General features: G+C 42.7%; 96 protein-coding genes and 1 tRNA gene (2 of these 97 running past the window's edge). 47 read left to right on the top strand and 50 right to left on the bottom strand.

The window, feature by feature from the left end:
* Positions 1 to 41, bottom strand: the beginning of a protein-coding gene (locus DC487_RS04430; protein ID WP_116774705.1) for a DUF3800 domain-containing protein. Its footprint begins 1,096 nt before the window's first position; only the first 41 of its 1,137 coding nucleotides appear in the window; its start codon is at positions 39 to 41; its stop codon lies beyond the left edge, outside the window.
* Between the two features lie 181 nt (positions 42 to 222).
* Here DC487_RS04430 and DC487_RS04425 point away from each other — a divergent pair, with 181 nt between their 5' ends.
* From DC487_RS04425 to DC487_RS04345, 17 genes are all read left to right on the top strand, one after another.
* Positions 223 to 528: a DUF4134 domain-containing protein gene (locus DC487_RS04425; RefSeq protein ID WP_002979435.1), complete on the top strand. Its 306-nt coding sequence runs from the start codon at positions 223 to 225 to the stop codon at positions 526 to 528.
* Positions 529 to 539: 11 nt separating this feature from the next.
* Positions 540 to 869 carry a DUF4133 domain-containing protein gene (locus DC487_RS04420; protein WP_002978492.1) on the top strand — a complete coding sequence of 110 codons (330 nt, stop codon included), beginning with the start codon at positions 540 to 542 and terminating at the stop codon, positions 867 to 869.
* Positions 866 to 3,370, top strand: coding sequence for a TraG family conjugative transposon ATPase (locus tag DC487_RS04415; RefSeq protein WP_116774704.1), 2,505 nt, complete (start codon positions 866 to 868; stop codon positions 3,368 to 3,370). The genes DC487_RS04420 and DC487_RS04415 overlap by 4 nt, the downstream gene beginning before the upstream one ends.
* 28 nt (positions 3,371 to 3,398) lie before the next feature.
* The gene (locus DC487_RS04410) at positions 3,399 to 4,031 is read left to right on the top strand and encodes a DUF4141 domain-containing protein (RefSeq protein ID WP_116774703.1); all 633 of its coding nucleotides are present in this window, start codon (positions 3,399 to 3,401) and stop codon (positions 4,029 to 4,031) included.
* 3 nt (positions 4,032 to 4,034) lie between these two features.
* Positions 4,035 to 5,030 (top strand): conjugative transposon protein TraJ, encoded by a 996-nt coding sequence (gene traJ / locus DC487_RS04405; protein ID WP_024566595.1) that lies wholly within the window; start codon positions 4,035 to 4,037, stop codon positions 5,028 to 5,030.
* 19 nt (positions 5,031 to 5,049) lie between these two features.
* Complete coding sequence (gene traK / locus DC487_RS04400) at positions 5,050 to 5,673, top strand: conjugative transposon protein TraK (protein WP_116774702.1); 624 nt, start codon at positions 5,050 to 5,052, stop codon at positions 5,671 to 5,673.
* A gap of 11 nt (positions 5,674 to 5,684) precedes the next feature.
* Positions 5,685 to 6,113 (top strand): hypothetical protein, encoded by a 429-nt coding sequence (locus tag DC487_RS04395; protein WP_091520329.1) that lies wholly within the window; start codon positions 5,685 to 5,687, stop codon positions 6,111 to 6,113.
* 18 nt (positions 6,114 to 6,131) lie between these two features.
* Positions 6,132 to 6,416, top strand: coding sequence for a nitrogen regulatory IIA protein (locus tag DC487_RS04390; protein ID WP_116774701.1), 285 nt, complete (start codon positions 6,132 to 6,134; stop codon positions 6,414 to 6,416).
* The gene (gene traM / locus DC487_RS04385) at positions 6,403 to 7,743 is read left to right on the top strand and encodes a conjugative transposon protein TraM (protein WP_116774700.1); all 1,341 of its coding nucleotides are present in this window, start codon (positions 6,403 to 6,405) and stop codon (positions 7,741 to 7,743) included. Before DC487_RS04390 ends, traM begins: the two co-directional genes overlap by 14 nt.
* 25 nt (positions 7,744 to 7,768) lie before the next feature.
* Positions 7,769 to 8,668, top strand: a complete 900-nt coding sequence (gene traN, locus DC487_RS04380) for a conjugative transposon protein TraN (protein WP_116774699.1) — start codon at positions 7,769 to 7,771, stop codon at positions 8,666 to 8,668.
* A gap of 20 nt (positions 8,669 to 8,688) precedes the next feature.
* Complete coding sequence (locus tag DC487_RS04375; protein WP_116774698.1) at positions 8,689 to 9,249, top strand: conjugal transfer protein TraO; 561 nt, start codon at positions 8,689 to 8,691, stop codon at positions 9,247 to 9,249.
* A gap of 13 nt (positions 9,250 to 9,262) precedes the next feature.
* Positions 9,263 to 9,712, top strand: a complete 450-nt coding sequence (locus DC487_RS04370; protein WP_116774697.1) for a DUF3872 domain-containing protein — start codon at positions 9,263 to 9,265, stop codon at positions 9,710 to 9,712.
* A gap of 140 nt (positions 9,713 to 9,852) precedes the next feature.
* Positions 9,853 to 10,131: a molybdenum ABC transporter permease gene (locus DC487_RS04365; RefSeq protein ID WP_116774696.1), complete on the top strand. Its 279-nt coding sequence runs from the start codon at positions 9,853 to 9,855 to the stop codon at positions 10,129 to 10,131.
* 62 nt (positions 10,132 to 10,193) lie between these two features.
* Positions 10,194 to 11,255, top strand: a complete 1,062-nt coding sequence (locus tag DC487_RS04360) for a hypothetical protein (RefSeq protein WP_116774695.1) — start codon at positions 10,194 to 10,196, stop codon at positions 11,253 to 11,255.
* A gap of 183 nt (positions 11,256 to 11,438) precedes the next feature.
* Positions 11,439 to 11,750 (top strand): helix-turn-helix domain-containing protein, encoded by a 312-nt coding sequence (locus tag DC487_RS04355; RefSeq protein WP_116774694.1) that lies wholly within the window; start codon positions 11,439 to 11,441, stop codon positions 11,748 to 11,750.
* The gene (locus DC487_RS04350; protein ID WP_116774693.1) at positions 11,731 to 12,033 is read left to right on the top strand and encodes a helix-turn-helix domain-containing protein; all 303 of its coding nucleotides are present in this window, start codon (positions 11,731 to 11,733) and stop codon (positions 12,031 to 12,033) included. The genes DC487_RS04355 and DC487_RS04350 overlap by 20 nt, the downstream gene beginning before the upstream one ends.
* A gap of 264 nt (positions 12,034 to 12,297) precedes the next feature.
* On the top strand, positions 12,298 to 12,681 hold the full coding sequence (locus tag DC487_RS04345; RefSeq protein ID WP_116774692.1) for a response regulator: 384 nt from the start codon (positions 12,298 to 12,300) through the stop codon (positions 12,679 to 12,681).
* Between the two features lie 2 nt (positions 12,682 to 12,683).
* Here DC487_RS04345 and DC487_RS04340 read toward each other — a convergent pair whose 3' ends face one another.
* From DC487_RS04340 to fabV, 6 genes are all read right to left on the bottom strand, one after another.
* On the bottom strand, positions 12,684 to 13,535 hold the full coding sequence (locus tag DC487_RS04340; protein WP_116774691.1) for a pPIWI-associating nuclease domain-containing protein: 852 nt from the start codon (positions 13,533 to 13,535) through the stop codon (positions 12,684 to 12,686).
* A 78-nt stretch (positions 13,536 to 13,613) separates the two neighbouring features.
* Positions 13,614 to 14,390 carry a hypothetical protein gene (locus DC487_RS04335; RefSeq protein ID WP_116774690.1) on the bottom strand — a complete coding sequence of 259 codons (777 nt, stop codon included), beginning with the start codon at positions 14,388 to 14,390 and terminating at the stop codon, positions 13,614 to 13,616.
* Positions 14,383 to 15,375: an SMODS domain-containing nucleotidyltransferase gene (locus DC487_RS04330; protein ID WP_116774689.1), complete on the bottom strand. Its 993-nt coding sequence runs from the start codon at positions 15,373 to 15,375 to the stop codon at positions 14,383 to 14,385. The genes DC487_RS04335 and DC487_RS04330 overlap by 8 nt, the downstream gene beginning before the upstream one ends.
* A gap of 518 nt (positions 15,376 to 15,893) precedes the next feature.
* Positions 15,894 to 16,967, bottom strand: a complete 1,074-nt coding sequence (locus tag DC487_RS04325; RefSeq protein ID WP_116775037.1) for a DUF932 domain-containing protein — start codon at positions 16,965 to 16,967, stop codon at positions 15,894 to 15,896.
* A gap of 577 nt (positions 16,968 to 17,544) precedes the next feature.
* Positions 17,545 to 18,795 carry a site-specific integrase gene (locus tag DC487_RS04320; RefSeq protein ID WP_116774688.1) on the bottom strand — a complete coding sequence of 417 codons (1,251 nt, stop codon included), beginning with the start codon at positions 18,793 to 18,795 and terminating at the stop codon, positions 17,545 to 17,547.
* A 293-nt stretch (positions 18,796 to 19,088) separates the two neighbouring features.
* A complete protein-coding gene (gene fabV, locus DC487_RS04315) occupies positions 19,089 to 20,288 on the bottom strand; it encodes an enoyl-ACP reductase FabV (protein WP_116774687.1) in 1,200 nt (399 codons plus the stop codon).
* A gap of 185 nt (positions 20,289 to 20,473) precedes the next feature.
* Between fabV and xerD the strand changes: the two genes are divergently transcribed.
* From xerD to DC487_RS04290, 5 genes are all read left to right on the top strand, one after another.
* Positions 20,474 to 21,382 (top strand): site-specific tyrosine recombinase XerD, encoded by a 909-nt coding sequence (xerD, locus tag DC487_RS04310; RefSeq protein ID WP_116775036.1) that lies wholly within the window; start codon positions 20,474 to 20,476, stop codon positions 21,380 to 21,382.
* A gap of 83 nt (positions 21,383 to 21,465) precedes the next feature.
* Positions 21,466 to 21,813, top strand: a complete 348-nt coding sequence (locus DC487_RS04305; protein WP_165799013.1) for a DUF2946 family protein — start codon at positions 21,466 to 21,468, stop codon at positions 21,811 to 21,813.
* 51 nt (positions 21,814 to 21,864) lie between these two features.
* Complete coding sequence (locus tag DC487_RS04300; protein ID WP_116774685.1) at positions 21,865 to 24,177, top strand: TonB-dependent receptor; 2,313 nt, start codon at positions 21,865 to 21,867, stop codon at positions 24,175 to 24,177.
* Positions 24,178 to 24,188: 11 nt separating this feature from the next.
* Complete coding sequence (locus DC487_RS04295) at positions 24,189 to 24,836, top strand: hypothetical protein (protein ID WP_116774684.1); 648 nt, start codon at positions 24,189 to 24,191, stop codon at positions 24,834 to 24,836.
* Between the two features lie 87 nt (positions 24,837 to 24,923).
* Positions 24,924 to 24,995 (top strand) — tRNA-Arg (locus DC487_RS04290).
* Positions 24,996 to 25,086: 91 nt separating this feature from the next.
* On the opposite strand, the gene DC487_RS04285 is transcribed toward DC487_RS04290, so the two are convergent.
* Complete coding sequence (locus DC487_RS04285) at positions 25,087 to 25,296, bottom strand: hypothetical protein (RefSeq protein WP_116774683.1); 210 nt, start codon at positions 25,294 to 25,296, stop codon at positions 25,087 to 25,089.
* A 111-nt stretch (positions 25,297 to 25,407) separates the two neighbouring features.
* On the opposite strand from DC487_RS04285, the gene DC487_RS04280 reads away from it, so the two are divergent.
* The gene (locus DC487_RS04280) at positions 25,408 to 26,739 is read left to right on the top strand and encodes a DNA recombination protein RmuC (RefSeq protein WP_116774682.1); all 1,332 of its coding nucleotides are present in this window, start codon (positions 25,408 to 25,410) and stop codon (positions 26,737 to 26,739) included.
* Here the strand turns inward: DC487_RS04280 and DC487_RS04275 are convergent.
* A complete protein-coding gene (locus DC487_RS04275; protein ID WP_239016315.1) occupies positions 26,723 to 28,483 on the bottom strand; it encodes a M14 family metallopeptidase in 1,761 nt (586 codons plus the stop codon). The genes DC487_RS04280 and DC487_RS04275 overlap by 17 nt on opposite strands.
* Before the next feature lie 29 nt (positions 28,484 to 28,512).
* Complete coding sequence (gene radC, locus DC487_RS04270; protein WP_116774681.1) at positions 28,513 to 29,196, bottom strand: RadC family protein; 684 nt, start codon at positions 29,194 to 29,196, stop codon at positions 28,513 to 28,515.
* 137 nt (positions 29,197 to 29,333) lie between these two features.
* Here radC and DC487_RS04265 point away from each other — a divergent pair, with 137 nt between their 5' ends.
* A complete protein-coding gene (locus DC487_RS04265; RefSeq protein WP_116774680.1) occupies positions 29,334 to 29,792 on the top strand; it encodes a peptidylprolyl isomerase in 459 nt (152 codons plus the stop codon).
* 32 nt (positions 29,793 to 29,824) lie between these two features.
* Complete coding sequence (locus DC487_RS04260) at positions 29,825 to 30,241, top strand: DUF5606 family protein (protein ID WP_116774679.1); 417 nt, start codon at positions 29,825 to 29,827, stop codon at positions 30,239 to 30,241.
* A 102-nt stretch (positions 30,242 to 30,343) separates the two neighbouring features.
* Here the strand turns inward: DC487_RS04260 and DC487_RS04255 are convergent, their stop codons facing one another.
* The 3 genes from DC487_RS04255 to rpe form a co-directional block, all read right to left on the bottom strand.
* The gene (locus DC487_RS04255) at positions 30,344 to 32,620 is read right to left on the bottom strand and encodes an aconitate hydratase (protein WP_116774678.1); all 2,277 of its coding nucleotides are present in this window, start codon (positions 32,618 to 32,620) and stop codon (positions 30,344 to 30,346) included.
* 56 nt (positions 32,621 to 32,676) lie between these two features.
* Positions 32,677 to 35,448, bottom strand: coding sequence for a bifunctional aconitate hydratase 2/2-methylisocitrate dehydratase (locus tag DC487_RS04250; protein WP_116774677.1), 2,772 nt, complete (start codon positions 35,446 to 35,448; stop codon positions 32,677 to 32,679).
* Between the two features lie 501 nt (positions 35,449 to 35,949).
* Complete coding sequence (gene rpe / locus DC487_RS04245) at positions 35,950 to 36,633, bottom strand: ribulose-phosphate 3-epimerase (RefSeq protein WP_116774676.1); 684 nt, start codon at positions 36,631 to 36,633, stop codon at positions 35,950 to 35,952.
* 170 nt (positions 36,634 to 36,803) lie between these two features.
* Between rpe and DC487_RS04240 the strand changes: the two genes are divergently transcribed.
* Positions 36,804 to 38,609: a DEAD/DEAH box helicase gene (locus tag DC487_RS04240; RefSeq protein WP_116774675.1), complete on the top strand. Its 1,806-nt coding sequence runs from the start codon at positions 36,804 to 36,806 to the stop codon at positions 38,607 to 38,609.
* 98 nt (positions 38,610 to 38,707) lie between these two features.
* Here the strand turns inward: DC487_RS04240 and DC487_RS04235 are convergent, their stop codons facing one another.
* From DC487_RS04235 to rlmB, 4 genes are read right to left on the bottom strand one after another with little or no spacing between them, the layout of a single operon-like run.
* A complete protein-coding gene (locus DC487_RS04235) occupies positions 38,708 to 39,925 on the bottom strand; it encodes an MFS transporter (RefSeq protein ID WP_116774674.1) in 1,218 nt (405 codons plus the stop codon).
* A gap of 28 nt (positions 39,926 to 39,953) precedes the next feature.
* On the bottom strand, positions 39,954 to 40,499 hold the full coding sequence (locus DC487_RS04230) for a TlpA family protein disulfide reductase (protein WP_116774673.1): 546 nt from the start codon (positions 40,497 to 40,499) through the stop codon (positions 39,954 to 39,956).
* Between the two features lie 59 nt (positions 40,500 to 40,558).
* The gene (locus DC487_RS04225; RefSeq protein WP_207774304.1) at positions 40,559 to 41,584 is read right to left on the bottom strand and encodes an isoaspartyl peptidase/L-asparaginase family protein; all 1,026 of its coding nucleotides are present in this window, start codon (positions 41,582 to 41,584) and stop codon (positions 40,559 to 40,561) included.
* A gap of 13 nt (positions 41,585 to 41,597) precedes the next feature.
* Positions 41,598 to 42,380: a 23S rRNA (guanosine(2251)-2'-O)-methyltransferase RlmB gene (gene rlmB / locus DC487_RS04220; RefSeq protein WP_116774671.1), complete on the bottom strand. Its 783-nt coding sequence runs from the start codon at positions 42,378 to 42,380 to the stop codon at positions 41,598 to 41,600.
* 187 nt (positions 42,381 to 42,567) lie between these two features.
* Here rlmB and DC487_RS04215 point away from each other — a divergent pair, with 187 nt between their 5' ends.
* From DC487_RS04215 to DC487_RS04200, 4 genes are all read left to right on the top strand, one after another.
* Positions 42,568 to 44,127, top strand: a complete 1,560-nt coding sequence (locus tag DC487_RS04215) for a helicase HerA-like domain-containing protein (protein ID WP_116774670.1) — start codon at positions 42,568 to 42,570, stop codon at positions 44,125 to 44,127.
* A gap of 20 nt (positions 44,128 to 44,147) precedes the next feature.
* On the top strand, positions 44,148 to 45,671 hold the full coding sequence (locus DC487_RS04210; RefSeq protein WP_116774669.1) for an NAD(P)H-hydrate dehydratase: 1,524 nt from the start codon (positions 44,148 to 44,150) through the stop codon (positions 45,669 to 45,671).
* 71 nt (positions 45,672 to 45,742) lie between these two features.
* A complete protein-coding gene (locus DC487_RS04205; protein WP_239016314.1) occupies positions 45,743 to 48,478 on the top strand; it encodes a DEAD/DEAH box helicase family protein in 2,736 nt (911 codons plus the stop codon).
* A gap of 109 nt (positions 48,479 to 48,587) precedes the next feature.
* Positions 48,588 to 50,513, top strand: a complete 1,926-nt coding sequence (locus tag DC487_RS04200; RefSeq protein ID WP_239016313.1) for a gamma-glutamyltransferase family protein — start codon at positions 48,588 to 48,590, stop codon at positions 50,511 to 50,513.
* A gap of 26 nt (positions 50,514 to 50,539) precedes the next feature.
* Here DC487_RS04200 and DC487_RS04195 read toward each other — a convergent pair whose 3' ends face one another.
* Together DC487_RS04195 and DC487_RS04190 are read right to left on the bottom strand one after the other, a co-directional pair.
* Positions 50,540 to 50,839 carry a type II toxin-antitoxin system RelE/ParE family toxin gene (locus DC487_RS04195; RefSeq protein ID WP_116774668.1) on the bottom strand — a complete coding sequence of 100 codons (300 nt, stop codon included), beginning with the start codon at positions 50,837 to 50,839 and terminating at the stop codon, positions 50,540 to 50,542.
* The gene (locus DC487_RS04190; RefSeq protein WP_116774667.1) at positions 50,832 to 51,083 is read right to left on the bottom strand and encodes a type II toxin-antitoxin system ParD family antitoxin; all 252 of its coding nucleotides are present in this window, start codon (positions 51,081 to 51,083) and stop codon (positions 50,832 to 50,834) included. Before DC487_RS04190 ends, DC487_RS04195 begins: the two co-directional genes overlap by 8 nt.
* A gap of 186 nt (positions 51,084 to 51,269) precedes the next feature.
* On the opposite strand from DC487_RS04190, the gene DC487_RS04185 reads away from it, so the two are divergent.
* The 3 genes from DC487_RS04185 to metQ are packed head-to-tail and all read left to right on the top strand — an operon-like array spanning position 51,270 to position 53,775.
* Complete coding sequence (locus DC487_RS04185) at positions 51,270 to 52,307, top strand: methionine ABC transporter ATP-binding protein (protein WP_116774666.1); 1,038 nt, start codon at positions 51,270 to 51,272, stop codon at positions 52,305 to 52,307.
* Complete coding sequence (metI, locus tag DC487_RS04180) at positions 52,288 to 52,941, top strand: methionine ABC transporter permease MetI (RefSeq protein ID WP_116774665.1); 654 nt, start codon at positions 52,288 to 52,290, stop codon at positions 52,939 to 52,941. The genes DC487_RS04185 and metI overlap by 20 nt, the downstream gene beginning before the upstream one ends.
* Before the next feature lie 27 nt (positions 52,942 to 52,968).
* Complete coding sequence (gene metQ / locus DC487_RS04175) at positions 52,969 to 53,775, top strand: methionine ABC transporter substrate-binding lipoprotein MetQ (protein WP_116774664.1); 807 nt, start codon at positions 52,969 to 52,971, stop codon at positions 53,773 to 53,775.
* Between the two features lie 6 nt (positions 53,776 to 53,781).
* On the opposite strand, the gene DC487_RS04170 is transcribed toward metQ, so the two are convergent.
* Both DC487_RS04170 and DC487_RS04165 read right to left on the bottom strand, forming a co-directional pair.
* Complete coding sequence (locus DC487_RS04170) at positions 53,782 to 54,564, bottom strand: TIGR03915 family putative DNA repair protein (RefSeq protein WP_116774663.1); 783 nt, start codon at positions 54,562 to 54,564, stop codon at positions 53,782 to 53,784.
* Positions 54,564 to 55,820, bottom strand: a complete 1,257-nt coding sequence (locus DC487_RS04165) for a putative DNA modification/repair radical SAM protein (protein ID WP_116774662.1) — start codon at positions 55,818 to 55,820, stop codon at positions 54,564 to 54,566. Before DC487_RS04165 ends, DC487_RS04170 begins: the two co-directional genes overlap by 1 nt.
* A 469-nt stretch (positions 55,821 to 56,289) precedes the next feature.
* Here DC487_RS04165 and DC487_RS04160 point away from each other — a divergent pair, with 469 nt between their 5' ends.
* Positions 56,290 to 56,640: a hypothetical protein gene (locus DC487_RS04160; protein WP_116774661.1), complete on the top strand. Its 351-nt coding sequence runs from the start codon at positions 56,290 to 56,292 to the stop codon at positions 56,638 to 56,640.
* 8 nt (positions 56,641 to 56,648) lie between these two features.
* On the opposite strand, the gene DC487_RS04155 is transcribed toward DC487_RS04160, so the two are convergent.
* The 3 genes from DC487_RS04155 to DC487_RS04145 form a co-directional block, all read right to left on the bottom strand.
* On the bottom strand, positions 56,649 to 56,942 hold the full coding sequence (locus tag DC487_RS04155; RefSeq protein ID WP_116774660.1) for a hypothetical protein: 294 nt from the start codon (positions 56,940 to 56,942) through the stop codon (positions 56,649 to 56,651).
* A gap of 148 nt (positions 56,943 to 57,090) precedes the next feature.
* On the bottom strand, positions 57,091 to 59,739 hold the full coding sequence (locus tag DC487_RS04150) for an alpha-L-rhamnosidase (protein WP_116774659.1): 2,649 nt from the start codon (positions 59,737 to 59,739) through the stop codon (positions 57,091 to 57,093).
* A 72-nt stretch (positions 59,740 to 59,811) separates the two neighbouring features.
* On the bottom strand, positions 59,812 to 61,215 hold the full coding sequence (locus DC487_RS04145; RefSeq protein ID WP_116774658.1) for a sialate O-acetylesterase: 1,404 nt from the start codon (positions 61,213 to 61,215) through the stop codon (positions 59,812 to 59,814).
* A gap of 309 nt (positions 61,216 to 61,524) precedes the next feature.
* Here DC487_RS04145 and DC487_RS04140 point away from each other — a divergent pair, with 309 nt between their 5' ends.
* The 7 genes from DC487_RS04140 to DC487_RS04110 all read left to right on the top strand — a co-directional run bounded on the left by DC487_RS04140 (position 61,525) and on the right by DC487_RS04110 (position 67,409).
* Positions 61,525 to 61,728 (top strand): FAD-binding protein, encoded by a 204-nt coding sequence (locus tag DC487_RS04140; protein WP_207774303.1) that lies wholly within the window; start codon positions 61,525 to 61,527, stop codon positions 61,726 to 61,728.
* Positions 61,729 to 61,775: 47 nt separating this feature from the next.
* Positions 61,776 to 62,579 (top strand): SDR family oxidoreductase, encoded by an 804-nt coding sequence (locus DC487_RS04135; protein WP_116774657.1) that lies wholly within the window; start codon positions 61,776 to 61,778, stop codon positions 62,577 to 62,579.
* Between the two features lie 132 nt (positions 62,580 to 62,711).
* A complete protein-coding gene (locus DC487_RS04130; protein ID WP_133228354.1) occupies positions 62,712 to 64,763 on the top strand; it encodes a hypothetical protein in 2,052 nt (683 codons plus the stop codon).
* A complete protein-coding gene (locus tag DC487_RS04125; protein WP_116774655.1) occupies positions 64,763 to 65,587 on the top strand; it encodes a DUF2490 domain-containing protein in 825 nt (274 codons plus the stop codon). Before DC487_RS04130 ends, DC487_RS04125 begins: the two co-directional genes overlap by 1 nt.
* A 43-nt stretch (positions 65,588 to 65,630) precedes the next feature.
* Positions 65,631 to 66,512, top strand: a complete 882-nt coding sequence (locus DC487_RS04120; RefSeq protein ID WP_116774654.1) for an MORN repeat-containing protein — start codon at positions 65,631 to 65,633, stop codon at positions 66,510 to 66,512.
* Between the two features lie 117 nt (positions 66,513 to 66,629).
* Positions 66,630 to 67,109 (top strand): hypothetical protein, encoded by a 480-nt coding sequence (locus DC487_RS04115; protein ID WP_116774653.1) that lies wholly within the window; start codon positions 66,630 to 66,632, stop codon positions 67,107 to 67,109.
* A gap of 24 nt (positions 67,110 to 67,133) precedes the next feature.
* Positions 67,134 to 67,409, top strand: coding sequence for a PLD nuclease N-terminal domain-containing protein (locus DC487_RS04110; RefSeq protein WP_116774652.1), 276 nt, complete (start codon positions 67,134 to 67,136; stop codon positions 67,407 to 67,409).
* Between the two features lie 101 nt (positions 67,410 to 67,510).
* Here DC487_RS04110 and DC487_RS04105 read toward each other — a convergent pair whose 3' ends face one another.
* From DC487_RS04105 to DC487_RS04080, 6 genes are all read right to left on the bottom strand, one after another.
* On the bottom strand, positions 67,511 to 69,382 hold the full coding sequence (locus DC487_RS04105; RefSeq protein WP_116774651.1) for a RagB/SusD family nutrient uptake outer membrane protein: 1,872 nt from the start codon (positions 69,380 to 69,382) through the stop codon (positions 67,511 to 67,513).
* An 18-nt stretch (positions 69,383 to 69,400) separates the two neighbouring features.
* On the bottom strand, positions 69,401 to 72,712 hold the full coding sequence (locus tag DC487_RS04100) for a TonB-dependent receptor (RefSeq protein ID WP_116774650.1): 3,312 nt from the start codon (positions 72,710 to 72,712) through the stop codon (positions 69,401 to 69,403).
* A 123-nt stretch (positions 72,713 to 72,835) separates the two neighbouring features.
* Positions 72,836 to 73,975 carry a FecR family protein gene (locus tag DC487_RS04095; RefSeq protein ID WP_116774649.1) on the bottom strand — a complete coding sequence of 380 codons (1,140 nt, stop codon included), beginning with the start codon at positions 73,973 to 73,975 and terminating at the stop codon, positions 72,836 to 72,838.
* Positions 73,976 to 74,025: 50 nt separating this feature from the next.
* On the bottom strand, positions 74,026 to 74,604 hold the full coding sequence (locus DC487_RS04090; protein WP_116774648.1) for an RNA polymerase sigma factor: 579 nt from the start codon (positions 74,602 to 74,604) through the stop codon (positions 74,026 to 74,028).
* Positions 74,605 to 74,797: 193 nt separating this feature from the next.
* Positions 74,798 to 75,712, bottom strand: coding sequence for a helix-turn-helix domain-containing protein (locus DC487_RS04085; protein ID WP_116774647.1), 915 nt, complete (start codon positions 75,710 to 75,712; stop codon positions 74,798 to 74,800).
* Positions 75,713 to 75,754: 42 nt separating this feature from the next.
* Complete coding sequence (locus tag DC487_RS04080) at positions 75,755 to 76,591, bottom strand: SDR family NAD(P)-dependent oxidoreductase (RefSeq protein WP_116774646.1); 837 nt, start codon at positions 76,589 to 76,591, stop codon at positions 75,755 to 75,757.
* Positions 76,592 to 77,242: 651 nt separating this feature from the next.
* Here DC487_RS04080 and DC487_RS04075 point away from each other — a divergent pair.
* The 3 genes from DC487_RS04075 (at position 77,243) to DC487_RS04065 (ending at position 82,995) form a co-directional block, all read left to right on the top strand.
* Entirely contained in the window at positions 77,243 to 80,482 is a 3,240-nt protein-coding gene (locus DC487_RS04075) for a SusC/RagA family TonB-linked outer membrane protein (RefSeq protein WP_116774645.1), read from the top strand.
* Positions 80,483 to 80,509: 27 nt separating this feature from the next.
* Positions 80,510 to 81,949, top strand: coding sequence for a SusD/RagB family nutrient-binding outer membrane lipoprotein (locus DC487_RS04070; protein ID WP_116774644.1), 1,440 nt, complete (start codon positions 80,510 to 80,512; stop codon positions 81,947 to 81,949).
* Between the two features lie 179 nt (positions 81,950 to 82,128).
* Positions 82,129 to 82,995: a GLPGLI family protein gene (locus DC487_RS04065; RefSeq protein WP_165799012.1), complete on the top strand. Its 867-nt coding sequence runs from the start codon at positions 82,129 to 82,131 to the stop codon at positions 82,993 to 82,995.
* 18 nt (positions 82,996 to 83,013) lie between these two features.
* Here the strand turns inward: DC487_RS04065 and DC487_RS04060 are convergent, their stop codons facing one another.
* From DC487_RS04060 to DC487_RS04050, 3 genes are all read right to left on the bottom strand, one after another.
* On the bottom strand, positions 83,014 to 85,695 hold the full coding sequence (locus DC487_RS04060; RefSeq protein WP_116774642.1) for a hypothetical protein: 2,682 nt from the start codon (positions 85,693 to 85,695) through the stop codon (positions 83,014 to 83,016).
* 292 nt (positions 85,696 to 85,987) lie between these two features.
* The gene (locus DC487_RS04055; RefSeq protein WP_116774641.1) at positions 85,988 to 86,827 is read right to left on the bottom strand and encodes a GLPGLI family protein; all 840 of its coding nucleotides are present in this window, start codon (positions 86,825 to 86,827) and stop codon (positions 85,988 to 85,990) included.
* Between the two features lie 109 nt (positions 86,828 to 86,936).
* Positions 86,937 to 87,530 (bottom strand): DUF4468 domain-containing protein, encoded by a 594-nt coding sequence (locus DC487_RS04050; protein WP_116774640.1) that lies wholly within the window; start codon positions 87,528 to 87,530, stop codon positions 86,937 to 86,939.
* A gap of 232 nt (positions 87,531 to 87,762) precedes the next feature.
* Between DC487_RS04050 and DC487_RS04045 the strand changes: the two genes are divergently transcribed.
* On the top strand, positions 87,763 to 89,700 hold the full coding sequence (locus DC487_RS04045) for a tetratricopeptide repeat-containing sensor histidine kinase (protein WP_133228350.1): 1,938 nt from the start codon (positions 87,763 to 87,765) through the stop codon (positions 89,698 to 89,700).
* Positions 89,701 to 89,731: 31 nt separating this feature from the next.
* On the opposite strand, the gene DC487_RS04040 is transcribed toward DC487_RS04045, so the two are convergent.
* The 4 genes from DC487_RS04040 to DC487_RS04025 form a co-directional block, all read right to left on the bottom strand.
* Entirely contained in the window at positions 89,732 to 90,907 is a 1,176-nt protein-coding gene (locus DC487_RS04040) for a glycoside hydrolase family 76 protein (protein WP_207774302.1), read from the bottom strand.
* 302 nt (positions 90,908 to 91,209) lie between these two features.
* On the bottom strand, positions 91,210 to 91,806 hold the full coding sequence (locus DC487_RS04035; RefSeq protein ID WP_116774638.1) for an NAD(P)H-dependent oxidoreductase: 597 nt from the start codon (positions 91,804 to 91,806) through the stop codon (positions 91,210 to 91,212).
* Positions 91,784 to 92,767, bottom strand: coding sequence for an alpha/beta hydrolase (locus tag DC487_RS04030; RefSeq protein ID WP_116774637.1), 984 nt, complete (start codon positions 92,765 to 92,767; stop codon positions 91,784 to 91,786). Before DC487_RS04030 ends, DC487_RS04035 begins: the two co-directional genes overlap by 23 nt.
* A gap of 11 nt (positions 92,768 to 92,778) precedes the next feature.
* Positions 92,779 to 93,726: an NADP-dependent oxidoreductase gene (locus DC487_RS04025; protein WP_116774636.1), complete on the bottom strand. Its 948-nt coding sequence runs from the start codon at positions 93,724 to 93,726 to the stop codon at positions 92,779 to 92,781.
* An 87-nt stretch (positions 93,727 to 93,813) separates the two neighbouring features.
* On the opposite strand from DC487_RS04025, the gene DC487_RS04020 reads away from it, so the two are divergent.
* Positions 93,814 to 94,665, top strand: coding sequence for an AraC family transcriptional regulator (locus DC487_RS04020; RefSeq protein ID WP_116774635.1), 852 nt, complete (start codon positions 93,814 to 93,816; stop codon positions 94,663 to 94,665).
* Between the two features lie 47 nt (positions 94,666 to 94,712).
* On the opposite strand, the gene DC487_RS04015 is transcribed toward DC487_RS04020, so the two are convergent.
* The 13 genes from DC487_RS04015 to DC487_RS03955 all read right to left on the bottom strand — a co-directional run bounded on the left by DC487_RS04015 (position 94,713) and on the right by DC487_RS03955 (position 114,452).
* A complete protein-coding gene (locus DC487_RS04015) occupies positions 94,713 to 96,185 on the bottom strand; it encodes a DUF4434 domain-containing protein (RefSeq protein ID WP_165799011.1) in 1,473 nt (490 codons plus the stop codon).
* A 93-nt stretch (positions 96,186 to 96,278) separates the two neighbouring features.
* A complete protein-coding gene (locus DC487_RS04010; RefSeq protein ID WP_116774633.1) occupies positions 96,279 to 97,643 on the bottom strand; it encodes a family 10 glycosylhydrolase in 1,365 nt (454 codons plus the stop codon).
* A 6-nt stretch (positions 97,644 to 97,649) separates the two neighbouring features.
* Positions 97,650 to 98,753, bottom strand: a complete 1,104-nt coding sequence (locus DC487_RS04005; RefSeq protein ID WP_116774632.1) for an SGNH/GDSL hydrolase family protein — start codon at positions 98,751 to 98,753, stop codon at positions 97,650 to 97,652.
* 71 nt (positions 98,754 to 98,824) lie between these two features.
* Complete coding sequence (locus DC487_RS04000; RefSeq protein WP_133228347.1) at positions 98,825 to 100,219, bottom strand: DUF5018 domain-containing protein; 1,395 nt, start codon at positions 100,217 to 100,219, stop codon at positions 98,825 to 98,827.
* Between the two features lie 16 nt (positions 100,220 to 100,235).
* A complete protein-coding gene (locus DC487_RS03995; protein WP_116774630.1) occupies positions 100,236 to 101,819 on the bottom strand; it encodes a RagB/SusD family nutrient uptake outer membrane protein in 1,584 nt (527 codons plus the stop codon).
* 11 nt (positions 101,820 to 101,830) lie between these two features.
* Positions 101,831 to 104,995 (bottom strand): SusC/RagA family TonB-linked outer membrane protein, encoded by a 3,165-nt coding sequence (locus DC487_RS03990; protein WP_116774629.1) that lies wholly within the window; start codon positions 104,993 to 104,995, stop codon positions 101,831 to 101,833.
* Positions 104,996 to 105,158: 163 nt separating this feature from the next.
* Complete coding sequence (locus tag DC487_RS03985) at positions 105,159 to 106,571, bottom strand: DUF4434 domain-containing protein (protein WP_116774628.1); 1,413 nt, start codon at positions 106,569 to 106,571, stop codon at positions 105,159 to 105,161.
* Positions 106,564 to 107,643: a glycerophosphodiester phosphodiesterase gene (locus DC487_RS03980; protein ID WP_207774301.1), complete on the bottom strand. Its 1,080-nt coding sequence runs from the start codon at positions 107,641 to 107,643 to the stop codon at positions 106,564 to 106,566. The genes DC487_RS03985 and DC487_RS03980 overlap by 8 nt, the downstream gene beginning before the upstream one ends.
* Positions 107,633 to 109,051 carry a calcineurin-like phosphoesterase C-terminal domain-containing protein gene (locus DC487_RS03975; protein WP_116774627.1) on the bottom strand — a complete coding sequence of 473 codons (1,419 nt, stop codon included), beginning with the start codon at positions 109,049 to 109,051 and terminating at the stop codon, positions 107,633 to 107,635. Before DC487_RS03975 ends, DC487_RS03980 begins: the two co-directional genes overlap by 11 nt.
* Positions 109,044 to 110,606: an ADP-ribosylglycohydrolase family protein gene (locus DC487_RS03970; RefSeq protein ID WP_116774626.1), complete on the bottom strand. Its 1,563-nt coding sequence runs from the start codon at positions 110,604 to 110,606 to the stop codon at positions 109,044 to 109,046. The genes DC487_RS03975 and DC487_RS03970 overlap by 8 nt, the downstream gene beginning before the upstream one ends.
* Before the next feature lie 53 nt (positions 110,607 to 110,659).
* Positions 110,660 to 111,853, bottom strand: coding sequence for an AGE family epimerase/isomerase (locus tag DC487_RS03965; protein WP_116774625.1), 1,194 nt, complete (start codon positions 111,851 to 111,853; stop codon positions 110,660 to 110,662).
* 42 nt (positions 111,854 to 111,895) lie between these two features.
* A complete protein-coding gene (locus tag DC487_RS03960; RefSeq protein WP_116775030.1) occupies positions 111,896 to 113,299 on the bottom strand; it encodes a sugar porter family MFS transporter in 1,404 nt (467 codons plus the stop codon).
* 46 nt (positions 113,300 to 113,345) lie between these two features.
* The gene (locus DC487_RS03955) at positions 113,346 to 114,452 is read right to left on the bottom strand and encodes a DUF4434 domain-containing protein (protein ID WP_116775029.1); all 1,107 of its coding nucleotides are present in this window, start codon (positions 114,450 to 114,452) and stop codon (positions 113,346 to 113,348) included.
* A gap of 234 nt (positions 114,453 to 114,686) precedes the next feature.
* On the opposite strand from DC487_RS03955, the gene DC487_RS03950 reads away from it, so the two are divergent.
* Positions 114,687 to 115,343, top strand: the 5' portion of a protein-coding gene (locus tag DC487_RS03950) for an ROK family transcriptional regulator (RefSeq protein ID WP_116774624.1). Its footprint extends 564 nt past the window's final position; only the first 657 of its 1,221 coding nucleotides appear in the window; its start codon is at positions 114,687 to 114,689; its stop codon lies beyond the right edge, outside the window.

Below are 115,343 nucleotides of genomic sequence, written 5' to 3'. Positions count from 1 at the left end.
TGATTAGCAGCCTCAATTTCGGCTATTTCAAAATCAATCATAGTGTTAGCTTATTAAAAATAAATATGTGGCTAAGTTATAAAAACGCCTCCTAATACTGCCACTCAACGCCAAACAATTCCTCTGACTGCCAATTTGTTAGACCACCTCATTTTCTGAAACACTTTTGTCCTGAAAGCCCACAAGGTGTGGGATAATAACAACAAATAATGTGTTTCAATTATGGAAAAACAGAGAAAAAAAGTTTTGCTGGCAGCCGTGGCAATGCTGTCAGGAATTGGTGCGTTCGCACAGGGAAACGGCTCGGCGGGTATCAACGAAGCTACGCAAATGGTAACAAGTTATTTCGACCCCGCAACGCAATTAATCTACGCCATCGGTGCGGTAGTCGGGTTAATCGGGGGCGTTAAGGTGTACAACAAATTCAGTTCCGGCGACCCTGACACGAGCAAGACCGCAGCTTCTTGGTTCGGTGCGTGTATCTTCTTGATTGTTGCGGCTACCATCCTGCGCTCATTCTTCCTTTAATCCTTTGCCTTATGAATTACAACATCAACAAAGGCATCGGCAGAACGGTGGAATTTAAAGGGCTGAAAGCACAGTACCTGTTCATTTTCGCAGGCGGGCTGCTCGGTACACTTATCCTCGTGATGATACTGTATATGGCAGGCGTAAACTCTTACATCTGCCTGTTCCTCGGAGCAGGCGGTGCTTCGCTCATCGTATGGCAGACCTTTTCGCTGAACAGGAAGTACGGCGAACACGGGCTGATGAAAATTGCAGCCAACAAAAGGCATCCCCGCTACATCATCTGCCGCAAGCCTGTACACCGCTATTTAAAATTCACACCTAAACAGAATGCCGTATGAGAAATGTAGCAAAGACCACCACACTGGAAAACAAATTTCCATTGCTGGCAGTAGAGAACAACTGCATCTTATCCAAAGATGCGGACATTACCGCCTGCTTTGAAGTGCGTTTGCCGGAACTGTTCACGGTCGCTTCTGCGGAATACGAAGCCATACACTCCGCCTGGCACAAGGCGATTAAAACCCTGCCTGATTTTACGGTCATTCACAAACAGGATTGGTACATCAAGGAAAGCTATGCGCCCGATTTGGCAATAGAAGACCAGAGTTTTTTATCGAAGTCTTACCAACGCCATTTCAACGAGCGACCGTTCCTGAACCATTATTGCTACCTGTTCCTGACGAAGACTACTAAGGAAAGAATGCAGATGCAAAGCAACTTTAGTTCGCTTTGTAAAGGTACGCTGATACCAAAGGAAATCAGGAACAAGGAAACGATACACCGCTTTATGGAGGCGGTCGCCCAGTTTGAGCGTATCGTGAACGATAGCGGTTTTGTAACCCTGAAACGCCTGACCGAAGATGAAATCATCGGAACGGAAGATACACAGGGATTACTGGAACAGTACCTAACGTTATCGAGGGGAGCCGGAACACCAATGCAGGACATCGCACTTGGAAACGAAGAAGTGCGCATAGGTAACAAAAGGTTAAGCCTGCATACCCTTTCAGACACGGACGACCTGCCCGGAACGGTATCGGCAGATACCCGTTTTGAAAAGCTATCAACCGACCGTAGCGACTGCCGTCTATCATTCGCCGCACCTGTGGGCTTGCTGTTAAGCTGCAACCACATCTACAACCAGTACATTTTCTTGGATAACAGCGAAGACAACCTGCAAAAGTTTGAGAAGTCCGCAAGGAATATGCACTCACTGGCAAGGTACAGCCGTGCCAACCAAATCAACAAAGAGTGGATAGAAAAGTACCTGAACGAAGCCCACAGCTTCGGGCTGTCCTCAATCCGTGCGCACTTCAACATTATGGCGTGGTCGGAAGACCCTGCGGAACTGAAACAGTTAAAGAACGATTGCGGTAGTGCGTTGGCACTGATGGAGTGTAAGCCCCGGCACAACACGACGGACGTAGCCACATTGTATTGGGCAGGAATGCCGGGCAATGCGGGCGACTTCCCCAGTGAGGAAAGTTTTTACACTTTTATCGAACCTGCACTGTGCTTCTTTACGGAAGAAACCAACTACCACAATTCGCCCTCGCCGTTCGGTATCAAGATGGCTGACAGGCTTACGGGAAAACCTATCCATTTGGATATTTCTGACCTGCCGATGAAGCGTGGTATCATCACGAACCGGAACAAGTTCATACTTGGTCCGTCAGGTTCGGGTAAATCATTTTTCACAAACCATATGGTACGGCAGTATTACGAACAGGGCGCACACGTACTGCTCGTAGATACAGGTAACTCTTATCAGGGCTTATGCGAACTCATCAAAGGAAAGACCAAAGGCGAAGACGGTGTTTACTTCACCTATACGGAAGATAACCCGATTGCTTTTAACCCATTCTATACCGATGACGGCGTGTTCGACATTGAAAAGCGGGAAAGTGTCAAGACTTTGATACTGACCTTATGGAAACGGGATGATGAACCGCCAACCCGTTCTGAAGAAGTTGCCCTTTCCAATGCTGTAAGCGGTTATATCGAACGTATCAAACAGCAAGATGTTTACCCGTCATTCAATGGTTTTTATGAGTATGTAAAAGGCGACTACCGCAAGGTATTGGAGGAAAAGCAGGTTAGGGAAAAAGACTTTGACATTGCCAACTTCTTGAACGTACTCGAACCCTATTATAAGGGTGGAGAATACGATTACCTGCTGAACTCCGACAAGCAGTTAGACCTGCTTTCCAAACGCTTTATCGTGTTTGAAATTGATGCGATTAAAGACCACAAAATCCTCTTTCCCATTGTGACCATCATTATTATGGAGGTGTTCATCAACAAGATGCGCCGACTGAAAGGTATTCGCAAACTCATCCTGATTGAAGAAGCGTGGAAAGCCATTGCCAAAGAGGGAATGGCAGAATACATCAAGTATTTATTTAAGACCGTCCGCAAATTCTTCGGGGAGGCGATTGTAGTAACGCAAGAGGTCGATGACATCATCCAGTCGCCCATTGTGAAAGAAAGTATCATCAACAACTCCGACTGTAAAATCCTGCTTGACCAACGCAAGTATATGAACAAGTTTGATGATATACAGGCAATGTTGGGGCTTACGGACAAAGAGAAAGGGCAGGTACTTTCCATCAATATGAACAACGATGCAAGCCGACTTTACAAAGAGGTTTGGATTGGCTTAGGTGGTACGCACTCGGCAGTCTATGCCACCGAAGTTAGTTTGGAGGAATACCTCGCCTATACGACCGAAGAAACCGAAAAAATGGAAGTGATGCAGCTTGCTGCTGAACTGGACGGCAATGTAGAACTCGCCATTAAGCATATAGCAATGCAAAGGCGGGACAATTCAAATCAATAGTCATTAACAATTTAAAAATTCAGAAACAATGAAAAAAGTATTGTATCTGGTGTGTACGGCACTGATGCTCGCCGTAGCACCGTCAGCAAAAGCCCAGTGGGTTGTAACCGACCCCGCAAATTTGGCTTCAGGGATTATCAACTCTGCGAACGAAATCATACAGACTTCTTCGACCGTGAGCAATGTGATAAAAAACTTCAACGAAGTGAAGAAAGTGTACGACCAGGGCAAGGAATATTACGATAAGCTGAAAGCTATCAACAACCTTGTGAAAGATGCCCGCAAGGTGCAACAAACGGTATTGTTGGTAGGCGATGTGTCCGAAATGTACGTGCAGAATTTTGGCAAGATGATGAACGACCCAAATTTCACACCGCAGGAATTGGTCGCTATCGGTAATGGTTATTCGGCATTGCTCAATGAAAGTACCGAACTGCTGAAAGAATTGAAGCAGATTATAACCTCTTCAAGCCTTTCTCTCAATGACAAAGAGCGTATGGATGTGATTGACCGTGTGTACAAAGAGGTAAAGGATTACCACAGCCTTGTACGCTACTATACCAATAAAAACATTTCTGTAAGCTACCTAAGAGCGAAAAAGAAAAACGATGCCCAAAGAGTGCTTGAACTCTACGGAACTGCTAACCAAAAATACTGGTAAACTATGGAATGGGATAATCTTCACGAACTCCTGCGGTCGCTTTATGATGATATGATGCCGCTTGCAGGCGATATGGCGGCAGTAGCTAAGGGTTTGGCAGGATTGGGAGCATTGTTCTATGTGGCATTAAAGGTTTGGCAGGCTTTAAGCCGTGCCGAACCTATTGATATGTTCCCTTTGCTGCGCCCGTTCGCTTTGGGGCTTTGTATAATGTTCTTTCCAACCATTGTTTTGGGAACCATCAATGCGGTACTAAGCCCTGTGGTAGTAGGAACCCACCAAATACTCGAAGACCAGGTGCTTGACCTGAACAAGCTGCAACAGCAGAAAGACCAGTTGGAATACGAGGCAATGGTAAGGAACCCCGAAACCGCCTATATGGTATCAGACGAAGAGTTTGATAAAAAACTGGACGAACTGGGATGGTCGCCCTCCGACATTGGAACAATGGCGGGTATGTATATGGACAGGCAAGCCTACAAGATAGAGAAAGCCATAAAGGATTGGTTTCGCAATCTGTTGGAAATACTCTTTCAGGCGGCGGCTTTGGTCATTGATACCATACGAACGTTCTTCCTGATAGTCCTCTCCATACTCGGACCAATTGCCTTTGCAATTTCCGTATGGGACGGCTTTCAGTCCACGCTTACGCAATGGCTCACGAGGTACGTCAGTGTTTACCTGTGGCTTCCCGTTTCGGATTTGTTCAGCTCAATGTTGGCAAGAATACAATCCCTCATTTTAGAACGGGATATCGCAATGCTTGCCGACCCGACCTATATACCTGATACGAGCAATACCGTTTACATCATCTTTATGATTATCGGCATCATCGGGTACTTCACTATCCCTACGGTAACAGGTTGGGTAATCCAAGCAGGAGGCGCAGGAAACTTTACCCGCAATGTAAACTCCACAGCAATGAAAGCCGGAAATATCGCCGGAGCAGGCGCAGGTTCAACAGTTGGAAACATCGGCGGTAAACTGATGAATAAATAATCATTAATCATTCTAAAAAATGGAATTTAAAACGCTAAGAAATATCGAAAACAGCTTTAGGCAGATAAGATTATATGCCATTTTGTTTGCGGTTCTCTGCATCAGCGTGGTAGGTTACGCCGTATGGCGTTCCTACCGCTTTGCAGAAGAACAACGCCAAAAAATCTATGTACTGGATAACGGTAAATCCCTGATGCTTGCCTTGTCGCAGGATGCAAGCATCAACCGCCCGGTTGAAGCAAGGGAACACGTAAGGAGATTTCACGAACTGTTCTTTACGCTTGCCCCCGACAAGAACGCTATCGAAAGCAATATGAGCAGGGCATTTAACCTCGCCGATAAAAGTGCTTTTGATTACTACAAAGACTTGTCGGAAAAGGGCTATTACAGCCGTATCATTTCGGGGAACGTGCAGCAACGCATTGAGGTGGATAGTGTCGTGTGCAATTTCGACAACTACCCGTATGCAGTGCGCACCTACGCCAAACAGTTTATTATCCGGTCAAGCAACGTAACCAGGCGCAACCTGATTACTTCCTGCTATCTCGTCAACTCCGTTCGTTCCGACAACAATCCGCAGGGCTTTAATATCGAAAAATTTGCAGTCGTGGAAAACAAGGATATAGAGGTCATCGAACGCTAAAAAACAATCTTATGGAAGCATTATCAGATTTAAGCACGTTCGCAAAAATCCTTACGGACAAAGGATACAACGGGTATTTCCATACGCAGGGAGCGTATGCCGGAAAGCTGAAAGACAGTATCAGCGAATACCTCGAAAGTTGCCAAAAAGGTGCAGACACTTTGCCAAAGCAGGACTTACTGCTGACAGGCTACCTGCAATGGTCGGGCGATGACAAGCCCCGTGTAGAATGCAGTATGTGGGTAAAGTACCTGAACGGCAAATTCTCATTGAGCCGTATGGAGGTAGCAAAGAAAGACGGCTTTGGACAACTGCTCAAAAAATCGGAACTGGCAAACCTTTCCGTAATGTCCGCACCCAAATTAACGGAAGCGGTCGCACTGGTCAACGATGCGCCAAAGCAACAGGCGGGTAAAAGTCCTAAGCGTTTCAAGCTATAACATAGAAATAGTAAGGCTATGAAAAAATTAAGAGCAAATATGGACAGGTACTTTGACAAGCTGGACGACCGTTGGCGGGCGTTGCCTTTACGCAAACAGCACCGATATACGCTGTACTTCTTTGTGGGTTATCTGCTGCTTACCGTAACGGTCATTGGCAAAGTGATGTACGATACCTCAAAGTCCGGTAACGATATGGTCATTGAGCATATCGAGAACCCTGTCCTCAAAAGTAAAAATCCTGCAAGGTTGCAGGATAGTGTATCAACAATTTTAAAAAATCAGATTTATGAAAGAAAATGAAAAAAGGGTCAGCTTTCTCGTGGAGGGAGAAGACCATAACACAGCATCAAATCTGCCCGATAATAAAAAGGGTAATAAGGAAAAGCTCAAAAAGCCAATCATATTCCTTTTGATGGGCGTGGTATTTCTCGGCTGTATGTACCTCATATTTAAACCGTCGAAAGATAAAAAAGCGGTCGAAAATATCGGGCTGAACGATGCCGTGCCGCAGGCTACCGAACCGGGAATGCCTGCCGATAAAGGCAAGGCGTATGAGCAGGAAATGCTTGAACGTAAAGAGCAGGAAAAGCGCAATGCACTGACCACGCTTTCTGATTATTGGAATACGGAAGACACTGCATCTGCTGACAATGAAAAAGGTTTGCCTGAAGAAGATGAGGAAAGCAACGGCTTTGGCAGTGGTGGCAGAAATTCAGGAAGAAACGGCAATTCTGCATTGAACAGCTACCGTAATGCACAAAGCACATTGGGTTCATTTTATAATAATGACAATGCTGAAACAATGGAACTGCGCAAGCAGGTGGACGAACTGAAAGCAAAGTTGTCGGAAAAAGATGTGCCACCTGTGGCCACCGTTGACGACCAACTCAAACTAATGGAGAAATCTTATGAAATGGCTGCAAAGTATCTTCCGCAAAATGCCAATACCGGAAACGCTGCTCCTGCCAATGGTGCTGCTCCGGGTGCTGCAGGTGCAAATCAAAAAGAGCAATTTGTATCGTTCACACCAACAAGAAAGAACATTGTATCAGCCTTGTACCGTGAACCATCGGACAGTGCCTTTGCTGCCGATTGGAGCCAAACAAAAAACCGTGGGTTCTATACCGCAGGTTCTATCGAGCAGGCTGTACAGCCTAAAAACAGTATCAAAGCCTGTGTACACGAAGCCCAAACGGTAGTTGGCGAAACGGGTGTAAGGCTACGTTTGTTAGAACCTGCCAAAACCCCGCAACGTACCATCCCCAAAGGAACGATTGTAACGGCTAATGCCAAATTTCAGAATGGCAGACTACAATTAAAAGTTACCTCCGTAGAACTGGAGGGCAACATCATCCCGGTAGATATAACCATTTACGATTTGGACGGACAGCAAGGCTTGTACGTGCCTTATTCGCCGGAAATGAATGCACTTACCGAAATGGCAGGCAATATGAGCCAGACTGGAGGAACAAGCGTAATGCTCACTCAGAATGCCGGACAGCAGGTTGCCGCAGACCTAAGCCGTGGCGTGGTTCAGGGTATTTCGGGCTACTTCGCCAAGAAAGTGAGAACGCCAAAGGTTACGCTGAAAGCGGGCTATCAGGTCTTCCTCGTATCGAAAAAATAATGTTCAATTCAAATATTTAAAGACAATGAAAAATCATTTAAAAACCTTTTGGGCTATAGCCCTCATACTTGGCTTTGCCGTAACAACTTATGCACAGGATAGTGCAACTGTAAAAACACCGCTTGCCCTGGGCAAGATAGAACCGTACCGTATGGAAGTTACCTACGATAAAACTTCGCACCTGATTTTCCCGACTGCCATTCGCTACGTGGATTTAGGCAGCGAATACCTGATAGCAGGGAAAGCCGAAGATGCGGAAAACGTGTTGCGTGTAAAAGCATCCGTAAGGAACTTTGAGCCGGAAACCAATTTTTCCGTAATTACCAATGACGGGCGTTTTTACAGCTTTAATGTGTATTACAGTTCCTATCCGGAAGCATTGAGTTATGACCTGCTCACTATGCAAAAAGCGGTTGACAGAACCAACGGTAACGATGTGCTTTTTGAAGAACTGGGCAACAATTCGCCATCACTGGCAGGCTTGCTACTGGAAACCATTTACAAGAAAGATAAGCGCATTGTAAAGCATATCGGGGCTAAGAGTTTCGGCATCCAGTTTATCCTCAAAGGCATTTACATACACAACGGCGAATACTATTTCCACACGGAATTGAGAAACCGTACCAATGTCCCTTTCGAGATTGATTTTATCAATTTCAAAGTGGTGGATAAAAAGGTAGCCAAACGCACCGTAGTCCAGGAACGCCCTTTAACTCCTTTGAGAACTTACAAGCCATTGGACGGTATTGCCGGAAAATCGACCGAACAAGACGTGTTCCTGTTAGACCAGTTTACCATTGCCGATGATAAGGTACTGCTGATTGAGATTTTCGAGAAGAACGGCGGCAGGCATCAAACATTGCAGGTCGAAAATTCCGATTTAATCAAAGCCCGTTTGATTGACGATATGCACCTGAAATTTTAATAACCCTTTAAAGCAAGAATATGAAAAAGTATATCTATACCGTGCTGTTTGTCCTGATAGGCATCACGGCTGCACAGGCACAAAGGATGCTGCCTAAGCAGAAAGGATTGGAAATAAGTGCGGGTGTAATGTCCGATGATAAGATTGGCAATGATTACTACATCAGCGCAGCAATGACCGTAAACGGTAAGAACGGTAACTATCAGCTTTGGGCGTTGGAATATACCCACCAGTACCACGATTACAAAGACCTGCGCATACCGCAGGAAACCTATTCCGCAGAGGGCGGTTACAGCTTCTTTTTGTTGGGCGATGCCCGTAAGAACATCACGCTGAATTTCGCAGCAACGGGTGTGGTCGGTTACGAAACCATCAACCGGGGCGAAGCGATGCTGTACGATGGTGCGAAGATATTGAGCAAAGATAATTTTATCTATGGAGCAGGCGGTCGCATCACTTTTGAAACGTACTTGTCCGACCGTTTTGTATTAGTCCTGCAAGGGCGTACAAAAGTCCTTTGGGGTACGGATTTACAACAGTTCCGACCGTCGGCAGGTGTGGGATTAAGGTTTAACTTTTAAAACGTAAAAAACGATGATAGCATTATTCAATAAATTCAGAACAGGGCTAATGCAATTGTATGTATTCCTGACAATCCTCACAGCTTCGGTTACGTTGGTATCTTGTAGCAAAGATGATGACCTCGAAATACAGAACAATTTTCCTTTCGAGGTGAATGTAATGCCAGTACCTAAAGATGTTGCCAACGGGCAGACCGTAGAAATACGCATTACCATACAGCGTACAGGAAATTATAGCAACACGCAGTATTTTCTCCGCTACTTCCAGTTTGATGGTCAGGGAACGTTGCAATACTACAATGAGCCGCCATATCAGCCCAATGACCTGTACCAGTTACCAACGGAGCAGTTCAGGCTGTATTACACTTCAACCTCTGCCGTATCACAGTCCTTTGAGGTTTGGATTTCGGACAGCTTCGGGAATGAGAAGGAGATAACTTTTCAGTTTAACAGTAGCGATTAAAAGTAGTATTTCAATTCACAAAAAAACGGCATACCGTAATGGTAAAGCCGTTTTCTATTTATATCGTGTCTGCTTAGGTTCACTTTATTGGCTCATCAATATTTCTTAAATTTATACTCGTGAAATAAAAATGTGAGGATATGGTTTCATCATTGGTTATAGGGATAATATTTTTGATTGCAGGCTTAGGACTTCGTTACTGGATTAACAGGAGGAAGTTTTACAGGCGCAGTCCTATGGGAGTGGAAGGTTTCTCATCTTATGAAAGTTCGGTTTTCATTAAATTGATTGAAAGGGTCGGTAAATGGGTAGCATATGCACTGATTATTTTCGGTCTGTTGTCGTTATGGGTTTATTACCGTGAGAAGAAAGAGAAACCTCCTAAAACTGTAGAATTGCAACAACAATCACTGAAATAAAATAAACCTATGGAAAGAACTGTCTTTTCAATATATAGAACAAAAAATAATTTATCATACCTATGAGTGCAGACGTTACGAGAATAGAATTAGCCAAGGCTTTAAAATCAATCAAAGCTATTGCCACACCAACACAGTTTGAAGAAACAAAAAAGTTATACATCCAAGAAGGTGGTGAAGAAAGTGTTATGAGTGCAGTTAATGGTCTTTCAGAAGAAGATGAGTTTTCTATGCTAACCAAACTGCTTAACACGGCTACCCATATCATTGGTTTAGAACAACGACCATTAATCGAGGGTGAATATATTGTTCCTGACCTATTTGTAAATCTAAAAATGGGAAATGCAGTGAATGGGAAATCTGCAAAAGATTTTGGAGAATATAAATGTTTAATAGAAGTCAAATCAACCGAAAAAGACAATTTTAAAATTGGTGGAAGCAGGTTAAAAAGACTGAGAAACATTTCTGATTTAATGGGGTTTCCACTACTATTTGCGATTAGATTTTTGAGAGCAAAACAAAATGCCTTTTGGGCAATTATTGAAGACGACAGGAGTTCAACTTCCTTAAACGTTACCTATCAGGCTGCAATTGATGGAGTGAGAAATGTTGTATGGAACGAGTATATTTTAACACCTAATCCTAATTTAATTATAAAATGCGAATTTTCTAAATCTGCAACAATTAACTCTATTCAACATAATGAGTATGGAAATCAATTATCAGCTACATTTACAGACGGAACAAATACTTTAACCCAAAATAGCTCTGAAGCCTTTATGACTTGTGGTTTATTAGAAACCTACAATTTGCAAGAAATTAAAGTGGAAAAAATAAATGATGATAAAACCATTCAATATTTACGTCCCACGCTGGGTTCAGCTTTTCTTGCAGACCTAATTTATAAAATGAATAATCTAATTGTAGATGAATTTGGTAACGTTGTTTACGACGCATCAAAACTTGTAGTTCGTTCTGATACAGGAGCTCACGAAACATTAGTAAACAGGCAGCTAATAGAAGTTTTAGCAAAACCATTAGTAGACAAAAAGTTATTGTTTATAGGAGCAATCGGCGACCTCGATAAACAGCTAAATAAATGGAAAGAATTTGGCGGGAAATAAATTGTTTCAAGTTGTAGGCATACAGAAGTAAAATTAATAAACAGAAGATATAGCGGTACGTTCTTTGGGGAACTGTACCGCTTACTTTTTAAGCCAAATACTGCCTCTCAAAGCCAAACCCTGCAACATTTCCCACCCCTGCAATAAATCTTTATAAATTCGACTTCCACAATTGAGCAAACTATGGAAGTTATCGCAATACAAAAATCCGCATTTGACGGAATGAAGAATGAGCTAAAGGAACTTTTGGAAATGACCGAAAAAGTCACGAGAAAATACACGCCGATTTTCAAAGCGGAAAAATGGCTCGATAACCAGGAAGTGTGTTTGATGATGAACATCACTAAACGGACTTTACAGACCTATAAGGACAAAGGGTTATTGCCTTATTCCAAACTAAACCGTAAGAATTATTATAAACTCACGGACGTACAGGCTTTGCTCGAAGCCGGACAGCCGTACAATACAGATGGCAATGGATTTACTGACCAATGAAGCTGAAGAAGTCATCGAACAAAAGGAGATGATATTACAGTTAAGAAGCCGTATAGAAGAAATACTGAAAAACTATCGTCCTGTAATGAACGGAGAAATTTATTTGTCGGGCGAAGATGTGTGCAAGATGCTCCATATCAGCAAACGGACTTTACAACAGTATCGTGATGATAATATCCTGCCGCATATACAAATAGGCGGTAAGATTATTTACAAGGAAAGTGATATTCTGACTATACTGGAAAAGAACTATATCTCCAACAATACAAATAACCAATTTTAGTACAGATTAATACTTTCGTATCAGAACGAGTTTAGTATCTTTGCTTTTGAAAATATAGAAATACTTAAAGTGTTTTTGCTTTAGGTTCCGCATTAGAAACTGGTAATTTTTAACACCCCGGAACAGATAAGTAAGAACGCTCACGTCATAGGCGTGGGCGCTCGCTTATTTGGGGGTCAGGCGTACCAGTGCCTTAATGCCAGTAAGTGTGGTTGCCTGCGCTTCTTTTTTGTGCAGGGCTACATAAACTCAAAAAAGTATGATATGGAAACTGGTACAGCACAAAAAAGAATTACCCTCGCCTTTATCAATGATAAAAGCCCTATTTTGGATTTAACCTGCAATGACCTCGTTGCTTCGGAAATTGAAGTATTGTTTCGTTCGGAAAATATTGAAGACGGGCTATCCCAATTTTTAGCATTAAAAGAGCTTCCCACAGTTTGTATTATTGACCTTGATTTTTACGACAAGAATGTGCTGGCACAGCTTCAAAAATTAAGTACAGAATACCCTATAATCAAACTGATTGCGCACAGCGATATTGATGATGAGAAAGTTGGTAAGGCTCTACTGGATATTGGTTTTTCAAGTTATTTACTACTTGGTAGCGATGTAAATGATTTTAAGAAAGCTATCTTCAGCGCTTAAGACTATATTTCATCCTCATCATCTCCATACCAACTTGAAGTATCCACATCGTAGTCATCAACCTCAAACTTAGTGGAAGGAAAATCCTCATCAATTTGATAGCGTATCTTCGTTTCGAAAGGAAATGTTTCTGGCAAGTCTAACCCGTCACCCTCACGTCTTTCTTTATTTGATCCATATTCAAGAATTACATGTAAATCTCCAAAGACGTCCACTACAATTTCATATTCATTAATTTCAGAAATATGATATTCTGATACCTCACTATATTCCAATGAATGATGAGGTGCAAGCTGATCAACATTCTCAAAAAAGTTAGTTACAACGGATGATATCATATGCTCTTCGATATGCCCATCGAGGAATTGTTTAAGATCTTCACGATAGTTCTCAATTGTTTCTACTAAACTAATGAAAGCGTTAAGTACATCTTGGCTCATACGTTCGACTTCAGAATCGCTAATATTGAACACCTCTGGATTAATATGAGTGTACTTGCTTAAAGTATTGATTGTTTCCTTTACCTCTCTTATCATGTCTTTGAGTTCGTCAACATCAAATCCCCAACCATCTAAAAAAGTGTCGTCTATTCCACCTTGGACTGCGTATTTAATTCTTTGGTTTCTTGTAGGTTTTCCGTCTGTAGTTTCGGGGCTAAACCAAATACAATTTTTCACACGTTCTTCCGGAGCAAGGTTATGTAAAAAATGCCTTGACAACTCTCTTATAGAATATGCAAAATTATTAAAGCGAAGTTTGTTTGTTCGATCTTTTAGACTAGCAAGTGATGCCTCGAAAAGATCAAGCTCAAATTGATTGGTAAGTATCTGCTTAATTTTTTCTGTTTTTTCCATCTTCTAAAATAACTGTAGTGGAGACGAGAAGAGTATTTTAAATAATACTCTAATAATCGTATCCATTTTTTGCAGTAATTATTTAAGCTTATATTGTTCCTTTATTTTTTCCCAATCAGCAGATAACTTCGGATTGTATTTGTTGTACGTTTGCTCGCTGACTAAAAGATTGAAAGTCGCAAGAGTGGTCTCATAGTTCAATACTAATAATATAATTTCTGGCTCTTTCTTCTTTACATCAAGCTCTCCTATAAGATCATTATACAATCTGCAATAACTATCTAATATATTTTTCATTCGAAGACAAAAAACTGAATGGTTGATAGCGTCAGAAATAAGAAATATAGGCAGTGTAAGCTGTATAACCATAGATAAAACCGTATTATAACCCTGTAAGGCGATAGATATGATGAAAATGATGACTGCAATATTGACAATCCATTTCGATTTTAGTGATTTTATGGATAGACTGTATGTGAAGAAGCAACTTTCAAAACTATTAGCCCCCATACGCATGATACCTGTTTCTACAGTATCGTTATTATAGTACCTATTGGAACGGTCTGCAGAATAATTAGTGCCAAATGAGTGGTCAATGAAATCAGCTCTTTTGTTGAAAGAGGTATGGAATATTATATAGCTGATTCCAAATTTTATTATAGCATATAAGAGAATAATTACTGTGTTAGCATTACTGGCGATTTCAGCATAATATTTAAGTTCGGCAATGTAATTGGTAAAGATGAAATTTACCAATGTTAATATTGCTGATGCAATTAGGATATAAAATGATAAGCCGTCTAGCTTTTTTGCCAGCTTAAATGATTCTCTGATAGGATTATAATATTCACTCATATTTTGGGAAATTTGGACCGAAGATTTTTGCCCATTGTTCAATGGCCTTCTGTTGATCTTTCTTATTCAATTCATAGTCAACTGCGGATACTGCAATGTCGTAACAATCTTTTGCTTTATTGGAAATACGCTGTCTTTGTTCAGGTGTTAGGTTATTAATGTTACCCTGAATACTCTTAGGATCTTGTACATCATAGTAAATCGTCTGATATAAATAATAGAAAAAATCGCGAATATTTAGGTCATTATAATCATTTTGGCTTCCTGATTTTTTGACAAAATTGATTACCAAAACTTCAAAAAGATATGAACTAATTTTTGGAGACGTAAAGTTAGCATTCCAAAACTTAAGTGTTCTTACCAATTGGTACACTTTTCCTCCATAATTCGTATTGGTTTCGCTGATATTGTTAATGTCTACACCTGGATTTGTAGCTTTCCAATTGCCTGAGCCATCTGGGATTAGGTAAAACCCACCTACAGTGTAAAAGCATGGTACTATATCATAGCTCCATGCATAAGATGTCAAATTGAGAACAGCCGCTTCTTGGTTACGCTTCGCTTCTGAATTAGAATATTGTGGCACATTTTTCAATGCGCTAACCAATTTGTTAACAACCCTTATAGAATTTAATACGTTGTATTCGTCGGAAAGCAACTTCAAATTATTGGAAGCGTTCGGTGTATGGATATAGTATTTAGAAAGGTCGTATGCATCAACGGAATAATATGCATTGTCTGCTGATAGGCAATACATCAAGTCAATATCATCTAGTGGCCGAATTTTAGTGTTCCTTGAAAAAGAACCATATTTAATATGTTTTTCCGGGTAATCATTTGGAAAATTATCTACACTCTCAGGAAAACCTAGCAACTGATCTATGAGCCATCCTCTGCTTGAGCGAGCTGTGTCGGTAGTAGATTTTAATAAATTGACAACATTCAAATTGAATTCGTCGAATGCTTGATTTACACTTTTCGCCATATCGAGTAATTAATTTAGTTGTTAACTACCGTTATGGTACGCTATTCCTGCATTCGTGTAGTTATCATGTTTACATACAGCGAATTTAATAAATATTTTTTAGATAATGGCCTGAAAATCTGTTAGCGTACTAGAAAAATCAGGGTGTGGTTATAAGTAGAAAATTGCTATAAAAACATTTTACAAATCGCTTATATGTAATAAAGTATGTTAACCAGGCGACGCTCTTTGGCTTCTTTTCTTTGGTCACTGTCTGAAAAGAAAAAAAGTCAATACCAGATATAACAAATGGATAATGAATATCCCACGCAATAACGTAGCGACCTGTTTGTTAAAGTGAGAATTGAGGTCATTGTGCGGCAGTGCATTTTAACAAAGGGACTGCACCGATTTATGCAAAAAGACTGGCCTGACCTTCGGGAGGGAGTGTCTTTTTGCCCCCCCCCCGATTTTTCAGGTCAGGTGAAGTTATACATTAAATAAAGGCGACCACCTTTGCAGGCAGTCGCCTTTGATGATTAATTGAAGTTGAAAATCTCTGCTCCTGAATAGGCAAAGTCTGTACACAGTTCAAAGGCTTTTTGGGTCTTTAACTGTGCTGTACCGCCCATCACAATGGATTGTAGTTTGGCTTCGCTATCCCTGTAATTGCGTACATTCTGAAAGTAGCCTGTAACAGCATTGTAAGCCCCGAATAATGTGCCTTTCGTAGTTGCCATTTGTTGGGTATCGCTTATCATAGCGTATTCAAAGGCATCATCTACGGTGTTTTTGAACACGGTGGAAACTTCATCTTCCGCACCTTTTTTGAGCAGGTTAAGCGTTTCTTTGTTCGGGCAAAGTGCCAACTGGATTAGCTTTCTTACTTCTCGGTCTGTTACCCTTACTTTAGCCCAGTCGTTAAAAATGTTCTCTAACTGTGCGCTCAGGGTGTTGGCAAGTCCCATAACCTTGTGAGCGTTTTCAAGGCGTTGTTTTGCTCCTGACGTGTGTTTGATACGCACAATGTTTGTCATACTCTGCAATGAAGCGTTAAGGGTGTTTTGGCATACGATACGGATAGGGGTAAACGCTGCGGTAATACTTCCGCTACCGTCGTGGCTTGTGGTTAAGAAGATGTACTTTTCGGTAACATCGTCGCCGTTACCTACTCGGATATAGTCGGGCAGCTTGGCAGTGATAAAAATGCGTTCCCCGTTGCCCAATGCTCCTGCGGTTTCGTACAATATACCATCGCCTCCGCCTACAATAGCATCAAAGAAATTGAACGCCTCACGGTTTTGTACGATATGGTAGTCTTTGCCTACTACGCCCAACGGTGTGTTGGTGTCGGTGCGGAGTGTGGCGAAACTGTTAGGTACTAAGATGTCGTTGGCATCAATAAGCTCTCCGCTGTCGCCTATGCTCATTGTTCTGCCCTGTGTAAACAGTGGAGATTTGATAACCTCGTAATCTAAACCTGCGTGTACGATTGCTTCCTCGCTTGTTGGGTACTGCTCTACGATTTGCCCTAAACTGTGCCACGCTTTTTGTTGAACGCTGAAAAATGAATGACGTCCTGTTTGCTCATTGAAATTGATGTTGTGTGCCATAATGCTAAAATTTTGATGTTTGAAAAAATGTTGTTTACTCACTCGCTTTTCTCGTTTTCCGCTTCCCGTTGTGGTTGGCTCCGCTTCGCTTCGCATAAATTTTTCCAAAAGAAAAACCGGAAAAAAGAAAGCAGATAATCCAAGCGGGCAACAGCGCAAAACCGAAAGGAAACGGAATAAGTCCCGGAGGGTGGCAAGGCAACACACAACAACTCGGCGAAGCCATCATTTTGCCTTGCCATTATGCCGTAGTCTTTTGGTTGGCTGTGTGGGGACGCTGCCCGCTATAACTTAGCTGCCTTTTTGCGGTTGATTTTGGAAATTTTCTGTTCTAAATTTTTATGGCATTAATGACCGGGCTATTATAGCCTATAATAGAGATTTGAAAAACGGAATAGCAAGGGGCGTTAGATAAGGGCTTCGTTTTTCAATTTTCTATTTAGCAAGTAGGTATTAGCTCTTTTACAGCGTTGGACTGGGTAGAGGAAAGTAAATGTGCTTTACCTACACAAAAAGTATGGGCATAAAAAAAGCAGAACCGTTGAAGTTCTGCTCATTGTGATTAAATAAAAGCCGATTAGATTCCCATCATAAACGCTTCTTCCATAGCCTTGAATTTAGGGGTAACCAAATCCATATCCTTACTGATTTTTTGACTTGTAATTTTAGCATAAATCTGTGTAGTGGAAATGTTTTTATGCCCCATCATTTTGCTTAGGCTTTCAAGCGGTACGCCCTCGGTCAAAAACATTGTTCCGAAAGTATGCCTTGCCGTGTGAAACGTTACTTTTTGTTCTGTAATAATCTCTGCTTTTTCAACCAATTTACCTATGTGCGTATTACAGGTTGAATTGGTCGGAACCGGAAAGATAAATTCATTCCTTGTAGTACCCTGATACTTCTCAATGATACGTTTAGGGATTTCCATTAACCGAACATTGGAAGCAATATCTGACTTCTTTCTCCTGCTGATAATCCATTGATGACCGTCAAAGAATGAGTGAATATTGTTCCTTGTCAGTTTCTTAATATCCGCATAAGCCAATCCGGTAAAGCAACTGAAAATAAACAGGTCTTTTACTAATTCATACCGTGGGTGCGGTGGTACGCACATCGTCAGCTTTTCTACATCTTCTTTGAGGATATAACCTCGGTCGGTTTCTTCCATATTGATTTCATAATCCTGAAACGGATTATCACGTATCAAACCTTTTTTAATAGCCAGTTCCACCAAACTTAATACAGGCAATGTGTAAACCCAAACCGTATTATGCGAAGATTGTAAGTCGTACCGTAGGTAAAAATCAAACTCTCGGATAAAATCGCCAGTCAATTCTCGGAAAGCCATATCATCACGATGATAGCGTTCTTTGATAAACTTGGCAAGGTGGTTGTAAACTACAATATACTTGTAATAAGTACTTAGCGCACGTTCTCCCTTTTCTACCAGTTTTTTAAAATCTTCATTTTGGTCGTTGAATACTTTTAATATAGCATCCTCCATTACACCGACACCCAAAAATGACAATTTCACTTTTTGGGAGGTTGCAAAGCCCTCTTGCTTCAGCATATCTTCATAAATCTTGTCGATACGCCCACGTATATTATCCAGCTTCCTATTGATGCTTAATGCATGCGCACTTTTGCCCTGAACTCTTCCGTGTTTTAAATCCCAATTATTGGGGTCAATTTCTAACTTTGTTCCGAAAGTTTTCGGGGTTCCGTCAATGGTAATACGTGCCATAATCGGGGCATTACCGTTCTTTTTCAGTTCGTTCTTTTTCAAATAGAAAAGCAGTTTGAACGTCGATTTTTTTGTCTGCTCCATAACTCAAATGTTTAATGTTTAAAATTAAATTACATTGAGTTACAAGGGAATGTAGAAAAGGGTGCAAAAGACTGAAATATAATCAGCTAAGTTATGATGGTACCTTTATCAATCGGTAACGAATTAGTAACCTAACCTTGTCAATTTAAGCCCAAAACCTATCAGACACCGACTTCCGAACTAAGACTACTCTTTTTATAAAGCCTTGTATAGCAAAGGTTTTAACCGTTTTGCTTACTTTTGCTTTTTACTAATCTTTTTTTTTGTAAAAACTGCTAAAAGCAGGTTTAAAATTATGCTTGAATAGAAGGAACTCCAACTACTTCATTCGTATCTGCTTCGTAATCGATGCCATCTACTTGGAAACCAAACAAACCAAAGAATTCTTCACGGTATCCTTTGATATCAGAGATTTCTTCTAAGTTTTCTGTAGAGATTTGTTGCCACAATGCCGCTACTTCCTCTTGCACATCGGCACGCATTTCCCAATCGTCTACGCGGATACGTCCTTTTTCGTCTAACGCTGGTGCATGTCCGCTGTACAATTGTGTTGCAAATAGACGTTGCATTTGCTCTACTGTACCTTCGTGAATGCCTTTTTCTTTCATCACTTTGTACAACAAAGAGATGTACAATGGCACAACCGGAATAGCCGAACTAGACTGCGTTACCAAAGCTTTGTTGACAGACACGTAAGATACGCCATTCAAATCAGCAAGCAATTCGTTCAATGCAGGAACTGTCGCTTCTAAGTTATCTTTTGCACGACCGATCGTACCATTACGATATATTGGGTATGTCAACTCAGGGCCGATATAAGAATAAGCAACCGTTTTTACACCTTCTGCCAAAACACCAGCAGCTTTCAGATCTTCGATCCAGAATTGCCAATCTTCACCGCCCATTACCGCTACGGTGTTTTCGATATCCTCGTCATTCTCGATCGGATTGATGGTAATATCAGAAACCACACCGCTGTGGAAATCTACCGTTTTATCGGTAAATGGTTGACCAATTGGCTTCAACACAGAACCGTGAGCCACACCTGTTTTTGGATGTGTACGACGTGGAGATGCTAAAGAATAAACCACTAGATCGACCTGACCTAAGTCTTGTTTAATCAATTCGATGGTTTGCTTTTTCACCTCATCCGAAAAGGCGTCACCATTGATACTTTTTGCATATAATCCGGCTGCTGTAGCTTCTTTTTCGAAGGCAGCCGAATTGTACCAACCTGCTGTACCTGGTTTGCCAGCTGCAGCAGGCTTTTCAAAGAAAACTCCGATTGTTGCTGCGCCAGAACCAAACGCCGCGGTGATACGAGATGAAAGTCCGAAACCGGTCGATGCACCGATTACCAATACTTTTTTAGGACCATTTTCAATGGCTCCTTTGGACTGAACGTAATCAATTTGATTTTTCACGTTCTGAGCAGTACCATCGGGATGGGTTGTCAGACAGATAAATCCTCGTACGCGTGGTTGAATAATCATATGAAATGGGTTGTTAAACTAAATCTATTTTTAAATCAAGCTGCAAAATAAGTAATTATTCCACAGAATCCCATCAACAGGCGCACTCTTTTGAGAATTTTCGCACAGCCACCGTACACGAAATCTTGCGATCGGTTCATCAAAAGCACTTTATGGCTCTTGGTATATTTTCTATCTTTATGGCTATGAATTGGGAGATCTGGAAGAAAGATTATAAGCGGTACCTGCTCTTGGAGCGAGGATTATCTGCGAATTCGATCGAAGCTTACTTATCAGATATCGTCAAGTTGGAAGCTTATGCCATAGAAAATGCTATTGCGCTTCCGCAAATGACTCCACTCGATATTCAACAATTTTTGGCGCAGGTACATCAACAGGATATGGCGCCGACTTCGCAAGCGCGGCTGCTTTCTGCTTTGAAATCCTTCTTTACGTTTTTGCAAATTGAGCATGATCTGCCCAACAATCCAGCGGTGCTGATCGAGGCACCTCGACTGATGCGAAAATTACCGGATGTACTCAGCATCGTCGAGATTGACCGCTTGATTGACAGCATCGACTTATCGCTTCCCGAAGGAATGCGTAACAAAGCGATGCTAGAAGTGCTTTATGGTTGTGGATTGCGGGTGTCCGAATTGGTTTCTCTAAAAATATCCAATCTCTATCTCGAAGCAGAATTTATAAAAGTAGAAGGCAAAGGCAATAAAGAGCGGCTAATACCTATAGGCAGTCAGGCTAGCAAATACTTAAGCATTTATCTCCATGAAAGCAGACCTCAAGTGCCAGTCAAGTCCGGACAAGAAGATATGGTTTTCTTGAACAGGAGAGGTGCTGCTATATCTCGCGTGATGGTATTTCTAATGATTAAAAAACAAGCCGAACAAGCTCAAATTACCAAACACATTAGTCCACACACTTTCCGACATAGCTTTGCCACACATTTGGTGGAGGGCGGCGCCGATCTGCGCGCAGTACAAGATATGCTGGGCCACGAAAGCATCAGTACGACGGAAATATACACCCATTTGGATAATGCGTATTTGCAAACCGTGATGACCGAATTTCATCCCAGATCCAAAAAGCGTTCGCAGTAAGCAAACAAAACCTTGCAACATTATTGCATTTGATGTACCTTTGTTCCGTGTTGAGGAAAGGAAATTACTTTCGGCTAGTTGGAATGCTACTGAGTATCATGCTATGGATGTTTTCCATGGGCGTGGCTACCGTGCATCATCACCTGCCAGAAGATTCCAGAGAACCTCTACATTTCGCACAAGAGAAACAGCATGATCATCAACAGCAAAATGATCCTTGTCGTCATTCTCATGATCATTCCTCTGATCAAGATTGTGGCATCTGTTTTCTCATCCATCACAACAATCCGGTAGTTCTCTCCTATTTTGCCGCAAGCTTTGCCTTGCTGTATCCTGCGACACTACCTCCATCGGCTACGCCGTATTTGTGGTCATTTCCACAAGATCACGATCTTGGTGCGCCATCGCTGCGCGGTCCTCCTCTAGCCTAGAAAATACGCCAATCCCTTTCAAATTAGTTTTTCACTTTATAGATCGAACGTATGTTTCGTTATCTGTGGGTGTTGGCTCTGCTGCTTTCATGCAGTGTAGGAGCAAATGCCCAAAACCCTTGTAGATTAACCCTGTCAGGTACTGTTGTCGACAACCAAGCAAAACCGTTGGTAGGCGTCGCTGTGCGCAATACAAGCAACAATAGCGTTGTCTATACCGATCGTCAAGGTCTATTTAAATTGCAAAATCAATGCGCTGGTGAACAGACCGTAACCTTCAGCTTTTTAGGTTATGATACGGTACAGAGAATCATTTCGCTTCCCACGCAGCAAAATTTACGGATCGTAATGAACGTGGGTGTTGTGCATGTACAGGATGTGACCGTGACCGGAATACAATCTGAACATATCACCAGCAGCAGGCATCATCTTTTGGAAGAAACCAAGCAAGAATTTCGGGCAAAGCCTTTGGCAGAAATGCTCAGTCAGATTGCGGGCGTGAGTCAATTAAATACCGGTTCTAGCATTGCCAAGCCTGTCATCAATGGTTTGCATAGCAATCGCGTGCTCCTACTCAATCACGGTGTGCGCCAAGAAGGACAGCAATGGGGCGCAGAACATGCGCCAGAAATCGATCCCTTCACCGCCGATCGGTTGGAAGTCATCAAAGGTGCAGAAGGTGTGCGCTACGGCGCTGATGCTTTGGGCGGCGTGATCATTAGTACCGCAAATCCAATTGATCCAAGCAAAATAAGTGGGCGTGTGGATTTACTGGGGCAATCCAACGGTCGTGGCGGTGTGGGCAACATTCGCTTGGAAGGCGGAATCTCAAAGATTCCTAATTTGGGATGGCGTATCCAGGCTTCGGGCAAGAAAATTGGGAATTTGCAAACCACAGAGTACGTATTAGGCAATACCGGAGTAGAAGAATTAAACCTTTCGGGTTTGTTGCAATACAACAAAGGCAATCACGATCTGGAGTTTTACTACAGTCATTTCGGCACTAATCTCGGCATTTTCTACGGTGCGCATGTCAGCACCTTGGATGATATTCTGGCTAATATCGAACGTGGTAGACCATCATCAACCTACGATTTCACGTACAACATTGCTTCACCACGTCAGCGTGTGGATCATGATTTAGCTAAGATCAAATGGGTATATACGCTATCTGGACAAACGAAATTAGAAACCCAATTTGCCCTACAACGTAACCGTCGTAAGGAATACGATCTGCGTCGCGTCATGTCGGACGATACGCCCATGGCCGATATGAGCCTCACCACGCAAACGCTAGATATTGCCTTGAAATCCGGACATCATCGCATCGGAATCGACGGCATGTTGCAAGTGAACAACAATGTACCAGGCACAGGCACCACACCGATTATCCCCAACTTTGACAACCACAATCTTGGGGTATACGCCATCACACAGCAGCATTGGGGCAAGTTTCATGGCGAACTGGGCGCACGATACGATTACCGCTACTTTGACGTAGCTGGTTTTCGATACGATTACAGTAGCATTGATGAGAATGGCATTGTCCGCCAATATTTGCTGACAGATCGTCGGCACTTTCACAATTGGAGCGGATCGGCGGGATTGGCCTATCATGCTTCGCCAGCGTGGACTTGGAAGACCAACCTAGGGTTAGCATGGCGTGCGCCTTCGGCGAATGAATTGTATAGCGACGGCCTACATCACGGCAGCGGAACGTATGAAGTAGGTGATCCGAATCTTGCTTCTGAACGAGGTTTCAAGTGGGTAAATTCCATTTTGTTCAAAAGTGAAAATATCGCCATCACCACCGACTTGTACGCGCAATACATTAAAAATTACATCTACGCAACGCCCAACCCAGATTCGGTTCGTCAGACCATTCGCGGTACATTTCCGGTGTTCAATTATCGTCAGCAAGACGCTTTCTTTTATGGTGTAGATCTGCAATTAGATTGGCAGATCAATACCGCTTGGTCTTACACTTTAAAAGGTTCTTTGGTACGCGCACGCGATCTGGAGAACCACACCTATTTCCCATTCATTCCAGCGGATCGCATCCATCAAAGCATCAAATGGCAGTACGGTACCGAGTCGGAAAACTATATCCGCTTAGCGCACGTGTTTGTAGATCGGCAGCGCCGCTTTGATCCGGCTACCGATTACACCCAACCGCCAGCGGCTTATCACTTATTTAATGCCTTTGCGAGTGCAAGGCTACCCATTAAACAGCGTAACATCCAAGTTAATCTAGGTGTAGAAAACATCTTCAACGTGCTCTACAAGGATTACATGGATCGCATGCGCTACTTCTCGCATCAGATGGGAAGAAATATCACACTAGGATTTACATTTCAATTTTAAAAAACAACACGATGAAAAAAACATTGATTTTTCTATTTGCCGCAGTAACTACTTTATCTTTCCAATCTTGTCAGAAAGATGATCCGATTGCAGAAATAGATCAAGAAGAAGTAGGAACGGCAACCATTATTTTTACCGAAGTAAAGCGCGAAGCACACGACGATCATTTCCACTATGAGGATTTTGCGGGTGCGGACAGCGACACGGTGAAGTTTACACCTGCTCCGAATGGACAATTACTTCCTCCAGTAGGCGCCCACCTTCACTTGGAGAAAGGCAAAACCTACCGCGTTTCTTTACAAAGCACGGATTTTGCAGGCAGAAGATCAGAGCAAACTTTCGTAAGTCGTGATGATATTCACCAAGTTTTTTTTACGGCCAATCCAGCGACAGAAATCAGCACGTTTGATTATGTGTATGCAGACAAAAATGCCGCTGGCCAAAACGTCAACGTAGGTGTTACTGGTTACATGACCGTACTGGAGACATCAAGCACGTTTGTGATGCGTTATGTAATGCGCCACCTGAATCCAGGCGTGAAGGCAAACATCACGGCAGCAGACTGGAACAATGCAAATTTCCTAAATTTTGCCGGCGCTACAGATTTAGATCTCAGCTTCGAAATGCACTTCGTAGATGGCGCTGGTCACGACCACTAACAAACAGAACATTCATTATCAAAAGGTTGCTTATTTAGCAACCTTTTTTAGTAATAACATCGGAAAAAATAGTATTTTTGCCGCACTGCCTGCGTAGTTCAATGGATAGAATATCAGATTCCGGTTCTGACGATGTGGGTTCGAATCTCGCCGCGGGCACGTACAAAAAAAGCGCTTTACAGATGTAAGCGCTTTTTTAATGAATCATAGTAATCCACCAACTTATAGTGATATTTCAGAAATATCGGTATTAATCATTTTTAACATTAGTCGTATCTGTCGCGGTCGTATCCAAGTTGATGACCTCCTCATTGGACTGATTGATATTATAACGTTGTTGATCAGCAGGTTCAACCGGCGTCAGCTCGCTATCCACCTCATCCGCTCGCTCTTGCGACGAATGACAGGCCATAAAACTGAATGCACTTATTCCCAAGATGGTGTATATTAGCTTTTTCATAGTATTTTTATTTGATTCCTACTTTTAGAACAGCCTAAGTAGCAGAATTGTTTCCCGGAAGATTGCCTATCTTGGTAAAGCGCACTTCCGCGTAGCACAAAAATAGCTTAGATGATACACACACTTTTAATCATATTGATTGCTTTGGCAGTCATCAATATCCTCCTATTGCTCTTCAAAAAATCGGGCGGCAACAGCTCCAATGCACAATGGCAACATCTAGAGCAGGGCTTAATGCGATTAGATCATCAGCTAGAGCGAATGGACAAGTCAACGCGCGACGATCTACATCGGCATCGTACCGAGAATAGCGCGCTGGCACAAGCTAGTCGCGAAGAATTGGCGGTCAACTTCCGTGCTTTAGAAAAGAGTGCCCAAGAACAAGCCCAAGCACTGCACAGCTTTTTGGGTCAGCGCTTTGAAAGCTTGACGAAGCAACAGTACGAGATCAACAAAACGGCTCATGATCAGCTAAAGGACACTAAGATCAGCATAGAGAATCATCTGAAAGCACTGCGTGAAGATAATAATCGCCAACTGGAGCAAATGCGCCATACGGTCGATGAGAAACTGCAGTCTACACTCGAAAAACGATTGGGTGAATCTTTCAAATTGGTGAGCGATCGATTAGAACTCGTGCACCGAGGCTTGGGCGAGATGCAAACTCTGGCAACTGGCGTAGGCGATCTTAAAAAAGTACTTTCAAATGTGAAAACACGCGGAATATTGGGCGAATACCAACTCGCCAATATTTTGGAGCAGTTACTCACGAATGAGCAATACGCACAAAATGTCGTTACGAAAAAAGGATCACAGGCTAATGTGGAATACGCCATTAAGCTGCCGGGCAAAGACAGCGATGAAACCGTTTGGATGCCCGTAGATTCCAAATTCCCCATCGAGAATTATCAAGCATTGCTGGATGCCTACGAAGTGGGCGAAAAAAGTCAAATTGACTTACAGCAAAAGATCTTGATGCGCAATGTAGAGGCTTTTGCCAAAGATATCAGCGATAAATACATTGATCCACCACATACCACCGATTTCGCGATCATGTTTCTGCCAATCGAAAGTTTGTATGCAGAGATATTACGCCATCCAGGATTATTCGAAACCTTGCAACGCAAATACCGTGTTACGATAACCGGTCCTACTACCCTTTCCGCACTATTAAATAGCTTACAAATGGGCTTCCGCACGTTGGCTGTGCAGAAACGTAGCAGCGAAGTTTGGAAAATACTAGAAGCGGTGAAAACCGAATTCAAAAAGTTCTCCGACCAGCTGGACAAGGTAGACAAGCAATTGAGTTCGGCATCCAAATCATTGCACGATTTGCGCCTCACGCGTACTAATATGATGAGTCGCAAACTACGCGACGTCGGCACGCTTGATGTGCAAGAATCTAATGATTTGCTGGATTTACCAATTACTGAGGACGAATAGATAGCACGCGACCAACCGGATAGAGCATATGCGTATCTTCATAATAGTTGGATTTCTTATAAATCCAATCCAGTTGTGCTCTGCCATTGTTGGCAAAGGAAGGCTCCGTAGCTTTTTTATGTTCTAGTTCTTCCTTCCAAGCAGGATTGGCTTCTAGTAAACGCTGGGCTTCCTCTTCGAAAATGTAGGCCGAGAAGTATTCCTTTTGACTCAAAATAGCATCAAAGAAATTCCAGCGGAAGAAAGAATCGTGCGCTTGAGGTTCTAGCGTCTCGACGATATAGCGGTTGGCCGTCTGATCCATGTCGATCCACCAATCTCCAGCATAAAATTGGCGCTCCATGACCACTGGTTTTACAGCTACTCGTTCATGCATATAATGCCCTTCATAAGGCAAAGAAGCCGTTTTTAGATCGGTTATGTAATACATTTCCAATCGAATCGTGGTATCTCGTTCCAAAGCACGAAGCTTCACCCCATTCGCCAGCAGACGTTCTACCACTCGATCGTACGCTTGTGGAATCACGTAAGCCTTCGGTTTCTCCACTTCTAGCGTGACGTTGTAATGCTTCAGATGCGGGATTTGCATCGTTTTAGGTCGTGTCCGATCATAATATAAGCGATTTTGTCCCGTAACTAAGCTTGGTTTTTCGCCAAACTCATAGCCCAAGAACGTTGTGGAATCTACACGTGTCGTATCCAACGTCCAATTGATCGGGAATAATTGCTGCGTTTTTACGCTTTCCTTCACCTGCTGACGCGTAGCGAGCAGGTTTTCTTTTTCGTGCACCATGACTTCTACCAAATGCTGTAATAACGTGTACGTAGAAGCAACTCGCTGTTCGTAGGATTTCCACATGTGTGTTTCCGGCATAAAGCCAATCGTATGGTGCAATGCGGCGAAGCCGGATGAATAACGGGGCGTTTCTAAAAAGTCTACTAAACCTGATTCTGGCGTTGCGCCAAACGTATTCACATACGGAATCATTGGGTAACCAGAATCTTGCATGCGTTGATACAATGGCTTGGTAAATCTTTCGTCCATTAGCGAAGCTAAGGACGGAGCCAACTTATCTTTCTGTGTCGCAATCAAGGTCATAATATATTGATAATCCGCTCCATTGCTGGCATGCGTATCAAAAAATAGATCCGGATCCCAAGTGGTAAATAATTGTTGAAAAAGCAGCGAGTTTCTAGTATCGGCCTTAATAAAATCACGATTCAAATCATAGTTTTGGCGACTTCCGCGAAAACCATAGGCCACAGGTCCATTTTGATTAACTCGAGAAACGCCTCTATTCAGCATACCAGCTACATTATATACCGGAATTATGCAAATCACGACGTCTTTCGGCAATTTATTATCTCGTAAAATATCTCTGCAAAATAACATGCCTACATCAATACCTTCCGGTTCGCCGGGGTGTATGCCATTATTCACTAGCAAAACAGCTTTGCGTTTTGCTTTGATACTTTCCGGATCAAAATCTTCATATGCTGAGAGTACCATGAGGTGCAAAGGTTTGCCTACATCCGTCTTTCCAATCTCTAGCAGTTTAGCTTGCGGATATTGGTCAGCCAAAGTCTTGTAGAAAGTAACCACTTCTTCGTAAGTAGCTGTGGTATTGTGCGCAGCATCCCCTTCGTAAGGCGTTATTTGTGCGAACGCACTAAAGCAAAGAGCATAGCAAACGAGAAAAAATACCAAAAGAGATTTGTAGTAGGAAAAGATCATGTAATGCATACATCAAATATACATAAAGATGCTCGGCGCTATAGCAGTCCTTCGTCTCGAAAGCTAAAATAATCCTGATCCGTAAAAATGACATGATCGTTGACACGGATATCCATCAATATCGCTGCATCTATAATACGTGTAGTCAACTGCTTGTCGGATGTGCTAGGAGATAATGTTCCCGACGGATGATTATGAATCAAGATCATCGAATGCGCATTAGCTTGCAAAGCATGGCGCAAAATGACACGAATATCTACCGGGGTAAAATCATTGCCCCCGCGACCAATCAATTGCTTATCTATCACCTTACAACCCGTATTTAAGTACAATACCCAGAACTCTTCGTGCGGCAGATCTTGCAAGCGATCTCGAAAAAATGTATACACTCGTTTACTACTATTCAACACCGCCGAAGGCGTTTCTATAGTATCTTTACGACGTCGACCGATTTCCATAGCGGCGATAATACTGATCGCTTTGGCTTGCCCGATACCGTGATAACGACATAAATCAGCAACCTCTAGCTTAGAGAGCATCGCCAAATTATTTTCAACTCCAGAAAGAACGCGTCGACACAATTCAACCGCACTTTCCTGCGCTGAGCCTGAGCCAATCAGGATGGCTAATAACTCCGCATTCGTTAGCGCTCGCCTTCCCTGTTCTATCAATTTCTCGCGAGGGCGATCTGCTTCTGCCCATTCATGTATCGCCAACTTCATAACACCGTACTTAAATTTACAAAATTACTTTTAAAGATAATTTATTTTCCCTTAAATAATGAACAGATTCTTGTCGACAGGATCAATTTCCTGATTATCCTTAGAAAACGTATCTTTGCTGTTCAGTAATTTTAGATATGAGTAAAGCAATAATTAAAACCGAAAAAGGTGATATGACTGTGCAGTTCTACACACAGGACGCGCCTAAAACTGTAGAAAATTTTATAAAATTAGCTAAATCAGGTTATTACAATGGATTGACTTTCCACCGTGTTATCCCTGATTTTGTGATTCAGGGAGGTTGCCCAAATACACGCGAAGGTGCGTCAGGAATGCCAGGTACTGGTGGACCAGGTTACCATATTGATTGTGAGTTGACAGGTGAAAACCAATACCACGACCGCGGTGTATTATCTATGGCTCACGCCGGTAGAAACACAGGTGGTTCTCAATTTTTCGTATGCCACAGCCGTACCAACACTGCTCACTTAGACCGTAACCATACTTGTTTTGGTAAAGTCATTGAAAACGTTGATGTCGTAGATGATATCCGTCAAGGTGATCGTATTTTGAGTATCGACGTGATCGAAGATTAATAATCCATCTGTTAATACGTAGAAACAAAAGCATGAATTTAAGAGGATTAGTATCGGTAACTGGAAAGCCCGGATTATTTAAATTAATTGGCCAGAACAAAGGTGGTTTCATCTTGGAAAGTTTAGATGCCGCTAAAGTGAAAATTGTCATCAACATGTCGAACAGTAAAATGGCGACATTGGAAGATATCACGATCTACGGTGATGAAGAGGAAATTCGTTTGTTGGATATCTTTGAAACGTTGAAAACTAGCGATATTGAAATTCCAGCAGTAAAGGCTGATGGAACTACACTTCGCAATTTCTTTAGAGAAGTCGCTCCTGGCCATGATGAGAGCCGCGTATATAGTTCGGATATCAAAAAAGTAATCACTTGGTACACGATTATCAAAGAACTTCCTTTGTTTAACGAAGAAGCTCCTGAGCCTCTAGGCGAAGAACAAGCCTAAACTGGAGTTGATCGTCTGATCTACCAGAAGGCTAAAAGAAAAGGCCGGATTTACTTGACGTAAATCCGGCCTTTTCGTGATTGCTAATTCGTAGCAACTGTATTATTCTGCTTTATCCGCTTGTTTCTGGCGAATGATATTCAAGGCCGCACCGGCTTTGAACCAGCCAATCTGTTGTGCGTTGTACGAATGATTTACCTCGATCTCATCCGAACTTCCATCTTCATGATGCAAGACCAATGTCAATGATTTGTTCGGTGCAAAGTCCGTCAAACCGATAATATCGATCGTATCATTTTCTTGAATTTTATCATAGTCATCTTTGTCTGCAAACGTCAAAGCTAACATACCTTGTTTTTTCAAGTTGGTTTCGTGAATACGGGCAAATGATTTTACCAATACCGCACGAACGCCTAAGTGACGTGGTTCCATTGCCGCATGTTCGCGGGATGATCCCTCACCATAGTTTTCATCACCTACGACGATTGAACCAATTCCCTTAGCTTTATAAGCACGCTGCGTGGCAGGAACGGCTCCGTACTCCCCTGTCAATTGATTTTTGACAGTATCAGTCTCATCGTTGAAATAGTTTACTGCACCAATCAAAAGATTGTTGGAAATATTATCCAAGTGACCGCGGTATTTCAACCAAGGGCCAGCCATAGAAATATGGTCGGTAGTACATTTACCTTTTGCTTTGATCAATAGTTTCAATCCTTTCAGATCTGTGCCTTCCCAAGCCTCAAATGGCTCAAGTAATTGCAAACGATCAGAATCTTCTGCCACATCTACGCTGACATCCGAGCCATCTTTTGCGGGTGCTTGATAGCCAGCATCTTCGACTGCAAATCCTTTTGATGGCAATTCATCACCGGTAGGTGCATCCAATTTCACTTGCTCGCCATCTCTGTTGGTCAAAGTATCAGTAACTGGGTTAAAACCTAAATCTCCTGCTATGGCAATCGCCGCGACCATTTCTGGCGAAGTCACGAACGCATAGGTGTTTGGATTACCGTCGGCACGCTTCGCAAAGTTCCGGTTGAATGAATGTACAATGGTATTTTTCTCCCGCTTATCTGCACCTTCTCGATCCCACATACCGATACATGGTCCACAGGCATTGGTAAATAAGGTTGCGTTTAGATCTTCGAATGTTTTCAACAAACCATCACGATCCGCAGTATAACGTACTTGCTCCGACCCTGGATTGATACCAAATTCGGCTTTGGTCACCAACCCTTTATCGATCGCTTGTTTGGCAATAGAAGCCGCACGCGACAAATCTTCGTAAGATGAATTGGTACAAGAACCAATCAATCCCCACTCTACTTTGGTTGGCCAGCCATTTTTGTCTGCCTCTTCGCGCATGCGTGAAATTGGTGTGTACAAGTCTGGTGTGAAAGGCCCATTTAAAGAAGGTTCTAAATCCGACAGATTAATCTCAATCAACTGATCGAAATAGGTTTCTGGATCAGCATATACTTCATCATCACCTGTAAGGTGTTCTTTGATTTTGTTGGCTGCATCGGCTACATCTGCACGATCCGTAGCGCGTAAGTAACGCTCCATCGATTCGTCGTATCCAAACGTAGAAGTAGTCGCACCGATCTCAGCACCCATGTTACAGATGGTACCTTTACCAGTACAAGAAAGTGATTGCGCACCTTCACCAAAATATTCTACGATTGCGCCAGTACCACCTTTTACGGTTAAGATACCTGCCACTTTTAAGATAATATCTTTTGATGTGGCCCACCCTGATAATTTACCAGTAAGCTTCACACCAATCAGCTTCGGAAATTTAAGTTCCCATGGCAATCCGGCCATCACATCGCAGGCATCTGCGCCACCAACACCGATCGCTACCATGCCCAATCCACCAGCATTCACAGTGTGAGAATCCGTACCGATCATCATTCCGCCAGGGAATGCATAGTTTTCTAATACGACTTGGTGAATAATACCAGCACCTGGTTTCCAGAAGCCAATACCATATTTATTAGATACTGAACTCAAGAAATTAAATACTTCAGAACTCTCTTGTTTGGCACGCGTCAAATCTTGCTGCGCGCCATCTCTTGCCTGGATTAAGTGATCACAATGTACAGTAGAAGGTACAGCTACTTTTGGTCTACCGGCTTGCATAAATTGCAATAAGGCCATTTGAGCTGTAGCATCCTGCATCGCTACGCGATCTGGTGCAAAATCCACATACGATTGTCCTCTTTCGTATGCTTCTTCTGCATTGCCATTCCACAAGTGCGTGTAAAGAATTTTTTCCGCTAAAGTCAAAGGTTTTCCAACAACTTTACGAGCAGCGTTTACACGCTCCTCGTAAAGGCTGTACACCTTCTCAATCATATTGATATCAAAAGCCATATATTAAAATTTTATCTCTTCTCAATTTGTCTGTTAATAGATAAAACTATTACAGATTAGCTCACCAATTGTTTGTCAAGTGGTGTAAATTTGGTGAGGTTAATGCCCTCTACTGCGACTTTGTACTCCTCGATCGTCGGTATTCTTCCCAGGATGGCTGACAATACGACTACTGGTGTAGAAGCCAATAAAGATTCTCCTTTTTTACGCTCTGAATCTTCTACCACGCGGCCTTGGAAAAGACGTGTTGAAGTCGCCATAACGGTATCACCTTTCGCTGCTTTCTCTTGGTTACCCATACACAAGTTACAACCCGGACGCTCTAAGTACATGATGTTCTCGTATTCTGTACGGGCATTGCTTTTAGGCATCAAGTCGCTAAATTCAAAACCAGAATAGCGCTGTAGGATTTCCCAATCTCCTTCTGCCTCCAGCTCATCTATAATATTGTAGGTTGGCGCCGCAACTACTAACGGTGCGTTAAACTCTACTTTACCTTTTTGTGCTTCTAGGTTCTTCAGCATTTGCGAGACAATTTTCAAATCGCCTTTGTGTACCATACACGATCCCACGAATCCAAGATCTACTTTCTTCGTACCTTCATAGAAAGATAGATCGCGAATAGTATCGTGCGTATAGCGCTTAGAAACGTCCTTGTTGGTTACATCTGGATCGGCGATCATCGGTTCGTCAATCACATCTAGATCGATCACCACTTCCGCGTAGTATTTAGCATTCTCGTCTGGCGTCAAAGCAGGAATAGCGCCTGACTTAATTTCGGTAATACGTTTATCCGCTTTATTAATCAAGCCTTGAAGCACTTGGTTTTTGTTCTCCATGCCTTTATCGATCATGATTTGGATCCGGCTTTTCGCAATTTCCAATGATTCGATCAAGGTATCGTCTTGTGAGATACAGATAGATGCTTTGGCTTTCATCTCCGCTGTCCAGTCGGTGAATGTAAAGGCTTGATCAGCCAATAAGGTACCGATGTGCACCTCAATAATACGGCCTTGGAAAACATTTTCTCCACCGAATTGCTGCAACATCTGTGATTGCGTCGCATGTACTACATCACGGAAATCCATATGCTCTTTCATGCCACCTTTGAAAGTCACTTTTACCGATTCTGGAATTGGCATCGAAGCTTCACCTGTCGCTAAAGCCAAGGCCACTGTACCAGAGTCAGCACCAAATGCGACTCCTTTGGACATTCTGGTATGCGAGTCACCACCGATGATGATAGCCCATTCGTCGATGGTAATATCATTCAGCACTTTGTGGATAACGTCTGTCATGGAGTGATATTCGCCCTTAGGGTCGCGCGCTGTAATCAATCCAAAACCGTTCATAAACTTCATGAGTTTTGGAATATTTGCTTGCGCTTTCTTATCCCATACAGATGCTGTGTGACAACCAGACTGGTATGCGCCATCTACAATCGGCGAAATAACTGTTGCTGCCATGGCTTCCAATTCCTGCGCGGTCATCAAACCTGTAGTATCTTGCGATCCAACGATATTCACTTGAACACGTACATCAGATCCTGCATGCAATACTTTCCCAGGTGTAACGCCAACCGCATTTTTATTAAAGATCTTCTCTACCGCGGTCAATCCTTGTCCTTCTACGGAAACTTCTTTGGAAGGAGCGAAAACTAGTGGTGTTTCGATATCTAACAATTGCGCCGCAAAAGTTTGGATTTTCTTACCGAATACGATGGCATAAGAACCACCAGCTTTGATAAACTCCATTTTTTGTGGCGTCAATGCTTTGGAAATATCGATCAACTCTTTATCTCCTTGATATAACTTTTTAGTTTTAGTATTGATGGTCAATTCTGTACCAGTAGCTACCGAGTAAACTTCCTCTAATATAGGTTCGTTTTTCTCGTTGCGCACCACATTGCCTTCCGCATCCACTTTCTTCACCCAGTTTTTAAGATCGATACCGATACCACCGGTCACATCCACTGTGGTCAAAAAGATTGGAGAGATACCGTTAGTACCACCAACGATTGGCGCGATGTTCACAAAAGGAACATAAGGGCTTGCTTGCTTTCCGGTCCACAATGCTACATTGTTGACACCAGACATCCGCGAAGAACCTACACCCATCGTACCTTTTTCGGCAATCAGCATGACGCTTCTATCTGGATGTTGCATTTGCAAATCCTGAATTTGCTGTTGTGCCTCTGGCGTGATCATACATTTACCATGCAATTCACGGTCTGAGCGCGAATGCGCTTGATTACCTGGGGAAAGCAAGTCGGTAGATATATCACCTTCACCGGCGATGAATGTGACGATCTTGATTTCTTCTGGAACTTCTGGAAGTTTGGTAAAAAACTCTGCTTTAGCATAGCTTTCCACAATTTCTCTCGCAATGGCATTGCCAGCATGAAAGGCTTCTTTCAAACGATCAGTATCCGCTTCATACAAGAATACTTGTGTCTTCAATACATTCGCAGCTTGCGTGGCAACAGCCTGATTCGCACCCAACGCTAAATCTAACAAAACTGCGATGGAAGGCCCACCTTTCATGTGAGACAATAACTCAAAAGCGTAAGTCGGGGTAATCTCCGCAACAGAAACTTCTTCTAGTATAATTTCTTTTAGGAATTGAGCTTTGACAGTCGCAGCACTCGTGGTGCCCGGCAACGTATTGTAGATAAACAATTTTAAGGACTCCGCTCTGTGCTCATGTCCATTATCTTTAATCTGATCAATAATGGCGCTTAAAAGCTCGTCACCATCAATTGGCTTAGGATGCAGCCCTCGCTGTTTTCTATCCTCAACTTCCTGTATATATTCGTTGTAAATACTCATAGTAAACCTTAATTCTTATTTAAATGACAGCAAGCTATTGCAAGGCTGTCTTCATTGCTTTTTAACACACTAGGGTAATCATACGATGAGCGCCAACCTATTTACCCAAACCTAACTTATTCAATAATATACAAAAAAATATTGAGTAAAAAGAAATAGTTAATATACTATTTGCGTAAAATTTAGTTTGGTGCACTTTGCCGTCATTACATTTGAACTTTCGCACATTTTAATTACACTAGTAAAAGAAGATTTTTATCTGGATGCTTATGGCATCATCCGCACATCAATCTTAAGACACTATTCCGTCGCATCCTTGCAGATACTCGAAATACGAAATCTTCTTCTATACAAAAATACGAAATAACAAACTTTTACACGAAAATATACTTGCAGGGCTTTAAATTTGGAAATATTCTAAATTAAGCCGTTAAAAACTGAAACACAGCGCTTTAATGATTTTAAGCACCATGAAATTTTTAGAGTAATAATAGATTCTTTTTACAATGTTTGGACATTGATATCTACCGCTTTAAGCGCCTGAATGGTTTCAGTAGGATCAGCAGAATTAAACACAAAACTTCCAGCCACCAACACGTCTGCCCCAGCTTCTAATAAACCAGCTGCATTGCTCAGACTCACTCCGCCATCAATTTCTATTAACAGATCATCATTTACTCCCTTGCTTAACATACGTAAATCGCGAATCTTACTGTAGGTGTTCTCAATAAATGTTTGCCCCCCAAAACCTGGATTGACAGACATGATTAGCACCATATCTAGGTCAACTATTATATCTTTGAGCAAATGCACAGGCGTATGTGGGTTGAGTGCCACACCAGCCAAACAGCCTAATTCTTTGATAGCCGCAATCGTGCGATGCAGGTGTGTGCAAGCCTCGTAGTGTACCGTAACAACCCTTGCTCCGGCACCTTTGAATTCTGCCAGATAGCGATCTGGATTTTCGATCATCAAGTGCACATCTAATGGCTTGTTGGCATATTGATGTATGGCTTTCATCACGGGGAACCCAAACGATATATTCGGAACAAACAAACCATCCATAATATCGATATGAAACCAATCCGCCTGACTTGCATTAATCATATTGACATCCCGTTGAATATGGGCAAAATCTGCCGCCAACATGGAAGGCGCAATCAGGTGTGGACGAGTTCTATTCATGATGCTTTTAATTAAATCCAAAGATACGAGGTTCTGTATCAAATAACAACGAGATTATTTCTCCAGCAAAAAACCATAAAATATTGTTTGATAATATTTTAGGTTTTGTAATTTATTCCCCCTATCTTTGCACCGCCTTAGGCAATATCGCCTATTGTATAATTTATTTCATGAACCCATTTTTAGAATTGGGAATCCGTCATGAGATTGTTAATGCAGTCACCGAGCTAGGTTTCGAAAAACCTTCTCCTATCCAGGAACAAGCCATTCCTGTTTTATTGACTGGCAACAACGATTTTGTCGGATTAGCCCAAACCGGCACAGGGAAGACAGCAGCATTCGGTCTCCCTTTATTAGAACAAATCGATCCTTCACAAAAGCATCCACAAGCCTTAGTACTTTGTCCGACACGTGAATTGTGTCTGCAAATATCTAGAGATTTGGAAAGCTTCGCTAAATACATCGATGGTGTAAGCGTAGTAGCTGTATATGGAGGAGCGAACATTAGCGATCAATTGCGTCAGATCAGACGTGGTGTGCAGATCGTAGTCGCTACTCCAGGACGGATGTTGGATATCATCGGCCGTAAAGCCATTGATTTCTCCGACGTTAATTATGTCGTGTTGGACGAAGCAGATGAAATGCTGAACATGGGATTCCAGGAGGACATTAATAATATCCTTTCTGAGACTCCAGACACGAAAAAAACTTGGTTATTTTCTGCAACGATGCCTAAAGAGGTTCGTCGTATTGCGCAGAAATACATGACCGACCCGTTTGAATTGACCGTAGGTACCAAAAACACGGGCAATGCAAACATCGAACACCAGTACTTCTTGATCAGAGCAAGAGACAAATATGCGGCATTCAAACGCATTGTAGACTCGTATCCTCAGATCTTCGGAATTGTATTCTGTCGTACTAAGATCGAAACACAAGAGATCGCAGAAGCGTTGATGAAAGATGGTTACAATGCAGATTCATTGCACGGTGACTTATCACAACAACAACGTGACCGCGTGATGAAACGTTACCGTGATCGTAGCCTTCAATTGCTAATCGCAACGGATGTAGCTGCTCGTGGTATCGATGTAAACGATGTAACACACGTAATCAACTATTCGTTGCCTGATGAGGTAGAGAACTATACGCACCGTTCTGGTCGTACAGCTCGTGCCGGTAAAACAGGTATTTCGATCTCGTTGGTAAACATCAAAGAGTTGAGCAAAATTCGTCATATCGAAAAAATCATTGGTAAATCTTTCGAAAAGAAAAATGTGCCAACTGGTCCAGAGGTATGTGAGAAACAGCTTTTCAAAATCGTTGACAAAATCAATAATGTAACGGTTAATCAAGACGAGATCGCACCATTTTTGCCAGCTATCATGGATAACTTCCAAGATTTGAGCAAAGAAGAGATCATCGCACGTTTTGCTTCATTAGAGTTCAACAAGTTCTTAGATTATTACCGCAACGCACCAGATTTGAATGTGGATGCGCGTGATATTCGCTCTGATCGTGGTGAGCGTGGAGATCGTCGTGAAGGCCGTAGCAGAGAAGGTTCTAAAGGATACACGCGTTTGTTTATCAACTTAGGATCTGTAGATGATTTCTCTCGCGGTGATATGTTGGGTTACATCTGTAACAATACCCGTATCTCAGGTAAGAACATTGGTAAAATCGACTTGAAAGGTGTATTTACGTTCTTCGAGGTGCAAGACGCAGAAGTTGAAAAGGTAATCCAAGGATTCCAAAATGTAGACTTCAACGGTCGTGGCGTACGTATCGAAGTTTCAGGTGAAGGCGGTGGCAGCGGTGAACGTCGTGGTGGTCGCAACGGTGGCGGAGATCGCCCTCGCGGTGGTCGTCCAAGCGGCGGACGCTCTTACCGTTCTGACGATAACAAAGGCGGTGGATTCAAAGACTTCTCTGGAAAACGTAGATCATCATCTTCGTCTTCTAGAAGCAAGTACTAAATCTTAGCTTAACTATACGAAAAAGGGGTTAACAGCATGCTGTTAACCCCTTTTTCTTTATTTGATATTTTCTCTGTAAAAGATCCTTAAATTAACCTCTAATCAGCATCCAAAGGACGGAATGTCACCTTCTTCATATCTGGCAGGAAGTAAGCTATGATACCTAACAAAGGCAAATAAGAACAAACTTGATAGATAAAGTTAATGGAAGTATGGTCTGCCCACCAGCCTAATACAGCCGAACCTAATCCGCCCATACCAAAGGCAAAGCCATAAAATAATCCTGACACCATACCCAACTTCCGCGGCAACAACTCTTGCGCGAAGACGAGTATGGCCGCAAAGGCAGAGGAAAGAATGAGTCCGATGATAACGATGAGTATGCCCGTCCAAAATAGGTCTACGTAGGGCAACAGCAATGTAAATGGCGCGCAGCCTAAAACCGAGAACCAAATAATGTATTTTCGACCCACATAATCACCTAGCATTCCTCCAAGAAGAGAGCCGACCGCGACCGCAATTAAGAAATAAAACAGATACACTTGCGCCTGTACTTCGGTCAAACCAAAACGCTGAATCGTATAAAACTGAAAATAACTCGTAATACTGGCGGTGTAGAAATATTTCGAAAAGATGAGTACCAATAAGATGACGACAGACCAATTGATCTTTGCCGGAGATAAATCGGGCAGTAAAATCGCTTTCTTAGGGCGAGATTGCACCAAACGCAAATGACGGCTGTACCAATGACCAATGTAACCTAAGATGACTTGCGAAACCATGGCGATCAGGGCAAACCAAAGAATATACAATTGACCGTTAGGGATGACGATCCAAGCGATCAATAGCGGCGCTAAAGCAGCACCAGTATTACCTCCGATCTGAAACATGGCTTGTGCGAAACTCCGGCGGCCTCCGGCCGACATATAGGCAACGCGTGCCGATTCGGGATGAAAGATCGAAGAGCCAATTCCTACTAAAATTACGGAAATCAAAATCCACTCGTAATTGGCAGCATATGCTAAAGAGATCATGCCCGCAGTAGAAAACAACATGCCTATTACTTGTGAATAGGGCTTGGGGTGCTTATCGGTATAAGCGCCAACTACGGGCTGAAAAATAGAAGCCGATAATTGAAAGCACAGCGTTATAATCCCGATCTGCGCCATACTCAGGTCGTATTGCGCTTCTAAACGCGGATAAATCGCGGGAATAACGGATTGCAATAAATCGTTGAACAAATGCGCAACACATACTGCCAGTAAGAGCGCATAGGTAGGCTTCTGTAGGTTATTCGAAGCAAAAATAGAGGCCATAAAGCAAATAAGTTATCAAGGGAACGTCTTAATTTCTGTAGTTAATCAATTCGGTGTATAGCACTTCACCAGAACTTGGCCTTGGGGCCTGCTTGAGCACTACTTCTCCATCTTTGGCGATGATGTAATAGGGAATACCAAATGCTTTGCGGCCTTGATATATTTGTGAAAATTGCGCTTGAATATCTTTGTACAAAGCTTTGTTGGCTCGCATTTGGTAGCCCGTTAATTTGTGTTGTTGAATAAAGTCCTTCCACTTCTGATCGTCCTTATCCTGATCCATGGATATATACAAAATATCAATATCGTGTTTGGTAGCCACATCATGCAAAGCATCTTTATAGGCAAATTCGGCCACACAAGGTCCACACCAAGTAGCCCACAGATCAATATAAACGGTACGTCCGGCAAATTTTTCCAGCACCTCGTCAAAAGAGTTAAGCTTTTCATAGCCTTCTACAAACTCCGTGAAAGCTGGTGGTACCACGGCTGGTTTCTCTGCTGTCTGCTTTTTTGATTGGCCGATCGCTACAAAAGGCATAGTCAACAATAAAACATATAATAATTGTTTCATGATAAATGTGATTTAATGATAAAGACCGACATTTGAGCAATGCATTGGCCAATTTTTCTTTATTCGTATATCTGAATGTCGACTGTACCATCAGCCTTTATGGTGCCGCGATACATACCGGCAGTACTAAATGGCATGGCCACTTCTCCTTGTTTATTGATGGCGATTAGTCCGCCATCTCCCCCCAATTCACCAACACTTTGAATTACTGCTATGGCAGCTTCGGCAATTGACAACCCACCGTATAACATCCGTGCTGAGACGTCGTAAGCCGCTACCGACCGGATGAAAAATTCGCCCCATCCTGTGCATGAAACAGCAACCGTATTATTGTCTGCATAATTTCCCGCACCAATTATGGGCGTATCGCCAACGCGTCCGTAGCGTTTATTAGTCATTCCCCCGGTGGAAGTCGCTGCGGCCAGATTGCCAGCACGATCAACTGCTACAGCGCCCACCGTACCATATTTGTAATCTTTATATACTTCGGGAATGTTAGATTGTGCGTCATGGTCCAATTGGGTCGCTAGAGAATCTAATACTCTAGCCTTTTGCAATCCCTGCCAACGTTCCTTGGTGTAGAAATAGCTGGGATCTACCATCTCCAAACCTTGTTCTTTTGCGAATTGTTCAGCCCCTGCACCCACCATCATCACATGAGGTGAATGTTGCATCACGGCGCGCGCCGCTTGGATCGGACTTTTCACATTCGTCACGCCAGCTACCGCACCAGCATTCAAGGTCTTGCCGTCCATAATCGCAGCATCCAATTCATTCTTACCATCATGGGTAAATACAGCACCTTTGCCTGCATTAAACAAAGGATTTTCTTCCAGCACTTTTACGGCCGCCTCTACCGCATCCAAACTTGTGCCTCCCTCCTGCTGCAACACACGATGACCGGCCAACAAAGCCTGCTTTAACGCATCTTTGTATGCCAATTCCATTGAGTCGGTCATATTCGTCTTCAGAATCGTACCTGCTCCGCCATGAATGGCCATGACATAGGTATCTTGTTGGGCAATGGCCGATTGCAGTGTAAACCAACTAAGAAAAACGAGTAGAAAAGACGCTTTCTGGATCATCGTTGAAAAGTATTTAATCATTCAAAGAACGCTGTCTGATCGCTTCGTAAATCACCACGCCAGCTGAAACAGATACATTCAAGGATTTGATTTCGCCAAACATGGGGATTCGCGCCAGTTTGTCTGATATTCTAATCAGATCATCCGACACACCGACATCCTCTGCCCCCATTACGATGCAGGTAGGTACGGTGTAATCCACGTCATGAATCGAATCTTCCGTTTTTTCGGTACTTACCACCATCTGTACACCCGAATCAATCAAGAAACGGCCTACTTTTCCTAAAGAATCCTGACGACAAACAGGTATTTTAAACAAAGCTCCAGCCGAGGTTTTGATCGCATCTGGATTAATTTCTGCCGATCCTTTTTTCGGTACAATGATCGCATGCACACCCGCACATTCTGCCGTACGGGCAATCGCTCCCATATTACGCACATCTGTCACGCCATCCAACATTAACAACAAAGGTGTTTCTCCTTTTTCATAAATGGTAGGCAGTAGGTCTTCTATTTGTTGGTACGTGATCGGTGAAATCACCGCGATTACGCCTTGGTGATTCTTTCCGGTAATGCGGTTCAACTTTTCAATAGGAACTTGTTGCGAAGGCAAGTTGTGCTCTTTGAGCAATGCCTTCAATTCCATTAGCAATCCACCACTTAATCCTCGTTGAATAAATAGAGACTCGATTTCCTTCCCACTATCAATCGCTTCCATCACGGCGCGAATACCAAATACCATTTGATTGGACTCTCTTTTCTCACCACGAGGCGCTCTACGTTGAAATTGCTGCATAAAATTTTACTATTAAGACCCCAAAAGTAATCATTAAAATCGAGGTAAAACGGGATACTACAGGAAAAGATCGTGCAGCAACTGTTCGCAAATAATTTATCATTCTCGACAATTATAATTTTGTTCGATCCAAAACTTTCACTTAATGTGGATTAATTTGCTATTTTTAAACAACAAAACCTGAGCTATGAAAGAGCAATTTATCGAAAAAGTCTCCGCATCGTACAAACCAAAAGGTGCTTTTATACAGTTAGGATCGGGTATTTTGGACGGTGAAGTGGTCACTGACGCAAAAGTAAACCTGGCGTTGCGCATGATGAACCGCCATGGACTCATTGCTGGCGCAACGGGAACGGGCAAAACACGTACTTTGCAACTCATAGCCGAACAACTTTCGGATGCGGGCGTACCGGTATTTATGCTAGACGTAAAAGGTGATTTATCTGGCCTTGCCGAACCCGGAAAAACCAACGATGCGTTACTAGAAAGAGGTAAAGCAGTTGGAATTCCTTTCGAACCTTCTTCATTTCCAGTCGAGTTATTTTCTTTGAGCGGCAAGTTAGGCGCACCTATGCGGTTAACCGTTGGTGATTTTGGCCCAGTGCTATTATCTCGCATACTCGATCTTAATGATACGCAGTCAGGCGTATTAAGCGCTATATTTAAATATGCACAAGATACCGATCTACCACTCATAGATCTGGACGACTTAAAGAAGTTGCTTTCCTATTTATCAGATGGTGCTGGTGCGGCAGAGATTAAAGAGGATTATGGACGCATCAGCAGCGCCAGTTCTGGCGCGATCCTACGCAAGATTGTAGCCATTGAGCAGCAAGGTGTGGCGCATCTTTTCGGCGAAAAAGAATTTGATATTCAAGATCTTTTTGGCAAAGTGGATGGCAAAGGAGTAATCACCCTTCTCAACATCGCGGATGTACAAGATCAACCATTGTTGTTTTCTACGTTTCTGCTCAGTCTGCTAGCACAATTATTCAAAAAATTACCTGAAGTAGGTGATCTGGATCAACCCAAATTGGTCTTCTTTTTTGATGAAGCACATTTATTATTCAATGGTGCATCAAAAGCTTTTCTTGGACAGATCGAACAGATTGTACGATTGATCCGCTCCAAAGGAGTCGGCGTTTTCTTTTGTACACAGGCGGCTAGTGATATTGCAGAAAGTGTTCTCGGACAATTGGGAAACAGAGTGCAGCATGCATTACGCGCATTTACACCAAATGATGCGGAAAACTTGCGGAAAACGGTGCGTACCTATCCTACTTCGGAATTCTACGCCATTGATAAAATATTGACGGCGTTGGGAACAGGACAAGCATTGATCACTGTATTGAATGACAAGGGCATTCCGACCGAAGTGGTAGCCACGCATCTCGTGCCTGCGCGCGCTGTTATGGGCCCTGCATCGCCGGAAACGTATAATCGTATTTTGGCAGAATCTGATGCGACGACAAAGTATCAAGAACGCATTGAGCGCCGATCAGCCGCCGAAATTATTACCGAGCGGCAGCAACAGCAAGAAGCTACTTTAGCGCGTGAACAGATAGAAAAATCGGCAAAGAAGTCGGCTTCTGGCTCCAAGACAACATCTGCAACACGTTCTAGAAGACAAACTCCATTCGAAGCGGCACAAACTACCGCTAGTCGCACATTAGCTCGTGAAGGAACCAAATTATTAGGAAAATTAGCGAGCGGATTATTAGACATGTTCTTCAAAAAAAGGAAGTAAACCGTATCTTGGAGGTAGCTATGAAAATATTAACTGCTTCTGATATCCGCATGGCCGATCAGGCTACGACAAATCGGCAAAACATTAGGTCTATCGACTTGATGGAACGCGCGGCGAATGGCTTGTTTCAACAAATTACGAAAGATTTCCCCTCGTTTGAAACGTCTTTTGTGATCTTTTGCGGTGCGGGGAATAATGGTGGCGATGGCTTGGCGCTCGGACGGTTACTTTTTCAATCTGGTCGAGACGTTCGTATCTTTCTATATCAGACAGACAAATACAGCGCCAATAATCAGGAAAACCAAGAACGATTGCAACAAACAGGCATCCCGATACAGTTCTTTACCAATGCTATCCCGACAGACTTTGCAAAGCACGATGTGCTCATCGATGCACTCTATGGCATTGGGCTTTCTCGGCCTTTGGCCGAATCATGGCGAGCTGTTATTGAGGGCATCAATGCATCGGATCGTCCAATATTGGCGATCGACATTCCTTCCGGATTATATTCCGATCAGCCTTCGGAAACCGAAATGCTTATCCTAAAAGCACATCATACATATACTTTGCAATGTCCTAAAATGGCTTTGCTACAACCAGAAAACGCAGCATATGTGGGCGAACTAACGGTAGTCGATATACAATTGGATGCGAGCGCATTATCAGCGGTTGATAGTTCCTATTACTTCACGACATTGGATACCATTCAAGCACGCTGCTCGCTGCCAAGCCGCTTTGCGCACAAAGGCACATTTGGCCACGCCTTGATCGTGGGCGGAAGCTATGGTAAGATCGGTGCCACTCATCTCAGCGCAAAAGCCGCACTTCGAACTGGTTGTGGTATGGTGAGTATTTATAGTGCTGCTTGTGCAAACCCGATATTGCAAACAAATTTTCCGGAAGCGATGTTGCAAACGGATTCCGAACTCAATCATATAACATCTTTTCCAAAGACCATCGATTCTTACGCTGCCATCGGAGTCGGAATGGGAATGGGGCAACACAAAGATACAAAGCAAACATTTTTTCAGTTTTTACGGGAGCTAGGCGCTTCTTCGAAACGACCTAAACTGGTATTCGATGCAGATGCATTGAATCTATTAGCGCAGCATCCCGAAAGCTTAAGCGATTTGCCTCCGGGATCTATCCTCACGCCGCACCCAAAAGAACTACAGCGCCTCCTCGGATCTTGGACAGATGACTGGGAAAAGCTCGAGAAAACGCGTGCATTTGCGCAGCAACATCAGGTCGTTGTATTAATTAAAGGAGCGAACACGGCGGTAGTATTACCTGACGGAACGATCCATTTCAACACAACGGGGAATTGGGGAATGGCCACTGCCGGCAGTGGTGACGTATTGGCGGGCATCATCACTTCGCTGCTCGCGCAAGGGTTTTCAAGTAAAGATGCCGCGCTTACTGGCGTCTATTTACATGGTTTGGCTGCTGATCTCGCTGTGCGAACCATTCATCGCAAAAGCTTAATGGCATCGGATATTATAGACGGTATTTCTCAAGCTTGGCACGTGGTTTTGCCATTATGACCAGCTGTTCCTTATTGTTTACTTATATTTAGCACATCACATTTCCCACGAACGAAATCAAGTTATTAGAAGTGACCGAACTTAAGAACATCACTGTTTTCCCTCCCCAAGCAAAGTTTATTTATCCATGGCGTTCCTATCAAAAACGTGTATTGGATGATCTTGATACACACTTGGAAGATCGGCATCTGCATGTAGTTGCGCCGCCAGGATCTGGTAAGACGGTATTGGGATTAGAGGTGATGTTAAGAATTAATAAACCTACACTTATTCTGGCTCCGACAATAGCCATTCGTAATCAATGGATTCATCGTTTTTGCGAATTGTTCCTTTCTACTAATAGTACGCCAGATTGGATTTCGACAAATATTCGCGAACCCAAATTCATGACTGTCGTCACGTATCAGGGTTTACATGCGGCATGCCACAATAAGTTAGAAAGCGAAGAAGATCTAGAAGTCGACCTCGAATTACGTTCCAAGAAAGTCAAGTATCGCAATGTATCTAACATCATTTTAGCATTGAAGAAACAAGGCGTTTCTGTCGTCGTGGTTGATGAAGCGCATCACCTTAAAAACGAATGGTGGCATACATTACATCAAATAAAAGCAGCATTAGATCCCAAAACTGTAGGTCTTACTGCCACGCCACCATACGATGTTAGTCCGCAAGAATGGCACAGATATATCCAGTTAAATGGTCCTGTTGACACGGAAATTACAGTTCCAGAATTAATCGCAGAAAATGACTTGTGTCCACATCAGGATTATGTATATATGACTGCTCCAGATCCTGCCGAGCGCGATACGATTACTACTTTTAGGCACAATATCGAACGATTGTTTCAGGAGTTGCGCAATGATAATATGTTGTTAGAAGCTATTCAAAATCACCCAATTTGGACATCTCCCCATGATCATTTAGCTTTTATCTATGAGAACCTGACCTCGTACATGGCGTGTTTAGTATTTGTGCATGCGCACGAAATCGAAATCCCAGAAACTCATCTAGAAGTATTCGGCGAACAAGAAATTGAAATCCCTGCGCTATCCTACGTGTGGATGGAACATCTTTTGACATTTTATCTTATTTTAGCCTCAGAAGATTTTGCTGTATTCGATACGCACCAAGAACAACTAGAATCACGACTACGACGCTACGGCGCGGTAGAAGGCAAACGCATAAGTTTTTCCATCAATGCTCGACTGAATAGTACATTATCTTCTAGCATTAGCAAATTGGAAGCCATTCGTGAGATCACAGATTTTGAATATGCTAAGCTAGGAAATCAATTACGAATGGTTATTCTAGGCGATTATATCCGAAAAGAATATTTCGTCACGACACCCGAGAACAATCTTGAACTAAAGAAACTGGGAATCATCCCGATTTTTGAACATCTTCGTCGGAATAATAGCGACCACAAAAAGCTAGGTGTACTTACGGGCAGCCTCGTGATAATACCGCGAGATGCCATTGAATATTTGCAGAAAAAAGCAGCTCTCCACGACATTTTTTCGGTACCATATAGCCCCGTGAGTTATGATGCTAACTATATCGTCATTTCTGCGCAAGATGCCTTAAGAAATCATATTGTCCATCTCGTAACCGAATTGTTTCAAGATGGACATATTGAAGTGCTGATTGGAACAAAATCATTGCTCGGAGAAGGTTGGGATGCGCCAAGTGTTAACGCTCTGATTTTGGCAAGTTTTGTAGGATCATTTGTACTTTCCAATCAAATGCGCGGGCGAGCGATACGTACCCATAAAAAAGATCCGCAAAAAACCAGCAACGTGTGGCATCTCGCCTGTATAGATCCTAGCGCAGATCAGGGTGGTAGTGATTTGCAGCTAATGCAGCGGCGATTTCGAAGTTTCGTGGGCGTTACTCTGCAAGGAGATCCACAAATCGAAAACGGTATATCGCGCCTTTTAACGATAGCAGATGTTTATACAGAAGAGGATATTCGATCGACTAATCGAAAAATGATTTCTGCTGCTGCTAACCGAGCGCAGATTCGCGATCGCTGGTTCGATGCGCTGGCAAAAGGGGTCAACTTGGTAGAAGAAATCAAAATACCTCACTTTACCAGCAAGGAAAACTTCGAAGCGTCAAAAAGTTTACAATTACGTAAATCGATTGCTTATCTGTCTTCCACACTCTTCTTGGCAGTCACAACTTATTTGGAAACTGCATTTAGTATGCTCGGGCGCACCTCGCGTTTGCTAAAAAATACGACACAGATTCAGTATATGTTCTTCGGAATAATTTTGGTAGGTCTGTTATATTTCGGCAGGAAAGCGCTGCAAGCGGGTGTATTATACCTCCGTTTTCGTGATATTAGTAAAGACGTGCATCATATCGGTACGGCTGTGCTCAACACCATGATAAAATCGCAGATGATACAGTCCGACCCAAAGCTGCTGAAGGTTCTTTCTTATAGTGATGAGAGCGGCGCGGTCTATTGCCAATTAGCTGGAAGCAGCGCTTTCGAAAGATCTACTTTCATCAACGCGATGGAAGAAATCATTTCTGCAGTCGACAATCCGCGTTATATCATCATTCGAAAAAATAAATTTCTGGGCATATATGCACAACACGATTATCATGCCGTGCCCGAATGCTTTGGCAAGAACGCTAAATTAGTCACCTATTTTACAGAGCAATGGAAGACCCACGTCGGTCGTGCAGAAATGGTATATACCCGTTCGCTAGCAGGACGTAAACTAGTACTCAATTCACGTATACATTCGCTTTCTGCACAGTTTGCCCCGGAGATAGAACACCTCAATGTATGGCGGTAACATCCAACATTTCGCTCTAAAAAAGGTTACTTAAGATTATTGTTACAGTACGACCGCTGTGGTTCAAGCATGAAATTTAATATATTAGCTTTCCTAACTACACAAAATCATGATCCAAACAGCTCCACGCAAAAGCCAAAAAGGAAAATTGCTGCTATTATCTGCTTTTACCTTCTTAACGCTTAGCACTTCCGCACAACAAACGCAAAAACCGCCGTTACATGGTAAACATTGGATGGCGATTACGGGCAAACCGCTGGCGGCGACAGCTGGAGCACAATTATTTCAGCAGGGCGGAAATGCGGTTGATGCAGCTTGCGCGATGTTGGGCGCTACCTGTACGATGTGGGATGTGTTGAGCTGGGGCGGAGAAACGCAGGCTTTAATCTATCATCCAGAACTCAAAAAAGTAATCGCGATCAATGCATTGGGCGTGGCACCGACTGGCGCAACGGTTGATTTTTTCAAATCTAAAGGATATGAGTTTCCGCCAGAATATGGCCCATTGGCCGCAGTTACGCCGGGTACACCGGGCGGTTTATGCTATATGCTCGCCAAGTATGGCACGAAAAGTTTGAAAGAAGTCCTGCAACCATCTATGCAAATGGCGGCAGGTTATCCGATTGAAGCGCAAACAGCCAATAGTATCGAGCGTGGTAAAGAACGGATTAAACAGTGGCCATATAGCAAGGAAGTGTTTTTAGTGCACCAAGGCGAAGAGCGTGAAGCGCCCGAAGCAGGTGAAATATTTGTGCAAAAAGAGCTGCTTCAAACGTTAGAGAAAATGGTCGAAGCGGAACAAAATGCATTGGCCGCAGGCAAAAGTCGCGAAGAGGCGATCATGGCAGCGCACGATCGCTTTTACACCGGAGATATCGCAAAAGAATTCGTACGTGGCAGCCAAGAGCACGGGGGTCTCATCACGATGGAAGATTTGGCTAACTGGCGCCCTATTGAGGAAGAACCATTACAGATCAATTATAAAGGCATTGATGTCTATAAGCTACAATCTTGGACACAAGGACCGGCGATGTTGCAAGCCTTGAACATCCTCAAGCAATTTGATTTGAAAGGAATGGGATACAATTCTGCACCTTACATTCACACGGTCTATCAAGCCATGAATTTGGCTTTTGCCGATCGTGATTTCTATTATGGGGATCCTGCATTCCAACCCAAAACACCAATAGACGGTTTGTTAAGCGATGGCTATGCGGTGAAAAGAGCCGCGCAAATAGATCGGGCAAAAAATGATGCTTCTGTCGAGCCAGGCGATCCCTATCCTTTTGAAAATCGTAAAAATCCTTATCTTGATTTATTGGCGGAACGGCGAAAACTAACCGATACGACCGTGCGTGAACAAGGTGATTTTGTGCCCAAACACGATGTTACCGCTTATCAGCAAAATGCGGATAGCCTATACCAAGATCGCTTACTCCGTGGTACCACGAGTATTGAAGCCGCGGATGCCGAAGGTTGGGTAGTCTCGATTACGCCGAGCGGCGGATGGTTGCCGGCCTTTATTGCTGGGCATACCGGCGTAGGCATGAGCCAACGCTTGCAGAGCTTTGTATTAGATTCGCTGATCAGTCCATTTAATGTGGTTGAGCCCGGCAAACGTCCGCGCGTCACGCTTACGCCCGCTATGGCGCTCAAAGATGGCAAACCTTATTTATCCTTTGCGGTGCAAGGTGGCGATACGCAAGATCAAAACCTGTTGCAATTCTTTTTGAATGTGACGGAGTTTGGCATGACGCCACAGCAAGCTGCGGAAGCAGCAAACATCAATAGCAATCAATTGTGGCTGTCTTTGGGTGGCACCAAATTATCGGATCGCAAGCCAAGAGCAGGCAGTCTGCTGTTGGATAAACGCACGCCAGCGGATGTAGTAAAGCAGCTGGAAGCGATGGGTTATGCTATTCAATTTGGCGAACGAAACAGCGGACCAATTAATGCGATTTATTTCGATGAAAAGCATGGAACACTCTGGGGCGGCAGTAGCAATAATGGCGAAGATTATGGTATTGCTTGGTAGGTGGAAGTGAGATTCGGTGGGGTTTTCTAGTCTTTGATTCTATTTTTCAAATCCATATCAGCGCCAAGAATCCTCACAATTACTATTAAACGCTTATCGACAATCCTATAGAAAATAATGTGCTTGTTCGCCAAATAACCAAATAGATCGAGATCTATTTGGTTATAGTTTTTTCCAATCTGTGGATACTCTGCGAGCAATTCACAAATTCTAATCAATTCAGAGTAATATTTTTCAGCCTGAAATTCAGACCAAAACTCATACGTATATTCATAAATTCCAGTCAGATCTTCAACCGCTTTGTTACTAAGCTTAAATTTAGACATCACTTTTCATTTTCTTCTTAAGCGATTCAAGATGTTTTATTGGATCAAAATTTTCAGCGATTCCACTGTCCACCCCTTCTTGAATGGCGTTTTTCAATATTTGAATTCTGCTTTCCTCTTCTTCTAGAAGTCGTAGCCCAGCGCGAATTACTTCGCTAGCATTTTTAAACCTTCCTTGAGCAACTTTTGCATCTACAAAATCCTCAAAATAATCCCCTAAAGAAACAGATGTATTGCGTCCCATTTTTGTTGTTTTAGTAGTATAACTACATAAAGTTACCAAAATTTGGTAATAATGAAGATATGTTTCAAGTTACTATGTAATTGCAGTTGGGGAATATCAGTTTGACTCTTAAAAACTACAAATCTAGTAGACTAAAATAAATTGTTTTTACGTACTTTTGGGACACTTTTAGAGAGTGTACCCAGAATGATTAACGTTAAGCATATTTCCAAAATATATACGACCAGTAAAGGAAGGCAAGTTCAAGCGTTGGATGATGTCTCCTTCTCGGTCAAGAAGGGGGAAATTTTCGGGATTATCGGAAGTTCCGGTGCCGGAAAAAGTACCATATTACGCTGTCTGAATTTGTTGGAAAGACCAGATCAGGGTGAGATTTGGTTGGCGGACAAACAGCTCACCAGCTTGAGCGAACGCCAATTGCAACAAGAAAGACAACATATCGGAATGATTTTTCAGCATTTCAATCTGTTATCTTCCCGCACGGTTTTCGACAATATTGCCTTGCCACTAGAATTGAGTCAAACCTCCAAAAAAGACATTCAAGCGCGTGTATCTGAATTATTGGAATTGGTTGGATTAGCAGACAAAGCGAATGATTATCCCAGTAATCTTTCGGGCGGACAAAAACAGCGTGTTGCTATCGCGCGTGCTTTAGCCAACAACCCTACGTTGTTATTGTGCGATGAGGCGACTAGCGCATTGGATCCCGCTACCACAAAATCCATTCTCAATCTCTTGCAAACAATTAATGCCAAACTGCAAATTACCATAGTGCTCATCACGCATGAGATTCATGTAGTGAAAGCGATCTGTGATCGCGTGGCCGTCGTAAAGGATGGCAAGATTGTAGAATTGGGCGATCGTTCACAAATCTTTGGAGCACCAGAGCATGCACATACAGCGTCATTTGTCGCTTCTGCGGTGCAAGCAGATTTACCCATTGCTTATCAACAACACATTCAAGCGGAAAAAGCAACCGATACGGATGATCTATTGATCCGAATCCAAGCGAAGGATAATACCGATTATGCCTTTACGGCATTGCAGCAGCAATTCGGTCTGCAAGTCGCCATTATTGAAGCGCGTATCGAAACTATCGGAGCATTGAAAATCAGTTCTTCCATACTACGCCTTTCAGGAGATCAATTAGAAGCGGCTATCTCCTTTTGCTCAACTTATTACTTTAACACCGAAATACTAGGCTATGTCTCCCGAAGTTATTAATCTGCTCCTGACTGGAACGGGCGAAACGCTCGTCATGACCTTTGTTTCTTGCTTTTTCGGCTTTTGCCTCGGACTTCCTACGGGAGTCTATCTTTTTGCTTCACGCAAAGGCGGCATGCTCGAGAATCGTACGGCGCACAATATCACCTCTTTTGTGGTGAACGTTTCTCGATCCATTCCTTTCATTATTCTGATCGTTTGGATGATTCCTTTTACAAGAAGTATCGTGGGTACTTCTATCGGACTGAAAGCAGCCTTAGTGCCTTTGAGTATTGGGGCGGCGCCATTTATTGCGCGATTAATCGAAAACAGTTTATTGGATTTGCCGGTTGGCTTAGTAGAAACAGCTCGGGCAATGGGCGCTACACAATTCCAAATTATTAAAAAAGTGCTCTTGCCAGAAGCATTGCCTTCTATCATCAATCACGCGACCGTGACCTTAATCACGCTAGTAGGTTATTCTGCTATGGGCGGCGCGGTCGGTGCGGGTGGATTAGGGCAAATTGGTTACCAGTACGGCTATATTGGCTATGATGCACAAATCATGAATGCAGTACTTATTTTACTCATCCTTATGGTTATCCTTATTCAGTATAGCGGAGATTTTATCTCCAAAAAATTCGATCATCGTTAATTCATTTCAACTAATAAAAAACACCTTATGCGTCAAATCATCACACCTCTATTCTATATCGTTTTATCGACTCTTTTCGTGGCTTGCGGCAGCAATGCTACAGATGAAAATACCATTCGCGTGGGTATCGTGGCTGGGCCAGAAAAAGAAATTGCCGAAGCGGCCAAAAAAGTAGCAAAGGAAAAATATAATCTTGAAATCGAACTGGTGACCTTCAACGATTATGTGATGCCCAATGAAGCCTTGAGTACGGGTGATATTGATGCGAATGCATTTCAACACGTCCCTTATCTTACGGAACAATCCAAGCAACGTGGTTATAAATTGGCGGTGATTGGCAATACCTTTGTGTATCCGATTGTGGCTTATTCAAAAAAAATCAAATCGGTGGCAGAGTTAGCGGATAATGCGACGATCGCTATCCCGAATGATCCTACCAACGGTGGCCGCTCGCTATTGATGTTGCAAGAGCAAGGTTTGATCACCTTGAAGGAGAATACGGGCATCATGCCAAAAGTGATTGATATCACTGCTAATCCCAAAAACCTGCGTATTCTAGAGCTAGAAGCACCGCAACTTCCTAAAGTGTTGGATGATAAAGAAGTGGCTATTGCGATTATCAACAATAATTTCGCGGCACAAGCGGGATTAGATGCCGATAAGTTAGGTCTGTTCCGCGAAAGCAAAGATTCCCCTTACATGAATGTAATCGTGACGCGTGAGGATAATAAGGATTTAGAAAAAGTCAAGAAATTCTTGCAAGCCTACCAATCGGATGAGGTGGAGCAAAAAGCATTAGAATTGTTCAAAGGCCAAGCGGTAAAAGGCTGGTAATAGTGCTTAAAGGTCAAACTTTTCGTTCAGGTATTTCCAATAGCGCTTGGGCACATGCTGAAGATGTAATTTGGTATTCTTGCGCTCGGTGATATTCGTACTGCGAAAATATCGACGCCATAATTCATCGTACAAAGCTTCACGCTCTTCACCTCGGGCGATTAGCTCCGCTTCGGAAGGAAGATCGCTTAGTTGAATTTCCACAACTTCGGTCTGATTATAATAAGCGCCATAATCGCGTTTGATATCATAAATCATCCAAGATTGATCTGCATAACGATCTCTAAAATGTGGAATGATGAGTGGCAACACATTGAAGTCAGGATCTATCTTGGCAAAAAACAACTCATCGCTCAACTTCCTAAAACGTACAAAAGCTTTGAATCGGTGTCGCTCACGCGATACCGATTTGTTTATTTGCTTGATGCGTAATACATCTTCATGTCCATAATTTCGGGATAAATTCGCTCCTTCGGGGGTGAGATAATGACGCACCAATCGTAAGATCAGATCTTCAACCCCATCTAATTCGGAGAGATAAGCGGCATACAGTTCCTGAAAATCTTTCTTTCCGACACGATCAATAATTCCTTTCTTCACCCGCGCAGCTTTTGCTTCATCGGTATGTACTTCATGGCGTGCGCCAAATAGATCGGTTTGATCGGCTTGCGCTTCGCGCAGGATTGTCGCTGACACAAACTTGTATTCGTAGACCTCGAATACAGCGGTTAACAATCCGCCCCAGCTGCCATCGTAGGACAAGGTGATTCTTTGCTGCGCGGCCAACATTAGAATAAAGTCAATTGCTGATTAAACACTTTTTTATACTTCGTATTTGAGGCTGCCAAGATATAATGCTTAATCATCTCGGCTGGGCGATCGGACATCAAGGGTACAAAGCCTTGGCAAGAAATGAAATAACGCACCTTATTAGCAGAGACACCAATTTTTTGCAAATGCTCCATACGCAAAGCTCCAAAACGCCGCGCAGCGACTATTTTCTTAGCCGATGTGACACCGATGCCTGGCACTCGAACAATCGCTTCGTAAGGCGCTCGATTAATATCCACGGGAAATTGATGAAGGTTTCGCAATGCCCAACCAAGTTTGGGATCAATATCGAGGTCTAAATTGGGGTGGCGTTCGTTGACTATTTCATCACGTTTGAATCCATAAAACCGCAGCAACCAATCGGATTGATACAATCGATTTTCGCGAATGACAGGAACATCTGACCCAAGTCCAGGCAGGCGATTATCATTAGATATAGGAATATAGCCCGAATAATAAACCCGTTTTAAATTGTATTCTGAATAATAATGGTCGGCTGTCTTCATGATATGCATATCGGATTCGCCCGAAGCACCTATGATCATTTGCGTACTCTGACCGGCTGGTGCAAATTTGGGTGTAGACCGAAAGATTTTCTTTTCTTCTTTGGTGCGAATGATCTCATTTTTCAGATAACCCATCGGCACATCCATATCTTTCCGATTCTTCTCTGGTGCCAATAATTTCAAACCTGTTTCGGTGGGTATTTCTAGATTTACACTCAATCGATCGGCATACAATCCGGCTTCGTTGAGCAAATCGTCCGAAGCGCCGGGTATTGTTTTGAGATGAATATAGCCGTTGAAATTATGCTCTTGACGTAGCTTTTTGGCGATGAGCACCAACCGCTCCATCGTATAATCCGCATTTTTAAAAATGCCTGAACTTAGAAAAAGACCCTCTATATAATTTCTTCTATAAAAATTGATGGTCAGATCCACCACTTCTTGCACGGTAAATGCGGCACGTTTGATATCGTTGCTCCTTCTGGATACACAATAGGCGCAGTCAAAAACACAATGATTAGTGAGCAATATTTTCAGTAAGGAAACACAACGACCATCCTCGGTATAGGTATGGCAGATGCCTGCACCGGTATTTCCCAAACCACCTTTCTTATTCTTCCGATCGCTTCCGCTCGAGCTACAACTTACATCGTATTTTGCGGCATCAGCCAAAATCTCCAACTTCTCTTTAATCCGATCGTCTGCCATATTTCTATGTATTTAGCTCTTAATTACTCTACTCAAAATTATTAAAAACTAATTATATTAGCAATAAAACTATAAAAAATAGTATTTGACGCAAAGGGGTACGATTGGGTTGGTGTAATGTAAAGAGTCAGGGAAAGAGGTAATGCTACAGGAAAAGTTTTGGAATGAAAAGGCATAAAAAAAAGGTTTTCAAACGGGGAGAATGAAAACCTTTACTAACCAATTATAAACCTAAATTATGATGACACAAAGATAGTGTAAAAAATACACTATCAAAATATTTTTGAACTATTTTTTATTTTTGGACAATATTTTGACAAATCGCCATTTTAAAAATCCTCGTAATTATCAGTCGTATGCAATCACTTAGAAGCCTCGTCGATATTTTAAATGAGCACACTACGAATTATTTAAACTTCACTGTAGCGTTTTTCCCACCTATGCGTTATTTAAAACAAAACCTATTATCATGAATAAGATTTATTGGATACTATCTACTATTGCATTACTTGTATTTAGCTGTTCTGAAAGTGAACTCATTCCTGTTGAACCTGGAACAGAAGTGCAGGAAAGACTGCGAAGTAAATTTAGCAGTGAATTGAAATGCACCAAGCAGGGTGAAATGCAGACTAATTTATATCAAGGTATCTATGAAGGAGCGACGGTGTACTTCGTTGCGGTGATGTGTCCTAATTGCAACACGGTACCACCTAAGAGCGGCTACACGGAAAAGCTAGAAGAAGTAATTTTCTCGGACTTTCAAAATGTAACGGATATGAAAATAGTATACGATAGTTGCACCAGAAAATTTTCAAAATAAAGTACAAACTAAATTTTATCGCCTTTAATGGATCTCAGATAGGTGACAAAAGCTAGTTTTAAAGCATCCTCAATCAAAAGTTCATCGGCGTGGCTATCATTGCTACTGTGTCCGATGACCTTTTGATGCTCTTCGTCTTCACCCACAATAGCCATTATACACTTATCCTTCTTAAAAAGCCCCACTCCTACGGGATGATCATCGATGGCCACAAACCAAGTTTCATCATGCAACTCATTTACCACTTTAGGAATATCTGTCCATTTCTTTAGCTGGGATAAGGTGATCTCGTTATAGTTCATGTTGCGGATTTTCAGATATAACAAGTGAAGAAGAATTTGGTGTGCGCTATTGAAGAATTAACTACTGCAGTAGCAGCAATTCTTAAACTATAACAAGTGAACAACTTTCCTTAACCACATCTTTGTATGTGGTTAAGGAAAGTCACATTTATTTCTTCAACTCTATCTGTATGGTATGCGTGCCCGCCGGCAAGTGTTGTGACGCTTGTTCTATCACATTTTCCGGCAGATAAAGCGTTGCCGTGGCATTAGCAGGAACAGTTACCGTATAAGTCACCGTATTCTTCTTATTGCGTTTCCATTTGGAGATAATAGTACCGTAAGGCGAACGGTGACTTACTCCCGAATGTGTCAAGCCTTCTGGAAACATGGGGCGAAGCAAGGTATGCTTAAATCCGGGCTGTGCTGGATCTGGATGAATGCCACCGATCGACTTGAAAAACCACCCCCCAATCTCGCCAAACATCATGTGATTATCGGAAATATCACGCTCAGCTTCTAAATCCCAATTTTCTAATAAAGTAGTTGCGCCGTTGACTACCCACCAGCCCCAAGATGGATACGTATCTTGTACGGCTACTTTATACGCTGTAGCTCCGTAACCATTGTCTTTCAAGGCATCTAATAATGCCTTTGCACCCAAAACACCGACGTCCAGATGGAAATTAGTTTCTTCCACTTTCTTGTTCAGATTCGCTGCTACTTTCGCGATCATATCATCGGGCACGACTTTCCAAAATAAAGGTACACTCAGCTCGGTTTGCGTACCATCTGCATAAATTCCCTTCTCCCGATCTAGAAACTTTTTATTGATCGCATCTTTGATCTTTTGGCTCAATGCCTCATATTTCTGCTGATCGTCGGTTTTCCCAAACAATTTCGCTGCTTTTGCTAGAATCAAAGCATCCGTGTAAAAGTAGACGGAGGATGTCAACTCCAGATTTGAGGTAGACTTCACGGGCACCCAATCTCCACGTCCAAAAGTCGTCAAGCCTGTAGGACTAATCCGATCCACATAATCTACATACCGTTTGATATTCTCGTACGAATCGGCTAAGAGCTTCGAGTCACCATAAAATAGGTAAACTTGCCACGGAATAATCGCGATTGTGCTTGTCCAATCCAACCCATTCGCTGTGCCATACCCCCAGCCACCTGTCGGAATGATATCAGGCAATACGCCATTTGGCTGCTGCTCATCGCGATGATCCGCAATCCATTTTTCGTACACGGTTATGCCCTCAAAATTGTACAAGGCGGTTTCAATAGCCAAATGCCCATCGCCTGTCCAACCATTCTTTTCGCGCTGCGGACAATCCGTTGGATAGCCCATCAGATTAGATAGGTACGCATTATTTGTCACACGCCACAGGTCATTGACCAATGTTGAAGATGTTTTGACCTCACCCAACGGCGCCACATCACTATGCATAAAATAAGCCGTCACATTGCTAGCGTCTAATTGAATCGGTTCGCTGCTACTTATCTCTACGTAACGGAAGCCCTTGTAATTGAACTTGGCGGTAAACTCATCTTCTTTTCGTCCACTCAAGGTTAATACATCCGTCTGAAATGGATCGGCCTCCTTGTCACCCCGATAGTACACGTCAATATTCGACAAGTTAATCCGACCACTATCATGCAAACGCTCTCCGTGTTTGATCTTTAACACCGTACCTGCCGCTCCCTTGGCTCGTACATGCGTCACACCAGCCATATTTTGCCCCATATCAAACACATAGGTACGATCGTTGATCTTCTTCACGGATTCCGGCTCGTATCGGCGACTAAAGCGAATAGGCACCATTTGCTGGGAAACGATATTTTCTGAAGGAACACTACGGTAACGCACCCCTTGCCATTTCTGATCGTCAAAACCCGGACTATCCCAACCATCTTGCTCCAACCGCGCATCGTAATGTTCGGCCGTATAGATACTGTTAAAAGTAATCGGCCCCGAAGAAGTCTTCCAGTCTCTTTCCGATTTGATGGTTTCTTCGGTACCATCGGTGTACACTACATGGAGATCTAAACAAAAAGTTGGTCTTGCGCGCCAAGGCGCGTTATGAAAATCCCACACGCCCAGCGATTGATGGTTGTACCAACCATTTCCCAACACTACGCCTAATGCGTTTTGCCCTTCGTGCAATTGTGCTGTGACATCGTGCGTGACGTATAGCGTTCGCCTATCAAATCGGGTGTACATCGGATCCAAACGATGATCACCAACCTTGCGACCATTGAGCGATAGCTCGTACAATCCGGCTACAGCAATGTAAGCTCGTGCTCGAGCAACATCTTTTTTCAGTGTAAATTCCTTTCGGAAATAAGGCGCAGGTCTATAATGAATATCGTGATGATCGCTAATCCACGCTCCCTGCCATTGGGCATTACCCATTTTTCCAGTTTCAAAAGCACTAACTGCCGATGCGTTTGCTTTCTCATCTTTATCCCATGCGATTACCTTCCAAAAATACCGCGTTTGCGGCAGCAACTGCTTACCGACAAAGGTTAGCAATATGTCTCCCGAAGCTTGTTTTCCAGTATCCCAGACCTGTCCACGATCGTTGACCACGGCCATAGAATCTGTATCGACCAACACGCGATAGGCCGATTGCACGGCACCCTGCCGATTATCTTCGAGTTTCCAAGTCAATCGTGGATTCGGATTATCAATACCTAACGGCGCTACCAAATGTTCACAACGGAGCTCGACAGGTTGACCATCCGTTGGTTTCGCTTGAGAAAATAAACAAACGGGAATAAGCGCAAGAAAAAAAGGAACAGCTTTTAGCATAATGGTTTAGGCAAAAAAATCTGGAAGTAAACAAGTAAATATTTTGTTTGTAAATAATTAAAGATGAGACTATTAAAACGACCAATTATCCGTACGAAAAGGCGCAACAGGCAATCCTTGATCGTTAAAAAGATTAGCAATTCCGGCTTCCGTAAAGTTGAATCGCACCGCTTGTGGGTCTTTAACTTCCGTCGCAGAAACTATTAATTTATCACCACGAACAACGCCCTTTGCTGGATGAAAAATATGATCCGCGCCAGCGATGTACAGATCTTCCACCACATCTCCTTTTACCTGTAGCTTGCCATCGAGATGATCGAAACTAATTTCGATTTGATTGCCTTTTACGGTATGACTTTTATAGATCGGCGATTTGTAGTTTCTTTTAGCAGGCAATTTATAGTGCTCCTGTAGAGCCAACGCGGCTAAGCGATCGGCTACGGCACGTTTTTGAATAGGATGAATGTCTTTGACATTGTCTACCAGATCGGAGATTACGACCATACCACTATTGGGCAGCGTTCGCGCCGTTTTCTCCTGTTGTTCGCGCAATAGCGCAGCCAAAGGTGCTTTGTTGTTGTAGGTAAATGGGGCAATTTGCACAAAGTAAAATGGTAACTGCGATCCCCAAGCGGCTCTCCAAGCTCCTACCATTTGTTGCATCAGCCGATCGTAAGACGACCAAGCGCCCACATTACTCTCCCCTTGATACCAGAATATGCCGGAAATAGGAAATCGTCTTAATGGAAATATCATACTATTCCACAACGAAGCGGCACGATGAGGGCGATAAGCAGCGGCTGTTTGGTTTTCTGCCACTTTTTGTAGCACCCCATCATTGTCAAACACGCTTGATGGTGTCCACACCTCTGCTCCCGTACCACCCCAGCTCGCATTGATGATGCCGATGGGCACGTCGATCTCGCGGCGTAAATTTTTGGCAATGAAGTAACCGATGGCAGAAAATGGTTTTAGCGATTGCGCATCAAGCATTTTCCAGGTGTCTGGAATATCTTCCTGCGGATAAGCTGCTGCATAGCGACTCACTTGCAACAAGCGGATTTGATTATCATTTGCCTGCGGCAATTCTTCTAGTATTTCAGGTAAATTTTGAGCCCCGCCCCACTCCATATTAGATTGACCGGAGCACAACCATACATCACCCAAAAGCAAATCTTCTAACTGCAGTTCCTGCGCTCCAGATATCACTTTTAAGGTATAAGGACCACCAGCGGAAGATGTACGAATGGGTACTTGCCAATTGCCACCTCCATCTATCACAGCATGAACGGTATCGGACAGCCAGGAAGCGTAAACCGACACGTGAGCACCCGCAGCTCCCCAACCCCAAACTTGCACATCTGATTCTCGTTGCAATACCATATGGTCTGACAAGACATGTGGAAGTCGTAATTGAGCTTGTGCTGTTATACATAGCATGCATAGCCCCAACAGCAATTTGATGTTTTTTTGCATATTTATTCATTAATTGGCAACAGAAGAACGCATTTTAAAAGCTTGGATGCTTTACTTCTATTGAATTTTAGGTAGATCAGTATTATGTAAAGATAGTATTTCTCACATTATCTCCTAATCATCATGTTATAAAAGCTTTAGGGTTCTCTAAACCATCATGCAATTTTCATTTACATGAATACTTTACCAAATAACTACTACCAGCTTATTACAAGTACTTTAAACATTAAAAGAAATATATATTATCTTGCAAGACAATAATAGCTATACAAGATGTAATTTTTTAACCAAAAACAACAAACGAGTGCTATGGAAGTGATATTCCAACCTGATATTATTATCGTGGGAACTAGCCTTGCAGGACTTACTTCGGCGATGGAGATTAACAACGCTGGAAAAAAAGTATTGCTACTTGATCAAGAAACGGAACAGAATATGGGCGGACAAGCATTCTTGGTCATTCGGAGATTTATTTTTAATCAACTCACCACAACAGCGCAGAATGGGAAATAAATCCTTCGCAGCAAATAACTGAGGTAGAAACAGAAAACAAAAAAGAAATGAAAAGCTATTTTGACCATAAAGTAGTCTGGATTACAGGAGCTTCATCTGGAATTGGTGAATCCTTAGTTATCGCATTAGCTGCAAAAAGTAAGGCAAAGATCATTCTTTCATCCCGAAATGTTAACCAACTTACTCAAGTTGCTCAAAAAGCTAAGTTGGATAGGGATCGATTTATGATCCTACCTATCGACTTAGAAGACTATCAAAAAATGTCTACAATGGCGGTCGAAGCTGTAGAACATTTTGGGAAAATCGACATCTTAATCAATAATGCCGGTGTTTCCCAACGCTCATTTGCAATGGATACGGATATCGAAGTGGATAAACGCCTCATGAATATTGATTATATAGGCACCGTAGCACTTACAAAAGCAATTCTACCGCATATGATCGCCAATAATGGCGGGCATATCGTTGTTGTATCCAGTCTGATGGGGATCTTTAGCGCCCCCATGCGCAGTAGCTATGCTGCCGCAAAACACGCGCTTCATGGATTTTTTGATGCATTACGTGCCGAATTATATACTCAGAAAATTGCGATAACCATCATTTGTCCGGGATATATACAAACCAACATCTCTGTTAATGCCCTCACAGGCAATGGCGATGCTCAGGGAACGATGGATGAGGCCACGCAAAATGGAATGCATGTCGATGCCTTTGTCCATAATATGCTCTCTGCGATCGCCAAAAAGAAAAAACAGGCTGTGATAGGTGGTAAAGAAGTAGTAGGAGTTTACCTCAAGCGGTTTTTACCGAACGTCTTAGCTAAAATCGTCCGGAAGGCAAAAGTAGTGTAGTTGATAATGGAGTACATACGGCAGACTGGCTTGCTATTTTGATAAAAATTTGTATTTTTATCAAAATAGAAGATCAATAAGGCATGCTACCTGCCTTTCACACTGTACTACAATTCAAAACACGAACAAATAATGATTTATAGACATCTCTATAGATTTTTTCTTTCTTGCTGCTACCCTATCCGACTTTCCGCCTTATCATCTTGTCTAGTTTTCACCCTATTATTTAGCATTTCTCCTGCGCAGGCACAACAACCCGCACAACGCTACGAAGGACGCTACAGATTGTTGGATTCCATTACGGGAACAGCGATCTATGATTACATCATGTTAGAGGGCGACACGGTAAAAAACGGAAATTTTCGCTTTCAGCAATTCATCGAACATTATCAAGATAGTGATACCATCCACGGTTTTGTATTAGACGGTCCTTTTACGCGTAACGTCAAAAATGGCGCTTGGCGTTTTGTCTCTCGAGATTTCACCGTATCTGGCAATCCTCAGGCATTGGACGCAAGAGTTGTATACAATGTTACGGGAGAAGAATCGCTCCTAAAAACCACTTTCAAATCAGGCACCGTCGACGGCCGATATGAACTGCTGGATCGTAAATTGGTAGATTCTGATGCAGCTGATACGACGTATTACGCACAACTCTCCTATCAAATGGGGCAACCTCGTGGCACACTACAAGGTTTTGCACCACAGCTGCAGACGCAGGGGCAATTTGACGAAGAAGGATTTCCACATGGAGACTGGCGCTTTACGCACGCGCAAGACAGTGCAGCAGATATTATCGAAATCAGGCGCTATGATCACGGTTTTTTTAGCAAACATTTTTATGAGATCGATCAAGAGCGCTACGAAATAAGCCACATCGGTTTCGACACCTTGGTACGCAGTGGACAAGGATTGCTTACGCGCCTTCCAGTGACATCAACTTACTTTAGAGCCCTCGAGTATACCGAATTAGTGATGGATACCACAGCCCTTACTGGATTGTTTACGGATGGTAACTTACAAATTCTACTGAGTCGAAGCAACCAATTTATGGAGCGCGTGTTAGCCAACCCGGCCTCCTATCGTGGTAAAAATGTATGGCAACGGGTTGAAGGAAGCAAAATAATAAACCCGATACGCATCAAGATTCGGAAATTCCCCTTCTCCGATGAGGAGAAGCGATTGAACATCGCTAACGAGAAGTTGCTACGAGAAACACGCTTGATTATCGCTAATTTCCTAGATAATCCGGCTGTACAAACTGGTCGCTTCTCGCAATTAGAACTCGCTCGCAGTTTCGCCGCTTTCCGTATTTATGAATCTCGGCTAACAGCTCTCGCACCCTCCATTGCATTTCTAGTGGATGAAGCCGCAGAATATGTTGATCATCATGCGATCCTCAACCGTAAGAAGTTGGCTCTACGTTATCCTGATACGATTTCATATGAATACAAGAATGCCAATGCTACCTATTCGTATGCTTTTCCATCTTCGCTAACAAACTATGATGTAGCTGCTATTAACCAACATCTTACCGAAGTATTCGATGATGTACAGCGTGTGGTGCAAACTTCGGGAGCATTTCTAAGTAACGTCATGGCACAAGGTGAGCTAACGGGAAAAGAAGAACGACTTATCGATCTTCGGGATTCTGTTATCCAACTGTTTTCTGACCAGGAACTCACCGAAACATTCACGACGTTGCATCAGCGGTTTAGCGAACCAACAAACTTGGCTTTAGAGTCTACTTTTCGAGACTACAGCTTATTATCAGTACAAGATCGGTTGCTAGCAATCGATAGCTTATTGTCCTGTTACCAAACCTACGCTGGTCTGCACGCTACGCTAGCAAACCTTCAACAGCGAATAGACGAACTGGATGCAGAATATACGCGTAGCATCTGGAATGCGTACACCTACACTTACATGGAAGAGCGTGTCAAAGAGAGGCTCTACACTATCTATAATGATCAGCTGATGCCGTACTTACTGACCGCGCTGGAGCAAAATCTTAATTGCGATACATTGAGCGCATCGCTTACACGCATTTACTCCTTGCTGGATCGCATGATGGAACTGCGCATGGAAGATACCCGACAGCTGGAACGTCAGCTTCGACGTGCTCCGAAAGATCCGGAGCGCTATTTAGAAATCATTATCAATAACGCAGTAAACGAAGGATAATGATGAGACTCAAACTAGGTACCGCATCTTTCGCATTGACGCTATTTTTGATGTTTTTAGTGACAGCGAACGCGCAAGAAGATCGCCCAACCGAAGCGATCAAACAGCCACTATCGACCGCTGCATGGAATGGCTTTTATGGAAAGTTCAGAATCAGTGACAAGATCTTTTGGGACGCCCAATTTCATTATCGGCGTGTTGGAAACGAGTCAGCCGATTACTTTGGACAAATGGGGCAAATTTATAATAGACATGCTATTAACTATTTAGTCAACGAACGCTTTAGTGTTTCTTTAGGTCCTGTACTCAGGCTCAACTTTTCGCCCGACCCTGGCAATCCTGAATTCGAGAGCTTAGTTTTAGAACCGAGGATCTGGCACGAATATCTTTTTGCTATGCCACTAACGAAAAGCATGATCTACCATCGTATTCGGATTGAACATCGCTGGAGCAGGTCGAACGCCGTTGGAGCAGATTGGATATTTCGTAATCGCTGGCGCTACAAATTCTACATGAACATCCCGCTCAACAATGATAAACTAGCTCCCGGCACGATATTTTTCACACCAGATGTAGAGATTATCATGCAAAATGGCAAGAAAGTGGTAGACAGCCCACTAGAAGACCTTCGGATCAATCCTTCTATCGGTTACATAATCAACCCCCGCATAAAGATCACGGCGGGTATGATGTACACGACTGGACAAACCTTGGATGCTGGTTATTTGTATACTAATCGCTGGATCTTCCGTACTAATGCGTACTTCTCATTAGATTTTCGCAAAAAAGAATCGCGCGTGCCACGTACGCGCCTTTTTGATTAAACATGATGGATTATAAATCCGCTAAAAAACGATCAGACAAAAAATGACAACAGCACAAAAAGTGATTGGAGCATTAGCGATTATTTCAGTTTTGCTCTTTGGAAGCATTATTTATGTTAGCTCCCAAAACAGGGAATTGCGGGATAAATTAACAACGTTAGAAGCTCATTACACAAACCAAGAGCTGGCAGACAGCGCTATCCACAACCCAGTACAATCCATCGATGAGATGGTATTCTCTGGGCAATATGCTGATGCGCTGCAAAAATATCAGGACCTACAGCAGAAGAAAACATATTCCGTGAATGATGCGGATCTAGTTGCTAGAATATCGGTCGTACGAAGTTTGATTGCCAATGCCGCATCTTCTCGAGTCGACAAACCAATCCAAGCGGCACGTGATAGTATTGCCAAACCAACCACATTGGTCGACCGTGAGGATCTGGCAAATACATCAAGTAATAAGAATAAAGATACTGACAGTCTTGAAAATAAGATCACTGAGCTAAACCGAAGATTAAGCGCTAGAGAAAGAGCTTTGGAAGAGAAGGAACAACTCAAAGCGATGGCAATCCAAGGCCCGACTGGCCAAACGATTCAATATGTAGGCGATACTAAAAACGGTATGGCACACGGCACAGGAACTGGCGTATGGGATGCATCTGGCGGGACATATAACGGCGATTGGCAACAAAATAAACGACATGGATATGGCGTATATAACTGGAAAGACGGTGTGCGTTATGAAGGCGAATTCCGACAGGATAAAAGAGAAGGTAAAGGCTCCTATTACTGGCCAAGCGGTGAGCGCTACGTTGGCCTTTGGAAAAACAATCAAAGACACGGTCACGGGGTTTTATACGACAAGGATGGCAATGTAAGCTACGATGGAAACTGGGAAAGTGATAAGCCTAAGCGTAAGTAATGAAAAAGCCCCACAATAATAAACTCGCGATAAGCGATCACAGTCCGTAGAAACATTTGGCCAGGTTTATGCTAATGATCCTATAAAGTTTATTTTTTCACCACTTAGATCTTACATATGAAACTTTATTTGGGAATTGCTGGATTCTTAATGACCATGATATCTTGTCAACAAAATGGCAGCGATTCACACAAGGGCGACAGTATGAATGAGACAGATAGCTCTTCTACATCAACGCATACTTTAAATGATGGCCACTACTGCTATATCCTAACAGAGGGAAACAATAATCAAGATACCACAAAGGTGCATTTTGTAATCAACACAAATGAGGTGACTGGCGAAATGGACTGGTTACCATACGAGAAAGATTCGCGTAAAGGCACAGTCCAAGGAAATATCAATGGAGAGCATGTTGATGTAAAATGGGCGTATATGCAAGAAGGTATGAACGACACGCTGCACCTTCAATTTAGATTGACTAGCGGCATGGAATTATATCAAAAACCGCTAAAAGTAAACACCAATAATCAACGAGAAGAGACGGACGAGTCTGCCGACTATTCAGTAAAATATGCAGCGGTAGATTGTAAATAATTAACCTACTATATTAAAAAATTTATGAACACACCAAACCTACTATTCATTAATGTTGGCTCAGCAGAGCTTGTCATTATCATTGCGGCTATAATTGCGATCTTATATCTGCTGATCGCGATCTTTCAAATTCTAAACAGAGAGACAGGTGTATCAAAGATTCTTTGGATCTTGGTGGTACTTTTCTTTCCGTACTTAGGTGCAACAATCTATTTCATCTCTAGCTACCTTGACCGCAAAAAACGTAAAGAAGAAGAGCGTATGATACGTCAGGATGCTGAGCGGAGAGATCTTTTGTAGATTGGCTTTTAAGCCTTTCAAATGTAAACAGTAAAGCCGTCATTCATGTAACAAGAGTGACGGCTTTACTGTTTATTAAATGACTATACTAAACTACTATCCTAATCCCAGAAAGGATTTTGAACCAGATTAGGATTTTTATCTATTTCGGACTGAGGGATAGGATACCAATAGTTTTTGGCGGTAAACACGCGACGTTGATAGACAGATCTTTTGAAAAAAGCTCTCGGATTGCTCGGACTATCATCTCGCTCGGTTCCAGAGAAATTCATGCCGAAGAAATTGCCGTTGAGTGCCGTTTCGCCAATTTTCCATCTTCTAACATCTCTATATCGAATACCTTCATTGTTTAATTCCACACGTCTTTCTCTTCGGATGGCTGCACGCATTTGCTCTTGCGATGCAGGAGCGGGTAGTGCATTAGCACCGGCACCATACTGAGGTATACCAGCACGTACACGTATCATATTGACATACTTCAAAATATCAGGATTACTTGGTTCTACCTCATTCAGCGCTTCTGCATAGTTCAAATACGCCTCACCTAGACGATATAGTATACCTGGTCGGTAAGGATTCGTTCCATTACGCGGATCATGATTAGGATGCACTTTTTTGCGCAACAAGTAACCATTTTGTGGTGCATCGTGCGTAGGCCCACCATCCCAATTACCACTGTAAAATTGCGTGGTACGATTTTCTCGACGAAACCAAGCGCCATTGTACAGCACAGAAATGTAAAATCGAGGTTCGCGTTTGGTGTACATATTAAATGTACCAGCCAAAGTCACTTTGCCATCACCTTTAGATTCTACCCATTGTGTATTTCGCACCTCATCACTTTCCGAAAAACCATTTTCCGTGTAGCCAGACTGTGGATCATCAATAGGCCGACCATTTTCCATGAAGAAGGCATCTACTAATGATTGTGTAACTCCCATACCACCATTTCCACCGGTACCGCGAGGTTGCGCATGTCTGTCGTATTCCCACACGTTGGATTCTGGACGCGCAAATAAGATTTCCGTATTTCCGTCTTGCGGACGGCGAAACATCATATTCTGATACGACAGAAATGGATCTACACTACCATCTGGATTATATTCCACGTATAATTTGTGTCCCGCAGATTCCGCTCTGTCAATCAACAATTTGCTTGCTTCTACCGCTTTGGTCCATTTATTCGCATCGCGCGCACTGCTATAAATCTCGACACCATCTTTGTTGGTAAACCCGTTGTAATCTGCATTGCCATTGACCAATGGACTTGCTGCAAACAGTAGGAAGCGCGCTCGAACTGCCAGGCACATAATGGCGGTGGCACGTCCATATTTTTGCGCATTGCTATAGTTGTTTGGCAGCAGTTGCGAGACATCCAGTAATTCTTGATCGACCCACGCGGCCACTTCATCGAAAGGAGTTTGACCAATCATCAATTCTTCCTGACTCGCTGTAGGATCCGTCAATCCTAACTGAAATGGAATCGCACCATAGGTTTCAAGTAATAGAGAGTAGTAATAGGCGATCATAAATCGCGCTTCTGCTTTCATCAATGCCACCTCCTCTTCTGTAACTAACTGTGCTGGATTGGCTTTTACATTATCTAAAAAGATGTACGCAGAGCGAATGCGTTTAGGCAGTTCTACCCAATAATTTGGTCCCCAAGAACTACTTGGATTCCAGTTTCCAGTCTGCTTTCCAATAACGGTCCAGCCAAATTGTTCCCAACCCGTTGATGGTGCCATATCGTCGGAAAGTGGATCTAATTCGATATCTCTCGCATAACCCCAATATGGATCAGGAATATTACTGTATATACCTGCAAGCCAATCTTCGGTGCGTGTTTTATCATTGAACACCATTTCTAAGGTAAGCTGGTCGTCGGGCATCCTATCCAAGAACTTCGAACACGATGTGGAGACCAAGGCCAATGCAGCACACAGTACTTTTAAAGTATAATTTATCGCTTTCATAATGAGCTGTTTGTCGGATTATTTAAAATTCATTTCTAGACCAAAGGATACGGATTTCATGATCGGATATCGAAGGCCATTGTTCACGCCAAGTTCTGGATCCCACAATTTGAAATCGGAAAAGGTCAGCAAGTTGTTGCCGCGTGCAAAGACACGGAAATTGCGAATATGGATCGGATCTAACCATTTGCTTGGCAAGCTGTAGCCGAGCTCTATATTGCGCAAACGGATAAAACTCATATCGCGTAGCCACCAAGTCGAAGCCATATTATTATTGGCACTTTGGTAATCGGAAAGGCGCGGATAGAAAACATCCTGACTGGGGTTTTCTACCGTCCAGCGATCATCCACATTGGTATACATATTGCCCATGGCACCATTGGCACTTCCTGGGATAAAATTCGATCCTCCGATAACGCGATAGCTATTGCCAATGCCTTGTAAGAAGAAGCCAAAATCCACTGATTTGTAGCGTAGATTAGCACCAAAGCCAAACACGATCTGAGGATCTTCCGTACCACCGATATCCGTCATGTCTAGCGCATCGATAACGCCATCGTTATTCAAATCGCGGTATTTGATATCGCCGGGGCGCACAGGACCAAAGGTGTGTCTCGGAATTCCATCGCGGAGCACATTGTTTTCTACATCTGCAAAATCCGCTTCCGTGAATAGTCCTTCATCCATTAAGCCAAACAACTGCCCTACCGGTTTGCCCGTAGAAGAGCGCGATGTACCGATGACCACACTAGGCTCATCTTGCTCAATGATTTTATTCTTCACGTAGGTAAATGTTCCGCGCATTGACAAAAATAGATCTTCGCTAAGCGCTCTATTGACATCCAAGGAAAGATCGATACCACGATTTTTTACACGACCATAATTAGCCCACGGCAATGCGGTGAACCCGCTCGATCCTGGGATAGAGCGCCGTTGCATAAAGATATTGCTGCGATCTTCGTTAAAGAAGTCGACCTGTAAATCCAGCGCATTCCATAGTCCGAGCTCAAATCCAATATTGGCTTTAGCCACCGTTTCCCAAGTAAGATTTAAATTGCCTTGGTCACCTTCCATACGTCCTGCTCTTCTGAAATCGTTATCCAGACCCCACGAATAGCCGTTCCCTTGATTAATAGTCGTAATGTAAGCGAAACGTCTTCCGTCCAATCGATCATTACCTACCAAACCGTAAGATCCGCGCAATTTCAACTTGGTAAAGGTATCTTTGGCTTGTTGCATAAATCCTTCTTCGGAAATAAGCCATCCTAACGCAAATGAGGGAAAGAATCCAAAACGCTTGCCAGGAGCAAAGTTTTCGGAACCATTGTATCCGAAGTTAAACTCGGCAATATATCGGTTGTCATAGTTGTAGGAGAATCGACTGGCGACACCTTGATTGCGGTAAGGCAGCAAATCCCCATTATCATAATTGCGCTGGTTGTACAGAAAAAGCGCATCTACATTATGCTTACCGAACATACGATTGTAGGTTATGGCGCCTTCCATGTATACACTTTTATCGCCCCATTCAGAGTCGGTGTCGTACCCCAAGAATTCTTGTCCGTAGCTATCAATGACTAATTGCAAATTGCCATTCTCATCACGCCCTACGGCGGGATTGTAGTAATCGGGGCTTTTGCTACGAATCACCGAATTGTTCGCGTACCGATCAAAGGAGAATAAACCACGCGCTTTCAATCCTGAGAGAAAGAATTTCAAATCCTGCTCTACCGAGAAAAGTGACTCGATCTTACTTGCGCTAAAACGTTCATAACCACGCTGCGTAGCAAGTGCCCAAGGATTGGTACGAGATGGCGTACGAGGGATTTCACCGGAAGAATAAATCGTAGGGTGTACATACGGCGGAATGACGAAGGCTTGAGAAAATAGCTCATCGACACTTTGTGGTGCACGACTGCGATCTTGTAGATATCCGCCAATATTGAGCCGAAACAGTGTTGTCGGGCTTACATTTACATCTACATTCGAGCGTACATTATACCGATTTAATTTGGAAGAGGAATCCCATGATTGTGTGCGATCTCGTTCAATTAATCCGCCCTCGCTAAAATACGAAGTCACTAAGGAGTACCGCAACACATCTGATCCACCATTGACACTGACATTAGCTCTAGAATTTTGCGCGCTATTCATCAGAATTTCGTCGAGCCAATTCACATCTGGATACAGATCTGGATCGACGCCATTACGAATATTGTCTAAACGTTCTTGACTATAAAGCCCCTCCTCGCCTCGCTCTCGGCGGATGCTATTCATCACCTCCAAATAATCAGCTGCGCCGATAAATTCTGGCAATTGCGTGGGCGATGTGATCCCTTGCTCAAAGCGTGCAGTCACGGTCGGCTTGCCAATTTTTCCGCGCTTCGTGTTGATTAAGATGACACCATTCGCTCCGCGAACACCATAAACCGCGCTTGCAGCAGCATCTTTTAATACGGAGAATGATTCAATCTCTTCCGGATCCATATTATCGAGCGAACGCTCTACTCCGTCTACTAAAATAAGCGGATTGCGATTGCCTCCAAATGTGCTCACCCCTCGAATCCAAAAGTTGGAGTTATCGTATCCTGGTTCGCCAGATCGCTGTACCGCGATGACACCAGCTAATTGCCCCGCTAGATTGTTGCTCATGGAGCGAGAAGTACTCATTTGCAAATTGCGTGGTTGTGTGGTGCTGATGGCGCCAACAACCGACGCTTTGCGTTGCGTACCAAACCCAACCACCACAACCTGATCTAAAGTACTTGTGCTATCTTCGAGCGCAATGCGATAATCTGTACGCGTATCGAGCGCCACGGTCTTCGATACGTATCCGAGAACCGAAATACTCAAATCGGTATCTACAGAGGATACGCGAAGCGAAAAACGCCCCGATTCGTCTGTGGTGGCTTGCCGGCGGCTGATGTTGGAAATGATGGTCGCATTTGCCAATGGCTTCTGGTTTTCGTCTACGATCTCCCCTCCGATCAAACGATTTTGCTGCACATTGGTATTTCGAGCGGCTCGCCGTATGATGATCGTCCGATCTTTGAGTGTATAGCTCGCTCCCGTATTGGCAAATAACGTATGCAGCACCTCGCCTACAGGCGTATTTACAAATCGATGTGAAATTTTTTTACGATCATCAAAATCACTGGATGAATAGATAAATTCCAATCCCGTCTGGGCATTTAAGTCTTGGAATGCCTGCTTATACGTGATATTATTAAACGATATAGTGATATTTTCCTGTAAGATATTCGTAGTCAAGGCGTGACTACCGTAAGAATAAAATGGTAGCACACAAAAGCATACGATAATTCGTGCCATAGACAGTAATAGTCTATGTTTTTCAATAAACAATTGATACATTTGAAATAAATTGATTAGTCAAATAGTTAATTTTTTAGTACCCAAGGGTATAGGTTAGGAATGTTGCACCATTCCTAACCCTTATTTTAAGCCAACATAAATCACTCCTTTCTTTTCATAATAGGTTATTGTATTTGTCATCTGAATGATATCCAGAATATCCTCTAATTGCTTATAACGGCTTATAATACCGGTAATTGGGAGATTTTGCACAGACTTTTGCACCACGATATCTTTCCCGTACCATTCGGACAGTTCGGTCATTACATCGCGTAGCGGTTGATCGTCAAAGTAGAATTGCTGTTTGCGCCAAGCCATCAGCTTTTGTTTATTTGCGCCAGCAGATGCTACATAGATACGTGGGTTATCTGCTGCGACAAAGCCAGTCTGGCCTGGTCGCAGAAGCACCTGATCGTGGCTGGTATGATGGCTCAACCGAACGCTGCCTTCGTGCAGATGTACGGAGTGTTCTGCACGAGAGTTGGCATCGACCGTAAAGACTGTTCCCAAGACAGCGACTTGTTGAATTGCCGTCTCTACGAAAAATGGAATATTGCGTCCCAGCCGTTCCATTTTGGCGACATCGAAAGACACTTTCCCTTCCATGCGCAATTTTCTAACGGGGGAAGCTTCATTCCATTGGTAAGCGATTCGCGCGCCCGACGCTAGTCGCGCTATGGTTCCGTCGGACAACAATACAGCGAAAGCGGTCTTCGTTGGATTCGTTATAATTAAGCTATCCTCAGCATGCGCTGATTGCATAGCTGATAGATCTAACACTTTCTCCTCATTCAGCGCAAGGTAACGCGCCTCTTTGGGTACACTATCTAACAAATTGGCGTATTGCAAGTTGCCTACAGTTAGCGTTGGGCCATTTTGTGTTTTTTTGCCAGCGGCGAATGAATGATCGTCGAACCATCCACGCCAATTAACCATCGTCGAAAACGTCAGAAAAATTAATAAAATAGCGGCCGCTGGCATAAATATTCGTCGAAAAGGATATTTAACCGTTTGTTTCCCAGCGAGCTGCCGATCGATTTCCTTTTTCATCTGGCTTTTAATCTTGCTGAGATCCGATGTAGGCCGATTATGTGCTTTAGCTTCAACTTGGTCAAAGAATTTTTCTACCAACTTCTGCTCCGCGCGCGTGGCTTTACCACGCTTGTAGCGGGAAAAAATAGACAGTAGAAAGATCTTGACTAAATCTCTATTTCGAAACATCAGAAGTCGGTTTATCGATGGTTATTAACTATTAGTCGTAACAACCGAACCTAACTCCCAAATAAAAAAAATAAAAAAATGTAAATAATTTTTTCGAGCAGTAGTTTCAAGGATGTTTTGGAAGTCAATATTTGGTTTTGAATCGTTTTGACGGAAACATCTAGCGCGGCGCTAATCTCTTTGGTCGATCTTCCTTCCTCAAATTGCAATCTGAATATTTCGCGGCGTTTCTTCGGTAGTTTCGCCATCCAGTGGTCGATTGCCGCCGCGTATTCCTTTTGGAGCAGTTTGCTATCCGATGCCTCTCCGTCTACAATATCATCTATGAAATACTCCAGTGATTCGAATCGCGCACCCGCTTTACGAAAGCGATCAATCGCTTTAAAACGCACCGCTTGCTTTAAATAGGTATGTACGTGAGCGATCTGCTTTTCCGAACGTTTGCACCAAAGATCGATGTATATTTCTTGAATCAGGTCTTTTGCCAAATCATCATCTTTGAGCATCCCATATGCGGTATGGAAGAGGGATTCCCATGTTCTATTGTAGATTTCATCAAACGCAGATTTATCATTCTGCTGGGTAAGCAGAAACAGTTGTTCAAGACTGTCATATTGATAATTCGGCATCGGTAGATAGCTGGTTAGATAATAATGCGTCGAGCAATTTATAAAATATTAGCTCGAAACGCAAAACTCAGCGTGCTAAGTTCTACCTATTACCATGATTTATCTGAAGAAACTTGTATTCCCTAGCGTCACTTGCACGTATTTTATAAAAAAATAGAATAGCACAAAACATGATATCTTAACAGCAATAAGATCAATTAAAACCTGCTCGAAATTCTAGTGGACTTTGCTTTGTTTTACTTTTGAATACTTTATTAAATGATTGCGGATGCTCGAAGCCGAGTTCGTATGCTATTTCTGCAACGGACAAAGATGTCGTGCTTAATCTCATTTTGGCATAGTCAATCATTTTCTTCTGTATATGCTGTTGGGTACTTTGCTGGGTATATATCCTGAGCAAACTTCCTAAATAGTTCGCGGAAATATGCAGTTGAGCAGCGACATCATTCACCGTCGGCAAACCATTCTTACCCAGGTTGTCGGGTATGAAGTGTTGTACCAAAATTTGCTCAAAGAGGGTAACCAGTTCTTGGTTAGACTTTTTTCGGGTGGTGAATTGCCGTTGGTAAAAGCGTTCTGAATAGATGAGCAGTCTTTCGATCTGTTTTATGATCAAGTCCTGACTAAATTGATCGATGGGCGATTGATATTCTCGCTCGATGCTTTCCATAATCTCTACGATCACGGCTTCTTCCTTATCCGAAAGAAACAATGCTTCGTTTACGGCGTACGAAAAAAACTCATACGAATTAATTCTGGTAGCCAACTCACTGTGCCACAAAAAATCAGGATGTATCAGCAGCAGCCAGCCTGAAGGTTCGACTTGAGCGTCGGGGTTCATCTCAATTTTAAGAAATTGATCGGGCGAGCAGAATGATAGCAAGCCCGAATCAAAATCATAGTGTTGCTGTCCGTAGTTGAACCGCGCATTGACATTTCTTTTGAGACCAATAGAATAAAATTGCTGAATCCACTTTAATGCATGATCATTCACTGGGTAATTTACTTTACTGTAATCGATCAAGCTAATGAGCGGATGCTCCGGCTTTGGCAAACCGCAGAAAGTATGAAACTCACTCAGTGAATGAAAGTGAAAGGTATTATCCATCGATCTAAAAATACTACTTTTTACGTATTCAATTGCAGTTCGTTAAAATCCGGTGGAGAAAGTCAACTCTTTCCATTTCTCCGTCTCTTGCTGCAAAAGATTGATCTTCTGCTGCACCATTTCGTAAGCATCAGCACCCATTACCAAATGCACAGGCGGATTGTCTAATTGACTTACCTTAATCAGCAATTCGATTCCTTTTTGAGGATCATTTGGCTGATTGCCATTAATTTCCTGTAAGTGCTGCGCTTCACTTTCTCTAGCAGACACATAGGCGTCTAAAGGAGTGGTTGGAGTTTTTGCCGATCCAGCGGTTAGAAATTCGGTACGGAAATAACCCGGATAAACTAAGGTAGTATGCACACCGAAAGGTTTCATCTCCACAGCGAGCGCTTCGGTAAAACCAGCGACGGCAAATTTGGTAGCGCAATAGATTCCAAAAGCTGGAAAGTTGCCCACTAAACCACCAATGGAGGCAATGTTGAAAATGTGTCCAGATTGTTGCTGGCGCAGATGCGGCGCGGTGTGTCGTATCACATTTAGAGAGCCGAATACATTGACATCAAAGTTTGTCCTAGCTTCTTCGTCCGACAGCTCTTCCAATGCGCCGATCTGACTATAACCGGCATTGTTAACCACCACATCGATACGACCAAATTGATCTACCGCCTTTTGTACTGCTTCTTTGACCTCCTCATCATGGACAATATCCAATTCTAGTGGCAAAAAGTTCTCATGTTCTCCAATGGCATCCGTTAGCGAGCTGTTGCTCCTAGATGTGCCGACCACATTGTACCCTTGTTTTAAAAGTTCTATCACCAACGTTTTTCCTAAACCTTTGGAAGCTCCCGTAACAAACCATACTTTTTTCGTTTCCATCTTTATTTTGTTTTAATTTCTGATAGAACAAAGGTTGGTAATTCGGGGATTTACGAAGTAGCCCTATCCGTGGAGATTGTAGCCAAATCGTGGACGAGACATTATAATTATTCATAAAGTCACCTCGAAACAACCATAAACCATATTCAAAAAATATTCTTAAATAAACTACTAAATATATAGATTAAATATACTATAATTGCAAAATCATAACTACGAGAAACAATTATTAAAGTCGACAGGAATAATCAAGCAAAATCGTCATATATAAAACTTAAACACCCATAACACATACATAATAACGGTGTATTTTTTATTTAATTAATGTTAAAAATACGTGAAATTCAATTTTATCATTAAAAATGAATATTTAATACACATATTTACATATCTACCAAACCAAACAATAATTAAACAAATTATTAACAATAAAAAAAACACCAAAACAACTACAAATAGTATTTATAAAAACTTATAATTGAAAATAGTCTAGCAAAAATTAACATTACATAATTATTAAGATCATTAAAAATAAATAAATGACTAAAAAAGTCATATTAGAACTTTTTTATCAAAAAAAACAGAAATAATAGCACAAAAAAATTTTACACACACCAAATAATTAATCATTTACTTAACTAAACAACAAGCATGAAACAAAAACTACTCAGTTTTATTCTTTTGCTCGCTTGTCTCTCGACAAGTCTCTACGCACAAGAGCGACAAATCCGGGGAAATGTTACCGGTAGCAATGGCACTGCATTGGCCGGAGTCAGTGTTAGTGTCTTGGGAAGCAGCCTAGCGACCCAAACGGATGGTAACGGAAATTATAGTATTCGCGCAGAAAACGGCAAAACTTTAGTGTTTTCGTATGTGGGATACACCGGAAGGCGCATCGAAATCGGTACTCAAAGCACAGTCAATGTCACTTTAAGTCTTGGAACTGAATCCCTAGAAGAGATTGTAGTAACGGGAGCTTACGGGATCCAAACTTCTGCCCGATCGACGTCTTACAACGCACAGGTAGTAAATCAAGACCAACTCAATCCGATCCGACAAACAAACATTAACAATGCCTTAGCTGGTAAAGTAGCGGGTCTACAAGTGCGAAGCCAATCGGCAGCAGCACTTGGTCGAGAAACATCGATCCGCCTACGCGGTGAAAGCGGCTTAGGGTCTGGAACCGGCGTTATTTATGTGGTTGATGGAACTATCTTACCAAATTCTAACGACATCAACTTAGATGACGTAGAAAGTGTAACCGTATTGCAAGGTCCTGCTGCATCAGCATTATTTGGATCTCAGGGTGCTGGGGGTGCAATCGTTATGACTTTGATTAAAGGAAAATCTACACCAGGCGTAGGTATCAACGTAAATATTGGCGCACAATTCGAGAAACCATACATTCTACCAAATTATCAGAATTTGTATGCGGGTGGTACTAATGATCAATGGCGCACCTACACGTGGCAACAAGGCCATCCAGAAGAATGGAGAGCGCTAGACGGTAAAATATACAAGGACACATATGATGACGTAAGCTGGGGTCCACGTATGGATGGATCAGAATATATTCCTTGGTACGCTTGGTACCCTGGGCACGATCGCTCTTTCCAGACGGCCAATTTGACGGCAAACCCGAATAACATCCGAGACTTTTATGAAACTGGCGTCACCTTAAACAACGGTATAACATTCCGTCAAAGCACAGAAAAGCTCGATTTTAAAGTAACATATAATAACCAATATGTGAACGGCCTGATTCCAGAGAGTTCCTTAAAACGCAACAATATCAACGTTGCCTCGGCATATCGCGTAACGGACAAATTTGAGATCGGAACAAATATCAATTATATTAATGGACAGCTAAATGGATTTATAAGTGACGACTATGGTAACTCCGCTACCGGCGCTTTTAGCCAATGGATGCACCGTGATCTGGACTTTGGCATCTTGGAGGAACTTCGCGGATTGAACATCAATGGTATCTATGCAAGTTGGAATAGACCAAATCCTACCCAGTACAATCCAGCTAGTCCAGACAACTTCTACAAAGGAAATTACTATTTTAACCCTTATACCTTCTTAGATTTCACCAAGCGTATTACCAACAACGATCGCTTGTTTGGAGATGTATACGCGAGCTACAAAATCATAGATGGTTTAACCGTAAAAGCAACTTATCGTAAGCAACAGAATACCACTTTCACAGAAGGTCGTGACTATAGTGAATTGCAGGCAAGTCATACGCAAGCGGGCATGTTCGCAGGTTATAACACGAATAACTCGTATGCTAACCGTCAGAACTTAGAGTTCCTTGCTTCCTTCAACAGAAAGATTCAAGACTGGTCTGTGAATGCCAACGTTGGTACCGATTTCTTTTCTATGACTACGAAAGCAAACGGAGGAAATACCGTGCAAGGATTAGTTGTTCCTAATGGATTTTTCTTGAGCAATAGTCGGCAGACTCCAACCTTGACCAATCCAAGGACGATGGAAAAATACAATGCAATCTTCGGAACAGCAACAGTAGGTTATAAGGATATGGTTTTTGTAAACGGTACATTGCGTAATGACTGGTTCTCTACCCTACCGGCAGACAACAATGATGTACTATCTAAATCCTTCGGTGCATCCTTTGTGTTCTCGGACCTGCTTCCAGAAACCACCAAAGATTGGTTGAGCTTTGGTAAAGTTCGTTACTCGTGGGGTGAGATCCCGCAGGCATTAGGCACAACAACAAGTCCATTTGGTGCTTACCGATTTCCAGGCATGAACTACACGATCAACAACAATCAATGGAATGGTAACATTTTGATGCCGACACCAGATCAATTAGTGAATCCAAACATCCGTGGTGCCGTTGCAACACAACAAGAGTTAGGTATAGATCTAGAGTTTTTACGTAATCGTGTAGGATTGTCAGCGACGTATTGGGATGGTACTGAGGTAAACTTTCCTTTTGCACTGAGTATCAATGGTGCAAGTGGATATACGTCATTATTAACTAACATTGGTAAAATCACTAAGAAAGGTTTTGAACTACAATTGAGGGGAAGTCCAATCCGCACGGCAGAGTTCAACTGGAATGTGAATCTTACGTATTCAAAACTTATCAACAATGATGTTGTTTCGTTGAGCCCTGAGAACAACGTGACGCGTACTGGTGCGGTAGCGAACGTCGCTTTTGCCGCACTACCGCAGATCTACCACGAAGAAGGTAAACGTTGGGGACAATTAATTGGTAGCGGTATTATGCGTAACGAACAAGGTGTTCCAATTTTGGATGCAGCTGGCTATTACCAAAGACAAGACAACATTTCGTATGGTAGCGTCTTACCAGATTTTACCGGCGGTATCCAGAATACATTTACCTATAAAGGCTTTAATCTGGCATTCAATATCGATTATCAATTTGGCGGCAAATTCTCTTCTCTATCCAGCATGTTTGGTGCATTCAGCGGTGTGACACAACGCACAGCCGAGATCAACGATCGCGGATTTAATGTGAGAGATGCCGTTGAAGATGGTGGTGGTAAAAAGACGACTGGAGTAAATGCAAATGGTGAAGCGGTAGAATTCTACGTACCTGTTCGTACTTATTATGAGAATGCTTACGGACGCCGTACTACTGATGAGTTTATCTTCGATTTAGATTTCATCAAACTTCGTGAAATATCTTTTGGATATGAACTTCCAGCCAAGAAAATGAATCTAGAAAGATACGGCATACAGAATGCGAATATCTCTGTAGTAGGTCGGAATCTTTGGTTGATTCACTCTAAAACCGATGGCGAATTTGATCCATCCGAGATTAGTGGTATTGCGGGTGAAAGGTCGCAACTTCCTGGCACTAGAGGTTGGGGATTCAATTTGCGTGTAGGATTTTAGTAAGTCTAAATTTTAGAAAAGAAACACATGAAAAACATACATAAAATAATATTATCAGCATTTTTATTGAGTAGTTTATCCTCTTGTGATTCACTGAGTGATTTTGGCGACACAAATGTGAATCCTGGTGCAGTGACCACGCCAGTATACAGCGCACTGCTTACCAATGTACAATCAGGATTGGGCACTAGTTATGCATACGATCTGCGCAGCGGATTGTATGCACAATATTTCTCGGAAACGCAGTACACCGAAACGTCGCGTTACTCTGCTCCTCAATTATCATTTACGGGTTACTATTCCGGCCATTTAAATGATTTACAAAATATCATTGACAATAGCGGAAATGCAAACTTATCGGCTATTGCCACGATTTTGCAACAGTACATCTATCTATTTGTTACTAATATGTGGGGCGATGTTCCTTATTCGGAAGCATTGCGCGGCACAACGGCATTACTACCGAAATACGATAGACAGGAAGATATTTACAAAGGTATATTTCAAAAACTGGGTGAGGCGGTCGCCGCGTTCGACAATAGCCCAATAACAGGTGACGTTATTTACGCAGGAAATATAGATAGCTGGAGACGTACGGCCAATTCTATAAAATTGTTGGCAGCCATTCAATTATCGAAAAAAGTGCCTGCTACGAATGGTTTCGCCGCACAAGCTTTTCAAGAAGCATTAGCTGCAACTGGCGGCGTGATTACGACCAACGCACAAAACTTTAGAGTGGTGTATCCAGGTGGCAATTATCAAAGCGCTTACTTTGCGACGTACTTAACCAGATCAGATTATGCGGTGAGCGCAACATTGACGGATTTATTGAAATCATTAAGCGACAACAGACAAACGATCTATGGTGGTGCTAGCAATGCAAATGGTGCAGGAGCGACTACTTCATCGAGTATCGGTGTACCGTACGGACTGGAGCGTCCGGCAACCTTAGCATTTACAGAAGCTAATCCAACTTGGGCGAGAATTCTGCGCGGCGATAAGCGGACAGATACATCGCCAGTTTACCTAATCACGGCTGCGCAAGTGACATTAGCGCGAGCAGAAGCAGCAGATCTCGGATGGACGTCCGAAAGTGTGGCTACTTTATATCCGCAAGGCATCAGTTTATCATTCGAACAGTGGGGTGCGGCTTACAATGCGGCTACTTATTTAACAAATACGGATGTGGTGTTGACCGCGCCTGGCACCAATCAGCGCCAGATCGCTACACAACGATTTCTTGCCAGCTACCCAGATGGCGCGCAAGCGTGGAATATTTGGCGAAAGTCCGGTTATCCCGCTTTGACGCCTTCGCCAGCTCCGCTCACGCCTTCGGGACTTATTCCTCGTCGTTATGTGTACACAGATGCTGAATTATTGTCGAATCCAGAGAGCGCAGCTGCAGCAATTGCACTGCTTCCAGGAGGAAACAACCAAGATTCCAGAGTATGGTGGGATCAACCTTAGCCTGAGCTATAGTGTGTGATTATAGTTAATAATGAAGTTCTCGTCGCCTGGCGAGAACTTTTTTTATGTCCTACAGTGACAGACCAGTATATTTAAGCTATATTACTTAGGATTACGGATCTACAAAACTATCTAAACAGTTTGACAAGTTTGCCGTTTACCCTATGAAACCTCTGCTTATGACTCTTACACATTTCAAAACATTCATTTTGCTATTGGGCTACCTATCTAATGGATTAAGCTCGAACAGCCTACAAGCACAAGTAGCGCAATCACCATTGGTATTCGATACGAAATTGACTTACGAAGTTCGTTTTTTGGGCGATAGCACCGATTCGCAATCCGTTCGCACAGAGCTTACTCACTTATTGATAAATGATGCTACGTCGCTCTTTGAGTCTAGCCAAGCTGCCACAATGGATTCCATCAAATATCTGGTACAAGATGAAACGGAAAAGAAACGTTTGCGCGCGGCATCTAGTCAAGGCACTACGATTCCTTATAAGATCTTCAAAAAAGCAAACCGCATCACCACCTACGATATATTATTTAATAATCCAGAAAACACCAGCGGTATAGGATTCTATTATGATGAACCTCTTCCAGAATGGGAATTATCTACGGATACCGCTACCATCCATGGTGTACTGTGCCAGAAAGCGACCACTCAATTAGGTAATCGAGGATGGATCGCTTGGTTCACGACCGAAATACCGATCTCCGATGGGCCGTACAAATTTGGCGGACTTCCAGGCCTGGTGGTTCAAGTACAAGACAAGCAAGATCATTGGGTTTTTACGCTTCGTGATATAGCAAATGCGCTCAACTATGCATCTACATTACAAGGGCAGATGGACTTTGAACCACTTCGTAGCAAGCAAGCTTTCTTGGAGGCGAAGCGCGAATACACTGAATCCATCTTTGAAAAGGAAGAATTGCGAACGGGCAGAAAATACACGCCAGAAACCCGTGCCATAATCGAAAAGAGATTGCAGTCTATGATGAAGCTCTCTAGCAATTGGATCGAACTAGATTCATCCAAATAATGTTGATCGTTTTGATTTTTAAAACCTAAATTTAGTAGACACAATAAACTGTCGTGGTCTGAGTTCAAAACGGGACTGAATTAATTGGTAATCTGTTGTGATTTGTTGCACATACTCATTATTGTTGAGTAAGTTTTGCGCGATCAGTTCCACATCAATCTTGCGCTTACCCATCGTAATACGGTAAGTCGCATCGATAAAATATTGATCTGGCTGGCCGCTAATATTATTATGATAGTAAGAGTTGCTTAAGATGATAGTCTGCAATTCTGTTGGGTATACCAGAACCGTGAGATAATGATTATTGTAGAAAATACTATTGCTTCTGCCTTCGGCAAATGTATTAACCGTCTGCCCTATCGAAGTTTTGTATTCGCCACCAATCAAAGACGAGGCATTATTCATGATCTCCAAGTCAGCAGCGTAATGAAACGTTTTTTGCCTCGCCATCACATTGTTCAATAAATAGTCTGAACCAGACCAATTAGTTCGTCCATTGATCTTTACAACCGTTTTGGCCGAGGCGAAGAAATGTGACAAGCTACCCGATAAGCGGTGTTGTTGATTTTGACTTTCGCGGCTTGCGATGCTTGTACGCAACCGCCCCAGCGAATCTACCTGCGTTTCGTATATATAATCGCGTACGGCAACATCAAATCCGTATTGTAAATGAGCAAAATTGGCCTTTAATGTATTCTTGTAATTGTATCCTACGCTAGTACTCACGTTTTTCGTACCGAGCAGCCGTGCATCATAACGTTGGATATTGCGGTATTCGCCGATGATAAATCCATTGTAAAAATTGTCTAATCCACCAAATTGATTCCCACCGCCAACGCTAGCACTAAACTGATGTTTGGAATTTGCCACGAAAGTGGTATTCGCACGTGGATTAAAAGTATTACGCAATTCATGATCTAACGTCTGCACCCCTTGTTGGTTTACATTGTAATAGAAGAGGCTATATGGTATCGCCAAATTAAATTTCCATCGTCTAGCTTCAAAACCAATTCCCATATCCCCTCCGAATCGAATGTACGAATTGATCATATTATTCAAGAAATCGCCACCCACTATCCTATGATTATCGCCTTGTCCCAGCTCAATATCAGTCTGTAAATGATTGCGATTATAATCTAAAGATACCATGGGGGACAATCGAATCTTCTTCCATCGTCGGGTAAAACTCATATTATTCTTCCAATCCAATCCTTCAAATTGCACCGTTTGATGTACCCGATCAAAGGGATTGCCATCATTCAACAAATCTTCAAACTGACCAGGCATTACCTGTAGATGCTGCGGCGTTGTCCGCCATTCTAAACTAGAATTTATATTAAATAGCTGTTTGCCAATAAACCGTCCCATAGCCAACGAATTCTTAAATACTTCATCGGTAAATGCCGTTTGCTGACGAATAGGTGTATCGTCATTCAACAAGACTAAACCAAGATCACTATTCCAACGCTTGCGGTATTTTAGTACATTTCGAAGAAATATATCCTTCTCGTTTTTCTCGATGGTCGCTCCGAGATCCAAATTATTGATGCGATATCGGTTGTCCACCGCTTCGCTATTGACAATAGTTTCATTGGCTGTAAAAACTTGCGTCGCAGTAAAACCTGTCCTGATTTTAGTATCATCGTAATAGGCTATATTTCCTTTGATCTCCATATCATTACCCAACTTTTGCAGCACATTTGTACTAAACAAGAATATTTTATTATCCAACCATTTACGCTCTTCGAAACCAGGACTGGTCACATCACGTAAGCGAATGTAATTTGGACCTTCCGATATATTGACATCTTTGTTGGTGAAGTAAGCTCCTGTAGCACCCGTGTAAAATGCGCGCAGATCCTTCGCCACGTCCACGCCCACGTTGTTAGATTGAAAGGAATTGAGCATTTGAAACTTTTGCCCGAAGGTCATCGGCGTCACATTCACATCCCAAAGCGCTGGACTAGCCCCAATACCGATCTTTCCAGAACCTGTTGAGGTGAATCGCTTCAGCTCAAGATTGAGCGATGCTTGATCGGAAAACACGACAGAATCCAGTAATTTGATCGGTTGATCATTTTCCACTATCTGTATATTTCTCACGGCTTCGGCAGGTAAATTTTTATTAATCATAGCATACCTACCTTCCATCAAATCCAGATTATTCACCATGTATTTTTGAATAGGCTTACCTTCATAAAGTATTCTATCGCCCTCCATCTCCACACCAGGTAGTTTGCGGATAATATCGGCGATCACCCGATCTTGTGAAGAGGTAAATGCATCTACATTGTAATTAATGGTGTCTTTTCGTTTGAATATCGGTAAATTGGCAGCTTTGACTTCTTGAATTTCTTTGGCTTGTAGCGAAAGTGTATAGGTGTACTGCCCCGTTTTGTTGGCCACCACCACGGAGTATTTAGCATAACTCAGGTGATTAAACTCCAAACGAATACTATCGGCGTCCGTGATCTTGCTTTCCAGTTGAAAAGTACCATCGGGAGCTGATCGGGTGAAACCAACCAGAGCCGCACCGGTCACTCTTTTGTAGCCGACGGAAACATTTGAAACAGGATTGCTATCATCGTCGACCAACTTACCTGAGATGAAGACTTGTGCTTGGATAGCACGGCCTGAGAAGAGCAGCAAGATACACAGCAAGACGACTTTCATGACATAAGAGAAATGGTATAAAAACATATTTACTGGTCAGCCAAATCAAACGTCGCCGTTCATGCAACAATCGATGTTACCGAATGGCATGATACTCGGATGAAGAAATTTCATAGATATTGATTAGTTTCTAACTGAAAAAGAACATAGTATGTGCTACTCTCCAGTTATTACTGAGCTAATATATACAGATAATTTCACATTGTAGAGTAAAAGTAAATTATTCTACGGTTTTTCCGTAATTAAAAATATGATAGTAGTAAATCTTGATAAAATCTGGCAGTATAGAATTTAATATTCCTGAAAATGGGCGGTTAATTTATGGGACAAGTTCAATCTTGTTACTGTTTTTTTTGAGGTATTTTTGGTAATTATTTGTCATGTTCAATTTCGACTGTGCATCTTTAAACTTGATCCGCCCTTTGCTTTCATGCAGCAGCATCCGATTTTTCTCCATCGTACGTTTCTCTTTAAAGAAATCAGCTTTATGCATCTGAACAACCTTTCGGGCAGGATATTGATTGAAAACCAACTTCTTTGCAGTATTTAAATCCATGTCAATGACTTCAAAATTCCACGATTTGTCGGCAGATGAAAGCGAAATAATGAGCCCAGGTAGCCCTCCAAATTTATACGGACCATCGAAAATTGGTATATCTGCACAAAACCAAGCTTCCCACCTCCGGCCAGCATACTGCACTGTTGCTAGTTGGCAATTTAGATTATGCAAGGTCTTTTCTTCGTTTGTGATATTCCAATCCCACCTATTTGGTTCATCGCAACGTACCAAGTCGGGTCCAAAATCTGCTTCATACTCATAAAATGAAATCGCATCAATCGACTTTATAATAGCAAACCTGAACTTTGACCTATAAGTGGATGCACTGGCGTAATCGCCGAAAGTATTCCCCTCTTTATATTGTTGTTGTAGGATGGAGTCGAATATATTTTTGTTTGTAGACTCAAAAAAAGAAATAGAATCATTGATAAATAATTCAAAAGTTTCTGTTGCTTGCCGCCGCATATCGGCCGTATCGGGATTATACTTTAGCTGATATGTGATCTGTTTGTCAAAGTGCAAGTACTGTGCATTTACTAGCAAACAACTAAAAATATATATAAGTAAAGAGAAGGAAAAAGTTGCTGCATATTGACTCATAGCTTTAAAGTAAATAAAATACTTTACATAGAGAAATTTAATTCAGATCAAGTAATATCTTTATGACCTAGATATTGACAATGCTTTTGAGAAACTGCCAGATCATTTATCACCAATTATCAATAGCTTTTGATTTTTCGATAATATCCTTTGTTAAGTTGTTGAAGTGACCTTCTAATCCATCTAGCGCTTCCTGTGATAGTACCTTCCCATTTTTATCAAAAACAGCATATTTTGAGTTTTTGTCTTTCACGAGAACGAGGTAAGACCAGCCAGTCGCCCAGCCCGATTTATAACCACCTTCGTACCAGCGCCGACATTCAAACGACGGCCGATTAAAACGTATTTTATTGTCCTTGAATTGAATGGACAAAGTATAAGAGATGTCGTACTTGTACGTTGTTTTGCCGATTTGTATGGGTGATAATTTGACCTGATCTAAAATCGCTTCTTGTTCATACCCTTTCACGGTAATGCTTTCGCCCTCAACCACACTTAGCACTTCTTTGGGGTCTTTATACATCGAAGTAAGCGCGCGAAGGACATTTTTATACAGCACATCTTGCTTTGTATCAGGAAAGTCGACCACGGCATACTCCAGATTATCGGCAGCGACAAAACCCGCCGGCGCTAAACTAAAATATTGGGCATATCCTACCTCGGCAAATAGTAGTAATGCGATGAGTGGTATAAGTCTTTTCATAGAAAGTGTTCTTGGTTATACAGTTTGACAAGGTCTTTTAAATCATATAATCGCATTTCTAATAGCCTCGAAAGCGATGATATTTTACTTCAAATTTAGCATGAAGTGCACAACGTATATATCCCTGAAAACCAGTATTTATATAGCTGAGAGAAGCTTTTTTACAAAATATTCTTTATTTTTATTCTATGAATTCCGCGTACTAGTGAGTCCGCATATTAACATCTACTGAGTGAAACCCTTTTTCAATCCCATAGTATTATTACTATCCGTAGTACTATGTTCCTTTTCATCCACAGCTGTGTTGGATGCTGATTTAGATCAAAAAACCGAGTATTTGCAGGAGCTCCACCGGAAGCTCAGGGTAATCTATTATACGCAAGATTTCGTGGGTACGCTAAAATTCGAGAAGGAAGTGGAATCACTGAAAACGTCGATGATAACACCCAACCTGTTGCTTACCGACATAGAAATGTTGTTTGCCAAAAGCTTATATAATCTTAGTAACTATGAGCGATCACTGCCTCTAGCGCTTGTGAACCTAAGCAACTACGAAGAGCTTCGAAATGCCAAAGGTATTGCAGATGCCCGTAATCTTTTAGGATTGATCTATCTGGCACAACATCATTATGACGCCGCCTTGGAAGAGTTTAAAAAATCGGCAACACAACATAAAGTGCTTGGAAACGAGCAACGTCTTTCTGCAAATTATCATAACTTGGGACTGGTATCTACATCATTAGGTCGCCCACAGTATGCGAAGTCATATTTTATAAAGGCAAAATCACTCGCTGAGAAATCTGGATATGTAACAGTCAGTGCCATGGCAGACAATCGGCTCGCTGAAATGTACGAAAATGAGAATCAACTGGATACAGCTATGTTGTTGTATAACCGAGTCCTACAAAATAATTCTGTGATGAGTGAGTGGGAAAATAGCTTTGCCCACACTGGAGTTGCTCGTTGCTACTACAAATTGAAACAATACGACAAAGCCCACAAGCACGCCTTACAAGGTTATAACCTTGCCGTCAAACTTCAAACAAAATCCGATATTGTACGAGCAGCAAAAGTAGTGGCTGAGGTGAATGCGGCTTTGGGAGCATTTGAAGATGCCTTTACCTATCAGCAAATATATGATTTGTATAAGGATAGCATTCTCTCCGAAGACAAGCGCATTAGTTTGGATTCTATGCAAATCGCCCATCAGCGATCTGCTAATATGAAGCTGACTAAGGAAAATAATGTTATGGATCAACAACTTCGCATCGGACAGATACTATTGTTATTCCTTCTTTCGCTTGTTGTTTTCGTTTTAGTGATCTGGCACACGACTCGCAGACATGCTAATACCACTTCTGGGCTTAATAGTGAGCTGAAAATGCATAGCCAATTAATTACAGAACGGAACGCATTGATTGAAAGTCAGAATGAGCAGTTACGAGATACTATCGTGACCAAGGATTTTTTAATAGCCGTATTGAGCCACGATTTTCGTAGTCCCATGTCGGCGATCTTGAATGTTATTCAATATTTGGAAAACACCCCATTAAATACTACTGACAGAAATCATTGGTTTGAAATTCTACGGAAGCAAACGCTCTCTACGATGAACGTGATGGATAACTTGTTGCTCTGGTCTGAAACGCAAAAACAGACAATCCACACCGAACGAATTGCGGTAAATGTGTCCAGTCTTGTCATGAATATTTTGGATATGCTGGAGCAAAATTTGCAAGACAAAGAATTGAATATTATTCATGACTCGTGTGCTGAGGCTATTGGACATGTCGATCAAAACCATTTACAAATAATTCTATCCAATCTAATTTCTAATGCGGCAAAATTCACCGCAAAAGGTGGCACCATTCACATCAGTTATGAAGATGCTGAGGAAGATTTAAAAATTCATATCCGCGATAATGGTGTCGGTATGAGCGCGATTAAACTACAGCAAATCCAGTCCAAAGACAACAGCCTCAAATTGACGGAGGGTACCGATCAAGAACGTGGATTCGGTATCGGTATGCAAATTATTACCCATTTCTTAAAAGCAAATGGTGCCCAGCTGTTGATCGAAAGTACAGAAGGTCAGGGTAGTCTTTTTACCGTCATCATCGCTCGATCACTATCCCACCAAGCTTTGCATTTTCAAGATACATCTGTTTAATGAGCACCATAATTCCCTCCTAACGCTTTTATTACCTCTCCAAACTAGCTAACCGAGCATACATTTCGGCGATAGCGAACTGATCTAGCAACCATTTTTTGTCACTATTATTGTTTTTTCCGGTCCAATCTTTACTAAACAAACCGTCGCTATTGCGCATGCCCGTCCAAGCGTGATCCATGTTAGCCTTAAAAGCATCTATATATTGTTGATCTTTGTCTTGCTGGTAAAGCTCCACATAACCACGTAGCATCACCGCGATAAACCAGTTATCACTTCGATTCAATTGTGGATAAGAAGCGGCAGCATCTTTCGTAAAGAACTGCTTAAAACCGCCTTTGGCCGATGCTTGCGCATCTGCTAAATACTCTTTTTTACCGGTGATTTTGTGTAGCAATGCTCCCGCTTGAATCATTTGGCCTGTATTGTACGGATATTTTGCTTCTTGCACTTTGCCCGCCAAATTGATATTGTCCCAATACACATGATCTTTAGGGTCTTGCAGATTATCTTTTGTCCACGCATATAGTTGAATAGCTTGATCTAGATAGGCCTGAGATTGGGTGGCTTCGTACAATTTGAGCAAATACACGACTGCTGGCGCATTAGAACAAGTGTTTTTAGATTCTTTTTTCTGTTCGCACCAATAAATTCCACCGCCCAATTTCTCATCCATACCACTTTCCACAAATTGCCAAATCTCTTGTGCCTTGTCCAAGTATTTATGTTCGTTGGTCTGCAAGTACAAATCCGTAAAATCAATTCCTAACCACACATTATCATCATAAAAACGATCGGATTGCGCAGCGCTATTGATGTATGATGCATATCCTGCCGGTTGGCGTGTATCATAATAATTCTCTAAACCAGGCAGCACGACTTGATCAATATGACTTTTCATTGCGGCATCTTCGTGTTGTTCATACAGCGCTACATAGGCAGACAAACTTCCCGAAAATGGCCACAAGTATGAGTATGGATTGGTTTTATTTTTGTTTTCATTGGTAGCAAGGTAACTTGCGCTGTATGTATCGTCGAAAGGATATGTTTCTCGCAGCAGTTGCTTGCCATCGGGGACTGCGTACAATTTTCCGATCTTGTTTAAGGTTTCGCTAGCTTTCTCGTAATAGCCATTTGCAGTTGTTGTCTGTGCTGCTAAAGTGCTAGACAAACATAATGCTATCCCCGCCCCTATTAGGTTTTTCATGTTTATACTCCTCATCATTTTAGTTTATTGTATGGTAGTTTATCCGATATTTCCCAGGTTCAAAATCGCTTTCACTAGATGATAATGCTATATCGTTTTATCTAAAGGAACACATCATATCTACTATCAAACGATGCGCGAAACCATTTATTTTACAATGAAATAGATATTGAAAAGATCACTGTAATTTCTCCTGAACTGAAAGCAATGTATTAGTCAACAAATAACCATGATTATGTAGGAGAAAAATAGTGAAAATGATGCAGTCAAAGTCCTATGTAACTGCATCTTTACGTAGATAATTATAGGACAGGTTGGTCAGTGGTATCTACAATAGCTAGATCTCTTACATTTTCCAGCCATCGATTTCTGTCATCCTGATCCAAATCTTGGAGCGGACCGATAAAGTGATTGTCTATGGAAGCTACTCCACAGTATTCCAAAATACCTTTTTGCAACTGTACAAGTCCGCTGGATTGATAGATTCCCTCGTAGTTTTCGCCAATTAAATCTCCCGCTGTGGTAATTATTCGACTGGTTCTTCCTTTTAACAAACCTTCGCTTGCTTCTCCTTTTTTAGCTTTGAAAGCAATCCCTGGAAGAAAGGCGCGATCGAAAAAACCCTTCATAATGGCAGGCATTCCAAGCCACCAAATCGGATGTATCCAAACTTGATGTTCACTCCACTTGATATCTTCCAAAGCTTGTACCAGATCAGGTTCTAATTCCATACGCTGTTGATAACCAAATCGTAAGTTTGGATTGAAATTCAGTTCTCCGATCGCTACATATCGCACTTCTGCACCGTTATCACGAGCGGAGTATATATAAGATTGCGCGATAGCGCTATTGAAACTTGCTTTGTTAGGATGTCCATTAATCACGAGGATCTTTTTCATGTATTTTTTTAACTATGTGTTGGAATAAGGTTACTTGTTGCTGATAAAATTGTTCGGATAAAGGACAGTCAAAAAAATCGAAAGCGTGTACTGCTCGTTGTATTTCTAAAAGATTGACCTCGACATGAGCTTCTTTTAATTTATTGGCGTACAACTTTCCCTCATCTTTTAGAGGATCCAATGCACAGACGACAATCGTCGCATCGGGTAAATCAGTGAAGTCAGATTCTGATAGTGGAACGGCGTATTGGGGTGGATCGCTTAGTTGATCTTGCAGATAATGCTTCCACATCCATGCTGCTGCTATCTTGCTTTGCATGGGCGCATGAGCTAGCTCAACCATGGATGAAGTTGCCAACGAATGACTCATAGGCGGATACAATAAATATTGATGTTGAATGACAATTTCTTTTCGATCTCTTGCCAAATGTGTGATGGATGCAGCAATGGTTGCACCAGCACTACTCCCTCCTATTATGATATTGTCTTTGTCTCCACCAATTTCGGCGCCATGATTTGCCAGCCATTTCAGTGCCGTATAACCGTCGTCCATTCCAGCAGGAAATGGGTTTTCGGGTGCTAATCGGTAATCTACAGACACGATCAGCAGATTCGTATCCATTGCTAATTGGAAAAACATAAAATCGTATTGCTCTGGCGTGCCGTAGATAAATGCGCCACCATGAAAATAGAGCAACATGGGTAAATTTTGCTTTCCTTTTGGACTATAAGTTCGTACTCTTATCTGGTGTAATCCATCAGCAGAAGGTATTTCGCGATTTTGCACTTGAAGTTCTGAAGGAACTGGAAGAGGGCGCTCAGCGAGGTACAAAGTCCTTTCGGCATCTCGTATTTTTATAGGATCATTAGCTAGAAGATTTTCATAATCTATCGTGGCGAATGGACTATTCGATATGGCTTGCCAAAGCAATGGGTCTATGTATTTTTTAATGCTTTCCATTTTGAACTAGCTTATAATTGAACCACAACTTTGCCCACCGTATGTCCCGACTCTACCTGCTGATGTGCTTTGGCCATATCCTCAAATTCAAATACATGCGATATGTGCGGTTTTAATACTCCTTGTTGCAACAAGGAGGCTATATATTGCATATCTCCACCGCTGGAATAGACCGACATAAAATAGCAGGCGTGCAACTGTTTCTCCTGTGCGCTGAACTCATCCGCAGAGGTGTGGCCAGATGGCAGGGCGACAATTGTTCCAAAAGGTTTTAGAACTTGAACCGATTTCTGAAAATTAGCACCACCGACGGCTTCGAGGACAAAATCAAGATCTTGTACGACTTCTTCAAATCGCACATTTCGATAGTCAATCACTTCATCTGCTCCCAGCGACTTCACAAAATCTTTATTGGCGGCCGATGAAGTTGCAATTACCTGCGCTCCGATATGTTTAGCAATCTGCACGGCAAAATGCCCCACACCTCCTGCTGCCGCATGAATCAGCACACGATCTCCCTTTCTCAATTTGCCATAACTATGAAATGCTTGCCAAGCAGTTAAGGCGGCCAATGTGCTAGCAGCAGCTTCTGTATGGCTGATGTTGGCAGGTTTTAGCGCCAGATGTGCTGCTGGGGCAGCCACATATTCCGCATAGGCTTTTCCATGCCCCACAAAATTGACTATACCAAACACCTCATCACCTATTTCAAATGCGGCGACATCCGTTCCAGTAGCGACTACTTCTCCGGAAATATCCCAACCTAAAATTAAAGGATCATAGTTGGCCAGATCCTCCGCTAATGGCGCTTGTCGCGTTCGAACTTTTACGTCTACAGGATTAACACCAATAGCTTTCACCTTTACCAGGACTTCGTTTGCAGTGACAATTGGTTTTTCAATTTCTGTATACTGAAGGTTTTCAATTCCTCCAAATTTTTCTAATATGATTGCCTTCATTTATTTATTAGTTTAACGCAACAAAAATAGACCGTAAAACAAATCAAAAACAGGTACAATTCAAGCTTATTCGGGTATCTTTGCGGTATGGCTAGAGAAAATCTATATCAATCGCTCGAAGTTTTTTATGAAAAGGTTGACGAATGTCCTTTGCGAGATAGACAGTTTAATTTTTTCGAACTGGTATATGTGATTTCTGGAACAGGACATCACACCGTCAATGGCAACAAATTCGCGTACAATGCGGGTGATTTATTCTTAATCACGCCGGAGGACTGTCATGAATTTGATTTGCAGAATACTTGCGAATTTATGGTAGTACGCTTTGGTGAGCGATATGTGAGAGAGTATCAGTGGAAAAGCATTGATCATATCGAGTGCTTATTGTATTATGCATCCCATTTGTCGGGATCGGTTTTGGCAAATAAGGAAGATAAAGAAGTAGTAGCGTCATTAATGGCGAATCTGAGAAAAACCAAGGAACAAGAAATGGCTTATTCAGAAGATCTTATTCGTCATTTGGTCAATGCAATTATTGTGATCGCTGCGCGCAATATTGCGATCAGCAGACCGCAACATATAATTCCAAATGCAGATACGCGCCTATTGCAGATTGTGGATTACATCCAAGAACATATCCATCAACCTGAAGCACTAAAGATCGCCGTCATTGCAGAAAATTTTGGCTTATCACCGACTTACCTGGGTAGCTATTTCCGCAAACAATGCCAAGAATCAATACAACAATACATTTCCTCCTATCGCATCAGACTTATCGAGCACCGACTACGCTTTAGTGACAATCGGGTGCACGAGATTGCCGACGAATTTGGCTTCGCCGATGAGAGTCATATCAATAAATTTTTTAAACGGCATAAAGGCATGACGTTGAAAGGCTATCGGCAGACGTCTGCTACCACTTCATTGGCAGAAGCCTAGTTCGAATCTCCTTTGACATGACGATTCGAGCTAGGCTTAGTAATTCCTTAATATGCTGGGTTAACGAAGACTTCGTCGCATAATATGCGGAATGATGATTCCTGATTGGCGACTACCTTCACGTAGCGACCTTCGGTTTCCAACAGATCGCTCCAAGCGATATCTATCCAGCAATCATGTTTATCATTAACAGAAGCCGGCATAGCTATGGTTTTCACTTTATCAAAGCGTTTACCATCTTTAGACACGTAGAAGTCTACCGCCGTCGGCAACAACACGCCTGCTGGGCGATAATGTAAAAAGCGAGCCGCAAGCGATTTTATGGGCATTTGCTTATTGAGATCAATAGTCACTTCCATTTTTCCTTTGTCAAAAGGCAACCAAGTTGGTTCGTCTACACTTTCTTGTCCGAGCTTACAATCCGTGAGCATGGCCAACTTATCAGCCCCAGCGTTCTTACTTTCCGTTTTTACCGTAGCTCCTTTTGCTTGGTGTAACACATCACCTTTAAAAGTTGCCTCTAGCAATGGCCAACGTCCTTTCTGCTGTTTCCAATCGGAAAAATCGATAAAAGATTGGGCAGAGTGGATCGGCTGACCAATAGGCATAGCCGAGTTCACATCGTCAATGATACCATATACCGAAAAACTAATCACGTTTTCGGCTCCCGCCATAGATGCAGCCACAATTTGAGAAAGATAGCGTGGAAAGGCGGCAGGAATCAAGGCAGATTCCCGAGTATTGTCCTCTTTTTCCCAAGTGAATGATTCTACGTTCGACCAAAATTGAATACCGGAATCCTTATGTATCGCTCCTATTTTCTCAAAATTCTCCTTCATACGCGGAATAGGCATGGGTTCGCGTACACAGCCTACCTCATCTTGATAGGCAATGATGTCCACTTTCAATTTTTTGACCTGTTCGGCAAATCGCGGATCGTCTATTGTTGCATGGCAAATGCCATACGGCGAAATCATGACTTTTTTACCGGGCGTTAGGCTTCTCGCTACTGAAGTTAGGGCGTTCGCCTCATGCACTGCTTCATCTGGAAGAATAGGTTCCATGCTGTCTTCCACCGGCAGATACCAGCCGTAGAAAGATTTCCGATCACCGAATAAGGTAGCGGTTTCGCGCATGATCCGTTGTTGTATTGCTTTAATTTTTGGATCACGAATATTATCATCCTGATTGACCGCCCAGCCGCTGCTCATAAATACATGCATGCCGTATTTATCAGCAGCTTCCATAATGGCTTCCACCGGACTTTGTTGTCCGTCAGGATAGGCAGCAGGCATAAACTCCGAAGGATAAAAGGCTTTACCATCATTGGCCACCGCCATAATCACCAAATGGGAAAGTCCCATGTTGGCATATTCCTTGATTTTGGTTTTCCAAAACTCGGGCAACAGACAGTCCACATGCGCAGGATTCATGTATTTATTGCGTACGTCTTGATACGGCAGGTTGAGCCAAGTTCCTTTCAGCGGCTTCACTTCCTGTGCATGTAAGTTTGCTGGCATCGCTGCGGCGAAGCATGCGCAAGCAAGTAGAGAACAGTATATTTTAGATGATAATGATCGCATTTGATATGTTTTTTAAAGGTAAGCGTAAAATTAATTGATATACATCCAACCCAGACCTTTTGTGGTGTATACCATCTTCCATTGCGCGCCTTGCTCTTTGATAAGCGCTAACGGCGCAATGGCATCGGCAATGACTTTTGACTGCAGCGAGGCTTCTTGGTACAGTTTGCCATTCACTGGATTGGCAAGATTGGCTGTTGGCCAAATACCTTCTTTTTTGGCAAAAGCATACTCATAGGCAGTGTTGCTGTAATAACCAGATTGCAGCGAAAGATCAAATGCGCGCAACCACCAGCTTGGATCCCGCTTTTGCACGTTTGGGTTGCTGTGACTCAGCGACACAATATCTGCCTGAATGCTCAGAGCTACCTTTGGGTTTGCCGTTTGTATGGCTTTCGCTAATGGCGCATAATCTAACACGTAATCTGGACTCAATGCGGGATCAAGCCAATCTTGCGCGGCAGTCTGCAACACCAACATATCGGGCTGCACCTCTTTGGCAAGCGCAGGCATATCCAATCCGAAGTGTTCGCGAATCTCTGCGATCGTGCCTTTGCGCACTCCCATGCCCCATACAGCATACAAGACTTCGGGTTTGGTGGCCTTGATAGCTGCTTTTATTTTTTGATTGAAGGAGATAATAGCCGCCGCTCTGAAATCCATCCATTGCGTATACAAACGCTGGTCTTGTCGTATGTAATCGAATGAAAGCGTGGCGGCATTATTACCGACATATTTTTCGGTAAAGGCCTTGCGGGCGTACTGGCTGACATCACCATAGAAACCATTCCCTGTCAGTGTCTTCCATTCTGGAAAATAGCTTTCGGCAAATTCGATGCCGTCGACATCATAATTTTGCAGAATACGCTTCACGCGATCGACTTGCCAAGCGACAAACTCTGGTCGGTGAAAAGAGTAAAATTTGATACCGGGATTGGGATACGGTTTGATAAATTCCATGTGCCAATCCGTAGGCAGGCTCGAATTACCATAAACACAATTGCCCAACAGCATGATCCAGACGGCAATGTTTTCTTTCTTCAGTGCTTCCAGATAAGCAGGTTTTAAGAGTTCATCGTTCTTGCTGCCATCCCAATCTTTGACCATAAAGAAATGCACCGATTTGATATTCGCCATGCGAAGATCGGTAATCAGCATTTCGGGAGAAATCTGCTGTTGATAGAGCACATCGGGATCAATCTGAATAGAGTTGCCTTTTACCTTCTTCAATTGCGGCGTTTCTACGAATAATTCTTTTCCTGTTTCTACGGTATCACTACCTTTCGACAGCTCTTGTGGCGTTAATGTTTTCGTGCCGCAGCTCATTGTGCAAATCCACAACAAAACGACACAGGCCATTGCACTACAAGTGCTGTAAAACTTCTTTTTTCTCATAATATTTTATCTGATGGTTCGATCTTGCAGCGGCCAATCCATTAGGGTCGCAATATATGGGACGAGGAAAGTCGCTATTTTTTGGTGACCGACTTCGCCCGGATGCCAAGCTGCACCCATATCCGAATCGTCATTGATCACGCCGTGTAGCGGGGCGGTATGACGTAGATTTGGATTATCTAATTGACTGAGTAAATCGCTGATATAATGCAGGTACTGATCGCCGAGACGAGGTACGACACATAAAATCTTGACCTTGCTTCCATAAGCATCACGTACCTGTCGGATAATCCGGCGGTAAGCTGTTTTAAACTCGGTCTTTGAAGGTGCTGGCTGTGTTGAAAAATCATTTAAACCCAGATTGATCACGACCAGATCTGGTGTGTATTGATCAAATCGATATCTTGCGGTCGTATCGCTATCTAAGGTTCTCAACATGAAATCCTTCATCGTATATCGGGAACTGGTCAAGGAATCACCGTAATTTCTAGCAGCACCTCTGCCCGAATGGGCAATTAGTGCATAATCTGACTGAAAATACCGCGCTAAGATACAAGCATAGGTTTTATCCGCATTTTCGGTAGCGACAGTAAAAGGTTGGTCCTTATGCGTGCCATCCGCACCGTAGCCTACGGTGTAGGAATCGCCAATAAATTCTATAAAGCGTTCTTTCCGTTGCGGAGACTTGTATAAAGTAGATTTCTTGTAAAGCACAAAGCCATGAATAGTCGTGCAGCCAAATTCACCTTCCGAACGTTTTTGCACGCGTATGACATGCTTACCATTCTTACTAAGGTTGGAGACCAATTGTATGACGGTATCTGGAGTACTGACGACAAAGTTTTTGTACAATTGGTTGTCTACAAAAACATTATAATAACTTTCTCCGCTATCCGAAGCACGCATAGCAACCGATTCGCCTTCCAATACGAAATCAAAGTAAGTACCGACCCAATCAAAGGTGACTTCGCCCTGCTCACTGACTAAGGTTCGACCAGTGTAAGTGACCTCAGCGCTGTTAGCGAGAACGAAATTTCCGTACTTTCCCTGCGAAAAACAATTCGAAATACATCCCCAAACTAACAATGGTAATAGCGTTATTATCTTCATAGTTACACAAATAGAAACTTGGTACGTGATCCTATTGAATCACGCACCAAGTTTCATGAACTAAACGATTGTTATCTATTGTAACTCATATCGTAGGCCATCACTCCTGCGAATGTTTTATCATTCGTGGCCATCGTGGCGAAGATCGAAATCTTCTTACCTTGTACGCGAACATCAATGTCACCATAGCGATTATAGTTGGTACCGCCATAAGCTTCCGATTCGAACAGCATAAAATCTCGGTAACCAGCAGCTTCTGCTACAAGCGTCATCTTATTCGGATCGGTGATGTCGTACACTTTCACGTGCGTGGCATCCCAAGCGAAGAAGCCCTGCGTCAATGTCGCCATAAACTGATTCCCACCTACGGTAAAGACTTCAAAATCCAACATCTTATAGTAATGGTTAGAAGCTGCCATCGGGAATACGTCCATCGTTGGTGTGAATTGTACAAAACGACTACCTCTCTCTCTATTGGCGTCTGTAGCGACGTAATTACAATAGGTCAGATAGTGATCGGAGTTGGCATCCAAAGATTTCCGCTGTACCGTCGCATAAGTCCATGGGTCTGCCGCCGCGTAGCGAATGATTGTCGGTGTGGTATTGGCCACTACACCATCATTGAATTCCCAATAATAAACCTGATTGTTGTTTGGCGCCGTCGCATACACGTATGCTTTCCCAACTTTAAGATTACCAATCACAGAAACCTTTCGGCCCAAGTCTACCGGAGCTCCAGCTGCAGTTGTGTAGTTTAGAATAAGCTTAGGTGCGCTATCTACATCTTCATAATAATACAGCATCAAACCTGCAGAATAAATATTGTACCTGTTCACAATGAAATGATCCGCATCATCGGCCACAACTTGCATACAGAAAGTAGTCGGTGCTGGAATTGTTTTCACATATTCGCCATCGGCAGCATTGTACACACGTACCCCCACAGTAGCACCTAAAGTACCTCCCGAAAAATCGGCTACTAAAATCTGATCTTTGATGAGCGCCATACCAGAAATGTTGGTACGTAGAATACCGAGTTTATCTGCATTGTAAAACCAACGTTTTTTGAAGGTCGTGCGAGGCAAAGTTGGTACGGCTTTGATGATATGCCGTTTGGTATTTCCGTCGCCATCTGTCACGCGGACTTCTATAGGATTCGTAAAATCCATAACTCCGGCTAGAGCAGGCTCCATACGCGCATTGTTTTGCAAACTTGCCGTAGCTTTCAGCTTAGAGATATCTACCGGTTCTTCTTCCGTAGTCGGTACTTCTACATAAACGGTATCACCATCATTATAAGGACCTGCTGTTCGTGCCATGTATTCCGTAGTCTGACCGGGAATGGCTAACATGAAATTTTGAAGCCCCACATTGAACTGGGAGTTTTTGTGTAGTTCTACCTTTTGGCAGGCTACCGCGCTGATGGCAGTGATCGCCATCAACATATATTTTGAATAATTTTTCATCGATCCGTGCTTTTGGTTATTTCCACTCACTAAATTGCTCTATGTTCGCGTTCCGTTGCAATTCTGCAATCGGAATTGGGAAGCGATTGTATTTCTCCGGGTAAACGCGACTGCGCCCATTATCAGAATCCACCAATGTATAGGTCAACTTGCCATCAGTAGCTTTCGTAATCTTCACACCGACGGCATTTGTACCATTCAAAACAGTAGTAGCTAATCCCCAACGGCGTAAATCCCAGTAACGATGTCCTTCAAACGCCAGCTCGACCATGCGCTCCCGACGAATGAGATTAAGTAACTGCCCTGCATTAGTGGCAGTAAGATCTTGCGTAAAACCAGCACGACGACGCACTTTATTCAAGGCTTCTAAGCCCGCCACCAGTTGTCCTTGCTCGGCTAACGCCTCCGCTTGGATCAATAATACCTCGGCATAGCGCATGAAGTAAAAAGTCAATTCGCCTCTACCCAAATCTGTGAGTTTTTCATCAAATAGTTTGCGCATATAATAGCCCGTAGATGTGGTACCGCCACCGATAGCAAATCCTTCTTTGGTTCCTTCTACCGTTTCCAAGGTACGCCCTTTCCAAGACGCACCATTATACAAGATCGAGGCATAAAATCGTGGTTCGCGACCTACATAGGGAGCCGCGGCGTGTGCTGGATTGCTCCAACTGAAATTGGTACCATCAGCCATCTGATATTCGCGCACCAAATTTTCGGTCGGACTGATTTGTGCATAACCTCCATCTAAAGGCGGGCCGAAGAAGTAATCAAATGAATACGTGAAATTAGGTGCTAAGAAACCAAACTCTAAAATGCTTTCCTTGTTTTCGGCGGCTTCACTACGGCGTTGATTAAAAAGTGCTTTGTAATCTGCGTGCAAATCATAAAGGTTTAATGCTTGCAAGGCATCCACCGCATCAGAACTTGCTTTCCAGCGTTTGGCATACAACATCGCACGTGCTTTCAGACCCAATGCTGCACCTTTGGTCACCTTTCCTCGCTTCGCAGCAGGCACGGTTGGCGGCAATTGAGCAGCAGCTTTGTCCAAATCGGCAGCGATAAAGTTCCATACTTCGTCGGGCGTACTTACATTTCTGCCAACACCATCATTCAAATCATTATACAGAATGACGCTCGCGCCGTAGCGCTTGGCCAATTCGAAATACACATAAGCTCTAAAGAACAGGACTTCGCCTTCCGCTCGTTGATAAAATTCGTTAGGCAAACCAGTTCCCTTGGTAGCTAAACCGTCTAAAAACTCATTACAATGCCGAATCCAGGTATAGCCCCAAGCCCAATTATCCAATGGATTGGCACCGGGAGTAATGGTCGAAGATCCTAGAATTAACAGATTGACTTCGTCGTTTGGGGTATTCTTCTTCAGGATATCGGCATACGCGTCTTGATTAACGTGTGCGCTATAGTAAGATTGACCGATTAATGGGTAGAACTTATTCAAGGATAGCTCTACGTTAGTTTCACCGCTCCAAGCCACTTCCTCACCGTATACATCAGTAAGTTCGGGTTCTATGGAACAGCTTTGTAAACATAGCATCGTTGCTAAGGCTAATATGCTACAGTTATATTTCAATTTCATCGTCGTAGGAATTAAAAAGTAAGGGATAAACCGAATTCGAAAACACGCTGTTGCGGATAATAACCCTGATTCACACTCGGCATTTCAGGATCTAGATAATCCAAGTTACTCCAAGTGATCAGGTTACTACCAGAAACGTAACAACGGATGCGCTGTATATTAGCTCTGGTTGACCAAGATGCTGGCAATGTATAACCAATTTGTGCTGTTTTCAGGCGTAGGTACGCGCCATCTTTGATCCAAAAAGAAGAGAATTTACCACCACTTTGAGCTGATTGTGTACTCAGACGCGGATATGCCGCATTGGTGTTTTCTGGTGTCCAAGCATTTTCCAACAAATATTTCGGTGAGTTACCATCTTGATAAAAAGGCATTGTATAGAAGGTATTATCATAAACACCCGAGCTAGTGTACAATCCTGACAAAGCTACATCGGACAATGCTGCACCTTGAAAGAAAGCGTTAAAATCTAAGCCTTTGTATGATCCACCCAAGTTAAGACCGAACATCATTTCTGGGAGATCACCTCTACCGATAACCGTCCAGTCTTGATCGAAGGTAATCCGACCATCACCATTCAGATCTTTCAGTTTAATCTCACCTGGACGTGTAGGTCCGAATAGGGCACTATTGTCAATCTCTTCTTGACTTTGGAAAAATCCATCTGACACGAAACCGTATTTCAAGCCAATTGGTCTACCTGTTCTACGCAAATAATCAGGCACATTTGCATCCTCTGTAGTTTCGATCACCTTGCTGCGAGCAAAACTAACATTTCCACGTACATTCAAATTAAAATCGCCAATGGTATTGCGATGCGATAACACCAATTCGAAACCGCGGCTATCTACGATACCCGAGTTGATGAAGCTTGGGAAATAACCACCGAAAGATGGTGGATTAAGACCAGACTGTCCTTGTAAGATATCCTTAGTAACGCGGTAAAAAACATCGGCTTCCATACCAAGAAGTCCATTCCATAAAGTGGCTTCCACACCTCCATTATAGGTCGTGGTCGTTTCCCAGCGAATGTTTTGATTCGGAACGGTTGTAATATTCAACGGTTTTCCGCCATTATTTCCAATCATCACGACAGGATTAGCTCCTAGTGTCATGGTTCTTAAAAATTGGTAATCTCCGATTCTATCATTTCCTAGCTTACCGATTGATCCACGAATCTTCAGATCATTGACAAAGTCGACATCCTGAAAAAACGATTCTTTAGATATTCTCCATCCGGCAGAAACGGCTGGAAAGATATCCCAACGCGTGTGAGCAGGTAACATAGGAGATCCATCATAACGACCCAAAACTTCCAACAGATATTTGTCTGCATAATCGTAGTTGAAACGGAATGAGTAGCCCGCTCTACTGAACATGCCATGACCACCTTTTACTAAATTATCAATAACCTCTTCACCGAAGTTCAAGTCCATAATATCTGTGATGGGGTATCCGCGTCGGCCTCCGGATAATGAACTGTTGTCTGTACGCATGTACTCGTATAGAAATAAGGCATTCACAGAATGCTCACCAAATTTATTGGCGTAGCTGATAGACGGCTGAATGGTTTTCTGCCAAGAATCGGTAAACCACTGATTTAAGCTGGCTATTCCAGAGTTAGCATGTCGTGCCCAAGCCATGGAGTACTGACGTGTGGAGTTGTTGTATACATCTAAATAGTAAGGCAACAAGGTCGATTTACGCATGGTATATCCTTTGTCAAATGCACCATTTACTTTTAGTCGTAAGCCCGATACGCCAGGCACTTCGTATTCTAATGATAAATTGGATTGGAAGCGGTTGGAGCGGGATGAATTTTCGCCAGAAAAGTCACGTGCTGCTAAGGGGTTTTGATTACCATTACCCGGATTCAAACTACCGATGGGAACACCGTCGGCATTATAAGCGGGTAAAAAAGGATAGGACATCATCGCTTGTGCAAAGATGGATGCATAACTATTTCCTAATCCAGCAGATAAACCTGGCTCTTTGCGGACATCATCGCGATAGGCCACATTGAGAGAAAGTTTTAGGTTATCCAAAATGTCTGCATCAAAGTTGACACGTGCATTGTAACGATCGTACGAAGTGCGATCAATCAAACCATCCTGATTGAATGCACCGGCAGATACGAAGTAGCGGTAGCGATCAGAACCTCCATTGAGCGTTAAGTTATTCGTTACTGTTGGAGCACTGCTCTTGAACAACATGTCGAACCAGTTGGTATTGGCGAAAACACCTTCGGGATCACCATTGGCAATACGGTTAATTTCATCTGGGCTAAAGCGTCTCGATGCTTCAGCGATACCATCCAATTCCTGTGCTTTATTGTAATAATAAGCGTATTCTGCTCCATTCAAGAATTCAGGAAAGGCGGTATTGGTATTCATAGCATAAGAACCGTTATAGGTTAGCGTAGGCTTTTGTAACTTTCCTCTTTTGGTGGTCACCAAGATAACGCCATTTGCACCACGCACCCCGTAAATAGCTGCGGAAGCATCTTTTAATACCGAAATGGATTCTACCTCATCGGGATTGATTTGAGGGAATTCGCGTTCGATACCGTCTACAATGATCAGCGGTGAGTTATTGCCCAAGGTATTGTAACCACGCACCATGAGCGAAGCGCCATCGGAACCGGGCTGACCGCTGGTTTGTCTTGTTACTAATCCTGGCAAACGACCTTGAAGCATAGAAGATAGATTGGCTGTTGGCGCTGTTTTCAGTTCATCGCCGCTAATCTGCGCGATAGCTCCAGTTACGCTGGTTTTCTTCATTTGTCCATAACCAACGACAACCACCTCTTCTACCAGCATATCATCTGCTTTAAGTAGGAATATGATAGGTTGATTACCGACATTGACGACCGTATCTTTAGAAGTATATCCGATTGCGGATAGCGAGATACGCACTTTGTTGCCTTCCACAGGCAAGACGAAACGCCCCGAAGCATCGGTAGAAGCGCTCCCCTTATTTGTCGCTTCACGTATACTTACCGCTTGGAGCGGCTGCCCATTCCCAGCATGGCGAACAACACCTTCGAGGCGGGACTGCTGCGCGTACGATCTTGTAGCAGCACAAGAAAGCAGGCACAAGGCAAGCATGTAAGGAGAAAACGCGATGTTGCGCTTCTGCCCTTTTCTGCTGGATTGCTTTTGTTTAAACAGCTTCATAATAGTTTTTGGTTAATTGTGGTAGATGGTCTTGCATAGTTTTTAATAAATATTTTTATAAAACATTGCAATATTAAAATTATTTAAAATATAAATATGGTAAAATAATTTTCTTAAATAAAACTTCACGGAAAATTAATATGATAAATTCCCTTAAACTGTGCTACTTGGTAACTGACCGTTTGGATGATGTGCCTTTCATAGTCTTCTCTAGGTATTGCTTGTATTGCTTAAACAGATGCAGCGTGCGCTCTTCCCCTATGCGGATCGACATTTTGGGATCGTTGAATACACCCGGAAATTGGTAACAGAGTATTTTTTCGAAGTTTTTAAAGAGATTTAGATCATGTACGATTTCTTCCAAGGGCCGCGGATAGAGCGACTGATCTTCGTTGAACAGGAAGGTTTCCAGATCAAACCACAGGTGCGCACCTGCATCGTTACACAGCGATTGCAACAGGTCTGCCGATTCTTTTCCTGTAAGATCTCCTTCTGGCATGCGTGCAAATCCAAAAGGACATAGAATATCGAGGTTCTGTAACAACGCAGGATAGGTATCCAATCCAATAGGTACCTGCATGCTATTGGTAGCCAACATCACTGGTTTTGCTGGCGCGATCTGGTTGCAATACGCTTTGAACTCACGGAAGAAATCGACAATTTCTTTTTTACGTTGTAAGCGCTTTTCTCCATTGTTCTCCCAGTTATCTAAGTTACCGCCGCTTTCTTCAGAAACATAAAAACCGTAGAAAGAGGGATGATGACCATATTTGTCCCACAACTCCTTCGCGACTTTCTTGTGCCATTCCAGTGATTCGGTGGTAAAATCGAACCAAGCAAACATCCCCACACCCACGAAGACATGCATGTTATTCTTATCCGCCTCATCGAGTATGGCTTCCACCGGATCTTCTGCCGTAATTGGAACGCGTTCTGGATACAAAACGGAAGGATAAAATGCTTTCCCTTGGTATGACTCGACCGTGGTTTGGTGCTTACCAACGTATTCTTCATTACGGAAAACTTCTTGTATCACGACGATATCCATTTTAAGCTTGTGCATCGCTCGGATCATTTCGCGCCATTGGTCATCGGTCATTTTTTTAATATCCTGATTCCAATGTTTCCCTTCCGTTTCACTCCAATGATAAATACCAGCCCATGCACCATCGATCAGCCCAGTAGAGCGATGTTCGGAGGCAATCACTTCAATATCGCGCACTTTCCGGTGTACTTTCCCTCCTTCTTTGACTACCAAGATAATCCGATTAGTACCGACCTTATCTTTGGTCGGTAGAATGTGTTTGATTTCATAAGATTGTTGCGGTAGCAATTCTTTCTTAGAATAATGCAGCAGATTTTCAGGACGTTCTTCTTGCCAATAAACCGATAGTTCTATGGTTTTTGACTTTTCGTCCTCATTCCGTAAACCAGCACGAATATCCAGATCCACTTGGTTGGTAATCGTGCTTGGCGGTATTAAGCTGAGTGAAATACCTTCCTGCGCTTTTGTCGCAAAGGGTATTGTGATCAGGCTCAGTAATGCTATTACGATAAGTTTTGTTGGATTATTCATAGTTCGATGTTGTAGGTTGTTGTTCTTGTATTAGTTTCAATAAAAGCTCGGGCTCGTCGGTCGTGATCCAATCCACCTTACTGTCTAAAAACTTCCGGAGCTCTTCTTCGCTGTTCACCGTCCACACGTTGGTAGCCAGACCGGCGGCTTTTGCCAATAGGGGCAGATTAGGCATATTTCTATAATGGTAGAAGTCGTAATCTAGCCCCGTGATGCCATCTGCTTTGAGCTCATCAACGGTTTTATTGCCGTATAAGTAAGCGGTGCGCGCACTTGGATCTAGGCTAACAATCCGCTGGAGTACAGCATAGTCAAAGCTGATGTATTCTAAATAACCTTGCGCTTTGAGGCGATGAACGATATTCACCACCGAATCTGCCAATTCCAAGCTCCTACCTGTCGGAGATGGTTTGATCTCTAAGATCATCTTGGTTTTGTTTTGCTGTTTGGCGAGCTGGATAAAATCCACTAGCGTAGGCACAGGATCACCGCCTTTTAAGGTGGAAGCATGCAATGCATCTGCGGTAGATTCTTCGACAGAAAGGCCGCCAATATGAGGATCGTGTGATAGCACGACCTGCTTATCTCCGGACAGCCACACATCAAATTCTGACCCGGCACATCCTAATTGCACCGCGTGCTGAAAAGAGCGAATCGAATTCTGCATCACGCCTTGTGCTCGCCACGCTCCACGGTGTGCTATGACTTTATTGCGCAGAAATTCATCCTTCACCAATTCGAAAGCGTAGCGTTTCTCGTCAATACGAAGAACGATCTCATAAGCATGCGCTCCCTTTTTTGCTTGCACTAACTTGTTCTCACGCAGAGAAATCACTCCGTTTTTCTTGACAACGAACAGGTTCGCCGTATCACGGATCATCTTGATCTTGGCTTCTTTCGTAGCCGATAGGTTGATGACCGACCCAATATGTGCTCCGCGCACATCTAGCGGTATGGTATAATTGCTTAGCGACACCTTGGTCTGCGCGAGTAGTGCTGATGCAGAAAAACTGCAAAGCCATAGCACGCAGGCTAATGTCAACATTTTATTGATCTCTTTTCTAAGGCACATATACTTCGTATTTATTTCCAAATCCATCTTCTATTAAAACCATCACCTTCGCATCGATTTTCGATGGCTTTGCGGCAAACAAATGGTCTGTTTCTGTCGTCCAAATCCAATCGTAGGCATGTTTACTTTTGTTTTTGATGATATCTTTTCTGGTTTGCGGATCGTGACCAACGTATTTTCTCATTTCTCCAGCATATTGGCCATCCTCGTACCAAGACACGCTCCAGCTGGGATCATAATTCCATACCAATGCAGTGATTTGATCTGGTCTTTCCGGATTTTCCCCTAGAGCATAGACACGACCTTGCAGACTGTCTGGTTGACCAAGTGTTTTATATTTCCATGAAATGCAATCTCCATCGGCGATATACACCATGTACCCTGCTGGCGTACCATCAGCACAGGATTCTTCTTGCCAGAAAATTCCAGATATGGAAGATTGATTATGCTCACAAACATTCGGCGCGGGCTGTAGATGATCGTGCAGGTGCGTATGACCGGATAGAATATGTGTTTTATAATCCTTGAGCAAAGCATAGAGATGCGCTCGGTTAGTTAATAGCTGCCCGCGCTGCACTTTTCGAAAACCCTTTTGTGCGGTCGGTATGTGCAGCATGACCACGACCGTACTTCCCGCTGGCACTTGCTTAAGATCTTTTTCCAACCATTGCAACTGCGCTTCATCGATATATCCCACATATTCGCTGGCATTCCCAAGATAGAAGACATTATCAAGCACCACATAATGAATCAAGCCACGATTGAACGCATAATACCGCGGGCCAAAGTGTTGCTCATACAGGTTGCTTGCCGTGGTGTTAGATCGTGTATTGGTCGCCAGATCATGGTTACCTTTCGCGTAAAAGAATGGCAGATCGGAAGAAGAAAAAACATTTTTCACTGCAGGAAAAAGATCTGGTCTATCGCCCACCATATCGCCTGGAATCATGCCATGTACTGATTTATCTTTTAGTACTGTATTGCTATATTCTCTAATATCCTGTGCAAATGTCGCACAGCTTTGTACATCAGCCTCCTGATACACCTGTGGATCGCCCAAGACTACAAAGGCATGCTTGGAATCTTCGCCAGCAGGATCTAATACAAAATCATAAGATCTTTGATCATCTTCTGGCGATAATGGAATATAAAAATTGGCAACATGATCTTGGATCGGTATCGCAAATCCTGCAGGTATCGTGATGTATACAAAAGTTGCTAATGGTGAGGCTTGCAGACGATAAACTCCTTGATCGTCGGAGAGCACCATGTCGTATCCATCCGTAACGGCTACCTTCGCAATAGGTTGACCATCTGCCGTACGTACCTTTCCACGTACTTCCCTTGCTATCGCAGAAGATAGCGTAAGAAAAGTAAGTAATACACAGAATACGACCGTTCTAATCATGATAATGGTTTGTCGATGGCGGAGTCGATGAATACACTAAATAATCGGTCACATACAACTGATAGTCTGCACTTTCGCGCATAAGCTTTACCTCTACTTGGTGTTTTTTGTCGGCCAATTGGTAACGCCAACATAATTCTGGTCTGCGCATATTGGCATTAGTATAGAGATTAGCTGTTTCGATCAGTTGACCATCGATATACAAACCAACCTGCATCGGTTGATCTATTGCGGCAGCATTCACTTTCACTAGGTGTCCACTAATCACCAGCCCGCAGCCTTCAAAATCGAAAGAGTAAGCGTTCGGAAAAGCCTTTGCAATCTTTACCCTTTCTTTCGGATGGTGACCGGCAAAATTTGCTTCGAAAGGCGCTTGGATCGTCTCTTGAAATGGAATCGTTACCTGATCCTTTTTCACTGTTCCACCCGCTTTAAGAATGCTGGCTAAGGCAAGATCCATATTGACCCTGTACACATCCTGCAAGGAATATTTGCTATAACTAAATGGCACTTGTTCGGCTTTTTTCAATGGATCGATCCAAGTTTGTGGAATGCGGCTATATCCTATCATCGTACCGAGCACGCCACAAGCCGTCGCCGGATTACAATCTGAATCCTGACCCGCTCTGGTGGCAATATCCATCGTACGGAAGAAATCACCATCTCCATACAATAGCGCCATGACGACATAAGCTGCATTGAGCTTTGCATCAATATTTAGCGGATGGAACACGAAGTTGGGACAACCATGATCTTCTGCCCATTTTTTCTGGATCTCCCACCACGTTTCTTTCCAATCTTTTGGTTTCTTCGCATGCCAAGACACGACATCCTGTATACATTGGTAGAATTTACTTTGCGGAGGAATCGCTTGGAGTGCTTCGCGAATGACGGATTCTATATCATCACTTCGAAATGCTTGCGCATATAGGTGTGCGACAAATAGACCGCCATAGTAGCCATCGCCAGAAGCGATCAATCTGCCGGTCTTTTCGCTGATCGCGTTGACGGCCTGTGGCAGCGCCGGATTGATCAATCCGGCAAAATCGGCTTCAATCTGAAAATCTATATCGTCGGCATGTGGGTTGTTCAACCAATGTCCGGCTTTCTCTGCCGCAATGCCATTATTAAGATTGTATCGTGCTGCTTGATTAGCATGCCACAATTCAAACTCTTTTTGGGCAAATGTCTGCGCCAGAGAATCTATCGGCGCATCCAATCCCAATCGATGAAACACTTCGAGAAAGGTAAGGTCCACATATATGTCGTCAAATAATCCCGGAAACTCATGCATAGCACGATTGACATAATCGGCTTCCCAAGGAATACGTTCGTAATCTTGAATATATGTACCCTGATAAAGAAATTCGGTTGGCCAGCCATAAGTCACTCCAATGGTTTGGCCAGCCCAACCGCCTTTGATCTTATCTTCCAGCACCACCTTCTTTAAGGTTAGCGCAGCAGATGACTTGGATCCGTTTTGTGCATAAATTAGCAATGGTGCGTAGCAAAACATCAACAGATTAAGAAATAGGAAAACTGTACTCTTTATCATAATGAGGTATCTTAACAATTTAAAGTGGGCGGCTCCGAAGAGCCAACACACCACTAAACAACTTCTTTAATCAAATCTTTGCAGGAGATATCTTCCAGCACTTTCCAGCACTGATAGAGTCCACGCGGCACATGAAAACATCCTTTCCATTTACCACCTTTTAGTGGTAGCAATACCTCTCCTTGCCTATTCAAATAACCAAACCATTCTGGATGCTCCTGATCTTTGAAATGCTTCCAATTGTAGTCGTGCACCCGCTCAAACCATTCCAAACATTCGGCGGAGCCGGTCAATTGATAGCCTTTTATTAGTGATATCAAGGTCTCGACATGTACCCACCACAGCTTTTGATCCCATTCTAATTGTTGTGGTGGATTTCCCATTCGATCCATAAAATAAAAGATCCCGCCATGCTCCTTATCCCATCCGTACTTGAGCATGTTTAACGTAATTTGTACTGCTTTTTCGATGAGATCATCGCGTTTCAGGCGTTTGCCTAAATCCATGATGAACCACATAGCCTCAATCGCATGACCAGGGTTAACCAATCTTCCATCAAACGTATCTGATAGTTGACCGTCTAACATGACATTCTCCACGACGATACCGCCTAGCTCCGGACGATAAAACACTTCTAACACTTCTTTCAGACAGGTATCAATCAGTTCATCTAATAAATCTTTGGGCAAAAGATGTTCAATTTCCAATGCTAGATTACATAAGATCATCGGCAACGCAAAATTCTTCAGACTCCTGCTTCCTGCCACCGCTTTGTTCCATTGACCTTTCGGATTGTCGACTTTCGAACGGATCAGGGCAAATGTCTTTTTGGCCACCTCGGCGTAGTGAGGATTGCCGGTTGCCAAATGCAACTGTCCAAAAGCAATCGTGGCAAACGTGTATGAAAATATATTGTAAGGCTCGATCAAGGGATTGCCTTCACGATCCAGCGAAAAGTACCAATTGTATTGTCCGTCGTGCCCATAGGTCAGTAGAAAACCTGCACCATGCTCGGCCGCGTCAAGCCAAGCCTTCTTGTGCGCGACTTTATTGTACATGCTGGCAAACATGTACACCTCCCTTGCCTGCAACCAGATAAATTTATCGGTATCAAAAACGTTTCCTTCTCTATCCAGACAGGTGAAGTATCCACCGTACTCCATGTCTAGGGAATTTTCTAACCAAAAGGGCAATACGTTGTCCAACAGTTCCGTTTTGTACTGTTCGCTAAGTTTCTTAAAATCCATTTATATGCTAGTTATTCTTTATTATATCGGTTATAATTAGGATTAATGAATCCAATGTCTTTCTATGTCTTCCAAAGATTTTCCGGTTGTTTCGGGCACGAGTTTCCAGACAATTAGCATGTAAGGCACACACATAGCTGCAAACAGAAAGAAAGTTCCACCCGGACTCAAATTATCCAATAACCAAGGCGTAAGCTGCCCGATCAGATAAGTACCTAACCACAGCGACAGACCGGCAATGGACATGGCTAATGCGCGAATGGCATTGGGATACATTTCGGAAAGCAATACCCAAATGACGGCAGAAATCGAAATGGCACAGCAAAAAACGTACGCCAAAAAGCAGATCAACATGAACAAGCTTGGAAGTCCCCATGCGGCACCCCAGAAGAAATAGACACCAATGAGTACCAGAAAAACAATCATTCCGGAAACACCGAGATACACCAATTTCTTGCGACCGATCTTATCAATGATAAAGACAGCCAATATGGTCGTCAGCACATTGACCAAGCCAACGATGACTTGATAAAACAGGGAATCGCCACCCGAAATTCCGCTACTCTCGAAAATAGTAGGTCCGTAATAAAGCACGGCATTGACGCCCATAAACTGTCCTAAAATGGCAATCGCAGCACCAATCCATACGGCTTTACGCACGCCGGGTTGTGCCAATAGCTTCCAATCGACTTTCTTCTCCGAAGAACTGACATCTTGAATCTTTTGAACTTCCGCTTTGGCGGCATTTTCAGATCCGTAGATACGTTTAAAAATACTTTGGGCTTTATCTGAACGGCCATGCATCACCAGCCAACGCGGACTTTCTGGAATTAAGAAGATAATGATAAAGAAGAAAATGGCAGGTATACCGGAAACGCCAAGCATTCCGCGCCAAACCTCTTGATGAAATATTAATTGTAGTCCCTCATGTTGAAGATCTTTAGCATCACCTAATGCATAATTCATCAGGAGGTAATTCACCACATACGCGCCGAGAAAACCGATAGTAACTGCCAGTTGATAGAGCGACACCAACATGCCACGATATTGCGGTACAGCTAACTCGGAGATATACATGGGCGATATGATAGAAACCACTCCGATACCGATTCCTCCTATTATCCTAGCGTAAATGAGCTGATTGAAATCGGAAGAAATCATACAGTACACTGCGGATATGGAAAACAGAACCGCGCTTATAAATAGCGTCTTGCGCCGACCAAATCGATCTCCCAAATAACCTCCGCAAGATACGCCAGCGATCGAACCGATCAAGGCACAACCTACATACCATCCTTGAGAAACCGTATCTAAACTATACTGTGTCGTTATTTGCGCGATCGTGCCGGATATCACCGCGGTATCGTAGCCGAAAAGAAAACCGCCCATCGCGGCAACGATAGAAAGAAATCCGATGTATCTAAGGTTGACCGTTGTGTTATGCATATTGATAATATTATTCATTAGGTATTTATGGTATTGTCTTATATTTTTAACTATTCATGAATTGTACATAGCGATCGTACAGATGTCCAGCTTGCTTGTAAGCCGATTGAGGACTCATAAAATGAGAGAACTCAAAAGTAATGGCCTTTTCATAGTTCGCTCGTTTCGCAGCTTCGAGTTTTAAGCGGAGTTTATCAAATTTGATTGGCATAAACTTAATGGGCATGTCGCGATCAAAAGTTTCGGCGTTGGTCCAACAGGCAATGCCATATCTGTCTGCCAGTTGCTTGTTGACGCTAAAAAAGGCATCCAGCTCATTATAATCGATATGACCATCTTGAAAAGCACAGGCATCGATTACGTCTTTTATACCATCAAATATCTCCGACCAGTCTTCTTCGTGCTGCCGCACGCTAACCGCATCTGATTTGGAAAGTGAATTGGAAGATGCCATAACGGCCTTTTTCCCATCAATCCACGGCGAAATGAAGGTGGGTAGGTCATTGGACATGGATTTACACATATTCCCCAATTCATGGAATGCACGAATGGATCCTTTGGTTTTACGACTGATTTCTCCGCTAATGTACCAACCTGCGAAGCTTTTATATTTCGAACCATACTTCGCCCACACCTCTTCAATCACGGGCTTATTATGTTCGACTTCCTTGTACAGATCTCCGGTATCCCAATAAGCACCAGAATCATACAAACCAAAATAAAAGTGCATGCTATACTTGTCTGCCAATCTCAAAAACATATCCAGCAGATCGACAGTCGGCATATAACATCCTTTGGAAAGTAAATACGCCGAAGGATAGGTGATGAACTTACGATAACCAGCGCGAATCAGGATGACGGTGTTGATCCCCATCTTTTGCATATACCTGAAATCAAGATCCCATTCAGCTTCACCCCAGTTTTGATGAGGGATATCGTGCGAGATCTCGTCAATAAAAGTGGCCGTTATAGGTAATGCATGAGCAGGCTTTACCAAGAAACGATCTTTGCCATTCATCGTTATCACATTATCAACTTGCGAATCCGCTTCTACATCTTGACCACAGCTAGACAACAACATAGATGCCCCAACACCTGCGAAACCAGTTTGCATCGTTTGTTTCAGGAATTTTCTCCGATTCTGCTTATTCATAATGGTGGTAATTCTGGTCATTTATACGGTCAGATAGCTAATTGAATGATCATATCTATCATTGACAAAGCTAAATTAAAAATAAAATTTAAAAATAAAAGGGTTTATTATTAATAATATTTAATAATTGAGCTTGTTTAAATAAATTTAAAGATAAAATAACTGCAATTAAACATAAGATTGAATATATCTATTTTAAATCCCTAGATTTGTTTTTACACAATTTTCAAGCGGATGACATTTTTTGAACACATTGACGACGAAAACATTTCTGGAGTAGCATACAAGAACAATTCTATTAAAAAGCATATTATTGCCATCCTATCCGCTTATGGCAACAATACCATTGCAGACCTCAGCAAAGAATTGAAGTTAAGCGTGCCCAAGATTACCAATGTGATCAATGAGTTGATTGACGAAGGCTTGGTAAAGGATTATGGAAAATCGACAACAGTCAGTGGGAGAAAGCCCAACATATACGGATTATTACCTACCTCGGGCTTTTTCGTAGGGGTCGATGTGAAACACAATCATGTGAATATTGGCTTGATTGACTTGAATAAAGAGGTCGTTTCTATTGCAGAGAATCTTCCTTATAAGTTGGCCAACAACCAAGCTTCTTTAGACGATTTATGTAAGATCATACAAACGTTTATCAAAAAATCATCTGTTCCCAAGGAAAAGATATTAGCCTTAGGCCTGAATCTCAGCGGCAGGATTAATTACAAAACGGGATACAGCTACAGCTTCTTCCACTTTAGTGAAACACCGCTCAGTAAGTATCTAGAAGAGACCTTGAAGCTGAAAACTTTTATTGAAAATGACTCTCGAGCCATGGCTTATGGAGAGTTTATGTCGGGGGTGGTAAAACAAGAAAAGAATGTGCTATTC

It is taken from the genome of Sphingobacterium corticibacter, from assembly GCF_003076635.1.
GTDB classification, from domain to species: Bacteria; Bacteroidota; Bacteroidia; order Sphingobacteriales; family Sphingobacteriaceae; genus Sphingobacterium; species Sphingobacterium corticibacter.
Note: the sequence above shows the minus strand (reverse complement) of the source record. Positions and strands in the feature narration are given on the sequence as shown.

Coding starts and splice junctions, on each gene's coding strand:
- traJ (WP_024566595.1), top strand. CDS start 4,035: ATGGAATGGGATAATCTTCACGAACTCCTGCGGTCGCTTTATGATGAT.
- DC487_RS04425 (WP_002979435.1), top strand. CDS start 223: ATGGAAAAACAGAGAAAAAAAGTTTTGCTGGCAGCCGTGGCAATGCTG.
- DC487_RS04330 (WP_116774689.1), bottom strand. CDS start 15,375: ATGGCGAAAAGTGTAAATCAAGCATTCGACGAATTCAATTTGAATGTT.
- DC487_RS04340 (WP_116774691.1), bottom strand. CDS start 13,535: ATGGAAAAAACAGAAAAAATTAAGCAGATACTTACCAATCAATTTGAG.
- DC487_RS04000 (WP_133228347.1), bottom strand. CDS start 100,219: ATGAAAAATTATTCAAAATATATGTTGATGGCGATCACTGCCATCAGC.
- DC487_RS04065 (WP_165799012.1), top strand. CDS start 82,129: ATGACTCTTACACATTTCAAAACATTCATTTTGCTATTGGGCTACCTA.
- xerD (WP_116775036.1), top strand. CDS start 20,474: ATGAATTGGGAGATCTGGAAGAAAGATTATAAGCGGTACCTGCTCTTG.
- DC487_RS03960 (WP_116775030.1), bottom strand. CDS start 113,299: ATGCATAACACAACGGTCAACCTTAGATACATCGGATTTCTTTCTATC.
- DC487_RS04085 (WP_116774647.1), bottom strand. CDS start 75,712: ATGGATAATACCTTTCACTTTCATTCACTGAGTGAGTTTCATACTTTC.
- DC487_RS03995 (WP_116774630.1), bottom strand. CDS start 101,819: ATGAAATTGAAATATAACTGTAGCATATTAGCCTTAGCAACGATGCTA.
- rlmB (WP_116774671.1), bottom strand. CDS start 42,380: ATGCAGCAATTTCAACGTAGAGCGCCTCGTGGTGAGAAAAGAGAGTCC.
- metQ (WP_116774664.1), top strand. CDS start 52,969: ATGCGTCAAATCATCACACCTCTATTCTATATCGTTTTATCGACTCTT.
- DC487_RS04265 (WP_116774680.1), top strand. CDS start 29,334: ATGAGTAAAGCAATAATTAAAACCGAAAAAGGTGATATGACTGTGCAG.
- DC487_RS04125 (WP_116774655.1), top strand. CDS start 64,763: ATGATGAGACTCAAACTAGGTACCGCATCTTTCGCATTGACGCTATTT.
- DC487_RS04260 (WP_116774679.1), top strand. CDS start 29,825: ATGAATTTAAGAGGATTAGTATCGGTAACTGGAAAGCCCGGATTATTT.
- DC487_RS04200 (WP_239016313.1), top strand. CDS start 48,588: ATGATCCAAACAGCTCCACGCAAAAGCCAAAAAGGAAAATTGCTGCTA.
- DC487_RS04350 (WP_116774693.1), top strand. CDS start 11,731: ATGGATTTACTGACCAATGAAGCTGAAGAAGTCATCGAACAAAAGGAG.
- DC487_RS04320 (WP_116774688.1), bottom strand. CDS start 18,795: ATGGAGCAGACAAAAAAATCGACGTTCAAACTGCTTTTCTATTTGAAA.
- DC487_RS04050 (WP_116774640.1), bottom strand. CDS start 87,530: ATGAAAAGACTTATACCACTCATCGCATTACTACTATTTGCCGAGGTA.
- radC (WP_116774681.1), bottom strand. CDS start 29,196: ATGAAGTTGGCGATACATGAATGGGCAGAAGCAGATCGCCCTCGCGAG.
- DC487_RS04250 (WP_116774677.1), bottom strand. CDS start 35,448: ATGAGTATTTACAACGAATATATACAGGAAGTTGAGGATAGAAAACAG.
- DC487_RS04255 (WP_116774678.1), bottom strand. CDS start 32,620: ATGGCTTTTGATATCAATATGATTGAGAAGGTGTACAGCCTTTACGAG.
- DC487_RS03955 (WP_116775029.1), bottom strand. CDS start 114,452: ATGAATAAGCAGAATCGGAGAAAATTCCTGAAACAAACGATGCAAACT.
- DC487_RS04240 (WP_116774675.1), top strand. CDS start 36,804: ATGAACCCATTTTTAGAATTGGGAATCCGTCATGAGATTGTTAATGCA.
- DC487_RS04005 (WP_116774632.1), bottom strand. CDS start 98,753: ATGAAGATAATAACGCTATTACCATTGTTAGTTTGGGGATGTATTTCG.
- DC487_RS04140 (WP_207774303.1), top strand. CDS start 61,525: ATGGAAGTGATATTCCAACCTGATATTATTATCGTGGGAACTAGCCTT.
- DC487_RS04010 (WP_116774633.1), bottom strand. CDS start 97,643: ATGAGAAAAAAGAAGTTTTACAGCACTTGTAGTGCAATGGCCTGTGTC.
- DC487_RS04055 (WP_116774641.1), bottom strand. CDS start 86,827: ATGAGTCAATATGCAGCAACTTTTTCCTTCTCTTTACTTATATATATT.
- DC487_RS04345 (WP_116774692.1), top strand. CDS start 12,298: ATGGAAACTGGTACAGCACAAAAAAGAATTACCCTCGCCTTTATCAAT.
- DC487_RS04035 (WP_116774638.1), bottom strand. CDS start 91,806: ATGAAAAAGATCCTCGTGATTAATGGACATCCTAACAAAGCAAGTTTC.
- traN (WP_116774699.1), top strand. CDS start 7,769: ATGAAAAATCATTTAAAAACCTTTTGGGCTATAGCCCTCATACTTGGC.
- DC487_RS04225 (WP_207774304.1), bottom strand. CDS start 41,584: ATGATCCAGAAAGCGTCTTTTCTACTCGTTTTTCTTAGTTGGTTTACA.
- DC487_RS04110 (WP_116774652.1), top strand. CDS start 67,134: ATGAACACACCAAACCTACTATTCATTAATGTTGGCTCAGCAGAGCTT.
- DC487_RS04170 (WP_116774663.1), bottom strand. CDS start 54,564: ATGTTGGCCGCGCAGCAAAGAATCACCTTGTCCTACGATGGCAGCTGG.
- DC487_RS04100 (WP_116774650.1), bottom strand. CDS start 72,712: ATGGCACGAATTATCGTATGCTTTTGTGTGCTACCATTTTATTCTTAC.
- DC487_RS04025 (WP_116774636.1), bottom strand. CDS start 93,726: ATGAAGGCAATCATATTAGAAAAATTTGGAGGAATTGAAAACCTTCAG.
- DC487_RS03975 (WP_116774627.1), bottom strand. CDS start 109,051: ATGATTAGAACGGTCGTATTCTGTGTATTACTTACTTTTCTTACGCTA.
- DC487_RS04135 (WP_116774657.1), top strand. CDS start 61,776: ATGAAAAGCTATTTTGACCATAAAGTAGTCTGGATTACAGGAGCTTCA.
- fabV (WP_116774687.1), bottom strand. CDS start 20,288: ATGATTATTCAACCACGCGTACGAGGATTTATCTGTCTGACAACCCAT.
- DC487_RS04355 (WP_116774694.1), top strand. CDS start 11,439: ATGGAAGTTATCGCAATACAAAAATCCGCATTTGACGGAATGAAGAAT.
- DC487_RS04160 (WP_116774661.1), top strand. CDS start 56,290: ATGAATAAGATTTATTGGATACTATCTACTATTGCATTACTTGTATTT.
- DC487_RS04325 (WP_116775037.1), bottom strand. CDS start 16,967: ATGGCACACAACATCAATTTCAATGAGCAAACAGGACGTCATTCATTT.
- DC487_RS04060 (WP_116774642.1), bottom strand. CDS start 85,695: ATGTTTTTATACCATTTCTCTTATGTCATGAAAGTCGTCTTGCTGTGT.
- DC487_RS04335 (WP_116774690.1), bottom strand. CDS start 14,390: ATGAGTGAATATTATAATCCTATCAGAGAATCATTTAAGCTGGCAAAA.
- DC487_RS04280 (WP_116774682.1), top strand. CDS start 25,408: ATGATACACACACTTTTAATCATATTGATTGCTTTGGCAGTCATCAAT.
- DC487_RS04105 (WP_116774651.1), bottom strand. CDS start 69,382: ATGAAAGCGATAAATTATACTTTAAAAGTACTGTGTGCTGCATTGGCC.
- DC487_RS04415 (WP_116774704.1), top strand. CDS start 866: ATGAGAAATGTAGCAAAGACCACCACACTGGAAAACAAATTTCCATTG.
- DC487_RS04015 (WP_165799011.1), bottom strand. CDS start 96,185: ATGCCAGCAAACTTACATGCACAGGAAGTGAAGCCGCTGAAAGGAACT.
- DC487_RS04395 (WP_091520329.1), top strand. CDS start 5,685: ATGGAAGCATTATCAGATTTAAGCACGTTCGCAAAAATCCTTACGGAC.
- DC487_RS04070 (WP_116774644.1), top strand. CDS start 80,510: ATGAAAAACATACATAAAATAATATTATCAGCATTTTTATTGAGTAGT.
- DC487_RS04410 (WP_116774703.1), top strand. CDS start 3,399: ATGAAAAAAGTATTGTATCTGGTGTGTACGGCACTGATGCTCGCCGTA.
- DC487_RS04090 (WP_116774648.1), bottom strand. CDS start 74,604: ATGCCGAATTATCAATATGACAGTCTTGAACAACTGTTTCTGCTTACC.
- DC487_RS04195 (WP_116774668.1), bottom strand. CDS start 50,839: ATGTCTAAATTTAAGCTTAGTAACAAAGCGGTTGAAGATCTGACTGGA.
- DC487_RS03985 (WP_116774628.1), bottom strand. CDS start 106,571: ATGAATAATCCAACAAAACTTATCGTAATAGCATTACTGAGCCTGATC.
- DC487_RS04130 (WP_133228354.1), top strand. CDS start 62,712: ATGATTTATAGACATCTCTATAGATTTTTTCTTTCTTGCTGCTACCCT.
- DC487_RS04020 (WP_116774635.1), top strand. CDS start 93,814: ATGGCTAGAGAAAATCTATATCAATCGCTCGAAGTTTTTTATGAAAAG.
- traM (WP_116774700.1), top strand. CDS start 6,403: ATGAAAGAAAATGAAAAAAGGGTCAGCTTTCTCGTGGAGGGAGAAGAC.
- DC487_RS04235 (WP_116774674.1), bottom strand. CDS start 39,925: ATGGCCTCTATTTTTGCTTCGAATAACCTACAGAAGCCTACCTATGCG.
- DC487_RS04150 (WP_116774659.1), bottom strand. CDS start 59,739: ATGCTAAAAGCTGTTCCTTTTTTTCTTGCGCTTATTCCCGTTTGTTTA.
- DC487_RS04075 (WP_116774645.1), top strand. CDS start 77,243: ATGAAACAAAAACTACTCAGTTTTATTCTTTTGCTCGCTTGTCTCTCG.
- DC487_RS04145 (WP_116774658.1), bottom strand. CDS start 61,215: ATGCAAAAAAACATCAAATTGCTGTTGGGGCTATGCATGCTATGTATA.
- DC487_RS04275 (WP_239016315.1), bottom strand. CDS start 28,483: ATGCATTACATGATCTTTTCCTACTACAAATCTCTTTTGGTATTTTTT.
- DC487_RS04030 (WP_116774637.1), bottom strand. CDS start 92,767: ATGGAAAGCATTAAAAAATACATAGACCCATTGCTTTGGCAAGCCATA.
- DC487_RS04365 (WP_116774696.1), top strand. CDS start 9,853: ATGGTTTCATCATTGGTTATAGGGATAATATTTTTGATTGCAGGCTTA.
- DC487_RS04080 (WP_116774646.1), bottom strand. CDS start 76,591: ATGGAAACGAAAAAAGTATGGTTTGTTACGGGAGCTTCCAAAGGTTTA.
- DC487_RS04095 (WP_116774649.1), bottom strand. CDS start 73,975: ATGTTTCGAAATAGAGATTTAGTCAAGATCTTTCTACTGTCTATTTTT.
- DC487_RS04360 (WP_116774695.1), top strand. CDS start 10,194: ATGAGTGCAGACGTTACGAGAATAGAATTAGCCAAGGCTTTAAAATCA.
- DC487_RS04040 (WP_207774302.1), bottom strand. CDS start 90,907: ATGAAAAACCTAATAGGGGCGGGGATAGCATTATGTTTGTCTAGCACT.
- DC487_RS04120 (WP_116774654.1), top strand. CDS start 65,631: ATGACAACAGCACAAAAAGTGATTGGAGCATTAGCGATTATTTCAGTT.
- rpe (WP_116774676.1), bottom strand. CDS start 36,633: ATGAATAGAACTCGTCCACACCTGATTGCGCCTTCCATGTTGGCGGCA.
- traK (WP_116774702.1), top strand. CDS start 5,050: ATGGAATTTAAAACGCTAAGAAATATCGAAAACAGCTTTAGGCAGATA.
- DC487_RS04185 (WP_116774666.1), top strand. CDS start 51,270: ATGATTAACGTTAAGCATATTTCCAAAATATATACGACCAGTAAAGGA.
- DC487_RS04190 (WP_116774667.1), bottom strand. CDS start 51,083: ATGGGACGCAATACATCTGTTTCTTTAGGGGATTATTTTGAGGATTTT.
- DC487_RS04155 (WP_116774660.1), bottom strand. CDS start 56,942: ATGAACTATAACGAGATCACCTTATCCCAGCTAAAGAAATGGACAGAT.
- DC487_RS03980 (WP_207774301.1), bottom strand. CDS start 107,643: ATGTGCCTTAGAAAAGAGATCAATAAAATGTTGACATTAGCCTGCGTG.
- DC487_RS04370 (WP_116774697.1), top strand. CDS start 9,263: ATGATAGCATTATTCAATAAATTCAGAACAGGGCTAATGCAATTGTAT.
- DC487_RS03970 (WP_116774626.1), bottom strand. CDS start 110,606: ATGATAAAGAGTACAGTTTTCCTATTTCTTAATCTGTTGATGTTTTGC.
- DC487_RS04285 (WP_116774683.1), bottom strand. CDS start 25,296: ATGAAAAAGCTAATATACACCATCTTGGGAATAAGTGCATTCAGTTTT.
- DC487_RS04390 (WP_116774701.1), top strand. CDS start 6,132: ATGAAAAAATTAAGAGCAAATATGGACAGGTACTTTGACAAGCTGGAC.
- DC487_RS04375 (WP_116774698.1), top strand. CDS start 8,689: ATGAAAAAGTATATCTATACCGTGCTGTTTGTCCTGATAGGCATCACG.
- DC487_RS04230 (WP_116774673.1), bottom strand. CDS start 40,499: ATGAAACAATTATTATATGTTTTATTGTTGACTATGCCTTTTGTAGCG.
- DC487_RS04420 (WP_002978492.1), top strand. CDS start 540: ATGAATTACAACATCAACAAAGGCATCGGCAGAACGGTGGAATTTAAA.
- DC487_RS03965 (WP_116774625.1), bottom strand. CDS start 111,853: ATGGATTTTAAGAAACTTAGCGAACAGTACAAAACGGAACTGTTGGAC.
- DC487_RS03990 (WP_116774629.1), bottom strand. CDS start 104,995: ATGAAGCTGTTTAAACAAAAGCAATCCAGCAGAAAAGGGCAGAAGCGC.
- metI (WP_116774665.1), top strand. CDS start 52,288: ATGTCTCCCGAAGTTATTAATCTGCTCCTGACTGGAACGGGCGAAACG.
- DC487_RS04305 (WP_165799013.1), top strand. CDS start 21,466: ATGCTACTGAGTATCATGCTATGGATGTTTTCCATGGGCGTGGCTACC.
- DC487_RS04215 (WP_116774670.1), top strand. CDS start 42,568: ATGAAAGAGCAATTTATCGAAAAAGTCTCCGCATCGTACAAACCAAAA.
- DC487_RS04295 (WP_116774684.1), top strand. CDS start 24,189: ATGAAAAAAACATTGATTTTTCTATTTGCCGCAGTAACTACTTTATCT.
- DC487_RS04210 (WP_116774669.1), top strand. CDS start 44,148: ATGAAAATATTAACTGCTTCTGATATCCGCATGGCCGATCAGGCTACG.
- DC487_RS04115 (WP_116774653.1), top strand. CDS start 66,630: ATGAAACTTTATTTGGGAATTGCTGGATTCTTAATGACCATGATATCT.
- DC487_RS04300 (WP_116774685.1), top strand. CDS start 21,865: ATGTTTCGTTATCTGTGGGTGTTGGCTCTGCTGCTTTCATGCAGTGTA.
- DC487_RS04165 (WP_116774662.1), bottom strand. CDS start 55,820: ATGGCAGACGATCGGATTAAAGAGAAGTTGGAGATTTTGGCTGATGCC.